Here is a 111786-nt window from a genome sequence, read left to right as displayed (position 1 = left end):
ACATAACCGTCGTCGCGAAGCTTGAGCAGCAATCGATCAGCGCGCTGACACGCTTCCTTATAGGAACTAAAGAACGTACGCACGTCCTGCTGCAAGCTCACCGGCAGACTCGCGAACGGCCCACGGCCGTTAAACAGTTCCACAGCCAAATAGAGCAACGTGTTCAACGTCGATCGTTTAGCCCCGGCAGTAGCACGCTCAGGTCTAGCTCCTTCCTGTACCAACCTCTTGACCTCACCAGGCCGCAGGTGGGCCAGCAGCTCCGCAACGGTCCGCGGCATCTCCTCAATCCGCGGCGGACGCCCCCGGCGCTCAAAGAAGTCCACAACGGCACTCACCGCCGAGGCAGTGTTCTCGGAGGCAAGCCACTCGGCATCCGGGATCACGCGGTACGCCAGATAGCTCAGACGGGCACCCTCGTCTCGGAACGCATACACAACCCCGGGCGCTGCTGCTACCACCCGCGCACCGGTCACCTGCTCCACGTACTCCCGCAGCTCACTCGCGGCATAGAGATGCTGGAAAGTCTGCCGACTCGTCAGCAACCCGTCGCCGAACTCCTGCCCGCGAACCTTCGACTTCTCCCATGTCAGCCGCGCTGAGACAACCAGCAGTGTCGACGTCAGCCCCCATGCCTGCTCCAAGGTCTGCCGACGCTCGACCGGATCCTCGATGACGTTCAGCACGTAGGTCAGCAACACCACATCGCTGGCAACCAGTTGGGTATCGGAGCGGTAATACGGATCCCAACCCGTCACTTGGCAGTCCAGCTGCTGCAACGCTCGGACATCGTCGCCACGGCCACAGCCGTAGTCGAGGATCGTCCGCTCGGGTACCAACTGGCGATCCGCAAAAGCCTGACGCGCGGGCACCGACAAGGCCATACGCCCGATCGCCGTCCGGCGACGCTCACTACCCCAGATTTGCTGCATATCAGACACCTGCGTTTAGGTAACGACACCGATCAGCAGGGTAGAAGACGTCAGCTCTGCACGCCTACGCAACGGCGGACATGCCCCAGTCCCAGCAGATCACCGTCACGTGTGGCCGCCGGATAGAGGCTGGACGCTTCCTCATCTCCAGGTGAAGGATGAGAGACGATGCCTGGCGAACCTACCGAACATGGTGGAGTGGCCTGCACGGCATATTTGTTGGCGTCGCTGGACGCCGACCCGCTGACCACGGCCTGCCTACCTTAACCGGAGCTTTACAGCAAACCGGCCAAGCTATCGGCTACTTCCTGTTAGGTAAGAACGAAGGCGCGATGAATCGACTAGAAACCCAGGGGTCGTGCCGACCGCAAACAACCATCAGATTAGTTGGCGTTAGCGCTCCCCCGACGCTAAACGGTGCTACAAAGAGTTCACTGTTGTCCAGACGCGCTGGGCATGTCGCTGCCGCTTCACAACGCCCGCGAGCAGCAATCACACGCAGGATCCAAAGGGGTTGCGGAAGTGTAATCGCACCAATCTTAGGATCTGGATGCTTTACAACCCCTGCCGCCCACGCTTTAGCATCGTACACACTCCACAGTTTGCTCTTGGTGAGATTACACCATCCGCAAGCTAGGTAAAGGTTATCCTCATCCGTCGCCCCACCCTCCGCAACCGGAATTTTATGGTCCAGCTCAATGCGAAGATGCCTCGCATTCAGCCCTCTAGGGCGAGTGAAGTCAACCAAAGTCAGCGGCATCATCTCCTGTTGCGTTCGACGAAGGAAAAGATCTCGCGCATGCTGCGTGAACTGGTACCCACACAGATAACACCTTTGATCTGGGGCACTGTTAAACCACACTGCTTGCTTCAAGGCCGCGCTTATCCGCTCGCGCCCTACCCCTCTGCGGGCTTCTATCTCGCGCCACGCAAAATCTGCAAGTTGAGTAGCCGCAAGTTCAACTTCATCCTCGGGCGCATGCTGAGCGAGCATTCGCAGCTGGGCAAAAATCTCTACATAAACATGACCGATATTACTTCCAGATTCCACGTGTCTGGCCAAGTCGACCAGCCCCTCCAGGAACCAACGACCGACTGTGATGGCATAGTCGGCTTTCAGAAGCCACTCATTTTTGCCCAGAATTCCAGAAGGGGCGCTGAGGCCTGCTACCTCTCGGAGTCCGCTTTCTGTCCATCGAGTGGGTAGCGTATCCGCGAGTACCTTGTAGAATTTGCTGATCCCGTGAGTGTCCATACTGGGGGCTACGGCTTAAATTTCTTGGGAAGTCCGCTTGCGGGTACTTTTCGATACTCTTGCCAGTTTTGCGCCCAAAGCCTTTTTACAGCCAATTGATCTTTCTTGACGTTCTCAAGCCTCCAATCTCGATTGAAGTACGAGGAGCTCACTCGGCCACCCTTAAGCCAGTCATTAATAGTCCGCTCGAAGTCATCCAGATCTGCTAGCGACTCCGACTGCGTGTAGAGAAAGTCGAAGTAGTCGGCAGCAAGGATAGTGAGTGAGACTTTATTGAATAGGTTACTTACAGCTGTACTTCCCCAACCATTATAGGTTTCAGCTTCGATTGGGTCACCAAAATGGTCTCGCACGCGCGAGAAGAACCTAACGAAGATGTCCCGCCACGGGCCATCGGGACGCGACCACTCCTCAAACCTCTCCTCATCTGTGCCTGGACCCACAAGGCCGCACTGGGGGAAGTACTCCATCTTCCAGGCGCGCGCATAGTCGATCTTCTGGTTAAAGGGGCGTCCACCCCGCAGCTCACGAAAAATCGAAACAAGACCACGCAGGACCGTCCACTGCAGGAGGTCGGCGCGATCGCCAGCCATCCCTGTCTGCACGAGACCTCGAAATGGACTGTCCTCTGAACGGGTCAAATATGCTACGGATTGAGAATCCTCTAGCTTAATCCCGGCACGGCGAAGACGATCTGCAACTGCAGATAGCTCAGTTCGGCTTAGGCTTGTCGAAACAATGGTCCCAAGTAGCGCCTTACCCATCGGGGTCGCCTTTTGATTAACGACCACAAACTGAAATACATGCTCGCTCGGACTATCATCCATCAGCAATGAAACCGGAAGCCGGCGAGACTGACTTTCGATCAATTTTTCTGCGGCTAGTTCAGGCGAAGCTCCACCTTTCACCGCATCAAGGATCTTCGCCTTCCCATCATTGCTCTTAATGCTTTGACGGGCAGACTCGACAGCTCCTCGTAGTCTGTGCTGCCCATCAACAAGAACGACAGGCTTCAAGTAGGCGAGAAGTGCCGACTTCGTGAATCCCTGAATTTCCTCAGCGTCCTCGGCACCTCGCTGCTCTAGTACACGGATGCGGGCGCGCAGCTCAGTATAGAAGTCAACCAGGTGTGTTTCCTCTGCGAGCATCACAGACGCTGTGGCTTCAGCGTCATCTATAGTCGACTCATCCGAGCCTAGATTTTCGTTGCTGTCTGAGTCTGAATCATCGATGTCGCGATCATTATTTTCGCTATCTGGTTCCGCTTCCAGCATCTCCAAGCGCATGATGGAAGCGACGCGCGCCTCGTCTACTACGTCATCCCCAAGACTGCTTACTCGTGATTCAAGATGCGCTACGATCCGCTTCAGCATCGTCATCATCGACAACGATGAGTAGTCCTCGTGAGTAATGCTGAGCCGACCGAACGGCGAACCGGGTGAGGTTCGAGAGAATTGAACTCTCTGATTGTCCTGAAGGGCACCGAGTAGCGGGTTTTGAACCACATTATTGCTATCAGCGAAAAACTTCATCAGTTCTGTGATGCGCCGGGGATCCTGTTGACGCTGAAAACCTGCCGTCTCTTCATTTGCTAGCTTCCGACGCTCTGGAACACCTGCCCACTGTTCAATTTCCACTGCGGAGGCTGAAAAAAGAACTAGAGGCTTACTCTCTGGAGTCTGATGGACGAGAAAAGCATCATATTCTTTGACGATCTCACTCATGCATCCTCGCAGGCTGGTGGCCCTGGTAGCTGGGCAGTTGCCATACCATACCCAACTCTGGGTGCTACCGTGGCAATTGAGGTTGTACGAACCGCTCGAGGGGCCGACCCGCGGGTTTCACCCCCCGAGCAGAGGTATGCGACATGGGGACGGCCTGACGACCAGCAGTGGGTCAGGCCGCGCGCTCCCCCCTTGACCTCCGGCTCTCGTGAGCTCGGAGGTCAGGGTGTCTTTCGTCGCTCTCTCAGCAGGCCACCCAGCCGCATGGAGCCGACTGGGGCGAGCGCCTTCACCATAGACGGTGCCGTGAAGCCGTGTGAGGTGCGTGTGGCCTATTCGTGGACCGCCGGGAGGCTACACAGCGCTTGCGAGGTTTTAACCAGGTGAAATACCTGAGACTCACGGGCCCTCCGGAGCCGTTGCAGTACCGCGGCTTAAACCGGCCGTCACAGCTTCCCTTCCTGATCAACGACACCGCAGCATGGCTGAGGTTAGTTGGGGTGCGGCAAGGCACACGCGTGCGTGGTCGGTCGACGCGCCCGCCGTCGTGGCTGGCTGTCGTCGGCTGAGGTTCAAGCCTTCGGAGAAGGGCGGCTTTCTCTGCTCCGGTGCCCGAAGTCTCAGCGGTAGCCGGCATAACGCAGCGCGGAGGGGAGCCGAGTCTTGCTCAGGCTCCCCTCCCCGGTTGAAGCGGAGGGACATCGGCGGCAGGCGTCGCTTGCGGCCGCTGTTTCAGAAGCGGTGCGGTTCGCTCATCCCCAGGAGGTGACCGCGGCTGGTTGCTACGCGGAGCACGTCCCGAAGGGTCCCGGTCAGTTCCCCGGTCAACCGGCGTAGGTCCTCCTGGTCCGGGTCCTGGCCGTCGAGGGTGTCCGAGGCGCGCTCCAACAGGGCCGCTGCCGTGACGAGTTGTTCCTCTTCGATGTTGTCCGCCAGGCGGGACATGTAGCCGCCTTTGTCATCCGTGCTCAGGTAGCAGGGCTTGCCCTCCGGGCCCGACCACGGGAGAAGGCGCAGTTCGTTCCGTGCTGTCATCCTGCCGTCTGCCTCTCGTCGAGAGTGTGGTGAGTGCTGAAGACTGCGTCGGCTCGATCCCCTGGGAAGACCAGAAGGGCCGCCTCGACCACTCGGCCAGTGGAATCGGTCGCGACGCGCGTGATCGCCAGAACTGGCGTGACGGAGTTGGTTCGCAGGGTCGATGACTCGTCCGGCGTCGGCGGGCGGGCGCAGACCGTTTCCCGAACAGCAGCCGGCGGAGGGCCGAGTACGGCGAATCTCTTGGCTGCCTCCGGGCACGAGGGTTCGTCGTCGAGCACGCCGGCCGGCGCCAGGTCGCGCGGGATGTAGATACGCGCCAGTCCGTGAGGTGACTCCCCCTCGTGGCTGACGCAGAAGAACTCCGCGAGTGGACTGCCTGTCGGCACCCTCAGGAGGGTTGTCAGGTGTCCGTCAGCCTGAACCGTGGCAGTGCGAACGGTGACGTGTAGGGCCGTTTCAGCGGCGGTCCACGGGTCCAGCGTCCCCCAGCCGCCGACGTACATGATCCGGCGGAGAGGGCGGCGGACGAAGTTGCCCTTGCCGTGGATCTTCTCGACGAGGCCTTCGCCCTGGAGCACCGCGAGGGCACTCCGCAGCGTTGCTGTGCTGACCTTGTACCGGTCGGCCAAGCCGGTCTCGGACTGGAGTCGTTCGCCGGGCTTGAGATGGCCGGTCGTGATCTGGTGCCGGAGATCGTCGGCAATGTCGTGATGGCGAGAAGACACGGGCCGGGTCACCGCCTTCTCAGGATCCGCACGGCGACGAGCCGGGTTCGCGTGTGTATGGTCAGCAACTCGCCCGAGTCGAAGAGGATTTGCTTCGCGCCCTGGGAAAGCTGGAAGAGGTCCTGCACCCGGCACGCCCGGCCTCCGAGTTGGATGATGTCGCCGCGCTGCACGGTGGCCGCGGTCACTTCGACGTTGGACGCCAGCGTGCCGCCGGGTGCCCACTCCCTCACCGCTGCACCTCCGAAGGCGTCGTCTGCCCGGACATTGAATGGCACGGGCAGTCGCACGCCTCGTAGACCACCGGGAGGTCGACCGGCGCCGAGGCCGGAGAGGACTCCGCGCAGGCGTGGTGGGTGCCGATCCGGCACGCGGTCGATCGGTAGGGGACGACCGAGGCGTCCGTGACGCGGGTCTGCCGACGGGGAGGCATCACTGGACCCCCACCAGGGCCGACCACGCACCGGCCGGCAGATACGGAGCGACGACCACTTCGCGCGTCCTCACGCGTTTTTCCCAGGCCAGTACGTACGGGCGGACGAGCGCGATGTCCTCACCCCTAAGCATTTGCCGGTGGTCCACGTCGTCGAAGGCGCGTCGGCGGACGGCCGTCGTCCTGTCCGGAGACAAGGAGGAGGCGGGGGCGGCCGACGGCCCGGAGGTCGCTAAGGGGCGGCGGTGCCTGCCCCTGGGGAAGTGCCGCTCTCTGGTGAGCGAGACGGCACGGCGGATACGGTTGAGCACGCTGTTCAGCTCCTATCGCTGATGGCCCGGTCCCCCGACATCGCCCGTCGTGGGGACCGTTTTGCGTACGACCGCCCAGAGGGTGCGGCCGTTCATGCTTGTGGCCAGGAGTCCGAATCGATCGGCCTCCGCCACTACGTCCAGGACCTCCCGCCATAGCTCGGCGGAGACCGTGTCCGGCACCTCCGCTTCGACCGACGTGTGCCGGGGGTGTTCCTCCACTCGAGTGAGGAGCCCGAGGGCGGACAGCCGGGCGGCGAGGGCCGCCGCGCTAACTCCCGAATCGGGCACAGGGCAGCCTCCGTCCACCAGCGATCACTTTGAGTGAAGCTAGTTAACTAGATTAGAGCTAGTGGACTAGATTTTCCATATGCCTGAGCAGCCGCCCTATCTCCGCATCGCCGACGAACTCCGGCGGCGGATCGCGGAGCACGTGTGGGAGCCGGGAGACCGCCTGCCCTCCCGCGCCCAGATCGGTGAGGAGTGCGGCGTGGGCGAGAACGTCGTACGCCGAGCGCAGGAGTTGCTGATCTCGCAGGGTGTGTTGGAAGGCCGCGCCGGATCGGGCACGTACGTCGCCGAGCCGCGGCAGCGTGTGCGGGTGGTCCGTTCCTCGGCGCGCGAGCAGCCCAACGGATCGCCCTTCCGTGCGGACATGAAGTCCGTCGGCAGGCAAGGGGACTGGGAGAGCCGGACCGACGCCAAGGTGCCTGCGCCAGCGGAGATCGCGGCACGGCTGGGCATCGCCGAGGGCGAGCCGTGCGTCCGTACGACGTACGAGTTCCTGGCGGACGGCAGGCCCGTGCAGCTGTCGACGAGTTGGGAGCCGTACGACCTCACCGCCGGCACGCTCGTGGTCCTCCCCGAGGGAGGGCCGCACGCCGGGGCAGGCGTCGTGAACCGCATGGCCGCGATCGGCATCACCGTCGGCCACGCCGTGGAGCAGCCGGAGCCGCGGCAGGCGACCGCCGAGGAGGCATCACTACTCGGCATCCAGAAGGCCGCGCTCGTCACGCACATCCGGCGGACGTACTACAGCGACGGGGGACGGCCCGTCGAGACGGCGGACATCGTCGTGCCCGCCGCTCACTGCGAGATCGTCTACGAGATCCCGATCAACCGTTAACGAGACAAGGCCGCCTCATGCCGTAACCCCTCAGCTCGTATCGTGACGTCATGCGAAACGAGCGGCACGATGAGCGGCTGTCGGACGAGGAGTTGGAGCTGTTCCTCCAGTACCTCCACAGGTTCGCGAACCACGACCTTGACCTCTTCGCCCTCATGCAGGTGGGAGATCCTGAGCACCCCGCCTTCGTGTCCTTCAGCAGGAAACCGGAAGCGGGTGTCGAACCTTCGGCCTACCGGCGGCCGTAGACCGACTTCGGGCCCTGTCGAATGCGTGTCGACGGCAGGTGACGAACTGCCAGGAGAAGAGGTTGCTGCCCAGGTCAGCGACCGATCACGAGTGAATGCACCAGGCGCCTTCTAAGCGCTTGGCCGCAGGTTCGAGTCCTGCCGGGGGCGCCAGTCTCCGCCCTCCCTCCGGGAGGGCTTTTCTGCTGGACATGAGGGCGCGGTTTCCCGGCGGGCGCCCCTACCTTCGACGGCGGATGTACCAGGCGGCCGCCACCACGATGAGGATGGCAACCACGAAGGCCAGCATCGTCATTGGGCCGTGGTACGAGCGGTACGTCGTCAAAGCGAGCATGTACGGACGGATACCCAGAGTCGGCTCGGTCAGCCGACAGTCCCCATGTGTCCGAAATGACGTCCGGGCATACCCTGGAAGTGGGTCCGCGCACTCTCACGTGCAGCGACCCGGAAGGGCGGTCCCGGTGTGCATACGCCGGGACCGTTGAAACAGCGGCGCGCATTGTGGCGAGGATCGCCGGGCCGGCGGTGGCGGGCGTGCGCGCGAGGGGCGGTGGGTTCGCCCGCGGCATGGGGGCCATGCGCGAACGGGTGCCCGGTACCGGCGGCAAGGCCGTCACCAGTGGGGTGAAGGTCGAGGTCGGCGAGGTGCAGACCGCGGACCGGCGACCAGCGACGGCCGTTCCCTCGGGGGACATTCCCCCGGCCGAAGTGAGCCGACCTTCAGGAGCGGTCCGTTCGGCCTCTTCGGGGAGTAGCGTGAAGTCATCGGGAGTATTCCGCGCACCGGCCCCGATGCCGGTGTCGTTCCCGGTGAGCGACGACACCGGTCGGCTGCCGCCGCGCAGGCGCCCGGAGACAGGTCCGCGCGATGTCCGCGACCACCACCCGCTCCCGGCCAACGGCTGCCCCCTTCCGGGCCCCGACCGCGCGCCTGGCGCTGAAGTCCGCGAGCCCTTCCGCAGGACCCGCCGGGCTGGACGGCGCCTGGTGGCCCCGTTCCCGTGATCTGCCGACCGAACTCTCCGCCTTGGCGGACGTACTGGATCCGCTGTGGGGTCGGATCACCCGTATCGCGGTCAACCCCCGTCACTGGCCGATCCTCCCGCCCAGGATTGTCGTCAACGGCCAAATGGTCCGGGTCGGTTGCCTCACCACCGAGCTGGATCCGCACGGGATCGCTCTGCTGTCCTACACGGCAGGCCGCTGGAACCTCCTCGTGATCCCCCCAGAAACCGGCGCCCCCTCAGCCGCTCACCTGATGACCGCCGCGAGTGCGGACACCGGGCCACCGAGGACCGCGTCCGCGCTCCTTACGGCGGAGCGAAGTCACCGGGAAGGCGGAGAGGGTGCCGGTGCTCCCTCAGCACACGGACGGCGTCAGCGGCTCGCCGAGCGGTGTGACTCGCGCCCGGGCACGGCGTCGGGCACCCGTCACACGCGTGCGTGGAGCCCCCGTCACACGCAACCGCTCCGCGCGGGCACAGCGCCCCCCGCGCCCCCTCCGCCCGGGCACAGCGTGCAGCACGCAACCGCTCCGCCCAGACCAGCAAACAACCGTCGCGCGCCCGTCACACCCCACCGCTCGCCGCCGCCATGAGCGGTTCCGCCGCCTCCGGGGGCGTATCCGGAGGGACCACCAGCAGGTCCCAGCGGCCCCGGCCGGGTGAGAGCAGGACGATGGTGTGCGCGGCGGATGCGGTGAGGGTCCGGTGCAGTCGTACCGCCTGGTTGGAGACGAGCATCCGGCCGGGCACCGCCGACCAGGTGGTCCCGTTGACGGTGGCGCTGGTGATGTCGCCCCATGCCTGCGGCAACCCCCCGAGCAGCCGGGGCAGTTCGGTGAGGAGGTCGTACGAACGCGGCCACCACGCTCCGTCGATGGGCCGCGGCACGGTGCTGTGGGATGCGAGACGCAGCCGCAGGAGGGGTTGGGAGGGAAGCGGGGGCTGCACTGCGGTGGTCATGAAGGCTCCTGCCGACTGCCGTGCACGGGTGGGGTGGTCGATGTCAGGCGCGACGGGCCGCGACCCGCTCCTCGGTCGGCCAGCGCACGTCGTGCACCCAGCCGAGGCGTTCGAAGAGGCGGATGACGGTGGCCGAGGGGTCGAGCTGACCGCGGTCGACACCGTGGCGCGCGCTGGTGGGGTCGGCGTGGTGCAGGTTGTGCCAGCTCTCGCCGAAGGAGAGCAGGGCCAGCGGCCACAGGTTGGTGGCCCGGTCGTGATGCCGGGTGCGGAACGGGCGCTCACCGATCAGGTGGCACAGGGAGTTGACGCTCCAAGTGACGTGATGGAGCAACGCGATGCGCACAAGTCCCGCCCACAGCAGGGCGGTCACGCCGTACAGCCAGGTGCCGCCGATGGCCCAGCCCAGCCCGAACGGCAGGGCGAGCGTGAGGACGCACAGCGCCGGGAAGGCGCGGGAGACGGCGCGGATGTCGCGGTCGGCGAGCAGGTCGGGGGCGTAACGCTCCGACGGCGTACGGTCGTTGCGGAACAGCCAGCCGACGTGCGCGTGCAGCAGCCCGCGCAACTGGCCGCGCAGATGCGTGCCGTAGCGGTACGGCGAGTGCGGGTCCCCCGGCCGGTCGGTGAAGGCGTGATGGCGGCGGTGGGTGGCGACCCAGCCGATGACATCGCCCTGGAAACTCATCGACCCGGCCACCGCGAGCGCGATCCGCAGGGGCCGGACGGCCCGGTAGCCGCCGTGGGTGAGGCCGCGGTGGAAACCGACCGTCACACCGAGACCCGTGATCGCGTAGAAGAGGAGGGCCAGCAGGAGGTCGGTGGGGTGGACGAGACTTCCCCACAACAACCAGCCGGCAAGACCGAGCGCCACGAACGGAAGGACGACGATCGCCGCGGTCACCGTGACGTACAGTCGGTCGCTGCCGCTGCGCGCGGGCGCGGGGCCGTCCGACGGGAAGGGGGACGTCCCGTCATAGCCCTGAGGCGGCGGGGCGGGGTCCGACGGCGTGGACCTCGTGGACGTGGTGGGACTGAGTGGCATACGTGACTCCTCGGCCTGGATGCGGATGGCGCGGCCGGGGTCACGGGCTGCCCATAGAGGGACGTCGCGAGAACGGCGCCGGCCCGGAGACCGGCAGACGAAGGGCCCTCGCTCCCTCCACCGTACTCCGGCACAATGCGGGACGAGGCGGGCCGGAGCGATCCGGGACGGCGTACGACCGAGCTCGCGCCCAGTGGTCCGGGGGCGAACGCCTCCACATTCAGGCGGCCACATTTCTCCGCCAGAGCGGAACGCGGAGTAACATGGACATTACCAAGGGCATTTCGCACACCGGCTTCCACGCCGGGTCGTCTTCGGTGAAAGATGAAACCCGGGCCGCCGTCGACGCGGCCCGGAGACGGGTCCGCATCATGTCGGCGACCTTGCTTCCTCCCCTGCCGCACCCCGAGCCCGTCGCAGCCCCGGCCGCGCGTCTCGCCCTGAAGCCCGGGAAGACCGACGGCACCTCCCGTGGACTCCTGGACGGTGCCTGGTGGCCCCGCTCCCGGGATCTGCTGAGCGAACTACCGGCGCTCGCCGACACGTTGGACCCCTTGTGGGGCCGTATCACCCGAATCGCCGTCAACCCGGAGCACTGGCCGGTCATCCCCCGCAAGGTTCCGGTGGACGGTCACATCGTCAAGGTCGGCTGGTTCACCCGGGAGCTCGACCCGCACAAGCTGCTGCTGCTCTCCTACGGCGCCGAGCGCTGGGACCTGCTGGTCATCCCGCCCGAGACCGACGCGGAGACGGCGGCCCGGCTGATGGCCGCCGCGTCCGGGGACGACGGTCCGCCGCTGACCGCGAGCGCGCTCATCGCCGCGGACGAATCCCGGCACGGCGTCTCCGGGTCCGATGGCCCGCCGAGCCCGGACGACAGGACCGAGCGCCCGCCGAGCCAGGACAACAGGACCGATGCCCCGTCGAGCCCGGACGAGGCGTGGGAGGCCGAAGGCGGCGCCTCCGCGGTCTCCGCGGCCGTGCCGGAGCAGCCCGGTCCGCTCCATCGCGCCGGCCGCCTGATCACCGGCATATGAGGTGGCCACCATGAACGCCTTCCTGACAGCCGCAGCCCTCGTGGTGCTCATCGCGGCGGGCGCGTACGCGATCCACCGGCTCAACCTCCAGCACGCCGACAGAATCGCCGTGCACCGGTACAGCGACCCGCTGCCCGGCCGGGGTGGCCGCGGCACCCCTCAGCCCTCCGGACCGGACCGCTCCGAGTCGCCGCCCACCGGCGAACCGCGGGACCACCGCGAGGGACGCGGCCGGTTCCCGCCGCGCCGTCGCAGCCGTACGCCTCACCACGAGTGACCTGCCGAGCTGAGCGGCCCCCTGCCGGAAAGGGGGCCGTTCAGCTCGGCAGGTACGGCTGAACACGCCCCCCAGTGAGCCGCCAACCGCACAACCCACCACCCCCCTACCGGAATTAGGCTGCTTCGAACCCGTCCGTCACCCGCCGCGAGGACTACGCTGCTGGGGAGACGTCCCAGACCCCGGCGGCACACTGTTGCTTGAACACGGATGGCTGCGGGGCGCGGACTCCTGGTCCGCCACCCGGCGATTCCCTGGAGGGCACGGAGTGGGTCCTCCGTCCGGCCGCGCAGGCTGCCGGACCGGCCGCCGCTCCGCCTCCGCCGCACGTACGCCCCTGCCGCAAGCGCGCCCGGAGTGCCGTAACTCAGGCTCACCGGGCCGCTGCCGGATGGCTTCCGAACCGAGGCGTCATGCCCCTCTCCCAGCTCACCGTCCACCACCATGGCCACCGGGAACAGGCATTGATCACCCTGTACGGCGAGATCGACCTCGACTCCGCGCCGTCGGTGCGCAAGTGCCTGGAGCGGTGCCTGCGGGACGGTATCCGCACCATCGCTGTCGACCTCTCCCCCGTCACGTTCTGCGACTGCAGCGGACTCAACGTATTCCTCCACGCCGCGCAGCGGACCGCCGTCGCCGGGGGAACCCTGCGACTGCACCATCCGCCGGCCACGCTGGTCCGGATCGTCGACCTCGTCGGCTGCGGGCTCCTGCTCCTCGGCCCTCAGTCCGGCCGGCTGCCGCCCCCGCTCGGCGGCACCCCGCCCGCACCAAGGCTGGAGGGCCTGGTCACCAACCCGGCAGGCGGTGGCCCGAGTGGCCTCTGACCGGCGGTCGGCCCGCATCCGGATGCTGGTGGCCGAGCAGGCGGTCCGACGAGGCGCGCCGGTGAGCGTGATGGACGTGTGCACCGCTGCCGTGGCCGCGCTGCCGGTCGGCGGGGCCGGGCTGTCGGCGATGTCCAGGGCCGCGGTGAGCCATCCGCTGTGCAGCACCGACGCCATCAGCGAGCAACTGGAAGAGCTCCAGCTCACGTTGGGCGAAGGGCCCTGCGTGGACGCCTTCGTGCGCGGCTCGGCCGTCCTCGCGCCGGATCTGCTCACCGCCGAACTGCGCGACCGGTGGGCCGTGTTCGCCGACGCGGCCCTGAAAGCGGGAGCCCGCGCGGTGTTCTCGCTCCCCCTGCAGAAGGGGGCGATCAGCCCGGGAGTCCTGGACCTCTACGCCAGCGTTCCGACCGTACTGGACGCCGAGGAACTGGCCGACGCGCTGGCGTTCGCCGATCTCGCGACGCTGCTGCTGCTCGACACAGGGATCGCCGAGACGGGCGCGCCGGCCGGCGTACCGACGCCGGACCGCGGCTTCGAGGATCTCGGCGCGTACCGGGCGGAGATCGACCAGGCGAGCGGAATGCTCACGGTTCAGCTCGGAGTCGGCATCGAAGAAGCCTTCGTCCGGCTGCGCGCCTACGCCTACGCGCGGGAACGCCGGCTCGCGGACGTGGCCGCCGACGTGGTGGCCCGACGGCTCCGTTTCTCCCCGGACGCGGAGCCGGATCAGGTCGGGGAGCGAACCTGACGTCCGGTTCCGGTGGGGAAACGTGCGTACTTCCCGCCCCTTCGGGCAGGGGACTAGTCTCTATCGAGGGTGCCTACGATGGATCAAAAGCTTCTGGCCAAGACCTTCGTCGAGCTGGCCGACAACCTGGTCGCCGACTTCGACCTCATCGACTTCCTGCGCCTGCTGACCGACCGCTGCGTCGGCATGCTCGACGTGAGCGCCGCCGGGGTCCTGCTCGCCGACCGGGACGGCAAACTCCGTGTCATGGCCGCCTCCGACGAACAGGTGCGCCTGCTGGAGCTGTTCCAGCTGCAGAACGACGAGGGCCCCTGCCTGGAGTGCTTCCGCACGGGCGCCGCGGTGGTCGTCCCCGACCTCGGCGCGGCGACCGTCCGCTGGCCGCGCTTCGCGCCGGCGGCCCAGCGCAGCGGGTTCGGGGCGGTCCAAGCCCTGCCGATGCGTCTGCGGGACGAGATCGTCGGCGCCCTGAACCTCTTCCGCGCCCATTCCGGCCCCTTCGACCCGGCCGCCGCACCCGTCGCCCAGGCGCTGGCCGACGTCGCCACCATCAGCGTGCTGCAGCAACGCACCGCTGAGCGCAGCACGGTGCTCAACGAGCAACTGCAGACGGCGCTGAACAGCCGGGTACTGATCGAACAGGCCAAGGGCAAGCTCGCCGAACGCCAGGGCATCGACATGGAGCAGGCGTTCACCGCACTGCGCGGTTACGCCCGTGCCCACAACCGGCGCCTGGCCGATGTCGCCCGCGCCCTCATCGAGGATTCCGAACCGCTCGCCGGCCTGGGATTCTGACCCGCACGGCGTCGGCCACGAGCGGCAGGACCCCCGGACGGCAGGCCGGGGACGGCTCACCCGCGGTGCCCCCGGTCACGGCGGTCCCGGCGGTCCTCGCGCCGCCAGCGCGCCCGGTTCTGGCGGCTGTAGCGGCGGTCCCAGCGTTCCTGGCGACTCCGGCGCTCCTGGTACTCCCGGTAGTCCCCGGCACCGGAACGGCCGCCGCGGCTTTGGCCGCCGCCCCGATCGCCGCCGCCCCGAGTGCCGCCGCCCCGATCACGGCCGTGCCGGGTCGCGGCGTACAGCAGCACCGCCGCGGCCACCCACCAGAGGGGACTGAGAAAGCCGAGGCCGAACAGGACCGCGACGAGGACGAGAAGCAGGACAAACACAGTGGGCCTCCCGGGAGCTGGACACAGCATCGATACCGGGGACTGGGGCCTCATCCCACAGCGTAGTACGCCGGAAGGCCGCACCGGCATGCCCGCCGACCACCATGGCCGAAACCCGCGGCACGCGGGGCCCGGCGCGGAGATACCCGGTTAGCCTGGAAGAACACAGGCTCGGAGGCAAGCCATGATTCATGCAGCCGACATCCGCGAGTGGCGCAACCGCAGCGTCGTCGACCCGAAGGGCCACAAGATCGGCGTACTCGAAGCGGTCTACGTCGACACCGCCACCGACGAACCGGCCATGGCCACGGTCCGCACCGGGCTCCCCACCCGCCACCAGCTGGCCTTCGTCCCCCTCGACGAGGCCACCCTCGGCCCGGACTACGTCAGGGTCCCCTACCCCAGGACGCTGGTGAAGAAGGCGCCCTCGGTCGGCATGGACGACATCCTGCCCGCCGAGTCGGAGGAAGCGATCTTCCAGTACTACGACCTGCCCTACCAGCCGGGCCCGGGCGGCGAGCGGAAACTCGCGCGCCGCTGACCGCCCGCCCTCAGCCGCCCGAGGAGGCGTACGCGTCATGGCCCTCTTGCTGTTTCTGCTGCTGGTCGCCGTCGTGCTGGGAATCATCGGAGTGGCCGCAGAAGGGCTGGGCTATCTGTTGATCATCGGCATCGCGGTGCTGGTGGCCGCGCTGGGCATCACCGCCGTCCGCTGGTCCCAGCGCGCCGGTCACCGCCCCATCCGCTAGGGACGTCACCGTGCCGCTGCGCTGTGCCGTGCTCGACGACTTCCAGCAGGTCGCGACCGGGCTCGTGGACTGGGCGCCGATCGCCGAGGACGTGGAGGTGGTGTCCTTCGGGTTCCACTTCGGCGACGAGGACGCCCTGGCCGCGGCGCTCGCCGAGTTCGACATCGTGGTCACCCTGCGCGAGCGGGTCCCCTTCCCCGCCTCCCTGTTCGCCCGCCTCCCCCGGCTGCGCCTGCTCGTCGCCTCCGGCATGCGCAACAGCGTCATCGACTATGCCGCCGCCGAGGCCCACGGCGTCACCGTCTGCGGTACGGCCTCTTCCCCCACCCCGCCCGTCGAACTGACCTGGGCCCTGCTGCTCGGCCTCGCGCGAGGAATCGTGGAGGAGAGCACCAACCTCCGCTCGGGCGGCCCTTGGCAGTCCACCGTCGGCGCCGATCTGCACGGCAGCCGTCTCGGCCTGCTCGGCCTCGGCAGGATCGGCTCCCGGGTGGCCGGGATCGGCCTCGCCTTCGGCATGCGGGTCTGCGCCTGGAGCCAGAACCTCACCGACAAGCGCGCGGAGGAAGTCGGCGTCCACCGGGCACGGTCCAAGGAGGAACTTCTCGCGGACAGCGACTTCGTCTCCGTCCATCTCGCCCTCGGCGACCGCACCCGCGGTCTGCTCGGCGCCCCCGAACTCGCCCTCCTCAAGCCGACCGCTTACTTGATCAACACCTCCCGCGCGGCCGTCGTGGACCAGGACGCCCTGCTCGCCGCCCTGCACGCGGGCCGGTTCGCCGGCGCGGCCGTGGACGTCTTCGACACCGAACCGCTCCCCGACGGCCACCCGATGCGCACGGCACCCGGCCTGCTGGCCACCCCGCACCTCGGCTATGTCTCCCAGGCCAACTACCGCACCTACTACGGCCAGGCCGTGGAGAACATCAAGGCCTTCCTCGCCGGTTCGCCCGTACGGCAGCTCCCCTGACTGCGCGCTCACACCCCGTCGGACACCGCCGGACGGGTTACAGGACCGGGTGATCTCCCCCCGGGCCCCGTGACCAGCCGTGGGTCCCGGCGTTGAACGGAAAGTCCGGCGGCGCACCCTGCCGCCGGACTTACCGAGTCAAAGGAGAACGTGATGTCGCGCATCGCGAAGGCTGCCGCTGTCGCCGTCGGCACCGGTGCCATGGTGGTCGGCGGAGCCGGGATGGCCCTGGCGGACGCGGACGCCAACGCCACCGCCGCCCACTCGCCCGGCGTCCTGTCGGGCAATGTGCTCCAGGTCCCCATCCACATCCCCATCAACCTGTGCGGGAACACCATCAACGTGGTCGGCCTGCTGAACCCGGCCTTCGGCAACACCTGCATCAACAACGGCGGCGACGACAAGAAGGACGGCGACCGCGGCCACGGTCACGACCGCGGCCACGACAACGGCAAGGGCCAGGGCGGCTACGGCGGCTGACGTCCCGCACGTCTCCGCACCGCCCGTACGTCCCCGTACGGAACAGAGCCCCGGCACCTCCGAGCGCCGGGGCTCTGCCCTGTCCCTGCTTCCGCCCCCGCCCCCGGTCCCCCGTCACGCGTACCGGTAGATGTGGCTCACGTCCTCCAGCTGGTCCGGCGTCACGTCCCACGGCGGCAGCTTCTGGTGCCGGGCGACGATCCGCCCCCGCTGTCCGTCGCCGATCGCGGGCGGTTTGGCCGGGAGATACCGGTGCACCCGGTGCCGCCGCTGCCAGCGCGTCCAGCACAGGTCGACGAAGGCGTGGTGCAGCCAGAACACCGGGTCGTTGACGGAGGCGCCGCCGACCATGTCACCGCCGACCCAGCGGTGCACCCGGTTGTGATTGCGCCAGGCCACCGGGCCGCGCCCCTGGCCCCACCCCTCCAGCTTGTTGCGGAACCCCTTGCGGACGGTCGAGTCCCACGGCGGCGCGTCGTAGACCGGATCCGCCAGGGCCCACTCCAGATCGCTCTTCGTCGGCAGCGCGATCGGATCGCGCACCCGCCCGAGGTCGCGGGTGAGGAACTTGCCGTCCGTGACGTTCTCCCGGAGGGTCCAGTTGCCCTCCGCGTAGGCGAACGGCCCGGTCATCACCTGCCGGTCCGAGCGCCGCCCGGTGCCGCCGAGCAGGTCCGCGGTCCAGGGCGCGGAGGCCGCCGAACGGTCCTTCGTCCAGTCCCAGTACGGCAGCGTCACCGAGGGGTCCACCCGGCGCAGCGCCCGCTCCAGGTCCAGCAGGAACTGCCGGTGCCAGGGCAGGAAGGACGGCGTCATATGGGCCGTACGCAGTCCGCCCTCGCCGTCGGAGACGTAGTACTCGATGTGCATCCGCACGAACTCGTCGTACTCGCCCCGGCGTTTGAGCTCCAGCAGCGCCTTCACCAGCCGCCGCCGCTCGGTCCGGGTCAGCGTGCTGACGTCCTTACGCGTGTACGCCATGGTGGCCCCCCGAGTCCGTCTCCTCGTCCCGCAGCCGCTCCCCCGGCCCCAGTTCGTCGACCGCCGCACGGGCCGCGTCCAGCGGGGTGTCGTAGGAGCGGTAGTGGTCGATCATGCTCAGCCAGGTGCCGTCGGCCCGGCGCATCAGATGCAGGCGTACGCCGTCGACCGTGACGTACCACTGGGCGGCGCCGACGGTGGGGCCCACCGAGGTCCGGATGCCGCGGATGCGGCGGCCGCGGTAGGTCTCGTCGAAGGCGATCTCCCCGGGGGCGTCCAGTCCCTGGGCGGGGGCCTGCGGCCGGGAGGCCGCGACGACGGGTGCCAGCGTCAGGGCACCCACCGCCGCGACCAGCCCGCGCAGCAGGTCCCGCCGTCCACCCGGTCTCACCGTGCCCAGCGCTCCGGGCTCCGCGTCCACTGCCACTGTGCCGACGTCGACGACCATCGTGCGCTCCTCTTCCGGTTGGCTTGTCACAGCGGTAACCCCCACCCGGCCCGCCCGGTCACCACGTCCGCCCCGGAAACCGGAAAAGCCGAAGGGCCCGGTCGGCGGTGCGCGCCCCGGGCCCTCGCGAAGGCGCGGCTACAGGCCGGGCCCCGTCACCACGTCGGCGGCCGTCACGGTCTGAACGACCGGGGTCAGCACGCCCGCCTGCGGCAGCTTGGGCTCCGGCAGGCCGAAGTTGTCCGGGTTCGGCGGGGTGAGCGGGGCGTCCAGGGTCAGGCCCGGCGCCAGGGCGCGCAGGTCGGAGGCCGGGGCGTGGAGGGCGACGTGGTCGAATTCGTCGCCGAGGATGTGGGGCAGCGGCGCACGCAGGTTCCCGCCCGGCAGACCGGCGCTGACCGGCAGCTGCGGGATGACCCGCTCGGGGATGAGCCGGCCCTCGACGTACCGCGGGCCGTCGGGGGAGCCCGGCACCGGCACCGGGATCTCGGCGCCGAGCTGGGGCAGTTCGATGTTGAGGGACCTCTCCACGCCGTCCAGCGGCACCGGGACGGGGACCGTGCCGACCGCGGCGGCGGGGGCGGCGCCGGCTACCGCGGCCGCGAGGCCCGTGACGACGGCGGCGAGGGTTCCTCGGGTGGTCGACTTCATCTCAGCTACGGTCCCTTCCAGGGGTTCGGTGGATCGGCGTCCGTACCGCACAACGACTCCGGGATCACCTCCAGCGCACAATTCCCCCGATCGCCGCAGTAGTACGACCTACGTCCTGTCAGTTCGTCCAGAAGTCCCACCAGCGGGTGAGGATCAGCATCCCGACCGCACCGAGGTGCACCACCGCGAGCACCCAGGTGAACTCGCCGAGGAAGGCGACCGCCCAGCCCGGCGCGGGCAGCAGCCGCTCGCGCACGACGAGCGAGGTGACGTACCAGAAGAGGACGATGGTGGCGATCCACGCCAGACAGCACCACAGGCACAGGGCGTTGATCCGGTACAGCGACTCGAACTGGAGCCAGGACACGAACCCGACGCCGAACAGACAGCCCGCGGCGAGGGTCAGCCAGTACCAGCGCGGGAACCGGGCCCCGGCCAGCAGGCTGACGCCGACGCAGCCGACGACGGCGTAAGTGACCAGGCCCAGCATCGGGTTGGGGAATCCGAAGGCCTCGGCCTGGTCGCTCTCCATCACGCTGCCGCAGGACACCACCGGGTTCAGGCTGCATCCCGGGGTGAAGTCCGGGTCTTCCAGCAGCTTGAACTTGTCGATGGTGATGACCCAGGAGGCCAGCAGCCCGGCGGCGCCGGTGAGCACCAGCAGCAGGGCGAACCCCCGCCCCGCGCCCACGGTCCGCGCGGTCCGTCCCGCGGTCGTGGCCATCAGCCGCGCAGGGTGCGGGCCGGGAGCACGATGTGCGCGGCGGCGTTCAGGGTCTCGTCGGCGCCGACGAACTCGGCCAGCGCCTCGGGCACGATCGGCTTGCCGGGCTCGGCCTCGGGCCAGGGCCGGGTGGTGAACACGAAGTAGGCGTAGCCGCGTTCGGCGACGGCCCGCAGCCACTCCTGGGGCGGAGCGCACTGGGCGTTGAAGCCGGGCATGCTGACGACGGCCTGTCCGGCCTCGACGAGCAGGCTGACCGGGAGGCTGGGCTGGGCCGCGCCGTCGACGAGGTCCCCGCCGACCGGCAGGCCGTTGTTCTCCAGCAGCGCCGCTACGGCGTCGATCGAACCCTCCGGTCCCCCGGCACCGTCGCCGAGGGTGTAGGCGAGCAGATAGGGCATGTCGCCGCCGGGGGCCTCGCCGCTCCAGGCCATGACGACGAGCGTGCCGAGATCGGCGGCGCGGAAAGCGCGGCTCTCGCTTGAGGTTGAGGTCACCGCGCGACCTTATCGACGCATGAGAACGGCTCCGGAACACTGCTCACCCGACCGGGTGACGCCCCGCCTGGTGTCCACACGAACGAGTTACCCGTGCCTGGAACGAGGCCAGGCGACTCGGCGGCACATACCGAGGGCCGATTCCGTGCGCCACGAAATCGGCCGCTCCCGGTGCGCAATTGCCGAATTCAGCTCTGCACGGGGAGCCCGCCGAGCAGTCCGGCCTGGTTCAGGGTGGTGGTGGCGCCCTTCACGGTGCTGAGCATGGAGTCCTTGTTCTCGGTGTTGAGCGCGTTCGACTGGTTCTGGAGCGGCATCGCGTCAGCGGGCGACAGGCGGCCACTGGTGAGCGTGTTCCAGGCTCCGTTGAGGCTGGTGGGCGTGAGGTCGGCGGTGCTGTGGGCGAACGCGGGCGCGGCAGCACCGGCGACGACCAGGGAACCGGCAACGACAGCAGCGGCCTTCAGGGACTTCATCGTGTTCCTTTCTTCGGCAACTCACAGTCACCACGGGGAATTCTGCCGCCGTGCCTAACGACCTGACGCCGGACCGGAAACCCCGGGCCCGCATCCTCATATGAGATCCAAGAAAGACGTAGAGAAATTCAGAAAGCCGTTGTGCCGGTCAAATCAACCGGCACAACGGCTTTTTTGCGGCTTCGCCGTGTGTTACGGGGCGGGCGTCAGACCGGCTGGTGCGGCGGGTGCGCTCGGCAGTTGCGGCAGTCCGGCCAGGGTCGGGGCGGGCAGCTTGCCGCCGACCAGGGTGGCGGCGACCACGTCGACCAGATCGGTCAGCAGCCCGGTCACGGCCGAGGTCACCTTGCCGACGTCCCCGGCGGTGACGGCGGCGAGCAGGGAGTCGACGCCCTTCTGGAGGGCGGCAAGGGCATCCCCGACGAGGTCGGCGGGGGCCTGCGCGGCGGGTGCCTTGGCGTCGTCGAACTTGCTGAGCGTCGGCAGCGTGGCCGGCAGGCTCGGCGTGGCGGGCAGCGCGGGCTCGGCCGACGCGCTGGGCGCGGCGGGGGTGCTGGGCGCCGTGGGAACGGCCGGGGACGTGGGGACAGCCGGGGACGTGGGAGCGGCCGGGGACGTGGGGGCAGGCGGCGGGGTGGGGACGGTCGAGGTCGCCGAGAGGTTCGCGGCCGGAGCGGCGGCCGAGGCCTTGGTGATGGCGTCCTTGGCGGCCTTGCCGAGCTTCTCGGCGTCCGCGGCGGACAGCCGGCCCTCGTCGGCCTTGAGCACGTCGGTCAGCAGGTCGGTGACCGGCGTGAGCACACCACCGATGTCACCCAGGGACTTGACCTGGGCGAGAAGCGCTTCCGCGTCGGGGACGGGCGCGTGGGACGCCGCATGAGTGCGCTCACGGGCGGAGTCGTCGGCGGCCATCGCGGCTGGACCGGCGATTCCGAGCAGGAGGGTGGCGCACAGCGCGGAGGACGCGATACGCCGTGCGGGCAGAGCACGCATGGGTGTTCCTTTCGGTGGTGCTTCCTTCTTGTGCCCACCGTGAAATCGCCTCTCGCGCTCTGCAACCGTTCGAGTGCCCCGGGTGACCGCCCGCACGCCGTGCCGACGACGTCATGCCTGGTGAGAGGCGCGTCAAGGCTGCCGCGCGGGTCGGTGCCGGGATGCCCCGTTCGAGGTAACGCGAACCGGCCGCCCCGCCGTGGCGGATCCACGGAAGGGCGGCCGGTCAGGTTCTCGCGACGACGTCAGTCGTTGATGCAGGTGTTGCCGAACGCCGGGTTCAGCAGGCCGATCACGTTGATCGTGTTGCCGCAGACGTTGACCGGGATGTGGACCGGAACCTGGAGGACGTTGCCCGACAGCACGCCCGGGGAGTGGGCGGCGACGGCCTTCGCGTCGGCGTCGGCGGCGGCGATGCCGGCGCCGCCCGCAACGGCCGCGGCGGCAACAGACGTAAGGACCAGGCCCTTCGCGATACGCGACATGGAGAGGTGCTCCTTGGGGGTTGACACAAACAGCCGGGCGGGGATGCCCGGCGTTGTGTCAACGCGGGACGCGCACCGGGGTTGTGCCGCCAATGGGGTGATCCGGTGAGCGGTCCGGCTTCACCAATCCGACACACTTGTCCGGTTTCAACGGATTAATACGGATAGCAACTAGAGTTGCGGGCCTCCCGACGCGCCCCTATTGCCAGCACATCGCACCGTCCCCTCGCCATTCTCCCGAAAGGCATCCCGGTGATGCGCCACTGTCTGGGCCCGCCACAACTCCGCCCCGTTCGAACCGAGCACGGCGCCGCGAGCCGGTGGTGACCCGTGGGCCGTCCGGCTCGTTTCCCAGCGGGACGCAGTGTGCGCCGGCGCGCTCCTGGTCGCCGTCGACGCCCAGAGCCGAGGCGCGATCCCGCCCGTCCCCCGCGACACCCGTGAGCGAGGAAACCGCGCAATGCACCTGTCAGCCACCGACCCTCCGCCTCGGATCCTCCATCTGACCCAGCCCGTGGAGGGCGGGGTCGCCCGGGTCGTGACGGACCTGGTACGCGCCCAGCTCGCGACCGGACTGCACGTCACGGTCGCCTGCCCCGACAGCCCGCTGAGCGCAGCCCTGGGGATGCTCGGCGCCGACGTGCACGCCTGGCCCGCAAGCCGTGCGCCGGGCCCGACTCTTGTTCGAGAGGTACGGCGTCTGACGCAGGTGATCGAGGCGGCACGGCCCGATCTGGTGCACGCGCACAGCGCCAAGGCCGGGCTCGCCGGACGGCTCGCGGTGCGCGGGCGGATCCCGACCGTCTTCCAGCCGCACGCCTGGTCGTTCGCGGCGGTCGGCGGCGCCATGGCCGCCTTCGCGCTCAACTGGGAGCGTCAGGGGGCCCGTTGGGCCTCACGCGTGGTGTGTGTGAGCGAGGCGGAGCGGGTGACCGGGGTACGCGCCGGGATCCGCGGCCGGTACACGGTGATCCCCAACGGCATCGACCCCGAGCACTTCCACCCCGCCGCCGCGGGCACCGTACGCGCCGGGCTGCTGCCGGACGTCGATCCCGGGGCGCCGCTGGTGGTGTGCGTGGGGCGGCTGTGCCGGCAGAAGGGGCAGGACGTCCTGCTGCGGGCGTGGGCCTCGGTGGCGGAACGGGTGCCCGGAGCCCGGCTCGTGCTGGTCGGCGACGGTCCCGACGCCGCGTCACTGCGGGCCCGGGCGCCCGAGTCGGTGCTGTTCGCAGGGCCCGTCGCCGACGCCGCCCCCTGGTACCAGGCCGCCGATCTCGTCGTCCTGCCCTCGCGCTGGGAGGGCATGGCGCTCGCCCCGCTGGAGGCGATGGCGTGCGGGCGTCCGGTGGTGGTGACCGATGTGGACGGCGCCCGGGAGAGCCTGCCCCCCTCGCTGGAGCCGCACTGCCTGGTACCGCCGCGCGACCCGGCCCGGCTGGCCACGGCCGTCACCGAACTGCTGCGCGACCCGCTGCTGCGCGAGTCCCTCGGCCATCAGGGGCGCAGGCACGTCCGGTCCACGCACGACATGCGGCACACGGCCGAGGCGGTCGCGGAGGTCTACCAGGACCTGCTGGCCCGCCGCGTGCCCACCGAGCACAGGGAGTCCATCCACTCGTGACTGCCGACAGCACCGTCCCCTCGCCCGCCGGGCAGCCACGGGACCTGCCTGCCTCGCCCGTCTCCCTCATGCCGCCGCGCGGCGCGGCCCCGGGCTTCCGCTTCCCGGCCCGCAGACCCCGCCCGCGGCCCGCCTCCCCCGTACCGCTGCTGGCCGCCGACACCGCCGCCGCCCTGCTGGGCGCCTGGGTGCTCACCGGCGCCCAGCTCCGCCCGCTGCCGGCCGCGCTGCTGGTGGCCGCCGCGCTGCTGCTGCGCCCGCAGCCGTCCCGGACCGCGACCGGCGTACTCGACGAACTGCCCGCCGTCTGCGGCCGGACCGCGGTGGCCTGGCTGGCGCTGGCGACCGCGGTCGCCGCGTACGCCCCGGACCAGGCGCTCTCCGCGCGCACCCTCACGCTCGGCTTCCTGACCCACGCGGCGGCCGGCTGCGCGGCCCGCGGTCTGGTGCACCGGCGCCGGGCCGGCGCGCTGCTCGCCCGGCCGCGCGCCGCCCTCGTCATCGGACCGGCGGCCACCGCCCAGCGCGTGGCCGACGGCGTGCTGCGCCACCCGCGGTGCGGGGTGCGGCCGGTGGGCATCGTCGCCGACGACCCGGACGGCACCGAAGGGCTGCCCGTGCTGACCACCGGCGAGGAGGTCGAGCGGGCCCTGATCCAGAACGGCGTCCGTGACGTCCTCGCCGTGCACCCCTCCGTACGGTCCGAACGGGCGCCGCTGCTGCGGGCGCTCGCCGGGTCGGGGTGCGCGGTGTGGGAGGTCGACGCGGACTCCCCGACGTACGCCACCCGCGAGCAGCTCGCCGGGTTCGCCTGCCGCCGCCTCGACCTGGGCACCACCCGGCGCCGTGGCAGCGCGGGCAAGCGGGCCCTGGACATCACGGTGTCCGGAGCGCTGCTGCTGCTGGTCAGCCCGATGCTGCTGCTCTGCGCGGTGGTGCTGCGGCTGACCGACGGGCCCGGGGTGGTCTTCCGGCAGGAGCGCATCGGCAAGGACGGGCGCCCCTTCACCCTGCTGAAGTTCCGCACCCACCGCCCGGTCGACGAGCACGAGGCGGCCACCCGCTGGAGCGTCGCCGGCGAGGCGCGCATGTCGTGGTTCTGCCGCTTCCTGCGCCGTACCTCGCTGGACGAGCTGCTCCAGCTGTGGAACGTGCTGCGGGGCGACATGAGCCTTGTCGGACCGCGGCCCGAACGCCCGTATTTTGTAGGCAAGTTCAGCCAGACCTACCCCGGCTACGCGGCCCGCCACCGGATGCAGACCGGCATCACCGGCCTCGCCCAGATCCACGGGCTGCGCGGCGACACCTCCATCGAGGACCGGGCCCGTTTCGACAACGCCTACATCGACAACTGGTCGCTGTGGCAGGACATCTGCATCCTGCTGCGCACGGCGGCCGCCCTCGTCCGCCCGACGGGAAGCTGACCCGGTGGCCGGCCTCGCCCTCACCCCACCCCGGGCCCACCCCGTCCTCACCCCGGCCCTGCCCCTGGTGGCGGTCGTCGCCCTGCTCGCCCTGCCCCTTCGCGCCGACGGCGAGGGCGGCGCCGGCCCGGCCGACGCGCTGTCCGCACTGGTGGTGCTGTACTGCGCGATCCGGGTCGTACGGGACCGGCGGCGGCCCCTGTCCCGTACGGCCGCCGTGGTCCTCGGCCTGCCCGTGCTGGGGCTCGCGGTCGCGGCCATGGGCGCGGCCTCGCCGGGTGCGGGGCTCACCGGCATGGGCCGCTATCTCCAGGTCTTCGTCCTGGTCCCGGCGGCCGTCCTGCTGCTGCTCCGCGACCGGTCCGACTTCCGGCTGCTGGCCTGGTCGTTCCTCGCCCTCGCCGGGTGGCAGGGAGCCCTGGGGGTGCACCAGTACGTGACCGGCACCGGCGCCTCCTACCAGGGCGAGCCGGTCCGGGCGGTCGGCACCTTCGGGGCGCAGGACGTGATGGGGATGGCGACCGTGGTCTCCCTGGGCCTGGTGTGCGCGCTGGGTCTGGCGCTCGGCCGCACGCCGGTACGGCAGCGGATGATCGCCGCCGGCTGCGCCCTCGCCCTGCTCCTGCCGCTCGCCCTCTCCTTCAGCCGGGGCGCCTGGATCGCGACCGCGGTGGCCTGCGCGCTGCAGCTGGCGCTCGCCGGGCCGCGCCGGGCGCTGACGGTGGCCGCGGCGGTGACGGCGGTGGCCGTGATCCTGGTGGGCGGGTTCGGCCTCGGCTCGGCGATGCTGCAGCAGCGGATCAGCAGCATCACCCAGGTCACCGACGCCCCCGACCAGTCCGTCACCGACCGGTACACGATGTGGGCGGCCGCCGCCGGCATGTGGCGCGAACAGCCGCTGACCGGCGTCGGACTGAAGGGTTTCCCCGAGCACCGGGACGCGCACGCCTCCCTGGCGCTGTCCGCCGCGAGTGACACCGAGGGCGCGGGCACCGGGTTCCGCAAGCAGCCGCTGCTGTCCCCGCACAACATGTACCTCCTCGTCCTCGCTGAACAGGGCCTGATCGGCCTGCTCGCGCTCGCGGGCGGCTGGCTGGCGCTGCTGGTGTGCGTCCTGCGCAGGATCCGCGGGACGACCGCCCCGGACTGCGGGCTCGTCGCCTGCGGGCTGCTGGTATGGCTGCTGACCGACTTCGCGTACGCCGACATCGGCGGCCCCTCGACCGTGCTGACCGCGGTCTGCCTGGGCCTGGTGGCGTGGTGGGCACTGGCCCCGAGGACCGGGGAGGGCCCGGCACGATGACGGTGACGCCTCCACGGACCGGAGCCGACGGCCCGGCGACCCTGCCCCCGGCGCGCTCCGGGGAACCGGGGCCGGTGCGGGACGGCACCGGACTCGCCCCCGTCTCCGGGAAGTTCCTGGCCCGGGCCACCCTGCTCACCGCCGTGCTGTCCATCGCCGGCGCCCTGCTGGGGCTGGCCCGCGACCAGGCGCTGGCCCGGCTGTTCGGGGCGGGCACCGAGACGGACGCCTTCCTCGTCGCCTGGACGGTGCCGGAGTTCGCCTCGACCCTGCTGATCGAGGACGGCCTGGCTTTCGCCCTGGTCCCCGCGTTCAGCCTGGCGCTCGCCCGCCGCGCGCAGGGCGCCCCCGGCGACCCGGTCCGCTCGCTGGTCGCCGGCACGCTGCCGAAGCTGACGCTCACCCTGGTCGCCGCGGCGGGCCTGGTCGTCGCGACCGCCCCCTACCTGGTCGAGGCCCTCGCCCCCGGCCTGCCCGACGCCTCGCTCGCCGTCGACTGCACCCGCCTGACCGCGACCTGCGTGCTGAGCTTCGGGCTCGCCGGGTACTGCAGCGCGGCCCTGCGGGCGCACCGCCGCTTCCTGGCGCCGGCCGCGATCTACGTGGCGTACAACACCGGCATCATCACGGCGATGTTCGTCCTCGGCGGCCACTGGGGGGTGCGTTCGGCGGCCGTCGGGGTCGCGGTGGGCGGCGCCTTGATGGTCGTCATCCAACTGCCGTTCGTGCTGCGGCAGCTGCGGCGCAAGCCGGTCGCTCCGGAGGCGGCGCCCGCCGACGCGCAGGCGGTGTCGCTCGGGCTGGTCGCGTCGGTGCTGCTGTTCGCGCTGTGCCGTCAGTCCCAGGTGCTCATCGAGCGTTTCCTCGCCTCCACGCTGCCCGCCGGGTCCATCTCGCATCTGAACTACGCGCAGAAGGTGGCCCAGATCCCGATGACGCTCTCGCTGATGCTGTGCACGGTCACCTTCCCGGTGGTGGCGCGGGCGGTGGCCGAGGGCGACTTCGCGCGGGCCCGCGTCCGGGTGGAGCGCGATCTGGCGCTGGCCGCCTGCGTGGTGCTGCTCGGTGCCGCCACGGTCATCGCCTGCGCCCCGCAGATCGTCGAACTCCTCTTCCAGCGCGGCGCGTTCACCGCGCGGGACACGGCGGCGACGGCGGACGTCATGCGCGTGTACGCCCTCGGGCTGCTCGGCCAGACCCTGACCGGCGCCCTGATCCGCTCCTACTTCTCGGCGGGCCGCCCCAGTTGGTACCCGCTCGCGACGATGACCGTCGGCATCGCCGTCACCTGCTGCCTCGGCGCCTGGTCCGTGGACCCCTGGGGCGTGGCCGGGATCGCCGCCGCCAACGCCGCCGGCATCACCGTCACCGCCCTGCTGCTGCTCGCCGGAATGCGCCGGCGGGCCGTCCCGATCGGCACCCGGCGGGTGCTGGGCGAACTGAGCAGGCCGACAGCGGCCGCGGTGCTCGCCACCGCCGCCGGCGCCCTGGCCGCCGCCCGCTTCGACGCCGCCCTGCCCGCCCTGACCGCCGGGGCCACGACCGTGACCGGCGTGTTCCTCCTGACCGGCTGGGCCCTCGGCGCCCAAGGCATCGCCCCTGTCCGCACCGTCACGCAAAGGCTCCGCCATGTCCGTCTCCGTTGACACCGGCCCCCGCCTCGGGCCCCGCCCAGGACCGGCCCCGTGGGTGGCCATGTACCACTCGGTGGGCGACTGCTCCGACGACCCCTACCGGATCACCGTCACCCCCGAGCGCCTCGGCGAACAGCTCGGCCGGCTGCGCCGCCGGGGCCTGCGGGGCGTGTCCGTGGCCGCCCTGCTCGCCGCCCGCGCCCGGGGCGAGGGGCACGGCCTGGTCGGGCTCACCTTCGACGACGGGTACGCCGACTTCGTCGACCACGCCCTGCCCGTGCTGCGCCGGCACGACTGCGGCGCCACCCTGTTCGTCCTGCCCGGCAGGCTCGGCGGCGACAACGCCTGGGACCCGCTCGGCCCGCGCAAGCCGCTGCTGACCGCCGACGGCATCCGGCACGCCGCCGAGGCCGGAGTGGAGATCGGCTCGCACGGCCTGACCCATGTCGACCTGACGCAGGCCGACGACGACCTGCTGCGCGCCGAGACCGCCGAGAGCAGAGCGGTGCTCTCGGAGCTGACCGGCGCTCCGGTCGACGGCTTCTGCTACCCGTACGGCACGGTCGACGCCCGCGCCGTCGAGGCGGTCCGGGCGGCCGGCTACACCTACGCCTGCGCCATCGATCCCGGCCCGCTCACCTCCCCGCACGCCCTCCCCCGCGTCCACGTCGGCCAGAACGACACCGCCGTACGCCTCTATCTCAAGCACCGTCTGCACCGGCTGCGCCGACGCCCCGTGGCGGGCCTGCGGTGAAGGCCCTGCACATCATCACCGGTCTCGGGGTGGGCGGCGCCGAGCAGCAACTGCGGTTGCTGCTGAGGCACTTGCCGGTCACGTGTGATGTCGTCACGCTCACCAACCCGGGCCCGGTCGCCGACGGCCTGGTCACCGACGGCGTGCGCGTCGTCCACCTCGGCATGGCCGGCAACCGCGATCTCGCCGCCCTGCCCCGGCTGACCCGCCTGATCCGCACCGGCGGCTACGACCTGGTCCACACCCACCTCTACCGCGCCTGCCTCTACGGCCGGCTAGCCGCCCGCACGGCCGGCGTCAGGGCGGTCGTGGCCACCGAACACTCCCTCGGCGACTCGCAGATGGAGGGGCGGCGGCTCAGCCCGGGGGTGCGCGCCCTGTACCTGGCGGGCGAACGCCTCGGCCGCAAGACCGTCGCCGTGTCGCCGACCGTCGCCGACCGCCTCGAGCGCTGGGGCGTGCCCGCGCCCCGGATCGAGGTCGTCCCGAACGGCATCGACCTGGACCGCTTCCGCTTCGACCCGGCGCGGCGTGTGCGCACCCGCCGCCGTCTCGGGCTGCCCGAGGACGCGTACGTCATCGGCGGCATCGGCCGGCTCACCGCGGGCAAGCACTTCGGCACCCTGGTGCGAGCCCTCGCCCATCTCCCCGCGGATTGCTGGCTGCTGCTGGTCGGCGGCGGCCCCGAGGAGAGCGTCCTGCGCCGTACCGCGCACGAGGCCCGGGTCGCCGACCGGGTCCTGTTCACCGGCGAACGCCCCTACGTCCCCGACGGCTCCCCCGGCCCGGACCTGCCCTCCCTGACGGCCGCGATGGACGTCTTCGCCTCCCCCTCCCCGGAGGAGGCGTTCGGCCTGGCCGCCGTGGAGGCGCTGGCGAGCGGACTGCCCGTGCTCTACACCTCCTGCCCGGCGATCGAGGACCTCCCCGCCGAGGCCGCGCCGGCCGCCCGCCGGGTCCGGGGCGGTCCCGAGGAGTTCGCCCGGGCCCTCGCCGCGACGCGCGCCGAGGGCCCCCGGCCGCGCACCCCCGCCGAGGCCGCCCTGCACTACGGCATCACCCGCAGCGCCACCCGGCTGATGGACGTGTACCGCGCCGTCACCGCCCCGGCGCCCCCGTCACCCCAGGAGGTCAGTCCCGCATGACCGATACCCTCACCGGGCACCGCCGCCCGATCGCTCCCCTGGTCCGCGCCAAGGCCCTGCCGCCGTGGTCCCTGATCGTGGCCGGCGCCCTCGCCGGCGGCCTGCTCGGCGGCGCGTACGGCCTGGTCAGGACGCCGACCTACACGGCCACCAGCTATGTCGTCGCCGTCCCCGGCGAGAAGTCCGACCCGGTCTCCGCGCTCGGCTTCGCCCAGGCGTACGGCCGGGTCGCCACCCAGCTCGCGGTGCTCGGGGACGCCCAGGTGTGGGCGGGCGTCCCGGTGTCGACGCTGAAGGAGAGCGTGCGGACCGCGACCTCCCCGGACGCCCCGATGGTCGCCGTCACCGCCACCTCCGAGCGCGCCGACCTCGCCGCCGACATGGCCAACGCCGTCTCCCGCGCCCTGACCCGGCACGCGAACGACGTCGAGAAGTCCACCCACGTCGAGCTCCAGCAGTTCGCCCGCGCCACCGAGCCCACCGAGCCCTCCTCGGTGTCCGCCGGGGTGACCGGGCTGGTCGGCGCGAGCGGGGGCGGACTCCTCGGCGGCCTGGCGCTGCTGGTGCGGCCCCGGCGCGGCGGCGCGGACCCCGGGCGCCCCGCCGTACCGGGCCCGGCCCCCGCCGCCGACGTCCGCGGACAGCTGTGACGTACACGACCGAACTCGTCACCGACGAGGACACCTTCGCCGCCCTGTCCGCCGACTGGTCGCGGCTGTACGGCAGGTGCGCCACCGCGACCCCGTTCCAGAGCCACCCTTGGCTGCACTCCTGGTGGCTGTCCTACGGCTGTCCCGGCCGGCTCCGGGTGGTGCTGGTCCGCGACCGGGACGAGCTCGTCGCCGCCGCCCCGCTGATGCGGGTGCGCCGCCCGCTGCCCGCGCTGGTGCCGCTCGGCGGCGCGATCTCCGACTACGGGGACGTGCTGCTGGACGACGAGCGCGGCGAACCGGCGGTCGCCGCGCTCACCGACGGCCTGGCGGCAGCCGCCCGCACGGCCCTGATCGATCTGCGCGAGGTCCGCCCGGGCGCCGCGGCCGAGCGGCTCTACGACCACTGGCCGGGCCCGCGCAGCCGGGTGCCCGACTCCCTGTGCCTGGAACTGCCCGCAGCTCCGATGCCCGAGCTGATCACCCGGCTGCCCCTGGCGAAGACCCAGCAGCGCGCCCGCGCCAAGCTGCGCAGACTGGCCGCGCTCGGCATCCAGCGGCACGTCGTGGAACCGGCCGAGGTCGACAAGGCGCTGCGGCGGCTGCTGGAGCTGCACGAACTCCAGTGGCAGGGCCGCAAGGTGACGCCCGAGCACCTGCGCCCCCGCTTCCGGGACCATCTGGTGCGCGCGGTCGGCCCGATGGTGGCCGGCGGGGACGCGGTCGTCACCGAGTTCCGGCTGGACGACGACGTGGTCGCCGTCGATCTGACGCTGCTGTCGCCCAATCTGGCGGGCGGCTACCTGTACGGCGCCCATCCGTGTCTGCGGGAGCGCAAGGCGGACGTGGCGGTGATGTTGCTGGAGGCGTCCACCGAGTACGCGCGCGGCACGCTGAGCCTGCTGCGCGGCAATGAGCCGTACAAGCACCACTGGCGGCCCGAACCGGTCGAGAACCGGCGGCTGCTGCTGGCCCGGCGGCGCACCGCCCCGCTGCTGGCGGCGGCGCTGGGCTCGGTCGCCGCCCGGCGTCGGGGCAAGGAACTGGTGCGCCGCTGGAAGGAGCGCGACGGTGGCGGCAGGTCCTGACGGGCCCGCCGCCACCGGGGGCTCACCGGTTGCGCGAGAACCAGTCGAAGCGCAGGCACAGTTTCCCGCCGAGCCAGTACTCCACCCAGTCGCCCAACTCCAGCGGCGAGCAGTTCGGCGGGGTGACGGGCGGAGCGGTGGGCTCGCCCGGGGTCGGCTCCGGCGTGGGCTCGGGCGTGGGCTGCGGCACGTCCGTACGGCCGGACAGGACCGAGCGGTAGATCTCCGCCGACTCGGGGTTGGCCCGGCACTGCCACACACCGTGCGGGCAGTAGTCGGTCAGCGTGTTGTACAGCGGCTTGTGCTCGTCCATCCAGGCGAGCATCCGCCGCATGTACTCGGGATTGTCACCGTTGCGGAAGAGTCCCCATTCCGGATAGGAAATGGGCTTGCCGTGGGCTTTGGCGAAGTCCACGTGCGCCTGGAGACCGTAGGGCTCCTTCACCTGTTCGTCGAACGACATTCCGCGCGGCTGGTCGTACGCGTCCATTCCGATGATGTCGACCGTGTCGTCGCCCGGATAGCACTCCGTCCAGGGAACGGCGTCCCGGCCCCGGGTCGGGGTGAAATCGAACAGGAACTTCTGCCCCGGCACCGCACGCATGGTGGTGACGATCCTGTTCCAGTACTTCTTCCACGCCTCCGGGTCGGGGCCGCAGCGATGGGTGTACGTGATGCCGTTCATCTCCCAGCCGAGCACGATCACCGTGTCCGGGACCTTCAGCTCCACCAGCCGCTCGGCGAGGCGGCGGTAGTGGCGGTCGAAGGCGCCGGCCGCGCCCTCCCGCAGCAACTGCCGGACCTCGGTGTCGGAGACGCCCTCCTCGTTGCGCTCCTGCATGGGGACGTTGAGGACGAACATCCGGTCGTCCCGTTCCCGTCGCCAGTCGGCCCAGGCCTCCAGGAAGTTGGGGGCGCCCTCGATGTTGCTCCACCGGTCGCCGGGCAGGTACGTGTGACCGACCCGCAGGTCGGCCCCGTCCAGCCAGCGGCTGAGCTCGGCGATCCGGTCGACGCCCCGGGCGCTGTAGTCGAGGTAGGCGCCGAAGGCGGGGGTGTGCTGGGCCGGCGCCGCGGGTGCCGGGGTCGCCTGTGCGGTGGCCGTCGGTGCCGGGGTCGCCTGCGCGGTGGCCGTGGGTGCCGGAGCGGGAGGATCGGCGACCCGGCCCACCCCCGTGCCCGCGGCGAATCCCGTACCGGACGCCAGGGCTGCGGACGCGGCGACGACCACCGCGACACACGCCAGCCGCCGACGGGACCGGGCCGGTCGCTGCTGTGGGGCCATGCCTGCTCCTTTCTCCACACTCGCGGTATTTCCCATTACTGACACCCAGTCATATGAGCAGGCATTACGCCACCGTTGTTACGGCTTTCGAGTGCCCCGCTCGCCCGACCGAAGGAATTGAGTCCGTGTCGCTGTTCGACACCCGGATCCCCGCAGTACTGCTGCGGATCGACCGGAATCCCTTTCACCACGGAACGCTGGGCGCCGTGCGCTCGCTGGGCCGGGCGGGCGTGGAGGTGCATGTGGTCGCCGACTGCGTGGCGTCCCCCGTACGCCGCTCCCGTTTCGTGACCCGCGTGCACCCGGCGCCTGCGCCCGGTGCGGCCCCGGCCGACATCGCGGGGGCGCTGCGCAGGGTGGCCGCCGGGATCGCGAGGCCGGCCGTGCTGATCCCGATGGACGACGCGGGCGCGGTGGCGGTGAGCCGGCTCGGCGCGGAGCTCTCCCCCGCGTATCTGCTGCCGCAGCAGCCCCGTTCACTGCCCGAGCGGGTCGCCGACAAGGCCGAGCTGGCCGGGATCTGCGCCGCGGCGGGCATCCCGCACCCCCGCACGCTCGTCCCGGCCAGCGCCTCGGAGGCCGCGGCGGACGCCTGGCGGCTGGGCCTGCCGGTGGTCGCGAAGTGGAGCCGCCCCTGGCTGCTGCCGCCCGGCAGCGGGCTGCGCAGCACGGCGGTCATCCGCTCGGCACAGCAGGCACGGGAGCTGTACGCGCGCACGGCGGAAGCGGGCAGCGAGCTGCTGCTCCAGGCGTTCCTGCCGCCGGGTCCGGACCTGGACTGGTTCTTCCACGGGTACGTCGACCGCGCGGGCGCCCTCCGGGCGGGCGGCACCGGGGCGAAGCACCTGTCCTGGCCGCGCGGCGCGGGGCTGACCGCGGTGGGCCGCTGGACTCCCGACCCCCAGGTGCGGGCGCTGGCAGCGGACTTGGTGGCGCACCTCGGCTACCGCGGCATCCTCGACCTCGACTTCCGCCGCTGCGCCACGACGGGCCAGTACCACCTGCTCGACTTCAACCCGCGCCCGGGCGCCCAGTTCCGTCTCTTCACGGACACCGCGGAACTGGACGTCGTACGAGCCCTGCATTTGGACCTGACCCACCGCCCGCTGCCGGAGGGGTCACCGCGTCCGGGGCGGATGTTCGTCGTGGAGAACTACGCGCCGTTGACGGCCCTGCGTCCGACGCGGCACGGCCGCGAGACGGCCTGGTACGCCCCGGACGACCGGGCGCCGGGCCGGGCGATGTGGACCCTGTGGACCAGGCACGTGTCGCGCCGCGTGCTGGACCGGCTGCGCCGCCTGTGCCGGCGGTCAGGGCCGCCGGCCGAGGCGCGCGTGGTCCGGCAGGGGAAGGCGCCGGTCGTCGACGACGAGAAGGCGGGCAGTCACTGAGGTGCGGGGGGCGCACACACCACGGGTGCCGGACGTACTGGACGTCCGGCACCCGTGGTTCGTCTCACCGATGGGACGCGGCCCGTCCTCGCCGGTACAGAACGGCCCCGCCCGCGATCAGAGCGGCACTGGCACCGGACGCGGCCAGCATGCCCTCACCGCTACCGGTCTCGGGCAGCATGGGCACCGGCCCGTCGTGACCCCCGCCGGGAGGTGGCGGCGGCGTGTGCTCACCGACCGGAGGCGGAGGGGTGTGCCCACCACCAGGGGGCGGCGGGGGCGTGTGGTCACCACCGGGCGGCGGAGGGGTCTGTTCCCCACCGGGCGGCGGTGGCGTGTGACCACCATCCGGAGGCGTGTGCTCACCGCCCGGAGGCGTGTGTCCGCCGCCCGGGGGTGTCGTGGGCGGCTTCGGCGAGGGCGTGTCGCCGTACCCCCCGTCCCCGTCCCCGTGGTCCCCGTCCCCGTGGTCGCGGTCGTCGTGGTCGCGGTCGTCGTCGCCGTGGCCGTATCCGGAATCGTCGTACGGCTCCCCGTACGCACCGCGCTTCGTCGCGTCGTCCGCCGTGGCGCAGTCGTTGCCGAAGGACGGGTTGAGCGCGGCGACCACGTCGACGGTGTTGCCGCAGGCGTTGACCGGGAGCTCGACCGGCGCCGACACATCGTTGCCGGACGCCACGCCGGGCGAATCCTTGGCACCCCCGTCCGCGCTCGTGTCGGCGAGGGCGGGAGCACCGCACAGGGACAGAATGCTTGTCGCGGCGGCGGCCGCGACCATTCCCCTGCTCAGGGTCTGTCGCAATCTCGTTGTCTTCCTGCTTGAAGAAGTGAAGGAAAAAAAACCGGCCTCGGAACGGGGAGAAGGCGTCCGAGGCCGGCCGTGCCACAAGCGGAGTGGCTGGTGCGCTGCGTCGTCAGTCGTTGACGCAGGTGTTGCCGAACGTCGGGTTCAACAGGGCGATGACGTTCACGGAGTTGCCGCACACGTTGATCGGAACGTGCACGGGAATCTGGACCACATTGCCCGAGAGGACGCCGGGGGAGCCGATGGCCGCACCCTTGGCCTCCGCGTCGGCGAACGCCGGGGTGGCCATACCCATGGCCATGATGGCGCCCGCGACAACAGCAACGCTCTTCTTCATGAACTATCCCTTCTCAGCGGTCATGCCTCTTTGTCGGCCGAAGCCGAAGCGAGCGCAGCTGGAACGGCTCGCACCATGACCTGCAGCCTGCTAACGAGCAATTCACGGATGAGGAAGCCATGGAACGTGCGACACCGCGAAGTTCACTCGCATGCCTCGTTCCACGCCGCCGCCGCTCCGCCGGGAGAGTGACGAGCACACCGTCGCGTCGCCCGGAGGGTCCGTTCCCTGACGCGACCGGGCGGCCCGCAGAGAATTCAGCGGACCGCCCGGGCTGCGTGGGGCCACGGCTCAGTTCGACTCGCCGTTCGCCGACAGGACCGACAGGTCCTCCAGGATGTGCGAGAGCGCGCCATCGCGCTTGGCCTGCGTGGAGTTGTCGGTGCACTGCTGCGCCAGGTCGTCCGACAGGATCGGGACGTCCTGGATCGGCACGATGTTGATGACGGCGACGTTGATGTCCTCCAGCGCGGCGCACGGCTTGTTCAGCGTCCCGTCGACCAGCGAGAGCTGCGGGCTCATGTCGCCCTTGGTCGCCGAGTTGCCGAAGGACGAACTGGCACCGTTGCCGTTGGCCACGGCCGGGCCGGAGTCGTCACCGATGGCAAGCGCCTGGGGAGCCGCCGCCACCGACATACCAATGACAGAAGCGGCAGCCGCCGCGGCGACCATTGCCTTCTTGAGCACTTCGCGTTCCTTTCCTCGTAGCGACGCATGTCGTACGGCTTCATCAACCGAGCGCGTCGGGATTGGTTGCGGGGGTTCACCCGGTTGGCCCGCACGGAGTCGAAACGCGGTCCCCGCGGAGCGGCCCGGCAAACGTCCGCGGTGTGGGCCGACGGAGTGAACGGGAGAAACCAAGTCGCGCCAGATCAGTTGGATCAGAGCGCTCCGGTGCACACGTTTTCTCTGAAAGGACTGGCCAGTGATCAAGAAGGTTATTGCCACCGCGGCTCTCGCCGCTTCCGTCGTGGGTGTCTCCGCTGCCACGGCTCCGCAGGCGCTGGCGATCGGTGACGACAGCGGTCCGGTCACCTCGAACGGCAACGGGGCGATGCAGAGCTTCGGCAACTCGAGCACGTACGGCAACATGAGCCCGCAGATGGCGCTCATCCAGGGCTCCTTCAACAAGCCCTGCATCGCCCTGGAGGACATCAACGTCCCCATCGTCAACATCGTCTCGATCCAGGACCTCCCGATCCTGTCGGACGACATGAACCAGCAGTGTGCCGAGAACTCGACGCAGACCAAGCGGGACGGCGCGCTGGCGCACCTCCTGGAGGACGTGTCGATCCTGTCGGAGAACAGCGAGCGCTGACGCCGGTACGAGGGCGGGGCCACCGGTTGTCCGGTGGCCCCGCCCTTCAGTGTGTCCGGCGCTGCCGGCGGTGGGCGGTCGGTCAGTCCTCGGTTTCCAGGGGCAGGGCCCGGCGGATGGTCGCGGCGAGGTCCCGCACCGCCCGGTCCCCGGTGGTGTCCGCCAGCGTGCCGGCGTGCACGGCCAGTTCGCGCAGGGGCGGCGCGCCGGGCAGTGCGGGCCGGGGGTCGTCGCCGCGGCGGAGGGCGTCGGCGAAGTAGGCCGCGACGGCCGTGACCTGGAAGCGGGGGCTCGCGCTCCAGAGGTCGTCGTGGAGCGAGGCCCGCTCCAGCCGGCCGGACTCCTCGTGCGGGGCGCGGGTGTCGGGGTCTTGCCAGCGGACGGTGGCGGTGGCGAGGTGGCCGTCGGCGCCGGGCACGGTGCGGACCGCGTACACGGCGGTCACGGTGTGGCCGGGGCCGACCTCGCCGCCGTCCACCCGGTCGTCGCGGAAGTCGTCGTCGGCGACGCGGCGGTTGTCGTAGCCGACGAGGCGGAACTCGGCGACCGTCTGAGGGTCGAAGGCGACCTGGGCCTTGGCGTCGCGGGCGGTGAGGTCGATGTTCCTCGGCAGTTGTTCGCAGAACACCGTTCGGGCCTCGTCGGAGTCGGAGACGTACGCCGTGTGGCCGTCGCCCCGGTCGGCGAGGCGTTCCATCAGGGCGTCGCCGTAGTCGCTGCCGACGCCGACGCCGAAGAGGGTGATGCCGTGTTCGCGGCGGGCGCCCTCGATGCGTTCGAGGATGGTGTCGGGGTCGGTGTCGCCGTCGTTGGCGAGGGCGTCGGAGACGAGGACGACACGGTTGGTGGCGCCCTCGCGCAGGCCCTCGACGGCGGTCGCGTAACCGGTCTCGACGCCCGCGCCCAGGTCGGTGGAGTACATGGGCTCGAGATCGTCGATCGCGTCGTGGATCGCGTCCCGGTTGCCGCCGAGGCGGGTCATCGGCAGGACGGTCTCGGCCCGGTCGCTGAAGGTGACCAGGGCGACCGAGTCGTCGTCGCGGAGCCGGTCGGTCAGCACGCCGAGGGACTCCTGGGCCAGGTCCAGCCGGCCCGGTTCGGCCATCGAGCCGGAGATGTCCAGGACGAAGGTGAGGGCGGCCGGCGGTCGTTCACCCCGCTGTTCCGAGGGGCGGGTGGCCAGGCCGACCCGGACCAGCGACCAGTCCTCCCGGTCGGTGCGGGCTCCGTCGACGGTCACCGAGAAGCCGTTGCCGTCGGGGCGCGGGTAGTCCTGGCGGAAGCTGTTGACGAACTCCTCGGGGCGGATCGACGACGGGTCCGGCCGCCGGCCCTCGGCGAGGGTGCGGCGGGCATAGCCGTAGGAGGCGGTGTCGACGTCGAGGGCGAAGGTGGAGAGGTGGTCGGGGGACGGGGCGATGTCCCGGGACGTGCCGTCGTCGTCCCGCTCGTCGTGCCCGCCGCTGTCGGGGGCCGGGGCCGGGTGGTAGTCGCCGTTCTTGTCCGTGCTGTCCGTCGCGTGGTCGCCGCTGCCCTGGCCGCAGCCCGTGAGCAGCAGGCCCGCCGTCGTGAGCGCCAGCACCGCGCCCCGCCACCGTCGTCGTGTGCCGTACCGTGCCATCGTCCGTGCCCCCTGGGTCCGTTGACGCCGACTTCTGTGACTGTGACGGGGCCCGGGGGCGGAACGTGCGGTACGGGGTGTTGCGGGTGGGTCTCGAAGTGGGCACGACAGGGGGGCTTCGAGACCGGTGGGTGATCCTCCGGTGACCTAGGACACCACGTCCTTGCGCGCGAAACCGCGGAAGGCCAGCGCGAACAGGACGACGGCGTACGTTACCGAGACGGCGGCGCCCTGGATCATGCCGGACCACTCCGGGGTGGGCTGGACGGCGTCCGCCCAGGCGAACTGCCAGTGCGCGGGCAGGAAGTGGCGCCAGTCGCCGAGGGCGGTCACCGCGTCCAGGACGTTGCCGACGATGGTGAGGCCCACCGCGCCGCCGACCGCGCCGAGCGGGGCGTCGGTCTTCGTGGACAGCCAGAACGCCAGCCCGGCGGTGACCAGTTGGGAGACGAAGAGGTACGCCACGACGACCACCAGGCGCTGGGCCGCGGTGCCCGCGTCGAGCGAGCCGCCGGTGGGGATGGCCAGCGGGCCCCAGCCGTAGGCGGCGGTGCCGACGGCCAGCGCGACCACCGGCAGCAGCACCATCGCGGCCAGGCTCAGGCCGAGCCCGACGACGAGCTTGGACCACAGCAGCCGGGCCCGCGGCACGGGCGCCGCGAGCAGATAGCGCAGGGAGGACCAGCCGGCCTCCGAGGCCACCGTGTCGCCGCAGAACAGGGCGACCGGGATGACCAGCAGGAAGCCGGCGGAGACGAAGAGGTTCACCGCGGCGAAGTTGGCGCCGGAGGCGGTGGCGGTGTCCATCAGGGTGATGCGGTCGCCGCCGCGGTCCGGTTCGCCGCCGATCGCGAAGGCGACCAGCAGCACGAACGGCAGCGCGGCCAGGATGGCGCCCATCACCAGGGTGCGGCGGCGCTTGAGCTGACGGGCCAGCTCCACGCGCAGCGGCAGGGTGCGGCGCGCCCGGTAACCGGAGGCGACCTCGGTGAGCGTGCTCATGCGGAACCTCCGATCAGGGTGAGGAAGGCGTCCTCCAGGCGGCGGTGCGGGCCCACCGACGCCACGGGCACGTCGAGGCGGACGAGTTCGGCGACCAGGCGGGAGGCGCTGCCGTCGGCGCCGAGGCGGACCAGGAGCCCGTCGTCGGTCCGTACGGCCGAGGCAACCCCTTCGAGCGCGGTCACCTTCTCCATGACCGGCTCCTCCACCGGCGTGGCGGTGCCCACCAGCAGGGTGTCGCCGGAGCCGACGATCTCGCCGACCGGGCCCGCCTGGACGAGCCGGCCGCGGTCCATGACCACGAGGTGGGTGCAGGTCTGCTCGACCTCCGCCAGCAGATGGCTGGAGACGATCACCGTGCGTCCGGCGGCCGCGTACCGGATCATCACCTCGCGCATCTCGCGGATCTGCGGCGGGTCGAGGCCGTTGGTCGGCTCGTCCAGGATCAGCAGGTCCGGCAGGCCGAGCATGGCCTGGGCGATGGCCAGGCGCTGGCGCATGCCCTGGGAGTAGGTGCGCACCGCGCGGGCCAGGGCGTCGCCGAGGCCGGCGATCTCCAGGGCCTCGTCCAGGTGGGCGTCCCCGGCGGGGCGGCCGGTGGCGGCCCAGTACAGCTCCAGGTTCTCCCGGCCCGACAGGTGCGGCAGGAAGCCCGCGCCCTCGACGAAGGCGCCGACCCTGGACAGGACCGGGGAGCCGGGGCGGATGGCGTGGCCGAAGACGCGGATCTCGCCGCCGTCCGGCCGGATCAGGCCCATCAGCATGCGCAGGGTCGTCGTCTTGCCGGCGCCGTTCGGGCCGAGCAGGCCGAGGACCTGGCCCTTGTCGACGCGGAAGGTGAGGTCGCGGACGCTGTAGCGGTCGCCGCCCGCGTACTTCTTGCTCAGGTCCGTGATCTGGAGCGGGACGTCGGCCAGTTCCGGGTCGGGGGCGGGTGCCGCGGTGCGGCGGCGGGCGGTCAGCAGCAGGGCCGCGGCGACCAGCGCACCGGCGAGCGGCAGCCACCACACCCACGTGGGCAGCGGGGCGGCGGCGGTGGTCACTGCGGGGGCCGTGGGCACGCTCAGGTCGCTCTTCAGGGCGACCCGGTAGGTCGCGGGGGCGGCCGGGGAGGCGTAGCCGAGGTCGGTGGAGGCGAGGACCAGGCGCAGCCGGTGGCCCCGGTCGATCTCGTGGTCGACGGCGGGGAGCGTGATCGTCACGTCCTTGCCGGACTTCGCGCCCTTCACTCGCACCGGTGCGACCAGCTGGGACGGCAGCACCTGCTGGGTGCCGTCGGCGCCGACGTCGTAGACCTTGGCGAAGAGGACGGCGTCCTCGCTGGTCGACTCGACGTGCACGGTGACCGTCGGGGAGCCGGTGATGCGCAGGTCGTCCCGGAGGGGGGCGGAGTCGAAGCGGGCGTACTGGCCGGGGAAGTCGAGGGAGACGCCGACGCCGAGGGAGGAGAGCTGGGCGAGGCCGCCGCCGCCCAGGCCCGGGAGGGCGGAGACGGCGGGCGGGTTGGCGCCGGCCGGGTTGGCGAAGCTCTGTTCGCGGCCGGTCAGGGCGACCTCCTCGCGGCCGCTGTCCAGACCGGGGTAGCGGTCCCCGCTCGCGCCACGCAACTGGGCCTGGCCGTCGGTGGAGTCGACGCCTCCGGTGCGGGTGACGCGGAAGGCGGGGCCGGTGTCGACGGCCTTGTCGTCCTTCAGGTACCGGTCGAACCAGACCCGGATGCGTGCCCGGAGCCGGTCGACCTCCTGGTCGCCGCCGTCATGGCCGCCCGCGATCCAGTCGACGTCGACGGGGGCGCCGTTGGCGCGGATCGCCCGGGCGGCGGCGTCGGCCTGGCCGAGCGGGAACAGGGAGTCCCTCTGGCCCTGCACCAGGAGCGTGGGGACGTCGATGCGGTCGGCGACGGCGGACGGGGAGCGCTGCTCCAGCAGTGCGCGCGCCCCGGCGTCCGGGGTGCCGGACTCGGCGACCCGCTCGTACATCCGGCACAGCCGGTCCTCGAACCGGTGACAGCCGCCGCCGGTGTTGACGAAGAGGCCGGCCCAGAGCTTCTTGAAGACGCCGTTCGGGAAGAGGGCGTCGGCGAGGTTCCAGTACGTCACCGCGGGGGCGATGGCGTCGACGCGGTCGTCGTACCCGGCGCCGAGGAGGCTGATCGCGCCGCCGTAGGAGGCGCCCGCCATGCCCACGCGCGGGTCGCCGGTCCGGTCGAGCCTGACCTGGGGCTGCTGCGCCAGCCAGTCGATCAGCCTGCTGACGTCGGCGACCTCGCCCTTCGGGTCGTTGAGCCCGATGGCGCCGGTGGACCTGCCGAAGCCGCGGGCCGACCAGGTCAGCACCGCGTACCCGTCGGCGGCCAGCTCCTCGGCCTGCTCGCGCATGTCGTCCTTGCTGCCGCCGAAGCCGTGGCCGAGCAGGACGGCGGGGCGCCGCTCGCCGCCGGGGGCGGTGAAGTACGAGGTGTCCAGGCGTACGTCGCCCGCGGACAGGAGCCGGTCGGCGCGGTGCACCGCGGGCCCCTCGTCCGAGGCGACGGCGGTCCAGGTGCCGGCGCCGGCGAGCACGACGACGGCGGCCCCGGCGGCCAGCAGACGCCGGGGCCGCCGGGACGGCCCTCGCAGTCGAAGATCCATGCGTCAACGGTACGGGGTCAACCTGTCGGGGAGTTGTCGACCGCAGGGTGAACCGGCCCACCTCCCACGGGCGTACGGCGGCCTCCCGCATACCGCGCCCGTGGTACGAGGACCGCTGTTCGAGGCGCCACCCGATCCACTGAAGCGGGGCGAAACGGTACGCCCTGGCGCCGGGCGCGGCAGACCCTAGAAGGTCCGCCCCCATGCGAACGGAGACGCCCTGTGCGCATCACCGACATCCAGCGCTGCGAGGTCCGGCCCGGCCGGCTCGTCGAGTGGACGCTCAGTCCGGCGACCGTCGAGAGAGCCTCGCGGCTGCCGGACGACACGCGCCCGCCGGCGTACATCCAGGAGTCGCACATCAGGACCGCCCGGACCGTGCGCGAGGACGGGCTGTTCGTCCCGACCTGGCTCGGCACGGCGTTCGACGTCCCGGGCCGGATCGATCTCGACGCCCTCCAGGACGCCCTGCGGACCTGGACGCTGCGCCACGAGACGCTGCGCAGCGGCTTCCGGCTGGCCGGTGACGAGCTGCGCCGGTTCACGCTCGGCTCCGAGGAGGTGGCGCTGCACCGCGAGGTGGTCGGTGACTTCACCGACGCGGCGGACCTGGTCCAGCACCTGCAGGACCGGTTCGACGCGGTGGCGGACGCGCTGCGCTGGCCGAACCTGATCTACGCGGCGGTGGTGCGGGACGACGCCACCAGTGTGTACCTGGCCTTCGACCACAGCAATGTCGACGCCTACTCCCTGCACCGCATCCCCGCCGAGCTGTACGAGCTGTACGCGGCGGCCCTCGCGGGCCGGGCCGAGGAGCAGCCGCCGGTGAGCAGTTACATCGACTTCTGCGAGCTCGAACGGGCGGACGCGGACCGGATCGACGAGAACCACGAGATCGTCGGCCGTTGGCGGGAGTTCATCAGGCGGTGCGACGGGCGGCTGCCGGGCTTCCCGGTCGATCTCGGGGTGGAGCCCGGGGGGCCGCTGCCCGGGCAGAAGCTGATGCGGGAGATGCTCGTCGGCCCGGAGGACGCCGCCGCGTTCGAGGCGTACTGCCGGCCCTGCGGCGGGAGCCTGGTGGGTCTGCTGGCGGCCACGGCGCTCATCGTCCGGGAGATCGGGGGGCAGTCCGTCTACCGCACGGTCGTGCCCTTCCACACGCGGGCGAAGTCGCGGTGGTCGGATTCCCTGGGGTGGTACGTCGGGGGTGCGCCGATCGAGGTGCCGCTGGTGCCGGAGCCGGACTTCGCGCAGGCCCTGCGGAGCGTGCGCGCGCAGTTGCAGGCGGCCCGGCCGCTGGCGCGGATGCCGCTCGCCCGGGTGCTGACCCTGCTGGGGGCCGATTTCCGGCCCACCTCGCCGGACCTGTACTCGATCGTGTCGTACCTCGACGCCCGGGGGATTCCGGGCGCCGGGGACTGGGCCGGGCGGTCGGCGTACGCGCTGATCAGGGTGTCGTACGGGGATCAGGTCTGTGTGTGGGTGAACCGGCTGCACGAGGGGCTCTGGCTCGCCAGCCGGTACCCGGACACGGACGTCGCGCACAAGAACATGCGGCTGTACGTGGAGCGGTTGCGGGATGTCGTGGTGTCAGTGGCCCGCGGGTGAGGACTGGTCCCGCTCGTCGTGCGGGAGGGTCACCAGCCATCGTGTGGTCCGCCTCGGGCGCAGGTACAGCGCCCAGTACAGGGTGGCCACGGCCGTGATGCCGCCCGTCCACAGCAGGTACTCCGTCTCCTGCTGGGTGAGGATGTAGGCCAGGACGACGATCAGCAGGACCGGCATGGCGGGCCACAGGGGCATGCGCCAGGCGGGGCGGTGCCGGTGGGCGCCGCGGCGGGCCAGCAGGGCGGCCACCGCGACCAGCAGGTACATGCCGGTCACCGACACGCCGGTCACGCCGTACAGGGTGTCCAGGTTGACGAAGCACATGGCGGCGCCGGGGACGCCGACCGCCAGCGTGGCGACCCAGGGGGAGCCGAAGCGGCCGAGCTTGGCGAAGACGGCGTTGACCGGCTCGGGCCAGGCCTTGTCGCGGGCCGAGGCGAACAGGACGCGGGAGTTCTGGATGACCATGACGATGCCCGCGTTGATGATCGCGAGGGCCACGCAGAGGCTGACGAAGGTGCCGACCGCGGAGTTGGACCAGGCCTCGACCATGCCGCCGATGTCACCGCCGGTCAGCGTGGAGAGGTCGGAGGCGCCAAGGGTGATGCCGATGACCGGGACCAGGATGATCACGGCGGAGATGCCGAGGGTGGCCAGGACGGTACGGGCGACGTTGCGGCGCGGGTTCTCCAGTTCCTCGGAGAGGTAGACCGCGGTGGAGAAGCCCTGGGTGACGAAGAGGGCGATGGCGAGCCCGGAGACGATCAGCATTGCCGTCACGGTGTCGACGCCGCCGTCGGCGCCGGCCACCTGGAGCGAGACCAGGCTGTCCGGGCCGCGCTCGGCGTGGGCGAAGCCCAGCACGGCGACCACGGCCGCGGCCACCACCTCCAGGACCAGGAAGACGCCGGTGATCCAGGCGTTCGCGCGCAGGTCCAGCAGACCGGCGAGGGTGGCGAGCAGCATCACGCCGGCGCCCGCCATCGAGGGGTCGAGGTCGACGATCGGGGCGAGATAGTCGGCCGTGCCCATCGCGATCACCGGGGGCACGATCATCACGACCAGCAGGGAGAGCACGAAGACCAGCCAGCCCGCGAGGCGTCCGGCCATCGTGGTGACCATCGCGTACTCGCCGCCGGCGCTGGGGATGAGGGTGCCCAGCTCGGAGTAGCAGAACGCGACGGCGATGCAGAGCAGGGAGCCGATCGCGATGGTGAGCGCGGTGGCGGTGCCGAGCGAGCCGAAGAGGTCGGGGACGACCACGAAGAGGGTGGAGGCGGGCGTCACACAGGAGATCGTGAGCAGAGTGCCGCCGACGACTCCGATCGAACGCTTCAGCTCCGGTGCGCGGGCCGGTACGTCATCGGGGACGAGGGACTTCTCCAGCGTGTCGGTCATGCGGCGGTTCCGATCGGCTCGTGCGGGGTGGTTTCGGGCGGGAGCGCTATCGCCTCCGGCGGCTTCGGTCGTACGTGGTTTTCCGTCCGCTCCCGGCGCTGCATGGAACACCGACGAAAACCAACACGTCAATGGTTGTTTACCTACGAAATCCGCAGCCGAAGGGCCCTCTAGATCGCGTATACAGCAGAAGAGGCAAGCTGTTCCGCTTATTGCGGCCGTACGGGAACCGCAACGTGAAGCCCGAAAAAACTGCCGACGTCCGGCATACGGACGTGTCGGCGGGGGCCGCTAGAGTCGTTTTGTCACACAGCGATGTCACACAGCGAAGACACAGCGATGGGGTGGGGACGGATGAAGCTGAGGCACACCACGGCCTGGGTGGGGCTCACGGCGGCGGCCCTGGTGGCGGTCACCGGGTGCGGGTCCGAGGGGGCCGGGGAGACGACGAAGAAGGCGGCCGAGGCGGTCACCGGGTCGGACAAGATCATGGCGGCGCTGGCCCGCGCCACCGACCGCACCGAGCAGCTCGGTTCGGCGGAGGTGAGCATGTCGACCGACCTCGGCACGGGCAAGCCGATAGCCATGGAGGGCACCTACTCGTGGGGTGACGGCATGGCCTACGACGTCCAGATGGACACCGCGGCCGCCCAGATGCAGGAGCTCCAGGACGACCCGACGATCCAGGTCCTGCTCGTCGACGGCGTCTACTACTACGACGTCGACCCGCAGGCCTCCGGCCCGATCGCGGGCAAGGAGTGGATCAAGGTCGACTCCTCCGCGGTGTTCGGCGACAGCGGCAGCCAGGCCTACAAGGGCGGCGGCGACGCGGGCAACCCGACGGCGTCCATGAAGAGCCTGAAGTACGCGGGCGATGTCGAGGACCTCGGCGCCGAGACCGTGAACGGCCAGAGCACGACCCATTACCGGGCCGTGCTCGACGAGAACGACATGGGCAAGTTCAAGGACGCCTACAGCGGCGAGGACAGCATGCTGGGCGCCATGACCGGCGGCGCCACCACCATGGAGATGGACATCTGGGTCAACGACAAGGACCTGCCCGTCCGCATGGAGCAGGTGATGGGCTCCATGTCGATCTCCATGGACTTCGCCAAGTTCGGCGCCACCAAGGACATCGCCGCCCCGCCGGCCGCGCAGACCGCCGACCTGACCGAGGCGGTCAAGGAGCAGAACGGCCAGTGACACGACCGGGCCCGGGCACGTGAAGTGCCCGGGCCCGGCTGGTGCCGCTCAGTGGGTGCGCGGATCAGTGGTTGCGCGGGAAGCCCAGGTCGACGCCCGCCGGGGCCTCGGACGGGTCCGGCCAGCGGGTGGTGACGACCTTGCCGCGGGTGTAGAAGTGCGTGCCGTCGTTGCCGTAGATGTGGTGGTCCCCGAAGAGGGAGTCCTTCCAGCCGCCGAAGCTGTGGTAGCCGACGGGGACCGGGATCGGGACGTTCACGCCGACCATGCCGGCCTCGATCTCCAGTTGGAAGCGGCGGGCGGCGCCGCCGTCGCGGGTGAAGATCGCGGTGCCGTTGCCGAACGGCGAGCCGTTGATGAGGGCCACGCCCTCCTCGTAGGTGTCCACGCGCAGCACGCACAGCACCGGGCCGAAGATCTCGTCCTGGTACGCCTTCGCAGTGGTCGGCACCTTGTCAAGGAGCGAGATGCCGATCCAGTGGCCGTCCTCGTGGCCCTCGACCGTGTAGCCGGTGCCGTCCAGGACGACCTCGCAGCCCTCCGCCGCCGCGCCCTCGACGTAGGACGCCACCTTGTCGCGGTGGACCTTGGTGATCAGCGGGCCCATCTCGGAGGAGGGGTCGTTGCCGGGGCCGATCTTGATCTTCTCGGCGCGCTCGCGGATCTTCTCCACCAGTTCGTCGCCGATCGCGCCGACGGCCACGACCGCGGAGATCGCCATGCAGCGCTCGCCCGCCGAGCCGTAGGCCGCGGAGACGGCCGCGTCGGCCGCCGCGTCCAGGTCCGCGTCGGGCAGGACCAGCATGTGGTTCTTGGCGCCGCCGAGCGCCTGCACGCGCTTGCCGTTGGCCGAGGCGGTGGTGTGGATGTAGCGGGCGATCGGGGTCGAGCCGACGAAGGAGACGGCCTTGACGTCCGGGTGCTCCAGCAGGCGGTCCACGGCCACCTTGTCGCCGTGGACGACGTTGAAGACGCCGTCCGGCAGACCGGCCTCGGCGAGCAGCTCGGCGATCTTCATCGCGGCCGAGGGGTCCTTCTCCGACGGCTTCAGCACGAAGGTGTTGCCGCACGCGATGGCCAGCGGGAACATCCACATCGGGACCATCGCCGGGAAGTTGAACGGCGTGATGCCCGCGACCACGCCGAGCGGCTGGCGGATCGAGGCCACGTCCACGCGGCTGGCGACCTGCGTCGACAGCTCGCCCTTGAGCTGCACGTTGATCCCGCACGCCAGGTCGACGATCTCCAGGCCGCGCGCGACCTCGCCGAGGGCGTCGGAGTGCACCTTGCCGTGCTCGGCGGTGATCAGCTCGGCGATGGCGTCCCGGTTGGCGTCCAGCAGCGCCCGGAACTTGAACAGGATCGTGGTGCGCTGGGCCAGCGAGGACTGGCCCCAGGTCACGAAGGCCTCCTTCGCGGCCTGTACGGCGGCGTCGACCTCGTCGACCGAGGCGAACGCGACCTTCGTGGTGACCGCGCCGGTGGCCGGGTCGGTGACCGGCCCGTAGGTACCCGACGCGCCGTCGACGGACTTGCCGCCGATCCAGTGGTTGACGATCTTCGTCATGACCAAGAACTCCTTCACAGATGGCGGCGTCGGGTTGAGACGTGCCGGTCGTACTCGTCGCGGGCCTTGACCGCCGACGGTCGGGTCGCGGTCTCGGCCACAGGAACATCCCACCAGGCCTGCGCCTCGGGCGCGCCCGACACTGTGTCTGCCGTTTCGGTCTCCACGTAGACACATGTGGGCGTGTCGGCGGCCCGTGCCTCGGCGAGGGCCGCGCGCAGGTCCCGGACGGTCCGCGCGCGCAGGACGCGCATGCCGAGGCTGGCGGCGTTGGCGGCCAGGTCGACCGGGAGCGGGGCGCCGGTGTAGGTGCCGTCGTCCGCCCGGAAGCGGTAGGCGGTGCCGAACCGCTCGCCGCCCACCGACTCCGACAGGCCGCCGATGGACGCGTACCCGTGGTTCTGCACGAGCAGCACCTTGATGGCGATGCCCTCCTGCACGGCGGTGACGATCTCCGTCGGCATCATCAGGTAGGTGCCGTCGCCGACCAGCGCCCAGACGGTGCGCTCGGGGGCGGCGAGCTTCACGCCGATCGCGGCCGGGATCTCGTAGCCCATGCAGGAGTAGCCGTACTCCAGGTGGTACTGGTCGGCCGACCGGGACCGCCACAGTTTGTGCAGGTCACCGGGGAGCGAACCGGCCGCGTTGATGATCACGTCCGACTCGTCGACCACGGCGTCCAGCGCGCCGATGACCTGCGGCTGGCTCGGTCGTACGTCCGGCTCCGGGGCCGCGAAGCAGGCGTCCACGCGCTGTTCCCAGCGCGCCTTGTCCTCGGTGTACTCGGCGACGTACGCCGGGTCGAGCCGGTGGTCGTGCATCTCCAGCCGCGCGGTCAGCTCCTCCAGGCCGGTGCGGGCATCCGCGATCAGGGGCGTCCCGGAAAGCTTGTGGCCGTCATAGGGCGCGATGTTGAGGTTGAGGAAGCGGACGTCCGGGTTCTGGAAGAGGGTGCCGGAGGCCGTGGTGAAGTCGGTGTACCGGGTGCCGACGCCGATCACCAGGTCGGCGGTGCGGGCCAGCCGGTCGGCGGTCTCGGTGCCGGTGTGGCCGATGCCGCCGACGTCCTGGGGGTGGTCGTGGCGCAGGGAGCCCTTGCCGGCCTGGGTGGAGGCCACCGGGATGCCGGTGGCGGCCGCGAACTCGGCGAGGGCCTCCTCGGCGCGGCTGTGGTGGACCCCGCCGCCGGCCACGACGAGGGGCCGCCGTGCGGTGCGGATCGCGGTCACGGCCCCGGCCAGCTCGGCCGGGTCGGCGCCCGGCCGCCGTACCGCCCAGGTGCGCTCGGCGAAGAACTCCTCCGGCCAGTCGTAGGCCTCGGCCTGCACGTCCTGGGGCAGGGCGAGGGTGACGGCGCCGGTCTCGACCGGGTCGGTGAGCACCCGTACGGCCTGGAGGGCGGCCGGGATCAGGGCCTCGGGGCGGGTGACGCGGTCGAAGTACCGGGAGACCGGGCGCAGGCAGTCGTTGACGCTGAGGTCGCCCGCGTAGGGGACCTCCAGCTGCTGGAGGACCGGGTCGGCCGGGCGGGTGGCGAAAATGTCCCCGGGGAGCAGCAGGACGGGGAGGTGGTTGACGGTCGCGAGGGCGGCGCCGGTGACCAGGTTGGTCGCGCCGGGGCCGATCGACGTCGTCACCGCGTGCGTGGACAGCCGGTTCGACTGGCGGGCGTAGCCGACGGCCGCGTGCACCATGGACTGCTCGTTGCGGCCCTGGTGGTACGGCATGACATCGGCGTACTCGACGAGCGCCTGGCCGAGTCCGGCGACGTTGCCGTGGCCGAAGATGCCCCAGGTCGCGCCGATGAGCCGGTGCCGGGCGCCGTCGCGTTCGGTGTACTGCGCGGCGAGGAAACGGACCAGCGCCTGGGCGACGGTCAGCCGGGTGGTCATCAGTACCCCTCCGTGTGGTCCGGGTGGAAGCAGATCCGCCACTCCCGGGTCTCCCCCGGGCCCGCCATGACGTTCAGGTAGTACATGTCGTGGCCGGGCTGGGCGATCGACGGGCCGTGCCAGCCGTCGGGAACGAGGACGACATCACCCGAGCGGACCTCGGCGAGCACGTCGGAGCCGCCCTCCCGGGAGGGGGACACGCGCTGGTAGCCGAAGCCGTGCGGGCCGTCGATCTCGAAGTAGTAGATCTCCTCCAGCTCCGACTCCTCGCCCGGCCGGTGCTCGTCGTGCTTGTGCGGCGGGTACGAGGACCAGTTGCCGCCGGGGGTGATCACTTCTACGGCGATGAGCTTGTCGCAGGCGAAGGCGTCGGCGGAGGCGAAGTTGCGTACGTGGCGCAGCCGGTTGCCGCTGCCGCGCTGCTCCACGGGGACCTCCGGCGCGGGGCCGTAGCGGGCGGGGAGTCGTCGCTCGCACCTTGCTCCTGCCAAAGCAAAGCGGCCACCCGCGCCGGAGGCGATCTGGACCCGGGTGTCCCGGGGGGCGTACGCGAAGTCGGTGACCGACGCGAACACGCTTTCCCGGCCCAGGAGTTGGAACTCTTCCTGTTCTGTTTGCACGGTACATCCACCGCTGAGGGGGAGGACGATCCATTCGCTGTCCCCGGTGGTGAAGGTGTGCGTACCGGCGGGCGCGAGCTCGACGATCCGCAGGCTGGAGTGCGTCCAGCCGGCCCGGTCGGGGGTGATGTCGAGGACGTGGTCCGCGTCGGCGGTGGCGCCTTTGGGGATGTACAGCTCGTTTTTCGTCGGGTTCTTCGTCGGGCTTGTCCTCAGGTTTTTCGTCATGCGGCCCTCACAGCAGTCCTACGGCGGTGTCCACGGCGGCGGCCACGTCGCCGTCCGCCGGATACAGCAGCGAACGGCCGACCACCAGGCCGCGCACGGTGGGGAGTTGGAGGGCGCCGCGCCACTTCTCGTAGGCGGCGTCCTGGTCGTCCCCGATGTCGCCGCCGAGGAGCACGGCGGGCAGCGTCGAGGTCTCCATGACCTCGGCCATGTCGTCCGGGTTGTCGGTGACCGGGACCTTGAGCCAGGTGTACGCCGAACTGCCGCCCAGGCCCGAGGCGATGGCGATGGACCGGGTGACCGCGTCGGCGGAGAGGTCGTTGCGGAGTATGCCGTCGGGGGTGCGACGGCTGATGAACGGCTCGACGAACAGCGGGAGGTGCCGGGCGGCCATCTCGTCGACGGCGCGGGCGGTGGACTCCAGGGTGTTCAGGGAGCCGGGGTCGTCGTAGTCGATGCGCAGGAGGAGTTTTCCGGCGTCGAAGTTGAGGCGGGCGATGTCCTCGGGGCGGTGGCCGGTGAAGCGGTCGTCGAGTTCGAAGGCGGCGCCCTGGAGTCCGCCGCGGTTCATCGAGCCCATGACGACGCGGTCGTCGAGGGCGCCGAGGAGGAGCAGGTCGTCGAGGATGTCGGCGGTGGCGAGGACTCCGTCGACGCCGGGTCTGCTGAGTGCGAGGCAGAGGCGGTCGAGGAGGTCGGCGCGGTTGGCCATGGCGTGCTTGCGGTCGCCGACGCTCAGGGCTCCGCGGGCGGGGTGGTCGGCGGCGACGATCATCAGGCGGTCGCGGGTGGGGGTGAGCAGGGGGCGTCGCCTGCGGCGGGCGGCGGCTTCGGCGATGGCCTCGGGGTGGCGGGTGCGGGTGCGGATCAGCTCCGCGATGTCGACGGTCACCGGGGGGCTCCGTCTCCGGTCTCGGCCTCGGCCTCGGCTTCGCCTTCGGCCGGTCGGTTCCCACCCGCACCACCCGTGCGGCTCTCGTCGTCGGGTGCGGGTGGCCCCTGTGGGGCGGGGTCGCCGTCGGCGGGTGCGGGGGGTCCTGGTGGGGTGCGGGGGTCGTCGGCGGGGGCGGGTGGGCCTGATGGGGTGCGGGGGTCGTCGGCGGGGGCGGGGGGTCCTGGTGAGGTGCCATCGCCGCCGATGGGGGCGGGTGGTGCTGACGGGGTGCGGGCGCCGTCGGCGGGGGCGGGGCGCCCCTGCGGGGCGCGATCAGCGGCGATGGGTGCGGGGGGCCCTGGTGGGGCGAGATCGCCGTCGGTGCGTCCGGGTGGCCCGGGTGGGGTGCGGGCGCCGTCGATGGGGGCGGGGGGTGCTGGTGGTGGCTCTTGTGGGGGGACCGAGCCTGTGGTCAGGGTCGTCCTCAGCTCCTCGGGGGTCGGCATTGCCGAGGAGCATTCCAGGCGGGAAGCCACGATGGCGCCGGCCGCGTTGGCGTGGCGCATGGTCGTCTCCAGGTCCCAGCCGCTGAGCAGGCCGTGGCAGAGGGACCCGCCGAAGGCGTCGCCGGCGCCAAGGCCGTTGAGGACGGTCACCGGGAGCGGGGGGACCTCCGCCCGGTCGCCGTCGCGGTGCACGGCCAGCACGCCCTTGGGGCCCTGCTTGACCACGGCGAGTTCCACCCCGGCGTCGAGCAGCGCGCGGGCGGCGGCGTGCGGGTCCCGGACTCCGGTGGCGACCTCCACCTCGTCGAGGTTGCCGACGGCGACGGTGGCGTGCCGGAGCGCTTCGGCGTAGAAGGGGCGGGCCGCTTCGGGGTCGCTCCAGAACATGGGGCGCCAGTCGAGGTCGAACACCGTGATGCCGGACTTGGCGCGGTGGGCGAGCGCCGCGAGGGTCGCCGTACGGCTGGGCTCCTCGCTCAGTCCGGTGCCGGTCACCCAGAAGACCCGGGCGGCGCGGATGGCGTCGAGGTCGAGTTCATGGGCGTCGATCTCCAGGTCGGGCGCCTTGGGCTGCCGGTAGAAGTAGAGCGGGAAGTCGTCCGGCGGGAACACCTCGCAGAAGGTGACCGGGGTGGGCAGGCCCGGGACCGGGGTCACCCAGCGGTCGTCGACGCCGAAGCCCCGCAGGGCCTCGTGGAGATAGGTGCCGAAGGGGTCGTCGCCGGTGCGGGTGATGACGGCGGTGTTCCGGCCCAGCCGGGCCGCGGCGACCGCGACGTTCGTCGCCGAGCCGCCGAGGAACTTGCCGAAGGAGGTGACCTGCGGCAGAGGGACGCCCGTCTGCAGCGGATAGAGGTCCACCCCGATCCGCCCCATGGTGATCAGGTCGTACGCCATCGCGTTCCCCTTCGTATCGGCTCTCCCGGCTTTCTAGCCCTGGCGACGGAGCCCTGTCAATGTTTTGTCCAGACATTCGGACCAGACGTGGCACCTGAGCGAGCGGCTCCCGCGGGTGTCGTTCCCGCCGTACGGCTGCCATGCTCGGTGCGTGCTTGTTCGGTCCGGGCACGGGCCCGGTGGATCCTGGGAAGTCGCCTTCGGCCGGCCCCACCCCCGGCTGCGGCCGGGACTGATCAGTTATCGCGGGTTCCGGCTCGGCTTCGAGCGGCCCCGGCGACGGCTGGAGACGCCGATCGGGGCGGCGACCGTGCTGTTCGGGTTCGGGGACCCGGTGCGGATCCTGCGCCCCGGGCGGACGCCCGACACGCTGGTGTCCCTGTTCGGCGGGCCCACGACCACCCCGGCCGTCGGCGAGCACAGCGGGCGGCTGGCCGGGATCGAGGTGCTGCTCACGCCGTGGGCCGCGTTCACCCTGTTCGGCACTCCGCAGCACGAACTCGCCGACCGCACGGTCGACCCAGACGAGCTGCCGCACGCCCTGGACATCGGCGTGGGCGAACTCGCCGACGCGCTCGCCTCGTTGCCGACCTGGCGGGGCCGGTTCGGGCTGCTGGACGAGGTGTTCACGCGCTGGTCCGCGGCCGGGGTGCCCAGTTCGGGGCGAGTGGTGCGGGCCTGGGCGGAGCTGGTGCGCACGGGCGGCGCGATGCCGGTGCCGCGGCTCGCGGAGGAGGTCGGCTGGAGTGCGCGGCACCTGGAGAGCCGGTTCCGGGAGCAGATCGGGCTCGGCCCGAAGGCCGCGGCCCGGGTGCTGCGCCTGCAGCGGGCCCGGCGCCTGCTGGCGGCCGGACGCGCCGCCGCCGAGACCGCGGCCCTGTGCGGGTTCTACGACCAGGCCCACCTGAGCGGTGAGTTCAAGACGATGACGGGGTGCACGCCCCGTCAGTTCACGGCCGCCCGGCGGTCGTCGGCCCCGACCGCGGAGGGGTCTGCGGTCGCGGACCGGCTGGCGGGCGAGGCCACCAGTCTTGTGCTCGCGTCCGGCGGCAGTTCGGTTTTTTCCAATACCTGACGGGATCTCCACCGGCACGCTGTGCCCCTGACCTCGCGCGGACGACGAGCCGAGGTCGGCGGGGGAAACGGCGGGCCGGACCCGACGCAGCGGGTGCGGCCCGCCCTGCCGTCCCCGTACATTCCTGCCGTCCCCGCACATTCCTGCCGTCCCCGCACCTTCCGCCGCGGCCGTCAACGCGCCGCGCCCATGCGCCCGCGTGCGCCTTTGCGTCACCTGTGTCACAAACGCCCCCCTTGTGTCACACATGTCGCACCTACGCGGGCCTTGCGTCACACCCGGCGCACAGCCCCTGCCCTGCGGTCACCGAGCGTCGTTCACCGGGCACAGGCTTTGTGATCACCAGCGCAGCGCCCGGTCCCCCCGACGGCCGTTCCGGCCGCCGCCGCGGCGCGCGCGGGGAGGTGCACGTCATGACCGACCGACGGCTCTGGTCGTACAAGGAGATCGCGGCGCACATCCGGGTGCAGCCCGACACCGTGCGGTCCTACCGCAAGCACGGGCTGCTGCCCCCGCCCGACCATGTGGAGGGCGGCAAGCCCTACTGGTACGCCGACACCGTCCGGGCGTGGGTCGCCTCCCGCCCGGGCAACCGCGGCCGACGATCCGACTGACGCCCCGGTGCCCCGCCTCCGTGCGGGGCACTCCCACGCCCGGTGCCTCAGCTCCAGGGCTCGATGACCGTCACCCCCGGCCCCGGTGCCGTGCCCATCGCCGCCAGCGCGGCCGGGGTCTCGTCCAGGGTGATGGCGGAGGTGACCAGGAGGTCGGGGCGCAGCACGCCGGACCGGACGAGCTCCAGCATCGGCGGGTAGGTGTGCGCGGCCATGCCGTGACTGCCGAGGAGTTCCAGCTCCCAGCCGATGGCGCGGGCCATCGGGACGGGGGTGGTGCCGTCGGCCGAGGGCAGCAGGCCCACCTGGAGGTGCCGGCCGCGCCGGCGCAGGCCGTTCACCGAGGCGGCGCAGGTGACGGGCGAGCCCAGGGCGTCGAGGGAGAGATGGGCACCGCCACCGGTCAGTTCCCGGACCGCCTCGGCGGTGTCCGGGGTGCTCGCCGCGTCCACGCAGTGCGCGGCCCCGAACTTCCTTGCCAGGGCCAGCGCCTGGGGCGAGACGTCCACGGCGACGACCCGCGCGCCCGACGCGGCCGCGATCATCACCGCGGACAGGCCCACCCCGCCGCAGCCGTGCACCGCCACCCACTCCCCCGCGGCGACCCGGCCCTGCCGCACCACCGCCCGGAACGCGGTGGCGAACCGGCAGCCGAGCGAGGCCGCGGTGGCGTACGACAGGCCGTCCGGTATCGCGACCAGGTTCACCTCGGCGTGGTCCAGCGCGACGTACTGGGCGAAGGAGCCCCAGTGGGTGAAGCCGGGCTGGGTCTGCCGCTCGCACACCTGCTGGTCGCCCGCCGCGCAGGCCGGGCAGTTTCCGCAGGCGCAGACGAAGGGGACGGTGACCCGGTCGCCGGGGCGCCAGCCGCTCACCCCGGGGCCCACCGCCTCGACCACACCGGCGAGTTCATGGCCGGGGACGTGCGGCAGCGTGATGTCGCGGTCGTGGCCCTGCCAGCCGTGCCAGTCGCTGCGGCACAGGCCGGTGGCCTCGACCCGGACCACGACTCCGTGGTCGGCGGGGCGGGGGTCGGGCAGGTCGCGTACCTCGGCGGGTTCGCCGTACTGCTCGAAGACGACGGCTCGCATGGGGCTCCTTTCCTCCCCGGCGAAGACTAGGTCCTGCCGTTTCGATCACCAGGACTCCGGCTCCCTGGCCGCGTCCCGCGGCGCCGCACGCTCGCCCCGCAGCCGCAGTCCGGCCAGCGGGAACACCAGTACCGACACCATGGCCGCGCCGACCAGCGCCGCCGCCTCGTCGGTGCGCAGGGTGCCGGCGTCCACGCCGATCGTGGTGATGGCCACGACCAGCGGCAGGGCGGTGGCGGCGAACAGGGTCAGGGCGCCCCGGTCGCGGCGGCCGAGGTCACGCGGGGCGAGGGCGTACACCGGCAGCCCCCGGACGGCGAGGAAGAGCAGCAGGAACAGCGGCAGGAGCAGCAGGGCGCAGCCGCCGGACAGCAGGGAGTCCAGGTCGAACTCGATGCCGGTGACCACGTAGAACACCGGCACCAGGAAGCCGAAGCCCATCGCCTCGACCTTCTCCATGACCGGTTCCGCGCTCTCGGGTGCCGAGCCGTGCAGCACCAGCCGCGCGATCACCCCGGCGGCGAAGGCGCCGAGCAGGGTGTCCAGGCCCAGCGCCTGGGAGACGCCGAGCATGACCGCGAGCAGCAGGACCACCAGGCGTACGGCGAACTGGCCGCTGGTGTGCAGCGTCACCTCGACCACCCGGGAGAACCACGGCGGCCGGGGCCGCGTCGCCCACCACACGGCGACCGCCGTCAGCAGCGCGAACGCGGCCAGCACCACCGCCGAGCGGCCGGGCGAACGGCCGCTCAGCAGCAGGGCGATGGCGATGATCGGCCCGAACTCCCCGACCGCGCCGAACGTCAGCATCACCGAGCCGAACCGGGAGCGCAGGTCACCCGCGTCGCGCAGCATCGGCAGGACGGTGCCGAGGGCGGTGCTGGTGAGCGCCGTACCGATGTACACGCCCCGGTCGAAGTCGAAGCCGGACAGCAGGGTGGCCAGGCCCAGACCCAGCGCCAGGGAGATCAGCCAGGCGCGCACCGACCGGCGCAGGGTGGTGCCGCGGACCTTGTCGAACTCGATCTCGTAGCCCGCGAGGAAGATCAGCATCGCCAGGCCCAGGTCGGCGAGGACGTCGATGACCTCGCCCTCCCCCGCCCAGCCGAGCACGTCCGGGCCGACCAGGATGCCCAGTGCGATCTCGAAGATGACGAGCGGGACGGGCAGCCGGCGGCCGACCCCGTGGGCGAGCGGCGGCGCCAGCACCGCGATGGACATGATGAGGATGAGCGTCCCGGCCTGCGACATAGGGGGTACCTACCATAAGGAGTGGACAAATCCCCCCAAGCCGCGGGATTCTTCCGGGGCCCGGTCCCGCGCGGGCGCCCGCGCCCGGCCGCTGCGCCCCGTCTTGGAGTAATACCCCGCCGGGGTATACGGTGGTGATACGGGGACCCCTCGTGGTACCCGTCAGCCCCACATGCCTCGACGAGGAGAACAACATGAGCGTCAGCGCCGTCTACAAGGTCAGCGGGATGAGCTGCGGACACTGCGAGGGCGCCGTCTCCGGCGAGATCTCCGAGCTTCCCGGCGTCAGCTCCGTGAAGGCCGTGGCCTCCACCGGCGAGGTGACCGTCGTCTCCGCGGAGGCGCTGCGCGAGGAGGATGTGCGCGCGGCCGTGGACGAGGCCGGTTTTGAACTCGTCGGCGCCGTCTGAGCGGTCCGGAGTCCGGCCATGTCCACCGTCACCCAGGCCCCCGCAGCCCCCACCTCCGAGGTCGAGCTGCTCATCGGCGGCATGACCTGCGCCTCGTGCGCCGCCCGGGTCGAGAAGAAGCTCAACCGGATGGACGGGGTCACCGCCAGCGTCAACTACGCCACCGAGAAGGCGAAGGTCAGGTACCCGGCGGGGGTCGAGGTGGCCGATCTGATCGCCACGGTGGTCAAGACGGGATACACCGCCGAGGAGCCCGCCCCGCCCGAGCCCGCCGCGCCGGAGCAGGCGGCCGAGGACGACCCCGAACTCGCGGCCGCCCGGCAGCGCTTCACCGTCTCCGCGCTGCTCGCCGCGCCCGTCGTGCTGCTGTCGATGGTCCCGGCGCTGCAGTTCGACAACTGGCAGTGGCTCGCGCTCACCCTCGCCGCGCCGGCCGTCGTCTGGGGCGGGCTGCCCTTCCACCGCGCCGCCTGGACCAACGCCCGGCACGGCGCCGCCACCATGGACACCCTGGTCTCGCTCGGGACGCTGGCCGCCTTCGGGTGGTCGCTGTGGGCGCTGTTCCTCGGGGACGCCGGGATGCCCGGGATGCGGGACGAGTTCCGGCTCACCGTCGGCGGGATGGACGGCGCCTCGACGATCTACCTCGAAGTGGCCTCCGGAGTGGTCGCCTTCATCCTGCTCGGCCGCTATCTGGAGGCCCGCGCCAAGCGGAGCGCGGGAGCCGCGCTCCGGGCGCTGATGGACCTCGGCGCCAAGGACGTGGCCGTCCTCAGGGACGGGCGGGAGCGGCGGATCCCGGTGGCCGAACTGGCCGTCGGCGACCGGTTCGTCGTACGGCCCGGGGAGAAGATCGCCACCGACGGCACCGTCGTCGAGGGGGTCTCGGCGGTGGACGCCTCGATGCTGACCGGGGAGTCGGTGCCGGTCGACGTGACGGCCGGCTCCGCCGTGACCGGCGCGACCGTCAGCGTGAGCGGGCGGCTCGTCGTCGAGGCCACCGAGGTCGGCGCCGGCACCCGGCTCGCGCGGATGGCGCGGCTGGTGGAGGCGGCGCAGAGCGGCAAGGCCGAGGTGCAGCGGCTCGCGGACCGGATCTCCGCGGTCTTCGTGCCGGTGGTGCTGGCCATCGCCGTCGCCACCTTCGGGGGGTGGCTCGGTGCCACCGGTGACACCGTCGACGCGTTCACCGCGGCCGTCGCCGTCCTGATCATCGCCTGCCCCTGCGCGCTGGGGCTCGCGACCCCGACCGCGCTGATGGTCGGCACCGGGCGCGGGGCCCAGCTCGGCATCCTGATCAAAGGGCCGGAGGTGCTGGAGTCGACCCGCCGCGTCGACACGGTCGTCCTCGACAAGACCGGCACGGTGACGACGGGACGGATGACCCTGCACGAGGTGTACGTCGCCGAGGGCACCGACGAGACGCAGGTGCTGCGGCTGGCGGGCGCCCTGGAGCACGCCTCCGAGCACCCCGTCGCCCGGGCGGTCGCCGCGGGGGCCGAGGAGCGGGCCGGGGCGCTGCCGGTGGCCGAGCACTTCGAGAACGTGCCCGGGCGGGGCGTACGCGGGCGCGTGGAGGGCCATGAGGTCGCCGTGGGGCGGCTGTTCGCGTCGCTTCCCGGGGAGTTGGCCCGGGCCCGGGACGAGGCCGAGAGGGATGGGCGTACGGCCGTCGTCGTCGGCTGGGACGGGGCCGCGCGTGCGGTCCTCGCGGTCGCCGACACGGTCAAGGAGACCAGCGCCGAGGCCGTGCGCGAGCTGCGCGCGCTCGGGCTCACGCCGGTGCTGCTGACCGGGGACAACCGGGCGGTCGCGGAGGCGGTGGCGCGCAGCGTCGGGATCGAGCAGGTGATCGCCGAGGTGCTGCCCGAGGAGAAGGTCGCGGCGGTACGGCGGTTGCAGGGCGAGGGGCGGACGGTCGCCATGGTCGGCGACGGCGTCAATGACGCGGCCGCGCTCGCCACCGCCGATCTGGGGCTGGCGCTGGGTACGGGGACGGACGCGGCGATCGAGGCCGGGGATCTGACGCTGGTGCGGGGGGATCTGCGGGTGGCGGCGGACGCGATCCGGCTGTCCCGGCGGACGCTCACCACGATCAAGGGCAACCTCGTGTGGGCGTTCGGCTACAACGTGGCCGCGCTGCCGCTGGCCGCGGCGGGGCTGCTGAACCCGATGATCGCGGGCGCGGCGATGGCGTTCTCGTCGGTCTTCGTGGTGACGAACAGCCTGCGGCTGCGCACTTTCCGGTAGGGGCGCCTCTGGAGTCCTGCGCGAGCCTCACATAAGCTCTTCACAAGGCTCGCGCAGCATCCTTACGCTTGGGCTCGTTCGATGGATCGGGTCTCTTGCGTATCTAACGGACATTTGCAAGAGACGCAGATCACAGTGATGCGAACGTAACCATCGAAGGGGTTCGAAGGTCTAAGTTGGCGATGTCAGGAAGCGTCTTGGGGGGCGTGGACTGGCGTCTGGGGTTGTCTTGGGGGACTTCCTCAGAGATGCGTTGCCGGGGCACGCACACCGGGGAGCTTTGAGCGGCCCTCCCGGGTGCGTTGTCCCGGCAGACCGCACACCGAGTAGTACGGCGGACTCCGCCCGTTCTGCTCAACGCAGTACCGAACAACAGCGATTCAGGCGCTGTCCTCACAGACGCCCGGCCGGATCCCGTGGGGGGAATCCGCACCGGGACATGGGAAGGCGCCCTGGACGTCGGCCCGTGGGGGGACCGGCGCCAGGGCGCCTTCTTCTTGGTATTACGGCCGGAACACCTACGGCGTTCACCGCGCAGAGCAACAACACCGGGTCGACCCCCGGCAGGGCAACACCGGGACGGAACGAACCACGCCCGTGCAGGGCGCCGCCGTGACGGCGCCCCCGACCGGCAGGTGTCAGCGCTCCTCGACCGGGACGAAGTCCCGCTCCACCACGCCCGTGCCGTGCTCACCCGGGGACAACCCCCGGACCCCCGGCAGGGCGACAAGACCCGCAACCGCGCCACGAAGCGAACAGCACCATGGCGGCGCCACCGAAGCGGCGCCCCCGACCGGCAGGTGTCAGCGCTCCTCGACCGGGACGAAGTCCCGCTCCACGACGCCCGTGTAGATCTGGCGCGGGCGGCCGATGCGGGAGCCCGGCTCCTTGATCATCTCGTGCCACTGGGCGATCCAGCCCGGGAGGCGGCCGAGGGCGAACAGGACCGTGAACATCTCGGTCGGGAAGCCCATGGCCCGGTAGATCAGGCCGGTGTAGAAGTCGACGTTCGGGTAGAGGCTGCGCGAGACGAAGTAGTCGTCGGAGAGCGCGTGCTCCTCCAGCTTGAGCGCGATGTCCAGCAGCTCGTCGGACTTGCCGAGGGCCGAGAGGACATCGTGCGCGGCAGCCTTGATGATCTTGGCGCGCGGGTCGAAGTTCTTGTAGACCCGGTGGCCGAAGCCCATCAGCCGGACGCCGTCCTCCTTGTTCTTCACCTTGCGGATGAAGGAGTCGACGTCACCGCCGGAGGCCTGGATGCCCTCCAGCATCTCCAGCACGGACTGGTTGGCGCCACCGTGCAGCGGGCCCCACAGGGCGCTGATGCCGGCCGAGATCGAGGCGAACATGTTCGCCTGCGAGGAGCCCACCAGACGGACCGTGGAGGTCGAGCAGTTCTGCTCGTGGTCCGCGTGCAGGATCAGCAGCTTGTCGAGGGCGGCGACGACGACGGGGTCGAGCTCGAACTCCTGCGCGGGGACCGAGAAGGTCATCCGCAGGAAGTTCTCGACGTAGCCCAGGTCGTTGCGCGGGTAGACGAAGGGGTGGCCGATCGACTTCTTGTACGCGTAGGCCGCGATCGTCGGAAGCTTGGCGAGCAGCCTGATCGTGGAGAGGTTGCGCTGCTTCTCGTCGAAGGGGTTGTGGCTGTCCTGGTAGAAGGTCGACAGCGCGGAGACGACCGACGACAGCATCGCCATCGGGTGGGCGTCGCGGGGGAAGCCCCGGTAGAAGTTCTTGACGTCCTCGTGCAGCAGGGTGTGCTGGGTGATGTCGTTCTTGAACGTGCTCAGCTCGTCGACGGTGGGCAGCTCACCGTTGATCAGCAGGTAGGCGACCTCCAGGAACGTGGAGCGCTCGGCCAGCTGCTCGATCGGGTAGCCGCGGTACCGGAGGATGCCCTGCTCGCCGTCGAGGTAGGTGATGGCGGATTTATAAGCGGCCGTGTTGCCGTAGCCGCTGTCCAGGGTCACCAGACCGGTCTGGGCGCGGAGCTTGCCGATGTCGAAGCCCTTGTCGCCGACGGTGCTGTCGATCACCGGGTAGGTGTACTCGCCGTCGCCGTACCGCAGTACTACAGAGTTGTCGCTCACGTCTTCCCTCACCGACGTTGTGCCTCTTCTTCGAGGTTGCCCTGACTGTCTCTACCATCCCCCATTTGGCGCATGAGAGTGCACTCGGGGTCGACCATTGGGCTTATTGGCGGCACTCAGTGCCGCCAACTTGCTCATCCTGCCCCTCCGCACCGGCATCCGGAAGAGCTGTGTGACGTTTACGACTCGTTTGATCGATCAAATTTCACTCACCTCTCCCCGGAGCGCGCTGAGAGCCTGGCACTCACCGCTCCAGTGCGCGTGGTGCGAGCCTGAAGTCCAGCGCCGTGCAGCGCCGTCCGGCCGAGACCGTGCGCACCGCCTGCCCGATGGCCTTGCGCGAGCCGACGAGCACGACCAGCTTCTTGGCCCGGGTGACGGCGGTGTAGAGCAGATTGCGCTGGAGCATCATCCACGCGCTCGTGGTGACCGGGATCACCACCGCCGGGTACTCGCTGCCCTGGGAGCGGTGGATCGTCACCGCGTACGCGTGCGCCAACTCGTCCAGCTCGTCGAACTCGTACGACACCTCCTCGTCCTCGTCCGTCCGCACCGTCAGGCGCTGGTCGACCGGGTCGAGCGAGGTGACCACACCCACGGTGCCGTTGAAGACGCCGTTCGCGCCCTTGTCGTAATTGTTGCGAATCTGGGTGACCTTGTCGCCGACCCGGAAGACCCGGCCGCCGAACCGCTTCTCCGGCAGGTCGGGGCGGCCGGGGGTGATGGCCTGCTGGAGCAGGCCGTTGAGGGTGCCGGCGCCGGCGGGGCCGCGGTGCATGGGGGCGAGCACCTGGATGTCCCGGCGCGGGTCGAGCCCGAATTTGGCCGGAATCCGGCGGGCCGCCACGTCCACGGTGAGCCGGCCGACTTCCTCGGTGTCGTCCTCGACGAAGAGGAAGAAGTCCTTCAGGCCGTCGGTGAGGGGGTGCTGCCCGGAGTTGATGCGGTGCGCGTTGGTGACCACCCCGGACTGCTGGGCCTGGCGGAAGACCCGGGTGAGGCGGACGGCGGGGACCGGGCCGCCGTCGGCGAGCAGGTCCCGCAGGACCTCCCCCGCCCCGACGCTGGGCAGCTGGTCGACGTCCCCGACGAACAGCAGATGAGCGCCCGGCGCGACTGCCTTGACCAGCTTGTTGGCGAGCAGCAGGTCCAGCATGGACGCCTCGTCGACCACCACCAGGTCGGCGTCGAGCGGGCGGTCCCGGTCGTAGGCCGCGTCCCCGCCGGGCTTCAGCTCCAGCAGCCGGTGCACGGTGGAGGCCTCGGCGCCGGTGAGCTCGGCCAGGCGTTTGGCGGCACGCCCCGTGGGGGCGGCGAGGACGACCTTCGCCTTCTTGGCGCGGGCCAGCTCCACGACCGACCGGACGGTGAACGACTTGCCGCAGCCCGGCCCGCCGGTCAGCACGGCGACCTTCTCGGTCAGCGCCAGCTTGACGGCGGCCTCCTGCTCGGGCGCGAGCTCGGCGCCCGTACGGCCCTTCAGCCAGGCCAGCGCCTTGTCCCAGGCCACGTCCCGGAAGCCGGGCATGCGGTCGGCGTCGGTGCGCAGCAGGCGCAGCAGCTGTCCGGCGAGGGAGAGCTCGGCGCGGTGGAAGGGGACGAGGTAGACGGCGGTGACGGGGTCGCCGCCGTCCGGTGCGGGCACCTTCTCCCGTACGACGCCGGGCTCCTCCCCCGATTCCTCGTCCGGTGCCGCCAGCTCCGCGAGGCACTCGATGACCAGACCGGTGTCGACCTGCAGCAGCTTCACCGCGTCGGCGATCAGCCGCTCCTCGGGGAGATAGCAGTGCCCCTGGTCACTGGACTGGGACAGGGCGTACTGCAGGCCCGCCTTGACCCGCTCGGGGCTGTCGTGCGGGATGCCGACGGACTGGGCGATCTTGTCGGCGGTGAGGAAGCCGATGCCCCAGACGTCGGCGGCGAGCCGGTAGGGGTGATTCTTCACCACCGAGATGGAGGCGTCGCCGTACTTCTTGTAGATGCGCACCGCGATGGAGGTGGAGACCTCGACGGTCTGGAGGAAGAGCATGACCTCCTTGATCGCCTTCTGTTCCTCCCAGGCGTCGGCGATCTTCTTGGTCCGCTTGGGGCCGAGACCGGGGACCTCGATGAGCCGCTTTGGCTCCTCCTCGATGATCCTCAGGGTGTCCAGGCCGAAGTGCTGGGTGATGCGGTCGGCGAAGACCGGGCCGATGCCCTTGACCAGCCCCGATCCCAGATAGCGGCGGATGCCCTGGACGGTGGCCGGCAGCACGGTGGTGTAGTTGTCGACGGTGAACTGCTTGCCGTACTGGGGATGGCTGCCCCAACGGCCCTCCATCCGCAGGGACTCGCCGACCTGGGCGCCGAGCAGCGCGCCGACGACCGTGAGGAGGTCGCCGCCGCCGCGGCCGGTGTCGACCCGGGCGACCGTGTAGCCGTTCTCCTCGTTGGCGTACGTGATGCGTTCGAGCACGCCTTCTACCACCGCCGGACTGGACATGATCCGACGCTACCGTCCGGCACTGACAGCTCAGCCGGACTGTGCCTTCACATGGTCGAGGACCTTGCGGAACTCCTCGGTCGGGGAGAACTCCACGAACTCGCAGTCCTCCAGGGCGACCGGGACGTGCCCGGGGCCCCAGTAGTAGGCCTGGCCCTCCTCGTAGACCTCCTCGCCGACCGGGGTGACCATCCGCAGCCGGCCCTTCAGCACCAGGCCCCAGTGCGGGCACTGGCAGGCGTCGCCGGGCAGGCCCTTCATCGCCGGGCCCATGTCCGTGCCCTCGGGCAGGCGCACATAGCCGACGGACATGCCGCCGCCGATCGGTTCGGTGCGCAGTTCCACGCCACCGCCTTCCAGGAAGACGGGCACCTCGTCGCGTGTCGTCGCCGTCATGGTTCCTCCGCTCCGGGCCGCGGGCCCTTGAGGAGAACGACCCCGCAGTTCCAGCGTGGCACCGGCGCGGCCCGGGTGCCCTTCCGGGCGCCGCGGAGTTCGGCAGAATCGCCCGGGCGGACAGCCGTAGCGGACGGACACGGGAGACATTTCATGGACGCCTACGACCTCCTGGTCGTCGGATCCGCCAACGCCGACCTGGTGATCGGCGTGGAGCGGCGGCCCGGTGCCGGTGAGACGGTGCTCGGCTCCGATCTAGCCGTCCACCCGGGCGGCAAGGGCGCGAACCAGGCGGTGGCGGCGGCCCGGCTCGGGGCGCGTACGGCCCTGCTGGCCCGGGTCGGCGACGACGCGCACGGCCGGCTGCTGCTCGACTCGCAGCGGCGGGCCGGGGTGGACACGGCGGGCGTGCTGGTCGGCGGCGCGCCGACCGGGGTCGCTCTGATCACCGTGGACCCGTCCGGGGACAACAGCATCGTGGTCTCGCCGGGTGCCAACGCCCGTCTGACGCCCGAGGACGTACGGGCCGCCGCGCGCCTGATCCGGGCCTCGCGGGTGGTCTCCGCGCAGTTGGAGATCCCGTTGGAGACGGTCGAGGAGGTCGTACGGAATCTCGCGGCGGGCAGCCGGTTCGTGCTGAACCCCTCGCCGCCGCGGCCACTGCCGCCGGAGGTGCTCGCCGCGTGCGATCCGCTGATCGTCAACGAGCACGAGGCGAAGGTGATCCTCGGGGACGCCCGTGCCGGGGAGCAGCCCGAGGACTGGGCGCGGCTCCTGCTGGCGAAGGGACCCCGTTCGGTGGTCGTGACGCTGGGGGCGCGGGGGGCGCTGGTGGCGTCCGCCGAGGGCGTGGCACGGGTGCCGTCCGTGCGGGTGGCGGCCGTGGACACCACCGGCGCCGGGGACGCCTTCACGGCGGCGCTGGCCTACCGGCTCGGCTCGGGCGCCGGGCCGGTGCGGGCGGCGGCCTACGCGGCCCGGGTGGGCGCGGTGGCGGTCACCCGGGAGGGCGCGCAGGCGTCCTTTCCGACGGCGGCGGAGGTCGAGGCCCTGGGAGAGGGCGCGCGCGAGGAGTGAGCCGTACATGCTTCGAGGGGGCCCGGTCCGTCGACCTGGCCCCCTCGCGCTCTCCCCCTCCGTGTCAGAACCCCCCGCGATCCCCCCAGATCCCCCTCCAAGAAGTTCCGACACCCAGTACGACCCACGTCCCCGGGAAAGGGTTGTACGGCTTTCCGAGAATTTATTCGGCCCTCGGCGCGAGCGGTGGGGCGGCGTGCCGGTGGCGTCACCGGGTACCCGTCGGCACAAGGCGTCGACAGAGGGCAGGCGGGTACGGCGATGAGCGACGAACCCGGACTGCTGCGGCCCGAAGTGCCCGTCGCACTCGCGCCGTTGCAGCGGTTCCCCCATCTGCTGCGGTGCCGGGCCACCGGTCTGACCGGGCCGGAGTTCGCGCGGGCGCAGCGGGTCACGGTGGCGTGGGCGGTGCTGCCGCCGGCCGTGACCCTGATCGGACTGCTGGTGCCGGCCGTGCGGACGGCGGCACTGGGCGGTGCGGCCCTGCTGGGGCTGCTGGTGCTGACGAGAGCAGTCCTGCTGATGGTCTTCGAGCGCCGTCAGCAGCGGTACGAGCCGCGCTGGCTTGCCGAGCGGACCGCCGCCCTGCGCCGCCACGAGTTCCCGGTGCTGCGCTGCTCCGTCCGCTACGACGAGACGCCGGGCCTGGCCCGGGTGTACGACCTGACGAACGGCGACCAGGTGGGGCGGCTGCTGGACCGGCGGGCCCGGGAGCGGGCCGCGGGCACGCATGCGCGGGCCACCCTGGAGTTCGTCTGTGCGACGCGGGAGCGGGTGTCGGCGGTCGCCGAGGTGCGCCGGGAGCTGGCCGAGCTGGAGCTGCTGACGGTACGGCCGGACGGCGCGCCCGCCCGGGTCAGCTTCCCGCAGGCGCGCTATCTGCCACTCCCGGAACCCGGACGCCGACCGGCACGGCGGGCTTACTGGGCACTGTCCGGGCCGGTTCTGGTGGTGGCGGCAGGTGTTGGGGAGCGGGCGGGGGCGGCGGGGCCGGCGGTCTCGGCTAGGTGAGGGTGCGGCAGGTCGTCGCGGGAGCTGACGGTACGGCCGGACGGTGCGGGTGGCCGCCTGCGCTGGGCCTACCGGAAGCTGTCCGGGCCGGTTCTGGTGGTCGTCGCCGGGGACGGGGAGCGGGACGGGGCGGTGGTTTCGGATAGGTGGCGGTGGAGGAGGGCGTGGCGGAACTCGTAGTAGCCGTTGACCTGCCGCAGCACCCCGCGCTCCCGGGCGTCCTCGGCGAACCGGATGAGCCGGCGCGGGGTGTGTCCGCGGAGCGCGAGCCACACGCGTGAGGGCAGGAAGCGGCCCCACGCGCTGGAACCGAGCGCCATCATGCCGAGGCCGACGGAGCTGAGCAGCGCCCCGGAGACCGCGCCCAGCAACGCCTCGGCCGCCCGGGGCAGTTCGTCGATGAGGGTGACGTCGTCCAGTTGCGGGGTCCGGTGACCCTCCTTGAGCGCCGCGCCGAGGTAGGCCCCGGTCAGCGCGCCCGGGACGGCGCCGGTGAGCCAGGCGTACCGGATGGCGACGCGGTCGGAGCGCAGCAGGCCGACCGGGGTCACCGCCTCCAGGGGATCGCTCGGCTCGCTGAAGTAGCGGGCGGCGGCGAAGGTGAGGGCGCTGAGCAGCCCGCCGATCGCGATGTGCACGGGGCGCTCGTAGAGGAAGGCGACGATCACCGCGCAGGCCGCGCCGCCCATCACCCCGAACCCCAGGACGCGTTGCAGGGCGTGGCGGCTGGGCGGCCGTACCGAACGCAGCCGGGGCTTGGCGCGGCGCGGGTCGTCCTGCGGGACCAGCTCCACGACGAGCGCGCCGATCACGGCGGCGCCGAGGCCGATCCACAGGCCGAGCCAGGGGCGTTCGAAGAGGGCGAAGAGGAGGGCGGCGGCGGCCGAGCAGGCGAGCGCGGCGTTGGCCAGGGCCACGGTGAGGAACAGTCCGCGCGGCACCGAGCGGTGCAGCTGCCACCAGGCGAACCGGTGGGTGCCCGGTTCGGCCTGCCTGGCCAGGAAGCCGAGCCAGCGCCGGGCGTCCTCGACGTCGAAGGGGCCCGGGAGGCGCCGGTAGGTCTCGGTGACGAAGTTGTTCAGCAGGTACCGCTTGATCCGCTCCTCGGCCCCGGAGTCGTCGGCGGCCAGCAGGTCCGCGGGGAGCGAGCCGCCGAGCGCCACGGCCAGCGACAGCATGAACGGTGTCTCCAGCGCCCGCGCCACGGGCCCGTCCGGGCGCGCGCCGAGCGTGGCCAGCAGCGGCCCCCGTTCCGCGCCCCCGGCGCGCTCCAGCACTCCCCCGGCCTCGTCGGCGCGCAGCGGCTGAAGGCGTACGAACAGCGTGTCGCGCAGCACCCGTGCCGGTTCCAGGTCCGCGAACTCGGCGGCCCGGCAGGTCAGGACGTAGGAGCGGCCGACCAGGTCGGCCTGGACGGCGTGCAGGGCGGCGGCGCGGTCGGACGCCTCGTCCAGGCCGTCGAGGACGGGCAGTACGTGGAAGCCCAGGAGTTCCTCGGCGATCTTGCGGTCCTTGGTCCGCTCGCCGACGGTCGGGTAGTGCAGGGCGAGTTCGTCCGTCATCCAGTCGGTCAGCGAACGGGTGCGGTCCCAGGAGGAGAGCTGGAAGAGGACCGGGACGACGTCGGGCTCGGCGGGTTCCAGGGTGAGCAGGACGCACAGGGCGGTCTTGCCGGCGCCGGGCTCGCCCGTGACCACCAGCCGGGACAGGTGCCCGGCGCGGGCGTGCCGGACGAAGGCGCCGGTCAGCTCGTCGAGCACGCCCTCCTCGCCGAGTTCGGCGGACAGCTGGGAGGCGCGTTCGGAGCCGGGTTCGCGCCGCCAGCGCACGGCCATCCGGCGCTCCTCGTACAGCTCGCGGTAACGGCTCTCCCGCAGCCACTGCCTGGTCACCTTGCGGGCCAGCGCGGATGCGGCCTCCTCGGCGGTGACGTCGGGCCGGCGGCCGCTGCGCAGCGCGTCGAGGGCGAGCCCGGCGACGGGCAGCACGACGCCGACGAAGGCGAACCACAGCTCGATGGGTTCCGGGCCGCCGTCCCGCAGCCCGAACCCCACCACCACGACGGTGGCCACCACGATGACGGCCAGCACGGCGTGGACGGCGAGGGTGTGCCGGTCGCGGTTCATGGCGGCGGCTCCGCCCCGGCCGCCGGCAGGGCGTCCTCGCCCCGGGACAGGAACGCCAGGACGGCCGAGCGGCGGGCGGGCCGCCGGGCCAGCCGCCCCAGCGCCGGGAGCCTGCGGCTCACCCAGGCCTGGAGCAGCAGGAAGTACAGCATCCCGCAGTACGGCCGGGCGGCCGGGCCGCCGTGGACGGCCGCCAGCCGGGGCCGGATGGCCCGCAGGCGCCGGGCGATGCCGGGCAGGGTGAGCGCGCCGCACGACACCAGGGTGGTGACGCCGTGCTCCCGGTCGAACTGGACGTCCAGGTAGTCGTCGAGCGACTGGAGGATCTCGCCGAGGTCCATGACCAGGTTCCGCTCGGCCGGTCCGAGCCGGGGCTTGACCAGGCCGCACAGGATCAGATGGGCGGCGGCGCCCTTGCCTCGGGTGATCTTCTCCAGGACGTCGAGGGGCACGCCGGGTTCGCGCTGGCGGCGGGAGAGGACCTGGTACTCGTGCAGCGAGACCAGTGCCATGAACACGGACGCGTCGGGCCGGTGGGCGAGGTTCCGCTCGATCGCGTACACCAGCCGCCCGAGCAGTAGCTCCGCCGGGGTGCCCGGGACGAAGGGGCGGTTGCCCAGGAGTTCGCCGAGCCGGTCGCCGACGGCCGGGTCACGGTCGGCGTCCCCGTCGATGAGGTCGTCGTAGAGCCGGGTGACGGCACCGGCGAGGACGGCCACGTCGGGTTGCAGCCGGTGCCCGGTCAGCCGGGCGTAACCGAGCATGGCCAGGCCGAACTTCACGCTCATGACGCGCAACGAGTTGTCGACACGGGCGCGTTCGCGCGGATCGGGCAGGCTCTCGGCGACGAGCGGCGCGACGACCCGCTCGTAGCTCCGCACGAGCACCGGTAACGAGCGGTACGCGGCCCGCGCCGCCGACGGCAGCCCTGCGGCCATTCCCAGGCTCCGCACCAGAGCCCCGACCTCAGCGACCGTCTGCCGCATCCCCGCTCCCGCCCCCAAGGGCTCCGAGCGTCCCATAACGGTGCGCAGGTGGTAAAGCGGTTCGGCCACACCCGGCAGGGGCGGGTCAGGCCCGCCCGCGGGACCCCTCCGGCACGCTCGATCCCTCTCGCCTTCTCGCCAAGTCCTGCCGGAAAGGATCGCTCCGCCGCTGAGCTCGCCGCCAGTGTTTCAGCCGTGGCCGAATCCGGTGGGGGGTCGTGGTCATGGAGGCCGAACTCGATTTACCCGACGGGGACTTGGCGCGTCTGCGGTTCGCCGTCTCGCCGCTGTGGGAGGTCGCGACGAGCTTCCGGCTGCTCCGCGCGGGGCGCCCGCACCCGGCGCATCGCCCGTGGGTCGAACAGGTACGTCCGCGGGTGGCGGCGGCGGGTCTGGAACGGCTCGCCGAGCTGGTACCGGCCGACGGCTATGTCCCCGATTTCCTCAACCCGGCGCCGCCCGGCCCGGACCCGGCCCTCGCCGAGGAGCTGGCCGCCGTACGGTCGGCTCCGGTGGAGCGGATCCGCCGGACGCTGGGTGCTCTACGCGCGCACCGCGACGGCCGACGCGCTGCTCACCCAGAAGATGAGATTCGCCTGAGACAGGTGATCAGGGCGGCGGAAGCGCGGGGCCTGCCCACCGGGCGGGCTCCCCGCGCCCGCGTGTGCTAACCCGTGTGCGCCACGAAGCGCGCCGCGGTCTCCGCCAGCACCTCCCGGCCGTCCCGCGCCCACAGTCCGTCGTTGAAGAGCTCCACCTCGATGGCGCCGGTGTAGCCGGCGGCCTCCACGTACCCCTGCCACTCCCGCATGTCGATCGAGCCGTCGCCGATCTGCCCGCGGCCGGTGAGCACGCCCTCGGGCAGCGGCGTGGTCCAGTCGGCGAGCTGGAAGGTGTGGATCCGCCCGCCCGCGCCCGCCCGGGCGATCTGCGCGGGCGCGTCGTCGTCCCACCAGATGTGGTACGTGTCCACCGTGACGCCGACCTGGTGGGCGGGGAAGCGTTCGGCGAGGTCCAGGGCCTGGGCGAGGGTGGAGACCACGCAGCGGTCGGCGGCGTACATCGGGTGCAGCGGTTCGATGGCCAGCCGTACCCCGTGGTCCTCGGCGTACGGGCCCAGGACCGCCAGCGCGTCGGCGATCCGCTCCCGCGCGCCGCGCAGGTCCTTCGAGCCCGCCGGGAGACCGCCCGAGACCAGGACGAGGGTGTCCGTGCCCAGGGTGGCCGCCTCCTCGACGGCCCGCCGGTTGTCGTCCAGCGCCCTGGCCCGCTCCGGCGCGTCGATCGCGGTGAGGAACCCGCCGCGGCACAGGGTGGTGACCGTCAGCCCCGCGTCCCGGACCGCCTTGGCCGTCGCCTCCAGGCCGTACGCCTGGACGGGCTCCCGCCACAGGCCGACGTTGACGACGCCCAACTGTCCGCACGTCTCGACCAGTTCCGGCATCGACAGCTGCTTGACCGTCATCTGGTTGATGGAGAAACGCGCCAGGTCCGTCACTGGTTCACCCCGTACGTCGACAACAGGTTCCGCATCCGTTCCTCGGCACGTTCCGGGTCCGGGAACAGGCCCCGGCCGTCGGCGAGTTCGTAGGCGCGGGCGAGGTGCGGGAGCGAGCGGGCCGACTGCAGGCCGCCGACCATCGTGAAGTGATCCTGGTGGCCCGCGAGCCAGGCCAGGAAAACCACGCCGGTCTTGTAGAAGCGGGTCGGCGGCTGGAAGAGGTGGCGGGACAGCTCGACGGTCGGGTCGAGGAGTTCCCGGAAGCCCTTGGCATCCCCCGTGTCCAGCACCCGGACCGCCTCCGCCGCCAGCGGGCCCAGCGGATCGAAGATGCCGAGCAGGGCGTGGCTGAAGCCCTTCTCGTCCCCGGCGATCAGCTCCGGGTAGTTGAAGTCGTCGCCGGTGTAGCAGCGCACGCCGTGCGGGAGCCGCCGGCGCAGGTCGATCTCGCGCTGCGCGTCCAGCAGGGAGACCTTGATGCCGTCGACCTTGTCGGGGTGGGCGGCGATGACCTCCAGGAAGGTGTCGGTGGCCGCGTCCAGGTCCGCGGAGCCCCAGTAGCCCTCCAGCGCCGGGTCGAACATGGGGCCGAGCCAGTGCAGGATCACGGGTTCTGCGGACTGGCGCAGGAGATGGCCGTAGACCTCCAGGTAGTCCTCGGGGCCGCGGGCGGCGGCCGCCAGCGCCCGGGACGCCATGAGGATCGTCTGCGCGCCTGACTCCTCGACCACGGCGAGCTGTTCCTCGTAGGCGGCGCGGACCTCTTCGAGGGTGCCCGCGGCGAGCTGGTCGGTGCCGACCCCGCAGGCGATGCGTCCGCCGGCCGCGCGGGCCTCGGCCGCGCTGCGCCGGATCAGCTCCGCCGCGCCCACCCAGTCCAGGCCCATCCCGCGCTGCGCGGTGTCCATGGCCTCGGCGACACCGAGCCCGTGGGACCACAGATGCCGGCGGAAGGCGAGCGTGGCGTCCCAGTCGACGGCGGCCGGCGAGTCGGGGCTGACGTCGGCGAACGGATCGGCGACGACATGGGCCGCGGAGAACACCGTACGAGAGGTGAAGGCCGCGCCCGGGGTGACGGCGACGGGCTCCCGCCGGGGCTCGTACGTCCTCAAGGACCCGTGGGAGTCCGGGAGTCGGATGGTCACAGCGCGATCTCCGGTACGTCGAGGCGGCGGCCCTCGGCCGAGGACTTCAGGCCCAGTTCGGCGAGCTGGACGCCGCGGGCGCCGGCCAGGAGGTCCCAGTGGTAGGGGGCGTCGGCGTAGACGTGCCGCAGGAAGAGCTCCCACTGCGCCTTGAAGCCGTTGTCGAACTCGGCGTTGTCCGGCACCTCCTGCCACTGGTCGCGGAAGACCTCGGTGGCCGGGATGTCGGGGTTCCAGACGGGCTTGGGGGTGGCCGAGCGGTGCTGTGCGCGGCAGGTGCGCAGCCCCGCGACCGCCGAGCCCTCCGTGCCGTCGACCTGGAACTCCACCAGTTCGTCGCGGTTGACCCGCACCGCCCAGGAGGAGTTGATCTGGGCGACGGCACCGCCGTCGAGCTCGAAGATGCCGTAGGCGGCGTCGTCGGCGGTGGCGTCGTAGGGCTTGCCGTTCTCGTCCCAGCGCTGCGGGATGTGGGTGGCGGTGAGCGCCTGGACGGACTTCACCCGGCCGAACAGCTCGTGCAGCACGTACTCCCAGTGCGGGAACATGTCGACGACGATGCCGCCGCCGTCCTCCGCGCGGTAGTTCCAGGAGGGGCGCTGGGCGGACTGCCAGTCGCCCTCGAAGACCCAGTAGCCGAACTCGCCGCGCACGGACAGGATCCGGCCGAAGAAGCCGCCGTCGATGAGGCGCTTGAGCTTGAGCAGGCCCGGGAGGAAGAGCTTGTCCTGGACCACGCCGTGCTTGATGCCCTTCGCGCGGGCCAGCCGGGCCAGTTCCAGGGCGCCCTCGAGACCGGTGGCGGTGGGCTTCTCGGTGTAGATGTGCTTGCCCGCGGCGATCGCCTTCCTGATCGCCTCCTCACGGGCGGAGGTGACCTGGGCGTCGAAGTAGATGTCCACGGCCGGGTCGGCGAGGACCGCGTCGAGGTCCGTGGAGATGTGCTCCAGGCCGTGGCGGTCGGCCAGCGTCCTGAGCGCGTGCTCGCGGCGGCCCACCAGGACCGGCTCCGGCCACAGCACGGTGCCGTCGCCGAGGTCGAGGCCGCCCTGTTCGCGCAGGGCGAGGACGGAGCGGACGAGGTGCTGGCGGTAGCCCATACGCCCGGTCACGCCGTTCATGGCGATACGCACCGTTTTGCGTGTCACGTCATTCCCTTCGTCCGCTGACGCCCCACCGGCGCAGCAAGCGCTTTCTATATGGACTGAAGCTAGCCTCTGACCAGTGGTCTGTACAAGACCGTGATGGGGATGAGTCGTTCGAGGGGCGAACCAACCGGGTGCCCGGCCGTATGGTCTGGTCGGCGGCCCCGGAACCGTATGCGCCGGGGGCCTGTCTAGGAGCACGTACGACGTACGAGGCGGTACGAGAGATGCGCGACCGGAGGACGACGAGATGACGGTGACCCTGGCGGACGTGGCGGCCCGCGCGCAGGTCTCCCCCGCGACGGTGTCGCGCGTGCTGAACGGGAACTACCCCGTCGCCGCGTCCACCCGGGAGCGGGTGCTGCGCGCCGTGGACGAGCTGGACTACGTGCTGAACGGTCCGGCGAGCGCGCTGGCCGCCGCCACGTCCGACCTGGTCGGCATCCTCGTCAACGACATCGCCGACCCCTTCTTCGGGATCATGGCAAGCGCGATCCAGGCGGAGATCGGCGGCCCCGGCGGGCGCGCCGGCGGCGAGCGGCTGGCCGTGGTCTGCAACACCGGGGGCTCACCGGAGCGCGAACTGACCTATCTGACCCTGCTCCAGCGGCAGCGGGCGGCGGCCGTGGTGCTGACCGGCGGGGCCGTGGAGAACGCCCCCCACGTGGCGGCGGTCTCGACCAAGCTGCGCAAGCTGGCGGAGGCGGGCACCCGGGTGGTGCTGTGCGGGCGGCCGCCGGCGCCGGACACCGGGGCGATCGCGCTGACCTTCGAGAACCGCGGGGGCGGCCGGGAACTCACCGAGCATCTGATCGGCCTCGGCCACCGCCGCCTCGGTTACATCGCGGGCCCCGAGGAGCGCACCACGACCCGGCACCGCCTGGAGGGACACCGGGCCGCGCTGGAGGCGCACGGCATCGAGGACGACCCCCGCCGGACCGTCCACGGCCGCTACGACCGCCGCTCCGGTTACGAGGCCACGCTGGAGCTCCTGCGCCGCGACCCGACCCTGACGGCGGTGGTCGCCGCGAACGACTCCGTCGCGCTCGGCGCCTGCGCGGCCGTGCGGGAGTCGGGGCTGCGGATCCCGGAGGACGTCTCCGTCGCCGGCTTCGACGACCTGCCGTTCAGCATCGACGCGGTGCCCTCCCTGACGACGGTGCGCCTGCCGCTGTCGGAGGCGGGGGCGCGGGCCGGGCGGATCGCGATGGGCCGCGAGGAGGAGCCGCCCGGGGGCATCGCCACGATCAGGGGCGAACTGATGGTCCGGGGGTCGACGGGGGTGCCGCGGAACTGAGGTCGGGGGGCTTCGGGCGTGCCGCGGAACTGAGGTCAGTGATCATCTACCGAATGGCCGGTTCCGCTGCCTGCAGTGCGCGGGACAGATCATTCAGGGGAGGGGTCACAGGATGGCGTTCCGTACATTTCTCAGTGCGCTCGGGATCAACGCGCCGCAGGTGGAGACTGTGCTGGACCGGGAGGCGGTGCGGCCCGGGGAGAAGCTGACCGTTGTGGTCACCCTGCGCGGCGGCGCCGACGTGCTCGTCGAGCGGCTGAAACTGGACGTCGTCGGACGGTTCGAGGACAGCGAGCCGGACGAGACCGGGTGGGCGAACCCGGGGGTGATCCTCAGCTGGACCGAGGAGGGGCCGTTCGCCCTCGCCGCGGGCAAGGAACGCGTCAGGGACGTCGACTTCGAGCTGCCCTGGGAGATGCCGCTGACCCATGTCCTCGGCGGGCGCAGGCTCAAGGGCGCCCGGGTGGCCGTACGGACGGAGCTGGCGATCGACAACTCCGTGGACCGGGGCGACTTCGACGAGTTCTCCGTGCACGCCCTCGCGCCGCAGGACGTCGTCCTCCAGGCCTACGCCGACCTCGGGTTCCGCTTCGACGAGGCCGAGCTGAAGAAGGGCACGCCCGGCTCGGCGGTGGCCTCACGGGTCGGCTTCTGGCAGGAGATCGAGCTGTGGTTCCCCGCCGAGTACGGGTCGATCGGCGGGCTCGGGATCGCCTTCAACGCCCGCGAGGACTCGCTGGACCTGCTGACCGGCGGCTCCGGCGGGCTCACCTTCTCCTACGACGACCTCGACCCGGAGCAGGTGCGGGCCCGGCTCGACGCCCACTACCGGGAGCGGTTCCTGCCCGCCTGGTCGGAGATCCCGGCCGGGGCGATGCCTTCCGGGGTCCGCCCCGGCGAGGGGTAGCCGGGAGGGCGCGGGGGTTTTAGTCTCGACCCGTAGACATCTCTGACTGAGTCAGAGATCCGCGTTCAGACATCTGCGTCGCGCAGGGGAGAGCGGGCCGAGCATGACCGTCCAGGACATCCGCGCCTTCAACCGCTTCTACACGAACGTCATCGGCGCCCTCGACCACCGCCGCCATCTGCACGCCCCGTACACCCTCACCGAGGCCCGCGTGCTGTACGAGCTCGCGCACTCCCCGCGGACCGACGCCGCCGACCTGCGCGGCGAACTGTCCCTGGACTCGGGGTACCTGAGCCGGATCCTGACCCGGTTCGAGCAGGACGGTCTGGTCGAGCGGGCACCCTCCGCGCAGGATCCCCGGCGCCGCCGGATCACGCTCACCGCCCAGGGGCGGGAGACCGCCGCCCTGCTCGCCGAGCGGTCGGACCAGGCCGTCGGTTCGCTGCTGTCGGCGGTGCCGGCCGCCGACCGGGCCCGGCTCGCCGAGGCGATGCGCACGATCCGCGAGATCCTCTCCGCGGGCCGCCCGCCGCGCGGCGAGGACATCGTGCTGCGCGAACCGGTCGCGGGCGACCTCGGCTGGATCGTGCAGCGCAACGCCGCGCTGTACGCAGCGGAGTTCGGCTGGAACACCGACTACGAGGGGCTGGTCGCGCGGATCGTCGCGGACTTCGCCGAGGACCACGACCCGCACCTGGAGCGGGTGTGGATCGCCGAGCTGGACGGGCGTCCGGTCGGGTGCGTGATGTGCGTACGGGACGAGGCGCCGGCCACCGCCCGGCTCCGCCTGCTCCTGGTCGAACCGGACGCCCGCGGCCTCGGTGCCGGGGACCGGCTGATCGGCGCGGTCGTCGACTTCGCGCGCGGGGTCGGCTACCGGGACCTGGTGCTGTGGACCAACGACGTCCTCGCCGCCGCCCGCCGCCTCTATCAGCGCCACGGCTTCGTCCTGACGGCGGAAAAACCCCACCGCTCCTTCGGCAAGCACCTCACGGGCCAGGACTGGCGCCTGAACCTGACGGACGCCCAGCAGTGACGGCGCGACCCGCACCGCTGACTGGTGCCCGCGCTGACCGGCGGTCGGGGTGGCGCGTAGAGTCGCGAGCATGAAGCTGGCGTTCTCCACTCTCGGTGTCCCCGGTCTTCCGCTCGCCGATGTGCTGCGGCTCGCGTCCGCGCACGGCTATCACGGCGTCGAGTTGCGCGCGCATCCCGAGGAACCGGTGCATCCCGGGCTCGGGCCCGAGGAGCGCGTCGCGGCGGCGGCCGCGTGCAAGGCGGCCGGCATCGAGGTCGTCGGCATCGCCGGGTACGTCCGGGTGGCCGCCCCCGGCCCCGACGAACCGGTGATCCAGGAGCTGTACGGCCTGCTCGACCTCGCCCGCGACCTGGGCTCCGGTTTCGTCCGCGTCTTCCCCGGCGCCGAGGAGTCGCAGAGCGCCGAGGACGCCGACGCGACGGCCGCCCGCAGGCTCGGCACCGCCGCCGAGTACGCCGCCGACGTCGGCGTACGGATCCTGCTGGAGACGCACGACTCGCACCGCACCGGCGCCGACGCCATCCGGGTGCTGGGCCTGGTCGGGCACCGGCACGCGGGTGCGCTGTGGGACGTGATGCACACCTGGCTGGGCAGCGAGCAGCCCGCGGAGTCGTACGCCGCGCTCGCCCCGCATCTCGGCTACGTCCAGGTCAAGGACATCGCGTCCGCCGAGGACCTCACCCCGCTGCCGCTGGGCGCCGGGGTGCTGCCGCTGGCCGAGTGCGTCGAGGTGCTCTCCCGGCACGGCTGGGACGGCTGGCTGTGCTGGGAGTACGAGAAGCGCTGGTACGAGGGGGCGGCACCGCTCGAGGACCTGCTCGGCGCCGGGCACGACCACCTGGCCCGGCTGCTCAACGACTCCGCGTAATTCGTTGGCCGGGGGCGCGAGCCTCCGGTTAGCGTCCCGGGCATGACCCCGCCCGCGCAGCCGCGCTCCGCCATGCCCTCATGAGCCTCGCCCGTACCCTCCTCGACGTACGGCCCCTGCGCACCTCCCCCGTCTTCCGGCGGCTGCTGATCGGACGCACGGCGTCCGTCCTGGGCAGCTTCATGACCGTGGTGACGGTCATGTTCCAGGTGTGGGACATGACGCACAGCGCGATGTGGAGCGGAGCGGTGGGGCTCGCGCAGGCGCTGCCGCTGGTGGTCGTCGGGCTGTTCGCCGGGTCCTGGGCGGACCGCGGGGACCGGCGCCGGATCTTCCTGGTCGCGACCGTGGGGCAGGCGGTGTGCTCGCTGCTGCTGGCGGTGCAGGGCTTCACCGGGAACGTGCCGGTGCCGGGCATCCTGGCCCTGGTCGCGGCCGGTTCCTGCTTCGGCGCGGTCGGCGGACCGGCGGCGGGTGTGTTCGTGCCGAGGCTGCTGCCCGAGGACCAGGTGGCGGCGGGCCTCGCCCTCAACCAGGTCACCGCCCAGGCGATGATGCTGCTCGGCCCGGCGCTCGGCGGGCTGTTCCTGGGCTGGTTCGGCATCGGCGTCTGCTACCTGATCGACGCCCTCAGCTTCGGCCTGTCCTTCTACGGCGCCTTCGGCCTGCCCGGGCTGCCGCCCGAGGGCGAGCCGTCGCGGGCGGGGCTGCACGGCGTGCTGGACGGACTGCGTTTCCTGGGCGGCCACCGGGTGGTGCGCGGGGCGCTGATCACCGACCTCGCGGCGACCGTGCTGGCGATGCCGATGAGCCTGTTCCCACTGATCAATGAGGAGCGCTTCGGCGGCAGTCCGCGCACCCTGGGCCTGTTCCTGTCCGCCGTCGCCGTCGGCGGGGTGACCGCCACGGCCCTGTCCGGCCGGCTGACCCGGCTGGCCCGGCCCGGCGCGGTCATGCTCTGCGGGGCCGCGGTCTGGGGCGCGGCGCTCGCTCTGTTCGGGTTGACCAGCAGCGCCTGGGCGGGGCTCGGGCTGCTGGTGGTGGCGGGGGCGGCGGACTCCGTGTCGGTCCTGTCCCGGACGACGATCGTGCAGACCCGTACGCCGGACGCCCTGCTGGGCCGGGTGACGGCGGCCGAGCAGATAGTGGGCCAGGCGGGACCGCACCTGGGCAACCTGCGCGGCGGCCTGGTGGCCGGCTGGTCCTCCGGAGCGACCGCCCTGATCACCGGCGGCGTCCTCTGCGTCCTGGCCGTGGCCTACGTCGCCACGAGCACCCCGGAACTCCGGGCGGGCGGCAAACGGGGGTGAGCGAGGCCCTGTTAGCCACCCACGGGCACCGCCCTGGCGCCGGTGTCTTCATGGCCGTACCGGAAGAACCGCTCAGCGCGGCTCGGACAGGCGTTTCTCCAAATGGGCGCGGCGCCGGGGCCATTCCTCGGCCGTGATCGAGTAGATCGCGGAGTCGCGCAGCCGGCCTTCCTCGCCCGGGGCCCAGGAGCGGGACCAGTTGCGCAGGACGCCCTCGAAGCGGGCGCCGGTGCGCTCGATCGCGGCGCGTGAACGGCTGTTGCGGGCGTCGGTCTTGAGGTCGACGCGGGACACCTCCCACTCCTCGAAGGCGTGCCGGAACAGCAGGAGTTTCGCCTCGGTGTTCACGCCGGTGCACTGCGCGGAGGCGGCGAGCCAGGTGAAGCCGACCTCGATGGCGTCCAGGTGGTCCGGGGAGCGCCAGGAGCGCGGCTCCCAGTAGGAGGTGGCGCCGACCACGCGTCCGGTCTCCTGGGAGATCTGGGCGTAGGGCGCGAGCATCCCGGTGGCGGCGCGGGCGAGTTGGGCGTCGATGTAGGCGTCGGTCTCGGCGGCCGTGGGCACCCAGGTGAACGCGTACGAGTCGCGGTTCTCCTCGGCCGCCGCGGCCAGGCCGGGCGCATGCCGTCTCTCCAGCGGCTCCAGGCGCACCAGCGCGCCCTCCAGAACCGGCCCTGCCAGCTCGAAACTCACCCGTCGCCCCTCACAGCCGCGCGCGCAGCGCCCCGAACTCCTCGTGGAAACCGGGGAAAGTCTTGCGTACGCAGCCGGGGTCGTCGAACGAAATACCCGGCACACGCAGGCCGGTCACCGCGAAGGACATGACGATGCGGTGGTCGCCGTAGGTCGTGATCCCGGCGCCTTCCACGGCTCCCGGGTGGATCTCGATCCAGTCGGGCCCCGTCTCCACGCGGACGCCCAGCCGGCGGAGGTTCTCCGCGCAGGCGTCCAGGCGGTCGCACTCCTTCACCCGGGTGTTGGCGACGTCCTCGATGCGCACCGGGCCCGAGGCGAAGGGGGCGATGGCGGCGAGGGTGGGCATGGTGTCGGAGATGTCCCGCATGTTGACGGTGAGGCCGCGCAGTTCGCCCGTGCCGCGGACCGTGGTGCAGTCGGCGCCGATCCGCACGTCCGCGCCCATCCGGCGCAGCACCTCGACGAAGCCCAGGTCGCCCTGGAGCGCGCCCCGGCCCAGGCCCGGCACGGTCACCTCGCCGCCGGTGAGGGCCGCGGCGGCGAAGAAGTAGCTGGCGGTGGAGGCGTCCGGTTCGATGGCGTAGGTGGTGGCCCGGTAGCCGCCCGGCGGGACCACGAAGTCTGAGCCCTCGCGGGTCACTTCCACCCCGAAGGCCCGCATCATCGCGAGGGTGATCTCGACGTACGGCACCGAGACCAGGTCGGTGACATGGATGCGCAGGCCCTGCTCGGTGAGCGGGCCGAGCAGCAGCAGGGCGGTGAGGTACTGGGAGGACTGAACGGCGTCCAGCGTGACCTCGCCGCCGACCACGCCCTTCGCCGCGACGGTCAGGGGGTGGTGGCCCTCGCGCCCCTCGTGGCGCAGGTCCACGCCCAGGTCGCGCAAGGCGCGGGTGAGCGGCAGCAGCGGGCGGCGGCGCATCTGCTCGGAGGCGTCGAAGCGGTAGGTGCCGTGGCCGGCGGCGGCCAGCGTCGGCAGGAAGCGGGCGGTCGTGGCGCCGTCCCGGCAGTAGACGTCCGCCTCGGCGGCCGCGGGGCCCTGCGGGCGGCCGTCCACCTGCCAGCTGTCGGGGGTCCGTCCGACCCGGTAGCCGAGGCTCACCAGCCCCTCGGCGAAGCCCTCGGTGTCGTCCGACCGCAGCGGCCGTACGAGGGTGGTGACTCCGTCGGCCGCCGCCGCCAGGAAGAGGGCGCGCGCGGTGATGGACTTGGAACCGGGAATGTCGACAACTGGCATGCCGCCATGATCGCCCGCCACGACCCCCCGGCGCCCACAAGTCCACGAGATGGACCCCGACTCGTCAGTCACCGGCCATGTCTTCGGCAACGGAACGAACACCTCCGGTGGGGGCGGGGAAAAGAACACCTCCGGTGCGGGCGGGGATACGTCACTGACCGCGGCCTGCACCTCCCGTGGGGGCACACTCGGACACCGCCTGCGCCTCCCGAAGGGCGGGTGAGGGGTACGCCGTCAGCCCTCGCTTGCGCCCCGGGTGAGGGGGACGCCGTCAGCCCTCGCCTGCGCCCCGGGTGAGGGACACGTCGTCGGCTGCCGCCTGCGCCCCGGCCGGGGGCACGTGATCGGACGACGCCAGCGCCTCTGGCGGCAAGGGCGAGGGGCACCTCGTCAACCGCCGCCTACACCCCCAGCGGGGACACGTCGTCGGCTGCCGCCTGCGCCCCGGCCGGGGGCCAGCGCCTCCAGCAGCACGGCAAGCACGGCGTCACCCCCGGCATGCACCCCCGGTGGCGAGGCGGGGGCACGTGGTCGCCCGCGGCATGCGCCCTCGGCGAGGGGGCATGGCGGCGGTTGCCTGCGCCCCCAATCGGGGCCAGGCCGTCGGGCGCCGCCGGCGCCTCCGGCAGCGGGGCGAGCACGGCGTCGCCCGCGGGATGCACCCCGGGCGGCGGGGCGGGGGCACGTAGCCGCCCGCGGCATGCACACCGGCGAGGGGTGCGGCCTGCGCCCCCGGCCGGGGCCAGGCCGTCGTATGCCGCCAGCGCCTCCGGTAGCGGGGTGAGCACCGCCGTGCACTCCCGGCGGCGGGGCGGGGCGCCTGGTTGCTCCCGGCGAGGGGCTCGTCGGCGGCTGCGGTCTGTGGTGCCGGCGCGCTGCCACCTCTGCGGTCGCAGTCGTGGCTTCGGTCGCGGAGTTGCCGGGCATACCTGCGCGGACGTCCCCGGCTTCGGGTTCCACGGTGGCCGGGATGTGTTCAGTCCGTGGCCATGTCTTCCGGGGAGGAGTGGGCCAGGGACGCCAAGGTGGCCAGGGCTGAGGTGAGGGTTTCCAGGTGGGGCGTGGCCAGGCCCAGGCGGATGGCGTTCGGGGCGTGGGCGTCGCCCACCGTGAAGGCCGCGGCGGGCGGGACGCCGATGCCGTAGCGCGCGGCCGCCGCCACGAAGGTGTCGGCGCGCCAGGGGCGGGGCAGCCGCCACCAGCAGTGATAGGAGCGGGAATCCGTGCGCAGGGAGAACCCGGCCAGCTGCCGGGCCGCGAGTTCCTGGCGCGCCGCGGCGTCCTTCTGCTTGGCCCGCACGAGCCGCCGTACGACCCCCTCGCGCTGCCACCGGGCGGCAGCCTCCAGGTTGAAGTGCTGGGCGGTCCAGCCGCCGGAGCGCAGCGCCGCGGCGAGGTCGCCGAGCAGGGGCGCGGGGGCCACCGTGAAACCGAGCGAGAGGCCGGGAGCGATCCGTTTGGAGAGGCTGTCGACGAGGACCGTCCGCTCGGGCACCAGGGCGGCCAGCGGGGGCAGTTCGTCGCGCAGGAAGGCCCAGATGGTGTCCTCGATCAGCGGGAGGTCCAGCCGCCGGAGCAGCTCGGCAACCTCTTCCGCGCGGGGGGCGGGCATGGTGAGGGACAGGGGGTTGTGGAGGACGGGCTGGGCGTACACGGCATGCAGGGGGCCCGCCCGGTGGGCCTCCGCCACCGCTTCCGGGATCAGCCCGTCGTCGTCCATGGCCAGCGGGACGAGCGTGATGCCGAGCCGGCCCGCGATGGCCTTGACCACGGGGTAGGTCAGCTCCTCGACGCCGAGACGCGCCCCGGGCGGGACCAGGGCCGCGAAGACCGCGCAGAGCGCCTGACGGCCGTTCCCGGCGAACAGCACCCGCGCGGGGTCGGGGCGCCAGCCGCCCCGGGTGAGCAGATCGGCGGCCGCCTCGCGCACCGCGGGATCACCGGCCGGGCCCGCCGGGCGCAGGGCGTGGTGGAAGGCGTCGGTGCGCAGCAGGCCCTCCAGGCCGGCCGCGAGGAGAGCGGACTGCTCGGGTACGACCGGGTAGTTGAACTCCAGGTCGATCCGGCTGCCGGCGGGTTCCCCGAGGGCGGGCGGGTCGGTGGGCGCGGCGGCGCGGACGAAGGTGCCGCGGCCGACCTCGCCGACGGTCAGTCCACGCCGGCCGAGTTCCTGGTAGACGCGGGTGGCGGTGGAGTTGGCGATGCCGTACCGGCGGGCGAAGGCGCGCTGCGGGGGGAGCCGGTCGCCCGGCTTGAGGGCGCCGGACCTGATCTCGGCGGCCACCTGGTCGGCGACGCTCCGGTAGTCCCGCACGATCACTCATCCCCTGACGTCATGGGCCCACCCAACCACAGGATTGCACCGAGGGCAATATCGCCATTGCGCCGAGGCAATCCCGCTTCCTATGCTCGGTGCATTGCCTCTGCGGCCTGCGAACGGGGAGTTGTCATGGTCGATGCGAGCGGAGTCCTCGGCGTGTTCGTCGTGGCCCTCGGCATGGTGCTCACGCCGGGACCGAACATGCTCTACCTCGTCTCCCGCAGCATCACCCAGGGCAGACGGGCCGGAGTGATCTCCCTCGGCGGAGTCGCCGTCGGCTTCCTCGTCTATCTGACCGCCGCGAACCTCGGCCTCTCGGTCGTCTTCCTCGCGGTGCCCCAGCTGTACGTCGCCGTGAAGCTGGCCGGCGCCTGCTACCTCGGCTGGCTCGCCTGGAGCGCGCTGAAGCCGGGCGGAATCTCGGTGTTCGCACCGAAGGACATACCGCCGGACTCGCCGCGCCGGCTGTTCACGATGGGTCTGGTGACGAACCTGCTCAACCCGAAGATCGCCATCATGTACCTGTCCCTGATCCCCCAGTTCATCGACCTGGAGGCCGGTCATGTACTGCTCCAGGGCCTGCTGCTGGGCTCGGTGCAGATCGTGGTCGCCGTCACGGTCAACCTCTCCATCGTGCTGGCGGCCGGGACCATCGCCGTGTTCCTGGCCCGGCGCCCCGGCTGGCTGAGGGCGCAGCGCTATGTGATGGGCACGGTGCTCGGAGGACTCGCGGTGTCCCTCGCCGTCGACACCTCCGGCCCCGCGAAGGCGAGCTGACGGCGACACAGCGCCTCCGCCCACCCCCTAATACGGGAATGAGGGTCCGCCATCGGCGCTGTGGAGGGGGGCGCGCCGATGGCGGAGAGGCTGCCGGCCGCGGCGCGGCGGAAGGGTGGGTCAGCGTTCGCAGCCAGCAGCGAGGCCGACACCGCACCGTGGTGACTCTCCGACAGCTCGCGTGTTGGACGAGCGGGGGTCGGGGCGGGTTCCCGGCTGCGCCCGGATTCCGGGAAGTTGGGGTGGCGGAGCCGGACGGGGCGGATGCGGCGGCCGGGCGGGGCGGACGGCGGGCGGTGCCCGGGTTAATGTGCACTCCCTTGACTGGCAGAAACTTCCCGGATATTGGTGACTCCTCGGAAGTTTCTTTCAGCGGAACCCCGCTGAAACTGCTTCAGCGGATCACCTCCGGAAGGAGCGCACGTTGCCCTCCAGACGCACCGTCCTCGCCGCCACCGCGGGAGTCACCGCCACGCTCGCCCTGGGCGGGACGGCTCACGCGGACGACAAGAAGCTCCGCTCCCTCATCTCCCGTATGACCCTTGAGGAGAAGGTCGGCCAGCTCTTCGTGATGCGGGTCTACGGCCACCATGCCACCGCCCCCGACCAGGCCGACATCGACGCCAACCTCAAGGAGATCGGCGTCCGCACGGCCGCCGAGCTGATCGCCAGGTACCGCGTCGGCGGCATCATCTACTTCGCCTGGGCGCACAACACCCGCGATCCGCACCAGATCGCCGACCTGTCCAACGGCATCCAGAAGGCGTCCCTGGAACTCCCGCGCGGGCTGCCCGTCCTGGTCTCCACCGACCAGGAGCACGGCATAGTCGCCCGCGTGGGCAAGCCCGCCACCCTCTTCCCGGGCGCGATGGCCATCGGCGCGAGCGGCTCGCGCGCCGACGCCCGCACCCTCGGCCGGATCGCCGGGAAGGAACTGCGCGCCCTGGGCATCCGGCAGGACTACGCGCCCGTCGCCGACGTGAACGTCAACCCGGCCAACCCGGTCATCGGCGTGCGCTCCTTCGGCTCGGACCCGGCCGCGGTGTCCCGGCTGGTCGCCGCCGAGGTCGCCGGGTTCCAGCGCTCCTCGGTCGCGGCGACCGCCAAGCACTTCCCCGGGCACGGCGACACCGCCGTCGACAGCCACTACGGCTTCCCGGTCATCACCCACACCCGCGCGCAGTGGGACGAGCTGGACGCGCCCCCGTTCCGCGCCGCGATCGAGGCGGGCATCGACTCGATCATGACCGCGCACATCATGGTCCCGGCGCTCGACGACTCCGGCGACCCGGCCACCCTCTCCCGCCCGATCCTCACCGGCATCCTGCGCGAGGAGCTGGGCTACGACGGGGTCGTGGTCACCGACTCGCTGGGCATGGAGGGCGTCCGCACGAAGTACGGCGACGACCGGGTCCCGGTGCTGGCGCTGAAGGCGGGCGTGGACCAGCTCCTCAACCCGCCGAATCTGGACGTCGCCTGGAACGCCGTACTGACGGCGGTGCGGGACGGGGAGCTGACCGAGGAGCGGCTGGACGAGTCGATCCTGCGGGTGCTGCGGCTGAAGGTGAAGCTGGGGCTCTTCGGCGACCCGTACGTCGGTCATCGTGCCGTGGACCGCACGGTCGGGATCCCGGCCCACCTGGCGGCGGCCGACCGCATCGCCGACCGGACGACGACCCTGCTGGTGAACGAGGGCGGCCTGCTGCCGCTCTCCCCGGCCGACGTGCCGAAGCTGCTGGTGGTCGGCGCCGACCCGGCGTCCCCGTCCGGCACCACGGGCCCGCCGACGGGCGTCCTCGCCACCGCGCTGACCGAGCTGGGCTTCACGGCGACCCCGCTGTCCACCGGCACCGCCCCGTCGGCCACCACCATCGCGCGTGCGGTGGCGGCAGCCGGGGACGCGGACGCGATCGTGGTGGGGACGTACAACGTGACGGCGACGAGCGCGCAGAAGACGCTGGTGACCCAGTTGCTGGCGACGGGTAAGCCGGTGGTGGCGGTGGCGATCCGCAACCCGTACGACGTGGCGCACCTGCCCGCCGTGCGCGGGTACCTGGCCTCCTACTCCTGGACCGATGTCGAACTGCGGGCGGCCGCCCGGGTGATCGCGGGTGCGGTGGCGCCCAGTGGCCGCCTTCCGGTACCGGTGCAGCGAGCGGACGATCCGGCCCGGGTGCTGTATCCGGTAGGGCACGGGCTGTCGTATCCGGCGTAGCGCCGGTACGACCGGGCCCCGGCGGACGACCCCCAACGGGCCCAAAGCCACCCCTGCGTCTGGCGTGCGCCCGCTGCGGCGGGCCACGCTGGACCCGGGGGAACCGGGGGGAGCGCGATGCGTGGGAGACGTGCCGTGGGGGCCGCGTTGCTGGTGGCGGTGTGGGTGACGGGCTGCCAGTCGGAGGGAGGGCAGGCCCGGCTCGACGAACCGGCGACACCGTCACCGACGCAGACCCGCCCCTCGGGCTACGGCACGGTGTTCCTCGGGGCCGACGAGTGCAGTTCCTTCGGCACGACCAGCTTCACCGAGGTGCCGTGCGGCGGGGAGCGGGCGGCGGCCCGGGTGACGGCCCGCCACGACGGCACGGTGGGCGACGGCCCGCCGTGCCCCGCCACCACGGACTTCGTCCTGCACATCAGCGAGCAGAGCCCCTCGGACGAGGACGGCGACGGCGCGGTCCCCCAGGGCTACGCCTGCATGCGCAACCTCGCCCCACCACACCCCGGCGACCCGGGCGGCGGAGGCGGCCCCCGCACGATCGTCGGCGACTGCGTCTACGACTCCGGCGGCCACCAGGTCCGCGAGACGTCCTGCGACGGCAAGGGCGACGAGAAGCCCGGGTACGAGGTCGCGCAGGCGGCGGCGAAGCGCGCCGAGTGCCCGCCCTCGACGGCCCTGTACGTCCAACTGGGCGGCCCCCGGCCGGTGGGCTGCGCCCGGCCGCTGTGAGCGGGTGACACTGACGGCGGGCCGCCCAGGGGCAGCCCGCCGTCAGTGCGACGCCAGGAAGGGACCGTTACGGACGCAGTGTCCGCTCCACCCCCCGCTTGTCCAGCTTCGCGTCGAACTTCGCCAGCGGCTTCGCCGTCGACGGGTTCGACTGGACCGAGGCGGAGGCGACGCCCGCCCACTCCAGGATCTTCGCCGTCGCCAGGGCCTTCTCCGAGTCCACCAGGCCCGCTACCCGTGCGCCGTGGTTGGCGCCGGGGGCGGTGAAGACGTACGAGTCACGCGCGCCCTTGCCGAGGCGGAACGGCTCCGCGCCCCACGGGTCGTTCTCGCCGTAGACGAAGAGCATCTGCCGGGCGTTGGTGCGGACCCAGCTGTCCACGTCCCGCATGGCCCACGGCTGGAACCGCATCTCGATGTCCCGCGGCACGAAGTACCGGGGCGGCAGGTACCCGTAGCGGATGTACTTGCGCTCGATGTGCGGGAACCCGATCGTGGGGGCGCCGAGTTGGGTGCCCGCCTGGTAGTAGTACGGCGTGTACGGCTCCAGGCCCTGGTCGGTGTAGAAGGAGAAGCCCGCGATGGTGTCGATGGAGGTCCAGATCTCCTCGTCCGTCGCGTTCTTCGCGTCCGCCGGGATCGTGTCGCAGTCCGAGAGCAGGCTGTACTGCCAGAAGCCCCAGACGTAGTCGAGGACGGTCGCCTCGTACGCCTTGTCCAGGCTGCCCACCGTGTTGAACGTGTAGCCGTTCTCGGCCGCGTACGCCGCGTACCGCTGCTCCAGCGGCTCCCGGCGCACCAGGGCCTCGCGCTGCACGCCGTTCAGGCGGTCCCGGCACTCCTCGGTGCCGACGTTCGCGAAGAACTCGTCGTAGGCCGAGTCCTCCCGGTTCACCACGTCGTTGGGGGCGACGTAGGCGACGACGGCGTCCATGTCACGCGGGTAGAAGCGCTCGTAGTACGTGGCGGTCATGCCGCCCTTCGAGCCGCCCGTCGACAGCCACTTCTTGGTGTAGAGCGGCTTCAGCGCCTTGAAGATGCGGTGCTGGTCGGTCGCCGCCTGCCAGATGTCCAGCTTCGTCCAGTCGGCCGGGGCCGGCCGGGACGGCGTGAAGTAGCGGTACTCCATGGAGATCTGGTTGCCGTCCACGATCTGCGTCGGCTCGCGCCGGCTCGGGGTCGTGGAGACGTTGTAGCCGCCGGTGTAGAAGACCGTCGGCCGGCTGACGTCCTTGTGCAGCACGGTGATCCGCTGCTGGAACGTGCCCTTGGACGGGTTCCGGTGGTCGACCGGCTGGGTGTAGTGGAGCACGAAGAAGCGGTAGCCGGTGTACGGCTTCTCCTCGACCAGACTCATGCCCGGAATCCCGAGCAGCCGGTCCTTGATGTCGGTGGCCTCCGGCTGGGCGGCGGTGGCCGACCCCGCCGTGCTCAACGTGCCTATGAGCACCGTGAGCGCCAGCAGCCATCTGAGCGCCTTGCGCATGCACCCTCCCCTGTGAGTCAGATGTGCGCCCGGAAGCTATCGGAGCAACTGACGATCACACCAGAGGAGTTACCGACAAACCCGGTTCCGGGATGCATCGGTTCAGCAAAGTATCCAGCCGGAACTGACCGATCCACCGCCCACCCGGCCGGTCACCTGCACACAGCGCTGGCCCGCGTAGACGGAGACCGTGCGCGTCTTGCGCCGGTGTTTGCCCTGGTACTTCACCGGGTTGTGGCCGCGCGCCCGCACACTGACCGCCATCGTCCGCTTCGGCCCGGGGTTCCTGGCGAGGGTGAAGGCGCACACCGTGCCGCCGCTCCGGTAGACCTGCACCGAACCCGTGGAGAACGGCACCGTCCGGACCTTGCGCCCCGGGCACGACGTCCCGGCGGCCTGCGCCTCGCCCGGCGCCGCGACGGCCAGCAGCCCGGACGCGGTCAGCACGGCCAGCGCGGCCCCCGCCCGTCGGCGTATCGCACCACTGTCCACAGTGTCGTCCTCCCCGTACCCCGGCGATGAGCGTACTGGTGTACGGACGCCGGGCGTACGCCGAACGGTTGCGCGACGACCGTCAGGCGAGCTCCGCGCCGACCGGCTCACCGACGAAAGTGCGCCACAGTGCGGCGTACCGTCCGCCGAGCGCCAGCAGCTCGTCGTGGGTGCCGTCCTCCGCGACGCGGCCGTCGGCCATCACCACGACCCGGTCCGCGCGGGCGGCCGTCGTCAGCCGGTGGGCGACCACCAGGGTGGTACGGCGTCCCGCCAGCCGGTCCGTCGCCTGGTTGACCTGGGCCTCGCTGGCCAGGTCCAGGGCGGCCGTCGCCTCGTCGAGGAGCAGGATGTCGGGGTCGACGAGTTCGGCGCGGGCGAGGGCGATCAGCTGGCGCTGGCCGGCCGAGAGGTTGCGGCCGCGCTCGGCGACCTCATGGAGGTACCCACCGTCCAGGGTGGCGATCATCTCGTGGGCGCCCACCGCCCGGGCCGCGGCCTCGACCTCGGCGTCGGTGGCGTCGGGGCGGCCGTAGGCGATGGCGTCGCGGACGGTGCCCTGGAAGAGGTACGCCTCCTGCGGGACCACGCCGAGCCGGTGCCGGTACGCCGTCATGTCCAGGGCGCGCAGATCCGTGCCGTCGACGGTGACCCGGCCGCCGGTCGGGTCGTAGAACCGGGCGACCAGCTTGACCAGGGTGGACTTGCCGGCGCCGGTCTCGCCGACGAAGGCGACGGTCTGGCCGGCCGGGATGCGCAGGTCGACGTCGGACAGGGCCTGCGCGGCACCGTCGGAGGAGTCGTAGGCGAAGCGCACGCCCTCGAAGGCGATCTCGCCGCGCAGGGAGCGCACGTCGAGCGGTTCGTCGGCGGACTTGGTGGACGTCGGCTCCCGCAGCAGTTCCTGGATACGGCCCAGCGAGACGGTGGCCTGCTGGTAGCCGTCGAAGACCTGGGAGAGCTGCTGGACCGGGGCGAAGAACAGGTCGATGTAGAGCAGGTACGCCACCAGTGCCCCGGTCGTCAGCGTGGCGTCGTCGATCCGGCCCCCGCCCACGATCAGCACCGCCGCCACGGCCACCGACGACAGGAACTGCACGAAGGGGAAGTAGACCGAGATCAGCCACTGACCCCGGACACGGGCCTGCCGGTAGCTGTCGCTGCGCTCGGCGAACCGCGCGCCGCCGTCCCGCTCGCGCCGGAACGCCTGCACGATCCGGAGCCCGGACACCGACTCCTGGAGGTCTGCGTTGACCGCCGACACCCGCTCCCGGGCCAGTTCGTACGCCTTCACGCTCGCCCGGCGGAAGAAGAAGGTGGCGACGATCAGCGGCGGCAGCGTCGCGAAGACGAGCAGCGCCAGCTCCAGGTCGATCACCAGCAGGGCGACCATAATGCCGAAGAAGGTGACGACCGAGACGAACGCGGTGACCAGACCGGTCTGCAGGAACGTCGACAGGGCGTCGACGTCCGTCGTCATCCGGGTCATGATCCGGCCGGTCAGCTCGCGTTCGTAGTAGTCGAGTCCGAGCCGCTGCAGCTGGGCGAAGATCTTCAGGCGCAGGGCGTACAGCACCCGCTCACCGGTGCGCCCGGTCATCAGGGTCTCCCCCACCTGCGCCGTCCACTGCACGGTCACCGCGAGCAGCGCGAGCAGGGAGGCCACCCAGACCGCGCCGAGGGCGGCCTCGGAGACCCCGCTGTCGATGCCGTGCCGGATCAGGACCGGGAGCAGCAGCCCGCTGCCCGCGTCGACGGCGACCAGGGCGAGGCTGGCCAGCAGGGGCGGGCCGAAGCCGCGCAGCAGGCGCCGCAGGCCGTAGGACTCCTCCGGGGTGACCGCGCGGGCCTCGTCGATGTCCGGGACGTCCTTGGCCGGAGGCAGCGCCTCGACCTCGGCGAGGAGTTCCGGGGTGGCCGGGGCGCCGTCCGTCGCGTGGTCGCGCGGGGTGCGCTCGCCCGCCCACAGGCGGGGGGTGATGCCGCGCTCGGCGTCGAACTCGGCGTCCAGCTCGGCCCGGACGGAGGTGTCCTCCTCCTGGGGGCCGGCGGGCGGGGTGTGGCCCGGGGAGACGCCGCCCAGCTCGTCGGGGTCGGTGAGCAGGCGCCGGTACAGGGCCGAGCGCTCCTGGAGCTCCTCGTGGGTGCCGAGGTCGGCGAGCCGGCCGTCGTCGAGGACGGCGATGCGGTCGGCGAGGTTCAGGGTGGAGCGGCGGTGCGCGATCAGCAGGGTGGTGCGGCCCTCCATGACCTGGGCCAGCGCCTCGTGGATCTCGTGTTCCACGCGGGCGTCCACGGCGGAGGTGGCGTCGTCGAGGACCAGCAGGCGGGGGTCGGTGAGGATCGCGCGGGCGAGGGCGACGCGCTGGCGCTGGCCGCCGGAGAGGGTCAGGCCGTGCTCGCCGACCTTGGTGTCGTAGCCCTCGGGCAGCTCGGTGATGAAGCGGTCCGCCTGGGCGGCGCGGGCGGCCTGCTCGATCTGCTCCTGGGTGGCGTCGGGGCGGCCGTAGGCGATGTTGTTGCGGACGGTGTCGGAGAAGAGGAAGGAGTCCTCGGGGACCAGGCCGATCGCGGCCCGGAGCGAGTCCAGGGTGAGTTCGCGGACGTCGTGGCCGCCGATGAGGACGGCGCCGTGGGTGACGTCGTAGAAGCGCGGCAGGAGCAGCGAGACGGTGGACTTGCCGGAGCCGGAGGAGCCGACGACGGCGAGGGTCTCGCCGGGGCGGATCCGGAAGCTGAGGCCGTCGAGCACCCTGCGGCCGTCCTCGTAGCCGAAGGAGACGTCGTCGAACTCGACCGTCGCCGGGGCGTCGGCCGGGAGCTCCTTGGTGCCGTCCCGCATGGACGGCTCGGTGTCGATCAGTTCGAGCACCCGCTCGGTACCGGCGCGGGCCTGCTGGCCGAAGGTGAGGACCATGGCGAGCATGCGGACCGGGCCTACGAGCTGGGCGAGGTAGGCCGAGAAGGCGACGAACGTGCCGAGGGTGATGTGTCCGCGTACGGCGAGCCAGCCGCCGAGGGCGAGCATGGCGACCTGGCCGAGGGCGGGGACGGCCTGGAGCGCCGGGGTGTACTTCGCGTTGAACCGGATGGTGCGCAGCCGCCCGGCGAACAGCCGCCGGCTGACCTCCCGGAGCTTGCCGGTCTCCTGCTCCTCCTGCCCGAAGCCCTTGACCACGCGGACCCCGCTGACGGCGCCGTCGACGACGCCCGCGACGGCCGCCGCCTGGGCCTGGGCGTACCAGGTGGCGGGGTGCAGCTTGCTGCGGCTGCGCCGGGCGATCCACCACAGGGCGGGAGCCACGGCGAGCGCGACGGCGGTGAGCGGCAGGGACAGCCAGGCCATCACGATCAGCGAGACGAAGAACAGGGCGAAGTTCCCGATGGTCATCGGGAGCATGAAGAGCAGGCCCTGGATCAGCTGGAGGTCGCTGGTCGCCCGTCCGACGACCTGCCCGGTGGACAGCTCGTCCTGCCGCCGCCCGTCGAGGCGGGTGATGGTCCCGAACATCGCGGTGCGCAGATCGTGCTGGACGTCGAGGGCGAGGCGGCCGCCGTAGTAGCGGCGGATGTAGGTGAACACGTAGACGAGGACGGCCGCGCCGATCAGCAGCCCCGCCCACGTCGCCATGGAGCGGCTCTTGTCGCCGATCACGTCATCGATGATCACCTTGGTGATCAACGGCACGAGCGCCATGACGGCCATGCCGAGCAGGGAGGACCCTAGGGCGAGGACGACGTCCTTCGGATAGCGCCAGGCATACCCCCACAGTCTCCGCGCCCATCCCTGCCCCACTGTCACGCCCGGCTTCCCCGTCTGATCGTCCACGACAAGCCCCAACGTGTTCCGCCCCGGATTTCATCCCGGGATGAGCATCGGCACGCGGGCTCACCGCAGCAGGCGCTGTTCCTTCGCCACTGCCACCGCGCCCGCTCGGGTGTCCACGCCGAGTTTGTCGTAGATGCGGCCCAGGTGGGTCTTGACCGTGGCCTCGCTGATGAACAGGGCCTTGGCGATCTCGCGGTTGCCGAGGCCCTGGGAGAGCCTGCCGAGGATCTCGCGCTCGCGGTCGGTCAGGGTGGGGCGCGGGTTGCGGAGGTTGGCCATGACCCGGCCCGCGACCGGCGCGGAGAGCGTGGTGCGCCCTTGCGCGGCGGCGTGGATCGCGGCGAAGAGCTCGTCCGGCCGCTCGGCCTTCAGCAGGTAGCCGGTGGCGCCCGCCTCGATGGCGCGGGTGATGTCGGCGTCGGTGTCGTACGTGGTGAGCACCAGTACGTGCGGGCCGCCGCCCGGCGCCGAGGTGAGCCGGCGGGTGACCTCCACGCCGTCGATCCCGGCTCCGAGCTGGAGGTCCATCAGCACCACGTCCGGGTCGAGCCGCGCGGCCAGCGCCAGCGCCTCCTCGCCGGTACCGGCCTCCCCGACGACCTCGATGCCGGAGGCGCTGTCGAGGAGGGCGAGCAGTCCGGCGCGCACGACGGCGTGGTCGTCGCAGAGCAGGATGCGTACGGTCATCGGGGGTTCTCCAGGGGGATCGCGGCGGACAGGACCGTGCCCTCGCCGGGCGCCGACTCCACGGCCAGGGTGCCGCCGAGCCCGCGGACCCGGGCCCGGATCGCGGGCAGGCCGTGGCCGCGCCCGCCGGAGGGGGCGTCCGGGAGCGCCTCCGCGTCGAAGCCGTGGCCGTCGTCGGCGACGTCCAGGACGGCCTGGTCGTCGAGGAGGGTGAGGGTGAGCGCGGCGGCGGACGCCCCGGAGTGCTCCCGTACGTTCGCCAGGGCGCCCTGCGCGATCCGCAGCAGCGCCGACTGGATCCGGTCGGGCAGCTCCGGCGCGCGGCCCCCGTCGTCGACGTGGACGCGGACGGTGAGCCGGTCGCCGGACTCCCGGGCGGCCAGCGTCCGCAGCGCCTCGCCGAGTCCGCCGCCGCGCGCCAGGTCGGCGGGGGCGAGGTCGTGCACGAAGCGGCGGGCCTCGGCGAGGTTGTGCTCGGCGACGGACTCGGCGGTACGGACGTGCGCGCGGGCCTTCCCGGGGTCCGACTCCCAGACCCGGTCGGCGGCCTGCAGCAGCATCTGCTGGCTGGACAGGCCCTGGGCGAGGGTGTCGTGGATCTCCATGGCGAGCCGCTGGCGCTCGGCGAGGGTGCCCTCGCGGCGCTCGGTGGCGGCCAGTTCCCGGCGGGTGCGGACCAGGTCGTCGATCAGCGCGCGCTGCCGGGCCGCCTGCCGGCGCAGCTGCACGAAGATCGCGGTGGCGAAACCGGCGACGGCCGCCGGGCCGACCACCAGGTCGAGGTCGAAACGGGGGGCGAGCTGCAGCTGGGCGACGATCACGAACCCGGTGAGCACGGCGACCAGGACGTACGCGGCGCCGGGCGGAAGGTGGCGCAGGGCGACGTAGAAGAGGGGGACGGCGACCCAGGCGCAGCTCGGCGCGAGGGCGACCAGGACCATCCATACGGCGACCACGGCACCGAGCCACAGCAGGCGGGGCGGGGTGGGCCGGGCGACCACCCGGCCCGGCCGGTCGCCGAACCGCCCCATGACGTACAGCACCGCCAGCACCGCGGCCAGCGCGATCACCCAGGGGGCGCGGGGCTCGCCGCCGTGCCGCTGGAGGTAGCGGGCCATGGCGGTGCCCAGGAGGAGGAAGAAGGTGGCGTGCATGACGGCGGCGAGCCACTGGGCGTCGGGGTCGCCCGGGACCGCGCTCCCGTCCTCCTGACGTGCTGGCCGCATGCCGCCGGACCGCCTTCCCGCTGTGCTCCCGCTGTGAACCGGACCTCGCGAACCGGACCTCGCGAACCGGACCTCGTGAACTGGACAAACACCTCCAGTGTCCCCCGCACCGCCGCACCCGGGGTCAACCGTTCGGATGACCCCGGCGTCAGCCGTCCCGCTCCCCGTGAGCAGCCGGAACGCCGACGGATGTGCCCCGGATCCGGGCCCAGGCTGGATACCGCAAGCACCCATCGCCCTCCCCGTCGATCCCAGGAGTTGCCGAGCCATGCAGAAGTTCTCCCGTCGTGCCCGTGTCGCCACCGGCGGCGCCGTCCTCGCCGCCGTCGCCGTCGGTACCTTCGGTGCCGTCTCCGCCAACGCCTCCGCGCCCCAGGCCACGCAGGCCCGGCCCGCCGCGGTGAAGTCCTCGGACACCTTCACCTCCACTCACCTGTCGGTCTCGGCGGCGACCGAAGCGGCCGAGGCCGTGCTGGACGCCGCGAAGAAGGAGAACCAGCGGGTGTCCGTCGCGGTGGTCGACCGCAACGGCAACACCCTGGTCACCCTGCGCGGCGACGGCGCGGGCCCGCAGTCGTACGAGTCGGCGGTGAAGAAGGCGTTCACCTCGGTGTCCTGGAACGCGCCCACCTCCGAGCTGGCGAAGCGGCTGGAGACCACGCCCAACCTCAAGGACATCCCCGGCACCCTGTTCCTCGGCGGCGGTGTCCCGGTGACCGCGAACAACGCGCCGATCGCGGGTATCGGTGTCGCGGGCGCGCCCTCCGGCGACCTGGACGAGAAGTTCGCCCGCGCCGGCGTCGCCGCCCTGGACTGAGCGCCCCTTCCGGGTACCGCTGTGAAACGCCTGCTGCCGGCCGCGCTGGCCGCCGCCCTGCTCACCGGATGCGCGGCGGCGCGGGACGGTTCTCCGCCCACCGCCCCGACACATGCCGAGACCGCCGCGCCCGCCCCGACGCGTCCCGGGGCCGCCACCCCCGCCACCCTCGCCGCGGCCGGGCTCCTGGTAGCCGACTTCGGCGCCGACACCGTCACCTTCGTCGACCCGGACCGGGGCCCCACCGGCTCCGTGCGGGTGGGCACCGCCCCCTACGGACTGGCCGTGGGGGCGGACGGGCGGGCCTGGGTCGCCACGGCGGAAGGGGTCGCGGTCGTCGACACCCGGACCCGTGAGCGCCCGGCGCTGATCCGGTACGCGACGCGGGGCCTCGGCGCCCCGGCCCACGGCGAGTACCGCGGCGGCGGCATGGGCATCACCCTGGCCCCCGACGGCGAGCACGTCTACGTCGGTGTCAACGTGCCGGACGGCGACGGGGTGCTGGAGGTCATCGACACCCGCACCCTGAAGGTCACCGGCACCGCGGACACCGGCCGCCGCCCCTTCGACGTCGACGTCTCCCCGGACGGACGGCACGTCTACGCCACCGGCCACGACTCCTTCGACGTCACCGTCGTCGACACGGCCACGCTGCACACGCGCCGCGTCGAGGTCGCGCCCTACGGCACGGAAGGCGGCCTCGGCTCCTGGCTCAAGCCGCACTACGCGGCCGTACGGCCGTCCGACGGCAGGCTGTTGCTGCCCTTCGAGGGCGAGAAGCTGGTCGTGCTCGACCCGGTCAGCGGCCGCTCGACGGTTCAGCGGATGACCGCCCGCACCCATCAGCACGGGGCCGCCGTCACCGCCGACGGGACGCTGCTCGTCGTGGGCACGGGCGCGGTGGGCGGGGACGGCCGGGGGCCCTCCCTGACCGTCCGGCGGCCGGACGGCCGGGAGCAGGTCATCCCGCTCGACGGCCCCCACGAGGACGTCGTGGCCGACGGCCGCACGGCCTACGTCACCGGCGGCTTCACCCGCGACGGCTACTGGAACGGCCTCACCGTCGTGGACCTCGACACGGGAGACACGCGCCGACTGGCCGCCGGGAACAGGCCGTTGGGGATCGCCGTACTGCCGGGCTAGACGCGCACCCGCAGGAAGTAGAACCGGGTCGTCTGGGCCGGGTTCTGGTTGTCGTCGCTGGCCAGCAGGACCTTCAGCGCGCCGCCCTTCGCGCGGCCCGTGACCGTCATGGCCTCGATGTTGTCGAGCAGCGGATTGGGCTGCGGCTGCTTCGCCGTGGCGCCGAGGTCGGGGCAGGCGGCGAGGTCGGCCAGCAGCGTCTTCCTGATCAGCCGTACGCCGTCCTGGCCGGTGAGGTTCTCGGTGCCGGAGGTGTCGCTGGCCCGGCGCGGGTCGGCGAGGTAGAGGCGGACGGTGTTGCCGACGCCGGCGGTGAAGCCGCGCTCCAGGACCAGGAGCCGGCCGTCGGACAGCGCGGTGACCTCCGGGACGCCGAGGCCGGTGTCGGCGCGGTAGCCGTACTGGGCGGCGAGCACGTAGGCGCCCTGGTGCCGGTCCCAGGTCTGGAAGCGGACGAGGCCGGCCGAGTCGCCGGACAGGGCGTACTCCATGGACGCGAGCAGGCCGCCACGGAACCGGGTCAGGCCCTCGAACGTGCCGTTGGGCACGGCCCGCCCGGCCGCGGCGACCCGGAGCGCGTCCGGCACCGGGAGCCGGTCCAGGATCGTTCCGTCGGCGGCGTGGCGCCGGACGGCCGGTTCCCCCTCGGTGCTGATCAGCCGCGTGCCGTCGCGGTCCACCACCAGGCCCTCGGAGTCCAGGGCGGCGCCGTTCTCGTCGGCGAGCGGGACGACTGAGCGCGGCGCGAGCGTCCTCGCGTCCAGGGAGAACAGCGCGGAACGGTCGGACACGGCCGCGAGCGAACCGTCCCGGTCCACCGCGAGCGCGGAGAAGTTGCCCACGTACGTGCCCTGGTACGCCGTCTTGTCGAGCGCGTCGGAGAAGCGGTCGACGGAGACGTACGGCGAACAGGCGTGGTGCTGCGGGCCGGCCGCGGAGGAGGGGCCGGCGGCGGTCAGACAGGTGGCCGCCGCCAGGGCCGCGGTGGCGGTGGAGAGTACGGTTCGCATGCGCATGGCCGTCACCGTAGGGCGGGCCGGTGAAGGGCGGGAGACCGCCAGGAGTCAACTCGCGGCCAGATCGCGGTGGATGACCTTGGCGACGCCCTGGATGGTGGTGATGCCGTAGTTCATCGTGCTGTTGCCGTGGGTCAGCACCGTGATCATGTAGTCGCGGCCGCCGCCCTTGAAGGTGCCGACGCTGTGCACCCGCCAGCCGTGCGTGGCCCGCTGGAGCCAGCCGTTCTTGACGTGCACGATGACGTCGGAGGGTGCTCCGTAGGGGGTGCCCCAGCGCTGGGACGCGATCACGTCGCCCATCAGCTTGCGGACGTACCAGCGGGAGTCGTCGGTGAGCACGGCGTTCTTCGCGGTGAGCAGCTTCATCAGCTTCTGCTCGTCGGTGACGGTGATCTGGGTCAGGCCCCAGTAGCCGTTGGCGCCTGGTTTGGTCTGGGTCATGCCCGCCGCGGCGAGGAAGTTCTTCACCTTGGTGACGCCGAGCTGCTTCCACAGGGTGGTGGTGGAGGCGTTGTCCGACTTGGTGATCATGGCGGTGGCGAGGGACTTCTCCCGGCTGGTGAGGGCCCGGCCGGTCTTCTGCGCGTCCCACAGCAGGGTGGTGAGGACGGTGACCTTGACGACGCTGGCGGAGTCGTAGGCCGTGCCGGCGCGCAGGGTGCAGGTGGTCTGGGTGGACCGGTCGTACAGCCCGACGGCGATGGTGCCCTTACGGGTCGCCAGCGCGGCGGTGATGTCCTTCTTCAGCTTCTCGGCGAGCCCGGCCTTGGCGGACGTGCAGCCGACGGCGGGCGGGGTCGCGGCGGTCGCGGGGGTGACGGCGGCCACACACGCGACGAGCGCCCCGCCCGCCACCCATCCGGCACGTCTGGATATGGGACGAGTCATGCCCTGGTGACTCACGAACCCGCGGGAATGGTTGTAGGCGTTGGGCAATGGTTGTACGAACCGTTACCTGCCCCTCGATTCCGCGCACCCGCAACCGCCGGGGCCCTGGGCGTCGTCCACCGGTTCGGGGGTGGACGACGGTGTTCAGGGAGCTGCCGGAACCGAGAGAGCTGATGGTGTCCCGCACGTTCTGGTTGCTGTGCGGCGTGGGGGCCCAACTGCTCTGCGCCCTCGGCGCGTTCTGGCACGCCTGGCAGCACGGCGCTCCCCTCGGGACCTGGCTCGTGGCCCTGGCCGCCTGCGGTGCCTGCCAGGCGGTCGCGGTGGCGGCGGTGCTGTGGCCCGGCGCGGAGGCGGGCTCGCGCGAGATCACCCAGGGGCACGAGAGCGTGACCGTGGCCGTCCTGTGCCTGATGTGGATCGTCGGCGTGTTCCCCGCCGGGGCGGTGCTGATGTGGACCGGCCACGACAGCGACGGCAACGAGGTCCAGGCCGTGTTCCTGGGCGGCACCGCCTTCATGGTGACGTCGATCGCGGGCCTGATCATCGCAACGGCCGTCGCGGACCGGGTGCGCCCGAGCGGTGCGGCCGACGACGCGCCCGGCGTGTCCGGCCTGCCCGACATCGGCGACGGCGGCGGGGACTGAGGGGCCGCGTCACCGGCCGGGGCGTCCGCGCGGATTGACTCGCGTAGACACGCCCCGGTTTGCCGTTTCAGGTCACCTGATGGACACGCGACGTCCATTTACACCGCCGCATGTCCATGTCACTCTCCCAGTGCCGCCTCCGTTCAACCCGCGTAGATGGGACTCCCCCTCATGCTGGCGACACACATACGCCGCTGGAAGCCGTTGGCCCTCGCCACCGCCACCGTCCTGGTCGGACTCAGCGCCCCCGCCCTCACCGCGACCCCCGCCGCGGCCACGACCACCGCTTACGACAGCACGTACTACAAGAACGCCGTCGGCAAGTCGGGTACGAGCCTCAAGAGCGCGCTGCACACCATCATCAGCCCTCAGACGAAGCTGTCGTACTCCGCCGTCTGGGAGGCGCTGAAGGTCACCGACCAGGACCCGGGCAACAGCAACAACGTGAAGCTGCTGTACTCGGGCATCTCCCGCAGCAAGTCGCTCAACGGCGGCAGCACCGGCAACTGGAACCGCGAGCACGTGTGGGCGCAGTCCCACGGCGACTTCGGCACCTCCGCCGGCCCCGGCACCGACCTGCACCATCTGCGCCCCGAGGACGTGCAGGTCAACAGCATCCGCGGCAACAAGGACTTCGACAACGGCGGCAGCGGCTTCACCAACTCCGGCGGCAGCCTGACCGACTCCAACTCCTTCGAGCCCCGCGACGCCGTCAAGGGCGACGTGGCCCGCATGATCCTCTACATGGCCGTCCGCTACGAGGGCACCGACAGCTGGCCCGACCTGGAGCCCAACGACACCGTCACCAACGGCAGCGTGCCGTACCACGGCCGGCTCTCGGTCCTGAAGGCCTGGAACGACGAGGACCCGCCGGACGCCTTCGAGGAGCGCCGCAACCAGCTCATCTACACCAACTACCAGGGCAACCGGAACCCGTTCATCGACCACCCGGAGTGGGTCGAGGCGATCTGGTAGGTCACCCTCCGAGGTGCGTGGGCGCGAACATGCGCAGCACCGCCGGGAGTACGACCACCGAAGGACCGGACGCGGAGAGCGCCTTGGCCAGGTCCGCCTCCAGCGTCTCCGGGGTGGTCCGCACCCCGGGGACGCCGAAGGACTCGGCCAGCGCCACATAGTCCGGGCGGGTCAGCTCGGTCGCCGTGGGCCGGCCGAACGCGTCCGTCATGTACTCGCGCAGGATGCCGTAACCGCCGTCGTCGACGATCAGCCAGGTGACGTTCAGGTCGTACTGGCGGGCCGTAGCCAGCTCCGCGATGGAGTACAGCGCCCCGCCGTCGCCCGAGACGGCGAGGACCGGGTGGGTCGGGTCGGCCGCCGCAGCGCCCAGCGCCGCCGGGAAGCCGTAGCCGAGGCCGCCGGCGCCCTGGGCGGAGTGCATCCGGTTCGGTCCCTTGGCGTCGAAGGCCGACCAGGCCCAGTACGCCAGGATCGTCATGTCCCAGAAGGACGGCGAGTCGGCGGGCAGGGCGTTGCGGACGGACGCCAGCACCTGCTGTTCCAGGGTGAGTTCCTGGGCGGCGATGCGCTCGCCGACCTTGGCGAGCAGCGCCCGCACCCGGTCCGGCGCCGAGGGGTCGGTGCGCTCCGACACCGTCTCCAGCAGCGCCTGCAGCGCGAGCCGGGCGTCGGCGTGGATGCCGAGCGCCGGATGGTTGGACTCCAGCTTGCCGAGGTCCGCCTCGATCTGGACGACCCGGCCCCGCGGCTTGAACGTGTGGTAGTTCGAGGAGAGTTCACCCAGTCCCGAGCCGACCACCAGCAGGACGTCCGCGTCCTCCAGGAAGTCCGTCGTGTACCGGTCCTCGATCCAGGACTGCAGGGACAGCGGATGCGTCCACGGGAAGGCGCCCTTGCCGCCGGGCGTGGTGACCACGGGGGCCTGCAACACCTCCGCCAGCCGCCGCAGCTTGCCGCTCGCGTCCGCCCGTACCACTCCCCCGCCCGCGATGATCGCCGGCCGGGCCGCCTTCGACAGCAAGTCGGCCGCCACCGCCGTCAGTTCGGGCCGCGGCGGCAGCTCCTCGGGGAAGGCGTCGCCGCCCGTCACCACCGGGATCGCCGTCTCGGCGAGCAGCACGTCCTGCGGGATCTCCACCCATACCGGCCCGTGCGGGGCGGTCAGCGCCGACTTCCAGGCCGCCTCGACGGCGGACGCGATCTGCGACTGGGTGCGCACGGTGTGCACGGACTTCACGACGCCCCGGAACGAGGCCGCCTGATCGGGGAGTTCGTGCAGATAGCCGTGGCGTCCGCCGCCCAGGCCCGCGGTGGGGACCTGGCTGCTGATCGCCAGCACCGGCGCCGAGGCGGCCGCCGCCTCCTGGAGAGCCGCCAGCGAGGTCAGCGCGCCGGGGCCGGTCGACAGCAGCAGCGGCGCCGCCTCCCCGGTGATCCGGCCGTAGGCGTCGGCCGCGAACCCGGCGTTGTTCTCCACGCGCAGGCCCACATAGCGCAGGTCCGAGCGGCTCAGCGCGTCGAACATGCCGAGCGCGTGCTGGCCGGGGAGGCCGAAAACGGTGGTCGCACCGAGCGCGGCCAGCGTCTCCACGACGAGGTCTCCGCCGTTGCGTCCGGGGGGAGGGTTCAGCGCGGCCTCCGTCTGGGCGGCGGTGGGGCGGAGCACCAGGTCGTGGTCGTGAGTCACTTCGCGCGGGCCTCTGCAATCTGGCGGGACATGATGGTGGTCAGTTCGTACGCCGTGTGGGACGCGGCCACCGACGTGATCTCGGCGTGATCGTACGCGGGCGCCACCTCGACGACGTCCGCCGAGACGAGGTGGCAGGAGGCGAGTCCGCGCAGGATCTCCAGCAGCTCGCGGGAGGTCATGCCGCCCGCCTCGGGGGTGCCGGTGCCGGGCGCGTGCGCCGGGTCCAGGCAGTCGATGTCGATGGAGATGTACAGCGGGCGGTCGCCGATGCGCTGGCGCAGCTGGTCGGCGATCTCGTCGGCGCCCCGGCGGTAGACGTCGGCGGAGGTGACGATGCCGAAGCCCATCTTCTCGTCGTCGGTGAGGTCCTGCTTGCCGTACAGCGGACCGCGGGTGCCGACGTGCGAGAGGGCCGAGGTGTCGAGGATGCCCTCCTCCACCGCGCGCCGGAACGGCGTGCCGTGCGTGTACTCGGCGCCGAAGTAGGTGTCCCAGGTGTCGAGGTGGGCGTCGAAGTGGAGCAGGGCGACGGGCCCGTGCTTCTTGGCGACGGACCGCAGCAGCGGCAGCGCGATGGTGTGGTCGCCGCCCAGGGTCATCAGCCGGGCGCCGGTGCCGAGCAGGTCGTCGGCGGCGGCCTCGACCGTCTCGACGGCCTCGTTGATGTTGAACGGGTTCACCGCGATGTCGCCGCCGTCGGCGACCTGGGCCAGCGCGAACGGGGACGCGTCCTGCGCGGGGTTGTAGGGCCGCAGCAGCCGGGACGCCTCGCGGATGGCGTTGCCGCCGAAGCGGGCGCCGGGCCGGTAGGAGACACCCGAGTCGAAGGGCACGCCGATCACGGCGACGTCGGCGGTGCCGACCTCGTCCAGGCGCGGCAGCCGCGCGAAGGTAGCGGGTCCGGCGTAGCGCGGGATGCGCGAGGAGTCGACGGGGCCGCGGGGCGTCTCGTTGCTGCTCATGGGGAACTGCCTTCTTTCCTACGCTTCGTCGCGTATGTGCATGTGTCTACGACTCTACTGGTGAGCCGGGACGGGTTCGGACACGAGTTCGGGATCCCGGCCGGCGAGGCGCTCGCGCCAGGCGGCGAGGACGGCCGCGTCGGTGGGCTTCGTCATCAAGGAGACGGCGAGGTAGGCCGCGAGGGAAGACAGCAGGCCGTAGTAGACGGGTTCATTGGCCAGGATGCCGTGGGTCGCCATCAGGCCGACGACCGCGACTCCGCCGACGATCACCGAGGCGAGGGCGCCCTGTGCGGTGCCGCGCTTCCACAGCAGCCCGCCGAGGATCGGCACGAGCAGTCCGCCGACGAGGAGGTTGTAGGCGACGGTCAGCGCCTCGACGACGTTGTTCAGCACGATGGCCGTGGCGATCACCGCGACACCCATGATCAGGATGAAGGCGCGGTTGCCCCGGACCTCGTCGTGCTCCTCGGCGGATCCCTTCGCCAGGCCCCGCAGCCGGGACCAGATGTCGTTGTTGGCGACGGTGGCGCAGGCGATGAGGGCGCCGGAGGACGTGGACATCACGGCGGCCAGGGCGGCGGCCAGCACCAGGCCCCGTACGCCCATGGGCAGCTCGTCCTTGACGATGGTGGCGAAGGCGTCGTCGGCGTTGGCCAGGTTCGGGTAGAGCACCTTGGCGGCGGTGCCGATGACGGCGCCGGCGAGGGCGTAGACGAGGCAGTAGGTACCGGCGACCGTGCCGCCCCACCGGGCGGTCCGGTCGCTGCGGGCGGTGAAGACGCGCTGCCAGATGTCCTGCCCGATGAGCATGCCGAACGTGTAGATGAGCACGTACGTGAAGATCGTCTCGCCGCCGATGCCCAGCGGGTCGAAGTACTCGGTGGGCAGCTGGGCCTTCATCTCGGAGAACCCGCCCGCCTTGACGACGGCGATCGGGAGGAGCAACAGCAGGACACCGATGGTCTTGACGACGAACTGCACCATGTCGGTGAGGGTGATCGACCACATGCCGCCGAGCGTGGAGTAGGCGACGACGATCGAGCCGCCGAGGACGATCGCGAGGGTGCGGTTCATGTCGAAGAGCACGTCGAAGATCGTGGCGTAGGCGATCGTCGAGGTGACGGCGAGCATGAGGGTGTACGCCCACATGACGACACCGGAGATGACCCCGGCCCGGCCGCCGTAGCGCAGGTCGAGCATCTCGGAGACGGTGTAGACCTTCAGCCGGGCGATCCGGGCGGAGAAGAAGACGGAGAGGGCGAGCAGCCCGAGGCCGATGGTGAAGACCATCCAGGCGCCGGAGAGCCCGTACTGGTAGCCCAGGCCGACCCCGCCGATGGTGGACGCGCCGCCGAGGACGATGGCGGCCATGGTCCCGGAGTACATGGCCGGGCCGAGCCGGCGCCCGGCGACCAGGAACTCGCTCTTGGACTTGGCGCGGCGCATGCCCCACCAGCCCATGGCCAGCATGCCGGCCAGATAGACGACGATCACTGTGTAGTCGACGGCCATGGTGGGGCCTCCTTCGCACAATCCCGGTGGCGTGTCGTGCAGATACGTGGGGGTGGGGACGTCGGCAGCGGCTCGCGGGGACATCCGCCCGTACCCGCGGCTGCCGGTCGGGACCGACACTAGGTGGCCGGAAAGCGACTGCGAAGTGTACGTTTCATCCATTGCGGCTGTACGGAGTGGAGGGAACGCACACCATGCCGGACCCGTCCGTCCCTCCCACCCCGGCGGTGCCCCTGTCGGCGCTGCTGGCCCGCGAGGACCTGGGGCTGCGGCAGATCGCGGGGCCGACGGATCCGGACATCGTGATCCACTGGGCGCACACCTCGGAGATGGCGGACCCGTACCCGTATCTGCTGGGCGGGGAGCTGCTGCTCACGGCGGGCGTCCACATCCCCGAGGCGGCGGGCTCGGGCACGTACTTCGACGACTACGTCTCACGGATCGTGGCGGCGGGCGGCACCGCCCTCGGCTTCGGCCTGGCGCCGGTCCACGACACGGTGCCGCGCGCCCTGGTGGCGGCCTGCGAGTCCTACGGCCTGCCGCTCCTGGAGGTCCCGCCCCGGACGACGTTCTCCGGCGTGGCACGGGCGGTCTGGCAGCTCATGGCCCAGGCCCGGCTGGCCGAACTGCGCCGGGTGACGGAGGCGCAGCAGAGCCTGGCCGCGGCGGCGTCCCGCCCGGACCCGGTGCGCGCGGTACTGCGGCAGCTGGCCCAGCGGGTGGGGGGCTGGGCGGCCCTGTACGGCCCCGAGGGCACCCTGATCGCGTCGGCGGGCCGCGGTGCGGGGGCGGAGGCGGAAGGGGCGCTGGCGGATCTGGCGGAGGTGGTACGCCCCCGGAACCCGGCCCCGACGGACTCGGCCCCCGCTACGGACGGCCGAGCCCCATCCGGCGCAGCCGCAGCCGGCCGAGCCGCAGGGGCCCCGCCCCACGAGCGCACCCAAGCGACACCCACGACCGCCGGTGCAGCCGCAGCAAGCCGCGCCCCGGGGACACCGCCCCGCGAGCACGGCCACCCGGCACCCACCTCCGCCACGCCTACCCGCAGCAGTGCCGCTCCTGCCGCCGCAACCCCGGGCGGTCGTGCCGCGGCCCCGCCCCGCGAGCGCGGCCAAGCGACCCCCACCCCCACCTCCACCGCAGCCCCGGTCAGCCATGCCACCGGGACACCGCCCCGCGAGCACGGGCAAACCGCGCCCGCCCCCACCCCAGGCAGCCGCGCCCCCGGGGCGGCGCCCCGCGAGCACGGGCAAGCGGCCCCCACCTCCGCCACCCCCACCCACAGCGCTCCCACCCCCTCCGCCACAGCCCCAGGCAGCCGCACCCCCGGCGCAATCCCCCGCGAGCACGGGCAACCGGCGCCCACCTCCGCCACACCCACCCACAGCACTCCGGCCCCCTCCGCCGCAACCCCGCCCGGCCGTGCCACCGTCGCGGCGCCTGCCCCCACCTCCGCCACCGACACCGTCGCCGGAACCCGCCTCGCCGCCTACGCGCTGGCGCCCTCCCACGGCTTCGTCCTCGGTGTGGCCGCCCCCCGGAGGGACCCCGCCGACCACACCATCGCCTCCGTCGCCGCCGTCCTCCTCTCCCTGCTCACCGGGGAGCAGCAGAGCGGCACCGGAGCGGCCCGTACCTCCGCGCTCGTGCGGCTCCTCCTCGGCGCCGCCGCCGAGGCCGTCGCCCCCCTCCTGGGCACCGCCCCCTGGCTCGTGGTGCACGCCCGCCCGGACTCCCCCGCCGCTCCCGACCCGGTGGCCGCCTCCGCGCTCGGCGCCGCCCTCGGCTCGCCCCTCGTCGACCTAGCCGGGGACGTCGTACGCGTCCTCGTCCCCGCCGCTCGCGAACCGGCTCCCCAGCCCGGCTGGACCCTCGGCGTCAGCGACCCGGCCGCCCCCGCCGAGTGGCCCGCCGCGGACACCCGGGCCGCCCGCGCGCTCGCCCGCGCCCGCGCCACCCGCGCCCCGCTGGTCCGCCACGGCGCCCGCCCCGGTCTCGCCGATCTCGTGCCGCCCGACGAGGCCGCGGCCCACGCCCGTGCCCTCCTCGCACCGATCGCGCACCCGCCGGCGCTCGTCGACACGCTCCGCACCTGGCTCTCGCTGCACGGAAGTTGGGACCGGACCGCGGTCGCCCTCGCCGTGCACCGCAACACCGTCCGCCAGCGCATCGCCCGCTGCGCGGCCCTGCTCGGCACCGACCTCGACGACCCGGACGTGCGCATGGAGCTGTGGTTCGCGCTGCGGCAGTGACCCGCGTCCCAGCGTCCGGGACACCCGGCGCGTCCACAGGGGTCTGCCCCACAATGGGACACATGCCGATACCCGGGACACCCAGCCGCGCCGAGCTCGTCGAACACCTCGTCAGAACCCGTATCGCGGGCGACGTAGCCACTCCCCGCGAGAACAACCTCTCCCATTACCGCAAGCTCGCGAACGGCGACCGCAACTTCTGGCTCGGCCTGGAGCTGGGTGACCGCTGGACCGACGAGCAGGACGTGCTCGCGGTGATGGCGGAGCGGGTCGGGGTGAACGACGACCCCGAGTACCGGTACGGCCAGGACACCATCGACCCCGACCTGACGGTCGCCGGGCTGGAGCGGATGGCGGGCCGGCTGCGCAAGGCGGCCGACGGCGGCCAGCGGGTGCTGTTCGCCACCGGCCACCCCGGCGGCCTGCTCGACGTGCACCGCGCCACCGCCGCCGCCCTGCGCACGGCCGGCTGCGACATCGTGGTGATCCCCGACGGGCTCCGGACGGACGAGGGGTACGTCATGCAGTTCGCGGACGTGGCGATGCTGGAGCACGGCGCCACGCTGTGGCACACCCACTCCGGGGAGCCGATGAAGGCCATCCTCACGGCCCTGGAGCGGCACGGCAGCCCGCTGCCCGACCTGGTCGTCGCCGACCACGGCTGGGCGGGGTACGCGGGACAGCACGGCGTCGACTCGGTCGGTTACGCCGACTCCAACGACCCGGCCCTCTTCCTCGCCGAGTCGGAGGGCACCGTCCAGGTGACGGTGCCCCTCGACGACCATGTGGTCAGCCCCCGCTACTATGACCCGATGACGGCGTACCTGCTGGCGGAGGCGGGACTGGCGTAGGGCTCGGGCCCGGGAGGGGCGGTCAGGTCCGGGGGGCGCGGACCACGCCCTCCTGGATGACCGAGACGGCCAGGCGGCCGTCCTGGGTGTAGATGCGGGCCTGACCCAGGCCGCGGCCGCCGGAGGCCGACGGGGAGTGCTGGTCGTACAGCAGCCACTCGTCGGCGCGGAACGGCCGGTGGAACCACATCGCGTGGTCCAGCGAGGCCCCGACCACATCGCCGATGGCCCAGCCGCCCCGGCCGTGCGCGAGCAGGACCGAGTCCAGCAGCGTCATGTCGGAGACGTACGTGGCGAGGACGACGTGCATCAGGGGGTCGTCGACCTCGCTGTCGAGCTTGCCGTTGGTGCGGAACCAGACCTGGGAGTGCGGTTCGCGCGGCTCGCCGAACCGCCCGAAGGGGGGCTCGTCGACGTAGCGCACGTCCACGGCGGCGCGGGCCTCCAGGAACTTCTCCAGGATCCCGCGGTCGAGATGGCCGTAGCCCCGCAGCCGCTCCTCGGAGGTGGGGAGCGTGGCGGGGTCGGGGGCGGCGGGCATCGGGGCCTGGTGCTCGAAGCCCTGCTCCGGGCGCTGGAAGGACGCGGACAGGGCGAAGATCGGCTGCCCGTGCTGGACGGCGACCACCCGGCGGGCCGTGAAGGACCGGCCGTCGTTCATGCGGTCGACGGTGTAGACGATGGGTGCGCCGGGGTCGCCGATGCGCAGGAAGTACGCGTGCAGGGAGTGGGCGAGCCGGTCCTCGGGGACCGTCCGCCCGGCGGCGACGAGCGCCTGGGCCGCGACCTGCCCGCCGAACACGCGCGGGACGACGGCGGACCGGGACTGGCCGCGGAAGATGTCCTCCTCGATCTGCTCCAGGTCGAGCAGATCGAGGAGATCCTGTAGTGCCTGGCTCATGTGAAGGTTGTACCGGCCGGTAATGTCCGGGACCTTACAGACCCATGTCCTTCGCGATGATCGTCTTCATGATCTCGCTGGTGCCGCCGTAGATCCGGTTGACCCGGTTGTCCGCGTACAGGCGGGCGATCGGGTACTCGTTCATGAAGCCGTAGCCGCCGTGCAGCTGGAGGCAGCGGTCGATGACGCGGTGCGCGACCTCGGTGCAGAACAGCTTGGCGCTGGCGGCCTCGGCCGCGGTCAGCTCACCGGCGTCCAGCGCCTCCAGGGCGCGGTCGGCGACGGCCTCGGCCGCGTCCACCTCGGCCTTGCAGGCGGCCAGCTCGAACTTGGTGTTCTGGAACGCGGCGACCGGCTTGCCGAAGACGGTGCGCTCGGTGACGTACTGCTGGGCGAACCGGACGGCGGCCTTGGCCTGCGCGTAGGCGCCGTAGGCGATGCCCCAGCGCTCGGAGGGGAGGTTGCTGCCGAGGTAGGAGAAGCCCCGGTTCTCCTCGCCCATCAGGTCCTCGGCCGGCACCTTCACGTCGACGAACGCCAGCTCGGCGGTGTCGGAGGTGCGCAGGCCCAGCTTGTCGAGCTTGCGGCCGATGGAGTAGCCCTCGGACTTGGTGTCCACGGCGAACAGGGAGATGCCGTAGCGGCGGTCCTCGGCGGTGGGCGCGGCGGTGCGGGCGCAGACGATCACGCGGTCGGCGTGGACGCCGCCGGTGATGAAGGTCTTGGAGCCGTTGAGGACGTAGTGGGTGCCGTCCTCGGAGAGCTTTGCGGTGGTCTTCATGCCCGCGAGGTCGGAGCCGGTGCCCGGCTCGGTCATCGCCAGCGCCCACATCTCCTCGCCGGAGACGAACTTGGGCAGGTAGCGCTTCTTCTGCTCGTCGGTGGCGAGCGACTTGATGTACGGCAGGGCGAGCAGTACGTGCACCCCGGAGCCGCCGAACTGGACGCCCGCGCGGGCGGTCTCCTCGTAGAGGACGGCCTCGAACTTGTGGGTGTCCAGACCCGCGCCGCCGAACTCCTCGGGCACGTTGATGCCGAAGACGCCCAGCTCGCCGAGCTGGTAGTAGAAGTCGCGGGGCGCCTGGCCCGCCGCGAACCACTCGTCGTACACCGGTACGACCTCGGCCTCGATGAAGGCGCGGATGGTCTCCCGGAACGCCTCGTGATCCTCGTTGAACACCGTACGGCGCACGGCCGCCACCTCCACCTGTGTCTAAGCGCTTGCTCACCTACCGTACCGGCGAGTATGAACACCCGTCCAGAGGAGCGGCCCCCGTAACGCTCGTCACGCCTGTCCGCCCGCCGCGCCGAACGCCCCCCGCGCCATCCGGTGCAGCAGCCCGGCCGTCACCCCGCGCCCCGGCAGCGCGCCCGGCCGCCCCAGGTGCGGCGTGGAGTTCAGCAGGCCGAAGACCGAGTGGACGGCCGAGCGGGCGGTGGGCTCGGTGAGCGCCGGGTAGACCTTGCGGACCACGTCCACCCACAGCTCGACGTACTGGCGCTGGAGCTGGCGGACCAGCTTGCGGTCGCTGTCGCGCAGGCGGTCCAGCTCGCGGTCGTGCAGGGTGATCAGGGGACGGTCGTCGAGCGCGAAGTCGATGTGGCCCTCGATGAGGGAGTCCAGGATCTCGTCGGGACCCCCGCCGTCGGCCTCCGCCAGGCGCCGCCTGGCCCCGGTCAGCAGCTGACCGCTGATGCCCACCAGCAGCTCCGCGAGCATCGCGTCCTTGCCCGCGAAGTGCCGGTAGAGGCCGGGGCCGCTGATGCCGACGGCAGCGCCTATCTCGTCGACCCCCACGCCGTGGAAGCCGCGTTCGGCGAACAGCCGCGCGGCCTCCTTGAGGATCTGCTCACGCCGGGTGGGTGCGTCGGTTCTGGTGGCCATGCGCCAATTCTAGACAGGGAGGTTAGCGGTCGTTAACCTGAAGGAAATGCGTTAACGCTCATTAACAAGGTGAGGGGACCGCAGGATGCACGAGGCACCCGAGCTGACGAGTGCGGCAGATCCCGCGTCGGAGGCCTGGAAGGCCAATGAGGAGGCGCAGCTCGCGCTGGTGGAGGAGCTGCGCGCCAAGCTCGCCGCCGCCCGCCTGGGCGGTGGGGAGAAGGCGCGCGCCCGGCACACCGCGCGCGGCAAGCTGCTGCCCCGGGACCGGGTGGACACCCTGCTCGACCCGGGCTCGCCCTTCCTGGAGCTGGCGCCCCTCGCGGCCGACGGCATGTACGACGGACAGGCCCCGGCGGCGGGGGTGATCGCCGGGATCGGCCGGGTCAGCGGGCGCGAGTGCGTGATCGTCGCCAATGACGCCACCGTCAAGGGCGGCACCTACTACCCGATGACGGTGAAGAAGCATCTGCGGGCGCAGGAGGTGGCCCTGGAGAACCGGCTGCCCTGTCTGTATCTCGTCGACTCCGGCGGCGCCTTCCTGCCCATGCAGGACGAGGTCTTCCCCGACCGCGACCACTTCGGGCGGATCTTCTACAACCAGGCCCGGATGTCCGGCGCGGGCATCCCGCAGATCGCGGCCGTCCTCGGCTCCTGCACGGCGGGCGGGGCGTACGTCCCCGCGATGAGCGACGAGGCCGTCATCGTCCGCAACCAGGGCACGATCTTCCTCGGCGGCCCCCCGCTGGTGAAGGCCGCCACCGGTGAGGTCGTCACCGCCGAGGAGCTCGGCGGCGGCGAGGTGCACGCGCGGGTGTCGGGCGTGACCGACCATCTCGCGGAGGACGACGCGCACGCCCTGCGGATCGTCCGGAACATCGTCGGCACCCTCCCCGCGCGCGGGGCGCTCCCCTGGCAGGTGCGGCCGGCCGCCGAACCCAAGGTCGACCCCTACGGCCTGTACGGCGCCGTGCCCGCGGACCCCCGCACGCCCTACGACGTCCGCGAGATCATCGCGCGCGTGGTCGACGGCTCCCGGTTCGCGGAGTTCAAGTCCGAGTTCGGGCAGACCCTGGTCACCGGCTTCGCCCGGATCCACGGCCACCCGGTCGGCATCGTCGCCAACAACGGCATCCTGTTCTCCGAGTCCGCCCAGAAGGGCGCCCACTTCGTCGAGCTGTGCGACCAGCGCGGGATCCCGCTGGTGTTCCTGCAGAACATCTCCGGGTTCATGGTCGGCAGGGACTACGAGGCGGGCGGTATCGCCAAGCACGGCGCCAAGATGGTGACGGCGGTGGCGACGACCCGCGTGCCGAAGCTGACGGTCGTGGTGGGCGGTTCCTACGG

The 111786-nt window shown here is 71.9% G+C and carries 103 protein-coding genes, 1 tRNA gene and 1 pseudogene (2 of these 105 running past the window's edge); 47 read left to right on the top strand and 58 right to left on the bottom strand.

The window, feature by feature from the left end:
* From ACFYW5_RS07280 to ACFYW5_RS07245, 8 genes are all read right to left on the bottom strand, one after another.
* On the bottom strand, window positions 1–932 hold the 5' portion of the coding sequence (locus ACFYW5_RS07280; RefSeq protein WP_389415963.1) for a DNA phosphorothioation-associated putative methyltransferase. It extends 505 nt beyond the left edge of the window; the window shows 932 of its 1437 coding nt (coding positions 1–932); it begins with the start codon at window positions 930–932; its stop codon lies beyond the left edge, outside the window.
* A gap of 301 nt (window positions 933–1233) precedes the next feature.
* Complete coding sequence (locus tag ACFYW5_RS07275; protein WP_389416427.1) at window positions 1234–1692, bottom strand: HNH endonuclease signature motif containing protein; 459 nt, start codon at window positions 1690–1692, stop codon at window positions 1234–1236.
* Window positions 1693–2195: 503 nt separating this feature from the next.
* On the bottom strand, window positions 2196–3911 hold the full coding sequence (locus ACFYW5_RS07270; protein WP_389415962.1) for a hypothetical protein: 1716 nt from the start codon (window positions 3909–3911) through the stop codon (window positions 2196–2198).
* A gap of 732 nt (window positions 3912–4643) precedes the next feature.
* Window positions 4644–4946, bottom strand: coding sequence for a hypothetical protein (locus ACFYW5_RS07265; protein WP_389415961.1), 303 nt, complete (start codon window positions 4944–4946; stop codon window positions 4644–4646).
* Window positions 4943–5686 carry a GntR family transcriptional regulator gene (locus ACFYW5_RS07260; protein WP_389415960.1) on the bottom strand — a complete coding sequence of 248 codons (744 nt, stop codon included), beginning with the start codon at window positions 5684–5686 and terminating at the stop codon, window positions 4943–4945. The genes ACFYW5_RS07265 and ACFYW5_RS07260 overlap by 4 nt, the downstream gene beginning before the upstream one ends.
* Window positions 5683–5907, bottom strand: a complete 225-nt coding sequence (locus ACFYW5_RS07255; protein ID WP_389416426.1) for a hypothetical protein — start codon at window positions 5905–5907, stop codon at window positions 5683–5685. Before ACFYW5_RS07255 ends, ACFYW5_RS07260 begins: the two co-directional genes overlap by 4 nt.
* Window positions 5908–6106: 199 nt before the next feature.
* On the bottom strand, window positions 6107–6418 hold the full coding sequence (locus tag ACFYW5_RS07250; RefSeq protein ID WP_389415959.1) for a hypothetical protein: 312 nt from the start codon (window positions 6416–6418) through the stop codon (window positions 6107–6109).
* Window positions 6419–6430: 12 nt separating this feature from the next.
* Window positions 6431–6709, bottom strand: a complete 279-nt coding sequence (locus ACFYW5_RS07245) for a hypothetical protein (RefSeq protein ID WP_389415958.1) — start codon at window positions 6707–6709, stop codon at window positions 6431–6433.
* 79 nt (window positions 6710–6788) lie between these two features.
* Between ACFYW5_RS07245 and ACFYW5_RS07240 the strand changes: the two genes are divergently transcribed.
* The 4 genes from ACFYW5_RS07240 (at window position 6789) to ACFYW5_RS07225 (ending at window position 9389) form a co-directional block, all read left to right on the top strand.
* Complete coding sequence (locus ACFYW5_RS07240) at window positions 6789–7544, top strand: GntR family transcriptional regulator (protein ID WP_389415957.1); 756 nt, start codon at window positions 6789–6791, stop codon at window positions 7542–7544.
* 50 nt (window positions 7545–7594) lie between these two features.
* Complete coding sequence (locus ACFYW5_RS07235) at window positions 7595–7792, top strand: hypothetical protein (RefSeq protein ID WP_215205254.1); 198 nt, start codon at window positions 7595–7597, stop codon at window positions 7790–7792.
* 67 nt (window positions 7793–7859) lie between these two features.
* A tRNA-Arg gene (locus ACFYW5_RS07230) sits at window positions 7860–7945 on the top strand.
* Window positions 7946–8660: 715 nt separating this feature from the next.
* Window positions 8661–9389 (top strand): DUF5994 family protein, encoded by a 729-nt coding sequence (locus ACFYW5_RS07225; RefSeq protein ID WP_389415956.1) that lies wholly within the window; start codon window positions 8661–8663, stop codon window positions 9387–9389.
* Here the strand turns inward: ACFYW5_RS07225 and ACFYW5_RS07220 are convergent.
* Both ACFYW5_RS07220 and ACFYW5_RS07215 read right to left on the bottom strand, forming a co-directional pair.
* Window positions 9361–9756 carry a DUF5994 family protein gene (locus tag ACFYW5_RS07220; protein WP_389415955.1) on the bottom strand — a complete coding sequence of 132 codons (396 nt, stop codon included), beginning with the start codon at window positions 9754–9756 and terminating at the stop codon, window positions 9361–9363. The two genes, ACFYW5_RS07225 and ACFYW5_RS07220, sit on opposite strands and share 29 nt — an antisense overlap.
* A 43-nt stretch (window positions 9757–9799) precedes the next feature.
* Window positions 9800–10801: an acyl-CoA desaturase gene (locus tag ACFYW5_RS07215; protein ID WP_389415954.1), complete on the bottom strand. Its 1002-nt coding sequence runs from the start codon at window positions 10799–10801 to the stop codon at window positions 9800–9802.
* Between the two features lie 263 nt (window positions 10802–11064).
* Here ACFYW5_RS07215 and ACFYW5_RS07210 point away from each other — a divergent pair, with 263 nt between their 5' ends.
* The 5 genes from ACFYW5_RS07210 (at window position 11065) to ACFYW5_RS07190 (ending at window position 14491) form a co-directional block, all read left to right on the top strand.
* Window positions 11065–11838, top strand: a complete 774-nt coding sequence (locus tag ACFYW5_RS07210; RefSeq protein ID WP_389415953.1) for a DUF5994 family protein — start codon at window positions 11065–11067, stop codon at window positions 11836–11838.
* 10 nt (window positions 11839–11848) lie between these two features.
* A complete protein-coding gene (locus ACFYW5_RS07205) occupies window positions 11849–12115 on the top strand; it encodes a hypothetical protein (protein WP_389415952.1) in 267 nt (88 codons plus the stop codon).
* Window positions 12116–12528: 413 nt separating this feature from the next.
* On the top strand, window positions 12529–12945 hold the full coding sequence (locus ACFYW5_RS07200; protein WP_389415951.1) for an STAS domain-containing protein: 417 nt from the start codon (window positions 12529–12531) through the stop codon (window positions 12943–12945).
* On the top strand, window positions 12935–13696 hold the full coding sequence (locus ACFYW5_RS07195; RefSeq protein ID WP_389415950.1) for an ANTAR domain-containing protein: 762 nt from the start codon (window positions 12935–12937) through the stop codon (window positions 13694–13696). The genes ACFYW5_RS07200 and ACFYW5_RS07195 overlap by 11 nt, the downstream gene beginning before the upstream one ends.
* 78 nt (window positions 13697–13774) lie before the next feature.
* Entirely contained in the window at window positions 13775–14491 is a 717-nt protein-coding gene (locus ACFYW5_RS07190; RefSeq protein WP_389415949.1) for a GAF and ANTAR domain-containing protein, read from the top strand.
* A 56-nt stretch (window positions 14492–14547) separates the two neighbouring features.
* Here ACFYW5_RS07190 and ACFYW5_RS07185 read toward each other — a convergent pair whose 3' ends face one another.
* Window positions 14548–14865, bottom strand: coding sequence for a hypothetical protein (locus ACFYW5_RS07185; protein ID WP_389415948.1), 318 nt, complete (start codon window positions 14863–14865; stop codon window positions 14548–14550).
* A gap of 184 nt (window positions 14866–15049) precedes the next feature.
* Here ACFYW5_RS07185 and ACFYW5_RS07180 point away from each other — a divergent pair, with 184 nt between their 5' ends.
* From ACFYW5_RS07180 to ACFYW5_RS07165, 4 genes are all read left to right on the top strand, one after another.
* Window positions 15050–15406 (top strand): PRC-barrel domain-containing protein, encoded by a 357-nt coding sequence (locus ACFYW5_RS07180; RefSeq protein ID WP_389415947.1) that lies wholly within the window; start codon window positions 15050–15052, stop codon window positions 15404–15406.
* Between the two features lie 37 nt (window positions 15407–15443).
* Complete coding sequence (locus ACFYW5_RS07175; RefSeq protein ID WP_389415946.1) at window positions 15444–15614, top strand: hypothetical protein; 171 nt, start codon at window positions 15444–15446, stop codon at window positions 15612–15614.
* A 10-nt stretch (window positions 15615–15624) separates the two neighbouring features.
* Window positions 15625–16584: a D-2-hydroxyacid dehydrogenase family protein gene (locus ACFYW5_RS07170; RefSeq protein WP_389415945.1), complete on the top strand. Its 960-nt coding sequence runs from the start codon at window positions 15625–15627 to the stop codon at window positions 16582–16584.
* 153 nt (window positions 16585–16737) lie between these two features.
* Entirely contained in the window at window positions 16738–17064 is a 327-nt protein-coding gene (locus tag ACFYW5_RS07165; protein WP_389415944.1) for a chaplin, read from the top strand.
* A 114-nt stretch (window positions 17065–17178) separates the two neighbouring features.
* Here ACFYW5_RS07165 and ACFYW5_RS07160 read toward each other — a convergent pair whose 3' ends face one another.
* From ACFYW5_RS07160 to chpG, 8 genes are all read right to left on the bottom strand, one after another.
* Window positions 17179–18045, bottom strand: coding sequence for a tyrosinase family protein (locus ACFYW5_RS07160; protein ID WP_389415943.1), 867 nt, complete (start codon window positions 18043–18045; stop codon window positions 17179–17181).
* Window positions 18029–18493 carry a tyrosinase family oxidase copper chaperone gene (locus ACFYW5_RS07155; protein WP_389415942.1) on the bottom strand — a complete coding sequence of 155 codons (465 nt, stop codon included), beginning with the start codon at window positions 18491–18493 and terminating at the stop codon, window positions 18029–18031. Before ACFYW5_RS07155 ends, ACFYW5_RS07160 begins: the two co-directional genes overlap by 17 nt.
* 138 nt (window positions 18494–18631) lie before the next feature.
* A complete protein-coding gene (locus ACFYW5_RS07150; protein ID WP_389415941.1) occupies window positions 18632–19144 on the bottom strand; it encodes a hypothetical protein in 513 nt (170 codons plus the stop codon).
* Between the two features lie 118 nt (window positions 19145–19262).
* The gene (locus ACFYW5_RS07145; RefSeq protein ID WP_389415940.1) at window positions 19263–19868 is read right to left on the bottom strand and encodes a vitamin K epoxide reductase family protein; all 606 of its coding nucleotides are present in this window, start codon (window positions 19866–19868) and stop codon (window positions 19263–19265) included.
* Entirely contained in the window at window positions 19868–20365 is a 498-nt protein-coding gene (locus ACFYW5_RS07140; RefSeq protein ID WP_389415939.1) for a DUF5949 family protein, read from the bottom strand. The genes ACFYW5_RS07145 and ACFYW5_RS07140 overlap by 1 nt, the downstream gene beginning before the upstream one ends.
* 188 nt (window positions 20366–20553) lie before the next feature.
* Complete coding sequence (locus tag ACFYW5_RS07135) at window positions 20554–20841, bottom strand: hypothetical protein (protein WP_389415938.1); 288 nt, start codon at window positions 20839–20841, stop codon at window positions 20554–20556.
* A 192-nt stretch (window positions 20842–21033) separates the two neighbouring features.
* Window positions 21034–21834, bottom strand: coding sequence for a hypothetical protein (locus tag ACFYW5_RS07130; protein WP_389415937.1), 801 nt, complete (start codon window positions 21832–21834; stop codon window positions 21034–21036).
* A gap of 245 nt (window positions 21835–22079) precedes the next feature.
* Window positions 22080–22319 (bottom strand): chaplin ChpG, encoded by a 240-nt coding sequence (chpG, locus tag ACFYW5_RS07125; RefSeq protein ID WP_389415936.1) that lies wholly within the window; start codon window positions 22317–22319, stop codon window positions 22080–22082.
* 460 nt (window positions 22320–22779) lie between these two features.
* Here chpG and ACFYW5_RS07120 point away from each other — a divergent pair, with 460 nt between their 5' ends.
* Genes ACFYW5_RS07120 through ACFYW5_RS07085 form a run of 8 tightly spaced genes read left to right on the top strand, consistent with a single transcriptional unit; the run spans window position 22780 to window position 31938 of the window.
* Window positions 22780–23940, top strand: coding sequence for a glycosyltransferase (locus tag ACFYW5_RS07120; protein WP_389415935.1), 1161 nt, complete (start codon window positions 22780–22782; stop codon window positions 23938–23940).
* Complete coding sequence (locus tag ACFYW5_RS07115) at window positions 23937–25364, top strand: sugar transferase (RefSeq protein ID WP_389415934.1); 1428 nt, start codon at window positions 23937–23939, stop codon at window positions 25362–25364. Before ACFYW5_RS07120 ends, ACFYW5_RS07115 begins: the two co-directional genes overlap by 4 nt.
* 4 nt (window positions 25365–25368) lie before the next feature.
* The gene (locus ACFYW5_RS07110) at window positions 25369–26667 is read left to right on the top strand and encodes an O-antigen ligase family protein (RefSeq protein ID WP_389415933.1); all 1299 of its coding nucleotides are present in this window, start codon (window positions 25369–25371) and stop codon (window positions 26665–26667) included.
* Window positions 26664–28313, top strand: a complete 1650-nt coding sequence (gene murJ / locus ACFYW5_RS07105) for a murein biosynthesis integral membrane protein MurJ (protein WP_389415932.1) — start codon at window positions 26664–26666, stop codon at window positions 28311–28313. Before ACFYW5_RS07110 ends, murJ begins: the two co-directional genes overlap by 4 nt.
* Window positions 28297–29055, top strand: a complete 759-nt coding sequence (locus ACFYW5_RS07100) for a polysaccharide deacetylase family protein (protein ID WP_389415931.1) — start codon at window positions 28297–28299, stop codon at window positions 29053–29055. Before murJ ends, ACFYW5_RS07100 begins: the two co-directional genes overlap by 17 nt.
* Window positions 29052–30200, top strand: coding sequence for a glycosyltransferase (locus ACFYW5_RS07095; RefSeq protein ID WP_389415930.1), 1149 nt, complete (start codon window positions 29052–29054; stop codon window positions 30198–30200). Before ACFYW5_RS07100 ends, ACFYW5_RS07095 begins: the two co-directional genes overlap by 4 nt.
* Complete coding sequence (locus tag ACFYW5_RS07090) at window positions 30197–30850, top strand: lipopolysaccharide biosynthesis protein (protein ID WP_389415929.1); 654 nt, start codon at window positions 30197–30199, stop codon at window positions 30848–30850. The genes ACFYW5_RS07095 and ACFYW5_RS07090 overlap by 4 nt, the downstream gene beginning before the upstream one ends.
* Window positions 30847–31938 carry a GNAT family N-acetyltransferase gene (locus tag ACFYW5_RS07085; RefSeq protein ID WP_389415928.1) on the top strand — a complete coding sequence of 364 codons (1092 nt, stop codon included), beginning with the start codon at window positions 30847–30849 and terminating at the stop codon, window positions 31936–31938. Before ACFYW5_RS07090 ends, ACFYW5_RS07085 begins: the two co-directional genes overlap by 4 nt.
* A 22-nt stretch (window positions 31939–31960) precedes the next feature.
* On the opposite strand, the gene ACFYW5_RS07080 is transcribed toward ACFYW5_RS07085, so the two are convergent.
* Window positions 31961–33223, bottom strand: a complete 1263-nt coding sequence (locus ACFYW5_RS07080) for a glycoside hydrolase family 26 protein (protein ID WP_389415927.1) — start codon at window positions 33221–33223, stop codon at window positions 31961–31963.
* Between the two features lie 125 nt (window positions 33224–33348).
* Between ACFYW5_RS07080 and ACFYW5_RS07075 the strand changes: the two genes are divergently transcribed.
* Complete coding sequence (locus ACFYW5_RS07075; RefSeq protein ID WP_389415926.1) at window positions 33349–34614, top strand: ATP-grasp domain-containing protein; 1266 nt, start codon at window positions 33349–33351, stop codon at window positions 34612–34614.
* A gap of 64 nt (window positions 34615–34678) precedes the next feature.
* Here ACFYW5_RS07075 and ACFYW5_RS07070 read toward each other — a convergent pair whose 3' ends face one another.
* The 3 genes from ACFYW5_RS07070 to rdlA form a co-directional block, all read right to left on the bottom strand.
* Window positions 34679–35392, bottom strand: a complete 714-nt coding sequence (locus ACFYW5_RS07070) for a chaplin (RefSeq protein WP_389416425.1) — start codon at window positions 35390–35392, stop codon at window positions 34679–34681.
* A gap of 136 nt (window positions 35393–35528) precedes the next feature.
* Entirely contained in the window at window positions 35529–35756 is a 228-nt protein-coding gene (locus ACFYW5_RS07065) for a chaplin (protein ID WP_389415925.1), read from the bottom strand.
* A 291-nt stretch (window positions 35757–36047) separates the two neighbouring features.
* On the bottom strand, window positions 36048–36443 hold the full coding sequence (rdlA, locus tag ACFYW5_RS07060; protein ID WP_389415924.1) for a rodlin RdlA: 396 nt from the start codon (window positions 36441–36443) through the stop codon (window positions 36048–36050).
* 238 nt (window positions 36444–36681) lie between these two features.
* Here rdlA and ACFYW5_RS07055 point away from each other — a divergent pair, with 238 nt between their 5' ends.
* Window positions 36682–37074 carry a rodlin gene (locus ACFYW5_RS07055; protein WP_389415923.1) on the top strand — a complete coding sequence of 131 codons (393 nt, stop codon included), beginning with the start codon at window positions 36682–36684 and terminating at the stop codon, window positions 37072–37074.
* 82 nt (window positions 37075–37156) lie between these two features.
* On the opposite strand, the gene ACFYW5_RS07050 is transcribed toward ACFYW5_RS07055, so the two are convergent.
* The 3 genes from ACFYW5_RS07050 to ACFYW5_RS07040 all read right to left on the bottom strand — a co-directional run bounded on the left by ACFYW5_RS07050 (window position 37157) and on the right by ACFYW5_RS07040 (window position 42327).
* Entirely contained in the window at window positions 37157–38695 is a 1539-nt protein-coding gene (locus ACFYW5_RS07050) for a von Willebrand factor type A domain-containing protein (protein ID WP_389415922.1), read from the bottom strand.
* A 147-nt stretch (window positions 38696–38842) separates the two neighbouring features.
* A complete protein-coding gene (locus tag ACFYW5_RS07045; protein WP_389415921.1) occupies window positions 38843–39697 on the bottom strand; it encodes an ABC transporter permease in 855 nt (284 codons plus the stop codon).
* The gene (locus ACFYW5_RS07040; RefSeq protein ID WP_389415920.1) at window positions 39694–42327 is read right to left on the bottom strand and encodes an alpha/beta fold hydrolase; all 2634 of its coding nucleotides are present in this window, start codon (window positions 42325–42327) and stop codon (window positions 39694–39696) included. Before ACFYW5_RS07040 ends, ACFYW5_RS07045 begins: the two co-directional genes overlap by 4 nt.
* Before the next feature lie 222 nt (window positions 42328–42549).
* Between ACFYW5_RS07040 and ACFYW5_RS07035 the strand changes: the two genes are divergently transcribed.
* On the top strand, window positions 42550–43935 hold the full coding sequence (locus ACFYW5_RS07035; protein ID WP_389415919.1) for a condensation domain-containing protein: 1386 nt from the start codon (window positions 42550–42552) through the stop codon (window positions 43933–43935).
* Here ACFYW5_RS07035 and ACFYW5_RS07030 read toward each other — a convergent pair.
* Window positions 43918–45333, bottom strand: a complete 1416-nt coding sequence (locus ACFYW5_RS07030; RefSeq protein ID WP_389415918.1) for an APC family permease — start codon at window positions 45331–45333, stop codon at window positions 43918–43920. The two genes, ACFYW5_RS07035 and ACFYW5_RS07030, sit on opposite strands and share 18 nt — an antisense overlap.
* A gap of 354 nt (window positions 45334–45687) precedes the next feature.
* On the opposite strand from ACFYW5_RS07030, the gene ACFYW5_RS07025 reads away from it, so the two are divergent.
* Complete coding sequence (locus ACFYW5_RS07025) at window positions 45688–46536, top strand: hypothetical protein (protein WP_389415917.1); 849 nt, start codon at window positions 45688–45690, stop codon at window positions 46534–46536.
* Window positions 46537–46600: 64 nt separating this feature from the next.
* On the opposite strand, the gene mmsA is transcribed toward ACFYW5_RS07025, so the two are convergent.
* From mmsA to iolC, 5 genes and pseudogenes are all read right to left on the bottom strand, one after another.
* Window positions 46601–48103 (bottom strand): CoA-acylating methylmalonate-semialdehyde dehydrogenase, encoded by a 1503-nt coding sequence (gene mmsA / locus ACFYW5_RS07020; protein WP_389415916.1) that lies wholly within the window; start codon window positions 48101–48103, stop codon window positions 46601–46603.
* Window positions 48104–48117: 14 nt separating this feature from the next.
* A complete protein-coding gene (iolD, locus tag ACFYW5_RS07015; RefSeq protein WP_389415915.1) occupies window positions 48118–49995 on the bottom strand; it encodes a 3D-(3,5/4)-trihydroxycyclohexane-1,2-dione acylhydrolase (decyclizing) in 1878 nt (625 codons plus the stop codon).
* Window positions 49995–50843, bottom strand: a complete 849-nt coding sequence (gene iolB, locus ACFYW5_RS07010; protein WP_389415914.1) for a 5-deoxy-glucuronate isomerase — start codon at window positions 50841–50843, stop codon at window positions 49995–49997. Before iolB ends, iolD begins: the two co-directional genes overlap by 1 nt.
* A 7-nt stretch (window positions 50844–50850) precedes the next feature.
* Window positions 50851–51735 carry a deoxyribose-phosphate aldolase gene (locus ACFYW5_RS07005; protein WP_389415913.1) on the bottom strand — a complete coding sequence of 295 codons (885 nt, stop codon included), beginning with the start codon at window positions 51733–51735 and terminating at the stop codon, window positions 50851–50853.
* A gap of 440 nt (window positions 51736–52175) precedes the next feature.
* Window positions 52176–53120 (bottom strand): annotated as a pseudogene (gene iolC, locus ACFYW5_RS07000) (5-dehydro-2-deoxygluconokinase); the annotation flags it as partial.
* A gap of 151 nt (window positions 53121–53271) precedes the next feature.
* Between iolC and ACFYW5_RS06995 the strand changes: the two are divergent.
* Together ACFYW5_RS06995 and ACFYW5_RS06990 are read left to right on the top strand one after the other, a co-directional pair.
* Complete coding sequence (locus ACFYW5_RS06995) at window positions 53272–54195, top strand: helix-turn-helix domain-containing protein (protein ID WP_389415912.1); 924 nt, start codon at window positions 53272–53274, stop codon at window positions 54193–54195.
* A gap of 413 nt (window positions 54196–54608) precedes the next feature.
* A complete protein-coding gene (locus ACFYW5_RS06990) occupies window positions 54609–54809 on the top strand; it encodes a helix-turn-helix transcriptional regulator (RefSeq protein WP_389415911.1) in 201 nt (66 codons plus the stop codon).
* A gap of 47 nt (window positions 54810–54856) precedes the next feature.
* On the opposite strand, the gene ACFYW5_RS06985 is transcribed toward ACFYW5_RS06990, so the two are convergent.
* Window positions 54857–55900: a zinc-dependent alcohol dehydrogenase family protein gene (locus tag ACFYW5_RS06985; protein WP_389415910.1), complete on the bottom strand. Its 1044-nt coding sequence runs from the start codon at window positions 55898–55900 to the stop codon at window positions 54857–54859.
* A 45-nt stretch (window positions 55901–55945) separates the two neighbouring features.
* A complete protein-coding gene (locus tag ACFYW5_RS06980) occupies window positions 55946–57151 on the bottom strand; it encodes a cation:proton antiporter (RefSeq protein WP_389415909.1) in 1206 nt (401 codons plus the stop codon).
* 194 nt (window positions 57152–57345) lie between these two features.
* Here ACFYW5_RS06980 and ACFYW5_RS06975 point away from each other — a divergent pair, with 194 nt between their 5' ends.
* Both ACFYW5_RS06975 and ACFYW5_RS06970 read left to right on the top strand, forming a co-directional pair.
* Window positions 57346–57561, top strand: coding sequence for a heavy-metal-associated domain-containing protein (locus tag ACFYW5_RS06975; RefSeq protein ID WP_389415908.1), 216 nt, complete (start codon window positions 57346–57348; stop codon window positions 57559–57561).
* A gap of 18 nt (window positions 57562–57579) precedes the next feature.
* Window positions 57580–59811, top strand: a complete 2232-nt coding sequence (locus ACFYW5_RS06970; RefSeq protein ID WP_389415907.1) for a heavy metal translocating P-type ATPase — start codon at window positions 57580–57582, stop codon at window positions 59809–59811.
* An 803-nt stretch (window positions 59812–60614) separates the two neighbouring features.
* Here ACFYW5_RS06970 and ACFYW5_RS06965 read toward each other — a convergent pair.
* From ACFYW5_RS06965 to ACFYW5_RS06955, 3 genes are all read right to left on the bottom strand, one after another.
* Entirely contained in the window at window positions 60615–61904 is a 1290-nt protein-coding gene (locus ACFYW5_RS06965) for a citrate synthase (RefSeq protein ID WP_250078220.1), read from the bottom strand.
* A gap of 244 nt (window positions 61905–62148) precedes the next feature.
* On the bottom strand, window positions 62149–64386 hold the full coding sequence (locus tag ACFYW5_RS06960) for an ATP-dependent RecD-like DNA helicase (RefSeq protein ID WP_389415906.1): 2238 nt from the start codon (window positions 64384–64386) through the stop codon (window positions 62149–62151).
* Window positions 64387–64416: 30 nt separating this feature from the next.
* Entirely contained in the window at window positions 64417–64782 is a 366-nt protein-coding gene (locus ACFYW5_RS06955) for a hypothetical protein (protein WP_389415905.1), read from the bottom strand.
* Between the two features lie 153 nt (window positions 64783–64935).
* Here ACFYW5_RS06955 and ACFYW5_RS06950 point away from each other — a divergent pair, with 153 nt between their 5' ends.
* The gene (locus ACFYW5_RS06950) at window positions 64936–65859 is read left to right on the top strand and encodes a ribokinase (RefSeq protein WP_389415904.1); all 924 of its coding nucleotides are present in this window, start codon (window positions 64936–64938) and stop codon (window positions 65857–65859) included.
* A 261-nt stretch (window positions 65860–66120) separates the two neighbouring features.
* A complete protein-coding gene (locus ACFYW5_RS06945; RefSeq protein WP_389415903.1) occupies window positions 66121–66870 on the top strand; it encodes a hypothetical protein in 750 nt (249 codons plus the stop codon).
* Between the two features lie 68 nt (window positions 66871–66938).
* On the opposite strand, the gene ACFYW5_RS06940 is transcribed toward ACFYW5_RS06945, so the two are convergent.
* Together ACFYW5_RS06940 and ACFYW5_RS06935 are read right to left on the bottom strand one after the other, a co-directional pair.
* Window positions 66939–68996, bottom strand: a complete 2058-nt coding sequence (locus ACFYW5_RS06940) for a hypothetical protein (RefSeq protein WP_389415902.1) — start codon at window positions 68994–68996, stop codon at window positions 66939–66941.
* Window positions 68993–69934: a class 1 isoprenoid biosynthesis enzyme gene (locus ACFYW5_RS06935; protein ID WP_389415901.1), complete on the bottom strand. Its 942-nt coding sequence runs from the start codon at window positions 69932–69934 to the stop codon at window positions 68993–68995. The genes ACFYW5_RS06940 and ACFYW5_RS06935 overlap by 4 nt, the downstream gene beginning before the upstream one ends.
* Before the next feature lie 272 nt (window positions 69935–70206).
* Here ACFYW5_RS06935 and ACFYW5_RS06930 point away from each other — a divergent pair, with 272 nt between their 5' ends.
* Window positions 70207–70653, top strand: coding sequence for a DUF5937 family protein (locus tag ACFYW5_RS06930; RefSeq protein ID WP_389415900.1), 447 nt, complete (start codon window positions 70207–70209; stop codon window positions 70651–70653).
* Here ACFYW5_RS06930 and ACFYW5_RS06925 read toward each other — a convergent pair.
* From ACFYW5_RS06925 to ACFYW5_RS06915, 3 genes are read right to left on the bottom strand one after another with little or no spacing between them, the layout of a single operon-like run.
* A complete protein-coding gene (locus ACFYW5_RS06925; protein WP_389415899.1) occupies window positions 70650–71480 on the bottom strand; it encodes a sugar phosphate isomerase/epimerase family protein in 831 nt (276 codons plus the stop codon). The two genes, ACFYW5_RS06930 and ACFYW5_RS06925, sit on opposite strands and share 4 nt — an antisense overlap.
* Entirely contained in the window at window positions 71477–72628 is a 1152-nt protein-coding gene (locus tag ACFYW5_RS06920; RefSeq protein WP_389415898.1) for a dihydrodipicolinate synthase family protein, read from the bottom strand. Before ACFYW5_RS06920 ends, ACFYW5_RS06925 begins: the two co-directional genes overlap by 4 nt.
* Window positions 72625–73776 (bottom strand): Gfo/Idh/MocA family protein, encoded by a 1152-nt coding sequence (locus ACFYW5_RS06915; protein ID WP_389415897.1) that lies wholly within the window; start codon window positions 73774–73776, stop codon window positions 72625–72627. The genes ACFYW5_RS06920 and ACFYW5_RS06915 overlap by 4 nt, the downstream gene beginning before the upstream one ends.
* Window positions 73777–74023: 247 nt before the next feature.
* Here ACFYW5_RS06915 and ACFYW5_RS06910 point away from each other — a divergent pair, with 247 nt between their 5' ends.
* The 5 genes from ACFYW5_RS06910 to ACFYW5_RS06890 all read left to right on the top strand — a co-directional run bounded on the left by ACFYW5_RS06910 (window position 74024) and on the right by ACFYW5_RS06890 (window position 79194).
* Window positions 74024–75070: a LacI family DNA-binding transcriptional regulator gene (locus tag ACFYW5_RS06910; protein ID WP_389415896.1), complete on the top strand. Its 1047-nt coding sequence runs from the start codon at window positions 74024–74026 to the stop codon at window positions 75068–75070.
* Window positions 75071–75182: 112 nt separating this feature from the next.
* Complete coding sequence (locus ACFYW5_RS06905) at window positions 75183–75977, top strand: sporulation protein (RefSeq protein WP_389415895.1); 795 nt, start codon at window positions 75183–75185, stop codon at window positions 75975–75977.
* A 103-nt stretch (window positions 75978–76080) separates the two neighbouring features.
* Complete coding sequence (locus tag ACFYW5_RS06900) at window positions 76081–77013, top strand: GNAT family N-acetyltransferase (protein ID WP_389415894.1); 933 nt, start codon at window positions 76081–76083, stop codon at window positions 77011–77013.
* 70 nt (window positions 77014–77083) lie between these two features.
* Window positions 77084–77884: a sugar phosphate isomerase/epimerase family protein gene (locus ACFYW5_RS06895; protein ID WP_389415893.1), complete on the top strand. Its 801-nt coding sequence runs from the start codon at window positions 77084–77086 to the stop codon at window positions 77882–77884.
* Between the two features lie 80 nt (window positions 77885–77964).
* Window positions 77965–79194: an MFS transporter gene (locus tag ACFYW5_RS06890; protein ID WP_389415892.1), complete on the top strand. Its 1230-nt coding sequence runs from the start codon at window positions 77965–77967 to the stop codon at window positions 79192–79194.
* Between the two features lie 72 nt (window positions 79195–79266).
* Here the strand turns inward: ACFYW5_RS06890 and ACFYW5_RS06885 are convergent, their stop codons facing one another.
* The 3 genes from ACFYW5_RS06885 to ACFYW5_RS06875 form a co-directional block, all read right to left on the bottom strand.
* A complete protein-coding gene (locus ACFYW5_RS06885) occupies window positions 79267–79887 on the bottom strand; it encodes a GNAT family N-acetyltransferase (RefSeq protein WP_389415891.1) in 621 nt (206 codons plus the stop codon).
* Window positions 79888–79897: 10 nt separating this feature from the next.
* A complete protein-coding gene (aroA, locus tag ACFYW5_RS06880; RefSeq protein WP_389415890.1) occupies window positions 79898–81127 on the bottom strand; it encodes a 3-phosphoshikimate 1-carboxyvinyltransferase in 1230 nt (409 codons plus the stop codon).
* A gap of 976 nt (window positions 81128–82103) precedes the next feature.
* Entirely contained in the window at window positions 82104–83441 is a 1338-nt protein-coding gene (locus tag ACFYW5_RS06875; protein ID WP_389415889.1) for a PLP-dependent aminotransferase family protein, read from the bottom strand.
* Between the two features lie 135 nt (window positions 83442–83576).
* On the opposite strand from ACFYW5_RS06875, the gene ACFYW5_RS06870 reads away from it, so the two are divergent.
* The 3 genes from ACFYW5_RS06870 (at window position 83577) to ACFYW5_RS06860 (ending at window position 87171) form a co-directional block, all read left to right on the top strand.
* Window positions 83577–84224 (top strand): LysE family translocator, encoded by a 648-nt coding sequence (locus tag ACFYW5_RS06870; protein WP_389415888.1) that lies wholly within the window; start codon window positions 83577–83579, stop codon window positions 84222–84224.
* A gap of 424 nt (window positions 84225–84648) precedes the next feature.
* Window positions 84649–86439 (top strand): glycoside hydrolase family 3 protein, encoded by a 1791-nt coding sequence (locus tag ACFYW5_RS06865; RefSeq protein ID WP_389415887.1) that lies wholly within the window; start codon window positions 84649–84651, stop codon window positions 86437–86439.
* 117 nt (window positions 86440–86556) lie between these two features.
* The gene (locus ACFYW5_RS06860) at window positions 86557–87171 is read left to right on the top strand and encodes a hypothetical protein (RefSeq protein WP_389415886.1); all 615 of its coding nucleotides are present in this window, start codon (window positions 86557–86559) and stop codon (window positions 87169–87171) included.
* 67 nt (window positions 87172–87238) lie between these two features.
* Here ACFYW5_RS06860 and ACFYW5_RS06855 read toward each other — a convergent pair whose 3' ends face one another.
* The 5 genes from ACFYW5_RS06855 to ACFYW5_RS06835 form a co-directional block, all read right to left on the bottom strand.
* Window positions 87239–88657, bottom strand: a complete 1419-nt coding sequence (locus ACFYW5_RS06855) for a S28 family serine protease (protein WP_389415885.1) — start codon at window positions 88655–88657, stop codon at window positions 87239–87241.
* A 102-nt stretch (window positions 88658–88759) separates the two neighbouring features.
* A complete protein-coding gene (locus ACFYW5_RS06850; protein ID WP_389415884.1) occupies window positions 88760–89149 on the bottom strand; it encodes a hypothetical protein in 390 nt (129 codons plus the stop codon).
* An 82-nt stretch (window positions 89150–89231) separates the two neighbouring features.
* Window positions 89232–92951 (bottom strand): ABC transporter ATP-binding protein, encoded by a 3720-nt coding sequence (locus ACFYW5_RS06845; RefSeq protein WP_389415882.1) that lies wholly within the window; start codon window positions 92949–92951, stop codon window positions 89232–89234.
* An 87-nt stretch (window positions 92952–93038) separates the two neighbouring features.
* Window positions 93039–93665: a response regulator gene (locus ACFYW5_RS06840; RefSeq protein WP_389415881.1), complete on the bottom strand. Its 627-nt coding sequence runs from the start codon at window positions 93663–93665 to the stop codon at window positions 93039–93041.
* Window positions 93662–94891: a histidine kinase gene (locus ACFYW5_RS06835; RefSeq protein ID WP_389415880.1), complete on the bottom strand. Its 1230-nt coding sequence runs from the start codon at window positions 94889–94891 to the stop codon at window positions 93662–93664. The genes ACFYW5_RS06840 and ACFYW5_RS06835 overlap by 4 nt, the downstream gene beginning before the upstream one ends.
* Before the next feature lie 268 nt (window positions 94892–95159).
* On the opposite strand from ACFYW5_RS06835, the gene ACFYW5_RS06830 reads away from it, so the two are divergent.
* A complete protein-coding gene (locus ACFYW5_RS06830) occupies window positions 95160–95708 on the top strand; it encodes a heme-binding protein (RefSeq protein ID WP_389415879.1) in 549 nt (182 codons plus the stop codon).
* Window positions 95709–95729: 21 nt separating this feature from the next.
* Window positions 95730–96851, top strand: coding sequence for a hypothetical protein (locus ACFYW5_RS06825; RefSeq protein ID WP_389415878.1), 1122 nt, complete (start codon window positions 95730–95732; stop codon window positions 96849–96851).
* Here the strand turns inward: ACFYW5_RS06825 and ACFYW5_RS06820 are convergent.
* Window positions 96848–97867, bottom strand: coding sequence for an esterase-like activity of phytase family protein (locus tag ACFYW5_RS06820; RefSeq protein ID WP_389415877.1), 1020 nt, complete (start codon window positions 97865–97867; stop codon window positions 96848–96850). The two genes, ACFYW5_RS06825 and ACFYW5_RS06820, sit on opposite strands and share 4 nt — an antisense overlap.
* Before the next feature lie 48 nt (window positions 97868–97915).
* Window positions 97916–98758, bottom strand: coding sequence for a serine hydrolase (locus ACFYW5_RS06815; protein WP_389415876.1), 843 nt, complete (start codon window positions 98756–98758; stop codon window positions 97916–97918).
* A 140-nt stretch (window positions 98759–98898) separates the two neighbouring features.
* Between ACFYW5_RS06815 and ACFYW5_RS06810 the strand changes: the two genes are divergently transcribed.
* Together ACFYW5_RS06810 and ACFYW5_RS06805 are read left to right on the top strand one after the other, a co-directional pair.
* Window positions 98899–99405, top strand: coding sequence for a hypothetical protein (locus ACFYW5_RS06810; protein ID WP_389415874.1), 507 nt, complete (start codon window positions 98899–98901; stop codon window positions 99403–99405).
* A gap of 171 nt (window positions 99406–99576) precedes the next feature.
* Window positions 99577–100380, top strand: a complete 804-nt coding sequence (locus ACFYW5_RS06805) for an endonuclease I family protein (RefSeq protein WP_389416424.1) — start codon at window positions 99577–99579, stop codon at window positions 100378–100380.
* Window position 100381: 1 nt separating this feature from the next.
* On the opposite strand, the gene ACFYW5_RS06800 is transcribed toward ACFYW5_RS06805, so the two are convergent.
* From ACFYW5_RS06800 to ACFYW5_RS06790, 3 genes are read right to left on the bottom strand one after another with little or no spacing between them, the layout of a single operon-like run.
* Entirely contained in the window at window positions 100382–102070 is a 1689-nt protein-coding gene (locus ACFYW5_RS06800) for a thiamine pyrophosphate-binding protein (protein ID WP_389415873.1), read from the bottom strand.
* Window positions 102067–103035, bottom strand: a complete 969-nt coding sequence (gene speB / locus ACFYW5_RS06795) for an agmatinase (protein ID WP_389415872.1) — start codon at window positions 103033–103035, stop codon at window positions 102067–102069. Before speB ends, ACFYW5_RS06800 begins: the two co-directional genes overlap by 4 nt.
* 54 nt (window positions 103036–103089) lie before the next feature.
* Window positions 103090–104550 (bottom strand): sodium:solute symporter, encoded by a 1461-nt coding sequence (locus tag ACFYW5_RS06790; protein ID WP_389415870.1) that lies wholly within the window; start codon window positions 104548–104550, stop codon window positions 103090–103092.
* Between the two features lie 194 nt (window positions 104551–104744).
* Here ACFYW5_RS06790 and ACFYW5_RS06785 point away from each other — a divergent pair, with 194 nt between their 5' ends.
* Together ACFYW5_RS06785 and ACFYW5_RS06780 are read left to right on the top strand one after the other, a co-directional pair.
* Complete coding sequence (locus tag ACFYW5_RS06785) at window positions 104745–106802, top strand: helix-turn-helix domain-containing protein (RefSeq protein WP_389415869.1); 2058 nt, start codon at window positions 104745–104747, stop codon at window positions 106800–106802.
* A 62-nt stretch (window positions 106803–106864) separates the two neighbouring features.
* The gene (locus ACFYW5_RS06780) at window positions 106865–107653 is read left to right on the top strand and encodes a phosphatase (protein ID WP_389415868.1); all 789 of its coding nucleotides are present in this window, start codon (window positions 106865–106867) and stop codon (window positions 107651–107653) included.
* Between the two features lie 22 nt (window positions 107654–107675).
* Here the strand turns inward: ACFYW5_RS06780 and ACFYW5_RS06775 are convergent, their stop codons facing one another.
* The 3 genes from ACFYW5_RS06775 to ACFYW5_RS06765 all read right to left on the bottom strand — a co-directional run bounded on the left by ACFYW5_RS06775 (window position 107676) and on the right by ACFYW5_RS06765 (window position 110439).
* Entirely contained in the window at window positions 107676–108554 is an 879-nt protein-coding gene (locus ACFYW5_RS06775; RefSeq protein WP_389415867.1) for an acyl-CoA thioesterase, read from the bottom strand.
* A 34-nt stretch (window positions 108555–108588) separates the two neighbouring features.
* Complete coding sequence (locus ACFYW5_RS06770; protein WP_389415866.1) at window positions 108589–109746, bottom strand: acyl-CoA dehydrogenase family protein; 1158 nt, start codon at window positions 109744–109746, stop codon at window positions 108589–108591.
* A 93-nt stretch (window positions 109747–109839) separates the two neighbouring features.
* Window positions 109840–110439, bottom strand: coding sequence for a TetR/AcrR family transcriptional regulator (locus tag ACFYW5_RS06765; protein ID WP_389415865.1), 600 nt, complete (start codon window positions 110437–110439; stop codon window positions 109840–109842).
* 85 nt (window positions 110440–110524) lie between these two features.
* On the opposite strand from ACFYW5_RS06765, the gene ACFYW5_RS06760 reads away from it, so the two are divergent.
* Window positions 110525–111786 carry the 5' portion of a carboxyl transferase domain-containing protein gene (locus ACFYW5_RS06760; RefSeq protein WP_389415864.1) on the top strand. 355 nt of this gene lie beyond the right edge of the window, so 1262 of the gene's 1617 nt are visible here — the first part of the coding sequence; it begins with the start codon at window positions 110525–110527; its stop codon lies off the right edge, out of view.

The sequence above is a fragment of the Streptomyces sp. NPDC002779 genome, from assembly GCF_042888685.1.
In the GTDB taxonomy this organism is placed as follows: Bacteria; Actinomycetota; Actinomycetes; order Streptomycetales; family Streptomycetaceae; genus Streptomyces.
This window is presented reverse-complemented; position numbering and strand designations above follow the sequence as displayed.

Excerpts from the sequence above, each read along its gene's own strand:
- ACFYW5_RS07275 (WP_389416427.1), bottom strand. The coding sequence starts at position 1,692 with ATGCCGCTGACTTTGGTTGACTTCACTCGCCCTAGAGGGCTGAATGCG.
- ACFYW5_RS07270 (WP_389415962.1), bottom strand. The coding sequence starts at position 3,911 with ATGAGTGAGATCGTCAAAGAATATGATGCTTTTCTCGTCCATCAGACT.
- ACFYW5_RS07265 (WP_389415961.1), bottom strand. The coding sequence starts at position 4,946 with ATGACAGCACGGAACGAACTGCGCCTTCTCCCGTGGTCGGGCCCGGAG.
- ACFYW5_RS07240 (WP_389415957.1), top strand. The coding sequence starts at position 6,789 with ATGCCTGAGCAGCCGCCCTATCTCCGCATCGCCGACGAACTCCGGCGG.
- ACFYW5_RS07235 (WP_215205254.1), top strand. The coding sequence starts at position 7,595 with ATGCGAAACGAGCGGCACGATGAGCGGCTGTCGGACGAGGAGTTGGAG.
- ACFYW5_RS07225 (WP_389415956.1), top strand. The coding sequence starts at position 8,661 with ATGTCCGCGACCACCACCCGCTCCCGGCCAACGGCTGCCCCCTTCCGG.
- ACFYW5_RS07220 (WP_389415955.1), bottom strand. The coding sequence starts at position 9,756 with ATGACCACCGCAGTGCAGCCCCCGCTTCCCTCCCAACCCCTCCTGCGG.
- ACFYW5_RS07215 (WP_389415954.1), bottom strand. The coding sequence starts at position 10,801 with ATGCCACTCAGTCCCACCACGTCCACGAGGTCCACGCCGTCGGACCCC.
- ACFYW5_RS07210 (WP_389415953.1), top strand. The coding sequence starts at position 11,065 with ATGGACATTACCAAGGGCATTTCGCACACCGGCTTCCACGCCGGGTCG.
- ACFYW5_RS07205 (WP_389415952.1), top strand. The coding sequence starts at position 11,849 with ATGAACGCCTTCCTGACAGCCGCAGCCCTCGTGGTGCTCATCGCGGCG.
- ACFYW5_RS07200 (WP_389415951.1), top strand. The coding sequence starts at position 12,529 with ATGCCCCTCTCCCAGCTCACCGTCCACCACCATGGCCACCGGGAACAG.
- ACFYW5_RS07190 (WP_389415949.1), top strand. The coding sequence starts at position 13,775 with ATGGATCAAAAGCTTCTGGCCAAGACCTTCGTCGAGCTGGCCGACAAC.
- ACFYW5_RS07180 (WP_389415947.1), top strand. The coding sequence starts at position 15,050 with ATGATTCATGCAGCCGACATCCGCGAGTGGCGCAACCGCAGCGTCGTC.
- ACFYW5_RS07175 (WP_389415946.1), top strand. The coding sequence starts at position 15,444 with ATGGCCCTCTTGCTGTTTCTGCTGCTGGTCGCCGTCGTGCTGGGAATC.
- ACFYW5_RS07165 (WP_389415944.1), top strand. The coding sequence starts at position 16,738 with ATGTCGCGCATCGCGAAGGCTGCCGCTGTCGCCGTCGGCACCGGTGCC.
- ACFYW5_RS07160 (WP_389415943.1), bottom strand. The coding sequence starts at position 18,045 with ATGGCGTACACGCGTAAGGACGTCAGCACGCTGACCCGGACCGAGCGG.
- ACFYW5_RS07155 (WP_389415942.1), bottom strand. The coding sequence starts at position 18,493 with ATGGTCGTCGACGTCGGCACAGTGGCAGTGGACGCGGAGCCCGGAGCG.
- ACFYW5_RS07150 (WP_389415941.1), bottom strand. The coding sequence starts at position 19,144 with ATGAAGTCGACCACCCGAGGAACCCTCGCCGCCGTCGTCACGGGCCTC.
- ACFYW5_RS07145 (WP_389415940.1), bottom strand. The coding sequence starts at position 19,868 with ATGGCCACGACCGCGGGACGGACCGCGCGGACCGTGGGCGCGGGGCGG.
- ACFYW5_RS07135 (WP_389415938.1), bottom strand. The coding sequence starts at position 20,841 with ATGAAGTCCCTGAAGGCCGCTGCTGTCGTTGCCGGTTCCCTGGTCGTC.
- ACFYW5_RS07130 (WP_389415937.1), bottom strand. The coding sequence starts at position 21,834 with ATGCGTGCTCTGCCCGCACGGCGTATCGCGTCCTCCGCGCTGTGCGCC.
- chpG (WP_389415936.1), bottom strand. The coding sequence starts at position 22,319 with ATGTCGCGTATCGCGAAGGGCCTGGTCCTTACGTCTGTTGCCGCCGCG.
- ACFYW5_RS07120 (WP_389415935.1), top strand. The coding sequence starts at position 22,780 with ATGCACCTGTCAGCCACCGACCCTCCGCCTCGGATCCTCCATCTGACC.
- murJ (WP_389415932.1), top strand. The coding sequence starts at position 26,664 with ATGACGGTGACGCCTCCACGGACCGGAGCCGACGGCCCGGCGACCCTG.
- ACFYW5_RS07100 (WP_389415931.1), top strand. The coding sequence starts at position 28,297 with ATGTCCGTCTCCGTTGACACCGGCCCCCGCCTCGGGCCCCGCCCAGGA.
- ACFYW5_RS07090 (WP_389415929.1), top strand. The coding sequence starts at position 30,197 with ATGACCGATACCCTCACCGGGCACCGCCGCCCGATCGCTCCCCTGGTC.
- ACFYW5_RS07080 (WP_389415927.1), bottom strand. The coding sequence starts at position 33,223 with ATGGCCCCACAGCAGCGACCGGCCCGGTCCCGTCGGCGGCTGGCGTGT.
- ACFYW5_RS07070 (WP_389416425.1), bottom strand. The coding sequence starts at position 35,392 with ATGGTCGCGGCCGCCGCCGCGACAAGCATTCTGTCCCTGTGCGGTGCT.
- ACFYW5_RS07065 (WP_389415925.1), bottom strand. The coding sequence starts at position 35,756 with ATGAAGAAGAGCGTTGCTGTTGTCGCGGGCGCCATCATGGCCATGGGT.
- ACFYW5_RS07050 (WP_389415922.1), bottom strand. The coding sequence starts at position 38,695 with ATGGCACGGTACGGCACACGACGACGGTGGCGGGGCGCGGTGCTGGCG.
- ACFYW5_RS07045 (WP_389415921.1), bottom strand. The coding sequence starts at position 39,697 with ATGAGCACGCTCACCGAGGTCGCCTCCGGTTACCGGGCGCGCCGCACC.
- ACFYW5_RS07040 (WP_389415920.1), bottom strand. The coding sequence starts at position 42,327 with ATGGATCTTCGACTGCGAGGGCCGTCCCGGCGGCCCCGGCGTCTGCTG.
- ACFYW5_RS07030 (WP_389415918.1), bottom strand. The coding sequence starts at position 45,333 with ATGACCGACACGCTGGAGAAGTCCCTCGTCCCCGATGACGTACCGGCC.
- ACFYW5_RS07025 (WP_389415917.1), top strand. The coding sequence starts at position 45,688 with ATGAAGCTGAGGCACACCACGGCCTGGGTGGGGCTCACGGCGGCGGCC.
- mmsA (WP_389415916.1), bottom strand. The coding sequence starts at position 48,103 with ATGACGAAGATCGTCAACCACTGGATCGGCGGCAAGTCCGTCGACGGC.
- iolD (WP_389415915.1), bottom strand. The coding sequence starts at position 49,995 with ATGACCACCCGGCTGACCGTCGCCCAGGCGCTGGTCCGTTTCCTCGCC.
- iolB (WP_389415914.1), bottom strand. The coding sequence starts at position 50,843 with ATGACGAAAAACCTGAGGACAAGCCCGACGAAGAACCCGACGAAAAAC.
- ACFYW5_RS06990 (WP_389415911.1), top strand. The coding sequence starts at position 54,609 with ATGACCGACCGACGGCTCTGGTCGTACAAGGAGATCGCGGCGCACATC.
- ACFYW5_RS06985 (WP_389415910.1), bottom strand. The coding sequence starts at position 55,900 with ATGCGAGCCGTCGTCTTCGAGCAGTACGGCGAACCCGCCGAGGTACGC.
- ACFYW5_RS06980 (WP_389415909.1), bottom strand. The coding sequence starts at position 57,151 with ATGTCGCAGGCCGGGACGCTCATCCTCATCATGTCCATCGCGGTGCTG.
- ACFYW5_RS06975 (WP_389415908.1), top strand. The coding sequence starts at position 57,346 with ATGAGCGTCAGCGCCGTCTACAAGGTCAGCGGGATGAGCTGCGGACAC.
- ACFYW5_RS06970 (WP_389415907.1), top strand. The coding sequence starts at position 57,580 with ATGTCCACCGTCACCCAGGCCCCCGCAGCCCCCACCTCCGAGGTCGAG.
- ACFYW5_RS06960 (WP_389415906.1), bottom strand. The coding sequence starts at position 64,386 with ATGTCCAGTCCGGCGGTGGTAGAAGGCGTGCTCGAACGCATCACGTAC.
- ACFYW5_RS06955 (WP_389415905.1), bottom strand. The coding sequence starts at position 64,782 with ATGACGGCGACGACACGCGACGAGGTGCCCGTCTTCCTGGAAGGCGGT.
- ACFYW5_RS06950 (WP_389415904.1), top strand. The coding sequence starts at position 64,936 with ATGGACGCCTACGACCTCCTGGTCGTCGGATCCGCCAACGCCGACCTG.
- ACFYW5_RS06945 (WP_389415903.1), top strand. The coding sequence starts at position 66,121 with ATGAGCGACGAACCCGGACTGCTGCGGCCCGAAGTGCCCGTCGCACTC.
- ACFYW5_RS06940 (WP_389415902.1), bottom strand. The coding sequence starts at position 68,996 with ATGAACCGCGACCGGCACACCCTCGCCGTCCACGCCGTGCTGGCCGTC.
- ACFYW5_RS06935 (WP_389415901.1), bottom strand. The coding sequence starts at position 69,934 with ATGGCCGCAGGGCTGCCGTCGGCGGCGCGGGCCGCGTACCGCTCGTTA.
- ACFYW5_RS06930 (WP_389415900.1), top strand. The coding sequence starts at position 70,207 with ATGGAGGCCGAACTCGATTTACCCGACGGGGACTTGGCGCGTCTGCGG.
- ACFYW5_RS06910 (WP_389415896.1), top strand. The coding sequence starts at position 74,024 with ATGACGGTGACCCTGGCGGACGTGGCGGCCCGCGCGCAGGTCTCCCCC.
- ACFYW5_RS06905 (WP_389415895.1), top strand. The coding sequence starts at position 75,183 with ATGGCGTTCCGTACATTTCTCAGTGCGCTCGGGATCAACGCGCCGCAG.
- ACFYW5_RS06900 (WP_389415894.1), top strand. The coding sequence starts at position 76,081 with ATGACCGTCCAGGACATCCGCGCCTTCAACCGCTTCTACACGAACGTC.
- ACFYW5_RS06895 (WP_389415893.1), top strand. The coding sequence starts at position 77,084 with ATGAAGCTGGCGTTCTCCACTCTCGGTGTCCCCGGTCTTCCGCTCGCC.
- ACFYW5_RS06890 (WP_389415892.1), top strand. The coding sequence starts at position 77,965 with ATGAGCCTCGCCCGTACCCTCCTCGACGTACGGCCCCTGCGCACCTCC.
- aroA (WP_389415890.1), bottom strand. The coding sequence starts at position 81,127 with ATGCCAGTTGTCGACATTCCCGGTTCCAAGTCCATCACCGCGCGCGCC.
- ACFYW5_RS06870 (WP_389415888.1), top strand. The coding sequence starts at position 83,577 with ATGGTCGATGCGAGCGGAGTCCTCGGCGTGTTCGTCGTGGCCCTCGGC.
- ACFYW5_RS06860 (WP_389415886.1), top strand. The coding sequence starts at position 86,557 with ATGCGTGGGAGACGTGCCGTGGGGGCCGCGTTGCTGGTGGCGGTGTGG.
- ACFYW5_RS06855 (WP_389415885.1), bottom strand. The coding sequence starts at position 88,657 with ATGCGCAAGGCGCTCAGATGGCTGCTGGCGCTCACGGTGCTCATAGGC.
- ACFYW5_RS06840 (WP_389415881.1), bottom strand. The coding sequence starts at position 93,665 with ATGACCGTACGCATCCTGCTCTGCGACGACCACGCCGTCGTGCGCGCC.
- ACFYW5_RS06835 (WP_389415880.1), bottom strand. The coding sequence starts at position 94,891 with ATGCGGCCAGCACGTCAGGAGGACGGGAGCGCGGTCCCGGGCGACCCC.
- ACFYW5_RS06830 (WP_389415879.1), top strand. The coding sequence starts at position 95,160 with ATGCAGAAGTTCTCCCGTCGTGCCCGTGTCGCCACCGGCGGCGCCGTC.
- ACFYW5_RS06820 (WP_389415877.1), bottom strand. The coding sequence starts at position 97,867 with ATGCGCATGCGAACCGTACTCTCCACCGCCACCGCGGCCCTGGCGGCG.
- ACFYW5_RS06815 (WP_389415876.1), bottom strand. The coding sequence starts at position 98,758 with ATGACTCGTCCCATATCCAGACGTGCCGGATGGGTGGCGGGCGGGGCG.
- ACFYW5_RS06805 (WP_389416424.1), top strand. The coding sequence starts at position 99,577 with ATGCTGGCGACACACATACGCCGCTGGAAGCCGTTGGCCCTCGCCACC.
- speB (WP_389415872.1), bottom strand. The coding sequence starts at position 103,035 with ATGAGCAGCAACGAGACGCCCCGCGGCCCCGTCGACTCCTCGCGCATC.
- ACFYW5_RS06790 (WP_389415870.1), bottom strand. The coding sequence starts at position 104,550 with ATGGCCGTCGACTACACAGTGATCGTCGTCTATCTGGCCGGCATGCTG.
- ACFYW5_RS06785 (WP_389415869.1), top strand. The coding sequence starts at position 104,745 with ATGCCGGACCCGTCCGTCCCTCCCACCCCGGCGGTGCCCCTGTCGGCG.
- ACFYW5_RS06780 (WP_389415868.1), top strand. The coding sequence starts at position 106,865 with ATGCCGATACCCGGGACACCCAGCCGCGCCGAGCTCGTCGAACACCTC.
- ACFYW5_RS06775 (WP_389415867.1), bottom strand. The coding sequence starts at position 108,554 with ATGAGCCAGGCACTACAGGATCTCCTCGATCTGCTCGACCTGGAGCAG.
- ACFYW5_RS06765 (WP_389415865.1), bottom strand. The coding sequence starts at position 110,439 with ATGGCCACCAGAACCGACGCACCCACCCGGCGTGAGCAGATCCTCAAG.